Genomic DNA, 115,343 nt, shown 5'->3' with positions numbered 1-115,343 from the left:
GTGAGTGACTTCGGTTGGCGCGCCATCGGAGTCGTAGTGGAAGCTGACCCGATTGTGGTGGCGGTCGGTGATCGCGGAGATGGCGTAGTTGCCCAGCGCCGCGTCCAAGCCATTGAGGATCGGGTCGGGGTCGAAGTGCCAGAGCAGCTCTCGACGCGGGTCCCGCGCGCGATAACCACCGGACTCCGAGCGCGTGAGGGTCAAGCGCTGACCACCGGTTATCGGCTCGACCGGCACCTCCGCATCCGCGTGCGGATACGCGAGCATGAGGCCGTCTTCGGCCAGGAAGGTGACCCCGTCCGCATCGACGACGATGCGCATATCGAGAGTGGCCGACCAGGACGATCCGAACCAGCGCCCGAACCGATAGCTGGAGCGATGTCTTCGCCGCAACACCAGAGCCAATACGCCCGGCAGACTGAGATCCGTTTGCGGAAGCAGGAATTCACCGGTCGCGATGTCCACCGGATCCGGTGATTCCTCCACCTGCCCGGGAGTCCGATCGACCTCACTCCCCTTGTGCACCGTCTCCTGATGCACCCCCCGATCGGCATTCGCCAGCTCGGGCAGACTCGGGTTCTCCCGCTGCGGCGCACCATGATCCGCCGCGCCATCGGAGCCTGCGGAATGCGTATCGGGTGAGGGCACCGACTCGGGAGGATTCCCCGGCCTCGGTTCGTACTGCTTGGGCGACGCGGGCTCCGCAGTCGCGCTCGGGGTTTCGTTCACCCGGGCCGGAGCTTGCGATGCCGAAGCGACCTCACGTGCCGCAGCAGGTTCCGTACGCCCTACTCCGTCAGTGGTCGCGGCGCGATCGCCGGACGTGACACGGTCACCGGACGCGACACGGTCACCGGACGCGACACGGTCACCGGGCGCGGCACGGTCGATGGATGCGGCACGGTCACCGGGCGCGGCACGGTCGATGGATGCGGCACGGTCACCGGGCGCGGCACGGTCGATGGGTGCGGCACGGTCGATGGATGCAGGCTTTTCATGTTGTCCAGCAGCGATATTCGAGGCGTGTTCGCCACTGGGAGCGCTGGTCGGCACATTAGCTCGGGCGGAGGCGCGATCACCGGGTACCGGTTGAGTGGCAGCTGGGGCGTCGCGCGGTGTGGAGGTAGCGGGGCCGGGGATTCGGTCGGTGGACGGGGCGAGGCGGGCCGCGTTATCGATGGGTGCCGGGGCCGGGGATCGGTCCGCGGGGGTCTGTCGGTTGCCGTCGGGGGTGTCGGCGCGGGTCACCGAATCCGGTACCGCCGCTCGGGTTTCAGGGGTGCTGGCGTGGATTTCGGACCCGCCCGCACGAGTTTCCGGCAAGCCGGACCGGGATTCGGACGGCGGCGCGGAAACATCAGCACGCGAACGTGGTCCGCCGTCGCTGACCTGAGCTGGCCCGGGCTCCTCGCGCGCACCGTTCGACTGTGTTGGATCCCCTTTCGGAGCGCCCGGCCCACCCTCACCCGTCAGCGCGCCCGGTGCACCCTCGCTGGTGAGGGCAGCCGGTTTGGCCGTGTCCACGCTGGGGACCACGGACCGTTCGACGCCCTCCGGTTTGGCGGAGGGATGGGGCGAGGTACCTTCCGGAAGACCCTTGACACCAATGGGTTTCGCAGCCGAGCGGACCCCGTGGGCCGCGCCCATGCCGAATCCGGCGGCGAGCATCGCAGGGTTGAGAGTGGTGTTGACCTTGTTCCAGTCGAGACCACCGTGGGTGAGCTGGTCCCCCACCTGCCACGCGATATCGGTACCGTACATGCCGAAACCGCCTGCGAGACCGGATAATCCGCCACCGAGGAAGCCCCGGGTGGCCGGGGACAGCGGTGTATGGCCCAGCATTCTGGTGAGTCCAGGCGCGACTCCCTTGGCGACCGCCCCACCCGCACCCCATTCGAGCGCGGTGCGCGCGGCCTGCGCCGGATCGATATGGTCGCGATGATCGGCCAGCACCTGATACGACTGAATGCCGAGATCCATTGCCAGACCCATGGATCCGGTCTTCACCCCGGTGATGGCGATATCCTTCAGATACACCTTGACCGCATTGCGCAGCCCCGCCTTGGCCATCTGCGCCGCGAGCTGCCGCGCCCCCTGTTCCGCCGCCAACGCGATGGCCTCGCGCCCGGCTGCCGCCGCCGCGGGCACGGCCGCCGAACCCCACGGCCACGCCGCGATCAGCGCGTAGATGCTGTACGCGGTGATCGCCGCGAAACCAGCCTCCATGATCTTGGTGTACTCGATCTCGGTACCCGCCTCACGAGTCCGAGTACCCAGCTCGTCGAGCCCCTTGACCAGGCTGTCCAGCGATTCATCGCCGCCGCCGAAGAGTTTGGCGAATTCGGCGAGCGCCTGCTCCGATCCCTCCCCCACGTAATACTTCCGCGCGGAGTCGGTGGCGGCCTTGGCATCCGGGATCAGCGCCTCGAGATCCTTGGCGACATCCTTCCAGGCATCGCCGAGGGACCACATCTCGTCTTCGTCACCGTCGGGATAGGCCATCCCGAAGTTGAGCAGCGTGAGGATCCAGTGCGGAATCCACTCCCAAGCCGACGTAATCCCCGACACCCGTCGACCCCCCAGACCCCGCCTCGATCACCAGTGTCCGCGATCGGCCAGGGTCGGTGGTGCGTCGGGATCCTCGGTTTCGACGTCGGTGAAGACCATGGCGGGCGGTAGCTCATCGTCCTCGTCGACGCGCGCGCCCGGCGGAGCCATCGAGACCGGCGGCGGGGTGGGCAGCATGTCGTGCACATCCGGAATGCCGGGTATGAACTCCGATAGTCGCGGGATGCGGGCGTTGTCCTGCTGTAGCCCGGCGAGCACCTCGGCGGTCTTGCGCTGCACCTCGACGGCGGCGGCCTGCGTCGCCACGACCACTTCGCGGGCGAGCTCGGCCGGACTCAATTCGTCGATGGAATCGGCGAATTTGAGATCGACCAGCACCCCGTGGGCATTGACCGTCGCGGTGACGCGCCGGTTGGCCGCGGTACCGGTGGCGGTCAGCTTGGCCTGCTCCTGCTGCGCGCGGGCGATCGATTCCATCCCGGTCTTGACCGACTCCACCAGATCGGCCAGGCGCGCCCGCGCCATCTCGTTCGACATCAGCGGAAGGACTCGGTATTGCCGTCCTCGGTCGCCTGCAGACTATCCGCGGCGTCGGTCAACCCCTTGCCGTACGCGTTCAGCAGCGTCACCTTGGAGGCCAGCACGGCGTCGAGATTCTCCCGCGACGCCTTGTAGCCGTTATCGCCGCCATTGAACTGGGTGCCGAAATCGTCACCGCCCCAGGCTCCGTCGTATGCCGCGGCCTCACCGGAAATCTTCGCCTTGAGCGCCTCGATCCGCGTGGCCACCGCCTCCAGCGCACCGCCAACGGACCGCAGCTGGCCGATCTCAACCTCTACCTTGCCCACCGTCGAACCCCCTTAAGACTTCCGGTGATCATCGCATACCGGGGCGGGGGCGGTCAGCTCACCACCAATCCGATTGCGAGACCGGTCATTACGAGCGCGATCACCGAATCCAGGATCTGCCAGGCCCGCGGCTTGGCGAACACCGGCGCGAGCAGTCGCGCACCGAATCCGAGGGTGATGAACCAGATAATGCTGCCGGTGATCGCACCCGCGGTGAGGAACCAGCGATCGGGTGTGGCGTAGGTGCTCGCGAACGACCCGAGCAAGACCATGGTGTCGAGATACGCGTGCGGATTGAGCCAGGTGACCGCGAGACAGGTGGCGATGGCCGCGCCCAGCGCGATCGGCGCTCCCCCGCCCGCGGTCAGCGCGGTCGCGGAGAACGCGCGCTTGGCGGCCAGGAACGCGTACCCGAGCAGAAATGCCGCGCCTGCGAACTTTGCGATGGTCATGATCATCGGCGCGGCGTTCATCACCGCGCCGAACCCGGTGACACCCGCGGTCATCAGCACCACATCGGATCCCGCGCACACCGCGACCACCGGCAGCACATGCTCGCGACGGATCCCCTGACGCAACACGAAGGCATTTTGCGCGCCGATCGCCACAATGAGCGAGAGTCCGAAGCCGAGTCCTGAAATGGCCGCCAGGGCCGCCGATGATCCGTTCACTCTTTCGAAGCTAAGCGGGTGTCCAGCTCCAGGCCAGCTAATGTTTCTGATGGACGATTAGAATCGCTTAATATGGATCTGCAACTGGATCAGCTTCGCGCGCTCGACGCCGTGCTCACCGAGGGCACCTTCGAGGCGGCCGCGCGCCGGCTCACGGTCACACCGTCGGCTATCAGCCAGCGCATCAAGGCCCTCGAAGACGCGGCCGGGCGGATTCTGGTGCAGCGCACCAAACCCGTGCAGCCCACCGAATCCGGCCTCACGGTGTGGCGGCTGGCCAAACAGATCCAGTTGCTCACCAGCGATACCGCGCAGGAACTCGGCGATGCGGAACAGCCCGCGGCGAAACCGGTGAATATCCCCATCGCCGTCAATGCCGATTCGCTGCAGAGCTGGGTCATGCCCGCACTCGGCCGCGCCGCGCGGGGCGTGAACTTCGAAATCCATCGCGAGGACGAGGAGCACACCACCCGGCTGCTGCGCGACGGCACCGTGATGGCCGCCATCACCTCGACCGCGGCACCGGTTCAGGGCTGCATTGTGCGGCGGCTGGGCGCGATGCGATATCGCCCGCTGGCCGCTCCGGATTTCGTGCGCACCTGGTTTCCGGACGGCCCGACCGCGAAAGCCTTCACGCAGGCCCCGGTAATCCTGTTCGACCGCAAGGACGATCTGCAATTCCGATTGATGCGCCGGTACACCCGCAAGCCCGTCGACCCGCCCCGGCACTACATTCCCTCCTCGGCGGGGTTCGCCGACGCACTGCGGCTGGGCCTGGGCTGGGGCATGATGCCGGACCTGCAAACCCGCCCGGATGATCAGCTCGTCCCGCTGGATGGCACGGTATACATCGATGTCCCGCTGTACTGGCAGCAGTGGCGGCTGGACTCACCCGCACTCGGTATGGTCGCCGCTACCATTGCCGAAGCCGCTGCCGCGGTACTGCTTTGAAGACGTTGTGCGCCGAATGGACTCGGCTGTCATAGTCGGAAGAGATTTGCATTGTAGAGAAAGGCATTACGTGTCCCAAGTTGTGCGCGGCGTGATCGCACGCTCGAAGAATGCCCCCGTGGAAGTCACCGACATCGTCATCCCCGATCCCGGTCCGGGCGAAGCGGTGGTCCAGGTGCAGGCGTGCGGGGTGTGCCACACCGATCTGCACTATCGGGAGGGCGGCATCAATGACGAATTCCCATTCCTGCTCGGCCATGAGGCCGCCGGCATCGTGGAATCGGTGGGCGAGGGCGTCACCGATGTGCAGCCGGGCGATTTCGTCATCCTGAACTGGCGCGCGGTCTGCGGTAATTGCCGTGCGTGTCGTAAGGGCAAGCCGTGGTACTGCTTCTCGACTCATAATGCGGCGCAGCCGATGACGCTGACCGACGGCACCCCGCTCACCCCCGCGCTGGGTATCGGCGCGTTCGCGGAGAAGACCCTGGTCCACGCCGGGCAGTGCACCAAGGTGGATCCGACCGCCTCACCTGTCGCGGCGGGCCTGCTGGGCTGCGGCGTGATGGCCGGACTGGGCGCCGCCATCAATACCGGCAATGTCAGCCGCGGTGACAGCGTGGCCGTAATCGGTTGCGGCGGTGTGGGTAATGCCGCCATCGCCGGTGCGAAACTGGCGGGCGCGACCACCGTCATCGCCGTCGATATCGATGAGCGCAAATTGGAGTGGGCCAAGGGTTTCGGCGCCACCCACACCGTGAACGCGTCCAAAGAGGATGCGGTGGAACGGGTTCAGGAACTCACCGACAGTTTCGGCGCGGATGTGGTGATCGACGCGGTCGGCCGCCCGGAAACCTGGAAGCAGGCGTTCTACGCGCGCGATCTGGCGGGCACCGTGGTGCTGGTCGGCGTGCCGACCCCGGATATGAAGCTGGAGATGCCGCTCATCGACTTCTTCTCCCGCGGTGGCGCTTTGAAGTCCTCCTGGTACGGCGATTGCCTGCCCTCGCGTGATTTCCCGTATCTGATCGAGCTGTACAAGCAGGGCCGTTTCGATCTGGATGCCTTTGTCACCGAGACGATTTCGCTGACCGATATCGAGGCGGCCTTCACCAAGATGCACGACGGTGAAGTGCTGCGCTCGGTGGTGGTGTTCTGATGGCGCATATCGACCACGCCACCACCTCGGGCACTTTCAGCCTGGATGGTGAGACCTTCGACGTCGAGAACAATGTCTGGGTCGTCGGCGATGATCTGGAATGCGTGATCATCGATGCGCCGCACAGTGTTCCGGCCATTCTGGATGTGGTGGGCACCCGCAAGGTGCGCGCCATTCTGGCCACGCACGCGCATGACGATCACATTCGGGTCGCCCCGGAATTGGCCGCCGCCACCGGTGCGCCGGTGCTGCTGCATCCGGCGGATCTGGTGCTGTGGCGGCTCACCCATCCGGATATCGAACCCGATGGCGAACTCGCCGATGAGCAGATCATCGCGGTCGGCGGCACCGAATTGCACGTGCTGCACACCCCGGGGCACGCACCGGGCGCGGTCTGCTTCCATTCGCCCGATCTGGGCGCGGTGTTCACCGGTGACACGCTGTTCCACGGTGGTCCGGGCGCGACCGGCCGGTCGTACTCCGATTACGGCACCATCGTGGCCTCCATCGCGGATCGGCTGTTGAATCTGCCGCCGGAGACGCTGGTGCACACCGGGCACGGTGAATCCACCACGATCGGCGCCGAGGCCCCGCAGCTCGAGGAGTGGCGTCAGCGCGTCGGCTGATCAAGATCAGGGCAAACTTTCAGTACGAAACGGGCACGATCGGGACCGGACGCGCCGGAACCGGTCGTGCTTCACATTCTTTACAGGCGAAACCGCCCTTAACACCCATCACGCGGTCGGATAATTCCGGCCATGCGTAGATTAGCTGCAGTAATAGCCACCGCCTCTATCCCGCTGTTCATGATCAGCTGTTCGTCGGGACCCGGTTCGGTGAGCAAGAGCGATGTGGAGACCAAGATGGGCGGTCTCTTTCACGACAAGTCCCATGAGGACGCGAAATCGGTTGTGTGCGACGGGGATCTGAAGGCCGAGGTGGACGCCACCCAGAGCTGTACGATCACCTCCGCCGACAGTCAGACCTGGAAGACCACGGCCAAGGTCACCAAGGTCGACGGCGATACCGCCAACTACGACATCGAGATCCTCGACAAATTCGTCAGCCCGGACGATATCGCCACCAATGTCGCCAAGCTCTACTCCGATCAGGTCGGGACCGCGCCCAAGTCCAGCACCTGCAACGGCCTGTTGCGCGGCGCCACCGGTGCGAACGTTCGCTGTGTGGTCACCGAGGCCGACGGCACGCGCTGGGGCGTCACGGTGACGACCACCAATGTCGAGGGCGATACGGTCAACTACAACATGGTTCGGGACGATCAGCCGATGGCCTCATAGCCGCGGCCGATCAGCGACAGCTGTACAGGGTCGCCTCGGCCAATTCGTCTATCACATCGGCCAATTCGCCCCGGGCGCGGAATGCGTCCAACTGCCTGCGGGCCCCATTGCCGCGGGACAGCAGACCGGTCAGCGCATCGGTGACGAAGCCCAGGTCACCGAGCTCGATCAGGGCGGGTTCGATGAGATCGATGAGTTTGGCCAGCAGATCCTGAACCGGGAGGGTGCGACCGTCCGACGGGTCAACCGCCGGACCGTCCATACCGCCGTGCGCCGCACGCCAATATGCCGCGCGCAGTGTGGGTTCCGCGACCACCGCCGCACCGTTACCGCGCTGGGCGGTGATGACCGCGGCACGCACCAGGGTGGCGATCAGCGCGGATTCCTCCACGGTCGCGGGCACATCGCTGACCCGCACCTCCACCGTCGGGAACGTAACCGACGGCCGCACATCCCAATACACCATCTTGCGATCCAGGATCACCCCGAGCGCGAGCATATCCTCGACCGCGGTGTCGAATTCGCCCACCGAGCCGAAGTGCGGCGGCGGTCCGGCACTGGGCCAGCGCCGCCACAGGATGTTTCGCCAACTGGCATAACCGGTTTCGTCCCCGCGATAGATGGCGGAGTTGGCCGTCAGCGCCAAAAACAAAGGGAGCCAAGGGCGCAGGAAATTGCTGACGTGCAGCGCGACCTCGCGGTCGGGCACCGCGACGTGTACGTGGCAGCCGCACAGCCCCTGCTCCTGCGCCAATCTGCCGAAACTGTCGGCGATTCGGCGATAGCGCGGGGTGGCGGTGATGCCGAGCGGTTCATCGGGGATGGTGGGCGGTACGGCGACGGCGAGCAGAATCGCGTCGTTCTTCTCCGCGCAGACCGCGGCGCCGCGCCGCAGTTCACGCAATTCCTGGAGAAGTTCGGACGAATTCGAGTGCACGCGGGTGCTGGTCTCCACCTGGCACCGCATGATCTCCAGTTGCATTTCGATACCGGAATCGGCCGCGGTCCGGGCGACGTCGGCATTTCTGCCGACCGGCGCGCCGGTGCGCGGATCCACGAGGAGAAACTCCTCTTCGACACCGACAGTCGGCAGGGTGTCCACCTGTCCTGTGTACCTCAATAACCCGGCCCTGACACCTGCCGGAATGGTCTCTTTGTCCGCATTTCCGCGCGAAGCTGTCGGTGACCGGGAGCACAATGCGGATATGGCATATGACGAGAAACTTGCCGACCGCATTCGGGACGCGCTCGGTCCCGCCCTGCCCGACGCGGTCGAGCGGAAGATGTTCGGCGGGCTCGCGTTCCTGATCGGCGGCAATATGGCGATCGCGGCCAGCGGTAAGGGCGGGCTGCTGGTCCGGGTGTCGCCGGAGAACTACACCGATCTGCTGGTCCCCGGTTCGGTGGAGACCATGATCATGGGCGGGAACGAGACCCGGGGCTGGCTGCGGGTGACGGCCGAGACGGTCGAGGACGATGACGCGCTCACCGAATGGGTGGAACGCGCGATCGCGTACGCCGGATCACTACCGGTGAAAACCGGCAAATAATGTGCGGTGCGGCACACGTCCGGAACGGTGTGCCGGGCCTCACTGAATTCGCCGGTGGCGCAAGGGTTTTCCCCGGGTGACGTCACCGCCTCTTTACACCGGGGCACAGTGCGGAAATCTCCGCACCGCACCCTGGTGAACATGAGGCAATCCGAAGTGCATGCGCTGGCCTGCGAAGTGTGCGGTCGCCTGCCCCATCCCCGTCGCACCCGGCTCACGCTCGCCAAGCTGGCCGCGGTCTTCCCCGTCGAATTGGCGCTGCACGCGCTCGTGCTGCACCTCGAGATCCCCTACCTCGCCGCGGTCGCCATATTGACCGTCACCACCACCATTCTCGTCATCTGGGTGGTGGAGCCCGGAGCCATGCGCTACCTCGCCCGCTGGCTGCACGGGCCCGAACTCAGCCATCGCCACCGGCTGGACAGCGCCGAACGGCTGTGGCGAATCCGCGTGCGGCTGGACAACAAGCCCGGCCGTCTGGAGTTGCTCGCCAAACAGCTCGCCTATCGGCACGCCAATATCCTTACCGTGCACGTGCACCACCTGGAGGACGGCGTCCTGGACGAACTGGTGGTCTCGACCCCCGCCGATGTCGGCCCACCCCGCCTCACCACTGCCATCAACCGCGCGGGCGGCACCGCCGTCGGCATCTGGCCCGCCTCGGCCCTGACCCTGGTGGACGGCCAGACCCGCGCCCTGGGCCTGGCCGCGCGGGTGGCCAACGACCCGGATGAGCTACCGCTGGTGATCGCGGAATTGCTGGGCGCGCAATATGTTTCGACGGTCGATCCGGAATTCGCCCCGCACGGAACGATTCTGGAGATCGCACCGATGACATTCGTCCGTCCCGAAGACCCATTCACCCCCGCCGAAATCGCCCGCGCTCATCGGCTGGCCGACCTGGCCCGGCTCGCCGTCCGCCAGGACTGAACTGTCGAGCACCCGACGCGCAATTACCCCCGCACCCTCCGCAACGGTTTTGCGGGCTCGGATTCTCGTCTCAGTATTCGAGATTCGGCGCGCGCATCCGGGCAATCCGGACCGCCTGGTTTCACACCGTGGCACACTGCCCCTGGCGCATCGTCAATAGGCGCGAGGGGTGAACGGAATGATGGTTCGACGCGCTGGGGACGCGGACGGCGGCGGAAATCCGCCCGCGCGCAGGGCGGTTCGCAATGCGAAGCTGGCGGCATTGCCGATCGCTTTCGCGGGACGCCGCGCCGCGGGTGTGGGCAAACGGGCGCTGGGGCGTCCGGCGAGTGAGGTCAATGCCGAGATTCAGCGGCGTACCGCACAGCATTTCTTCGAGGTGCTGGGCGAACTCAAGGGCGTGGCCGCCAAACTCGGCCAGGTCCTCGCGCTGTATGAGTTCGGGCTCTCACCGGAACTGGCGGAACCGTATCGAATCGCGTTGAGCCGCCTGCAGGACGCGACCCCGCCCATGCTCCCGCGCACCGTGCACGCGGTGCTGGCCGAATCGCTCGGACCGGACTGGCGCGAGAATTTCCGCTCCTTCGAGGATCGGCGCGCGGCCTCGGCCACCATCGGCCAGGTGCATCGCGCGGTATGGCACGACGGGCGGACCGTCGCGGTCAAGGTCATGTATCCCGGTGCGCGCGAAGCGATTCACAGCGATGTCGAACAATTGCGCCGCATGACCGGGCTGGCCTCGATCATCGTGCCCAATGCCGATATCCGGGCGCTGACCGAACAGCTCGCCGAATGCGTCACCGCCGAACTGGATTTCGCGGCCGAGGCGGAACAGCAGGAGGTCTTCGCGAACGCTTTCGCCGACGATCCGGAATTCCGCGTACCGCGCGTGGTGGCGCAGCACGGCGATGTGCTGATCAGCGAATGGCTGGACGGCATTCCCCTCACCCGGCTGATAAGCGGTGGCGCGCAGGCGGAACGGGATCGGGTGGGCATGCTGGCGCTGCGTTTCGTGCTGTCGGCCCCGGAGCGTTCCGGACTGCTGTACTGCGATCCGCATCCGGGCAATTTCCGGGTGCTGCCCGATGGCCGCCTGGGCGTGGTCGATTTCGGCGCATGCGTACCGTGGCCGCCGCCGGAGTTCCCGGTGCTGGTGCACGATATCGGCGATGCGCTGTTCAACGGTGGTCCGGCCGAGCTCGAAGCCGCGATTCGGCGGCACGGATTCGCCGCCGCCGGAACCGCCGTCGATATGCGGGCCCTCTCCGAACAGCTGCTCCCCTATACGGATCTGCTGCGGCACGACATCTTTCGCGCGGACAGCACCTGGTTGCGCCGCCGTGTCCGAGCGGGCATGAGCCCGCGCCTGAGCAATGTCAATCGCCAGCTCACCATGCCCGCGTTCTACACCCCGTTCGCGCGCTCCATCCTGACGCTGCTCGGCCTGGTCTGCCAGCTCGGCACCACCGGACCGCTGCGCGATGAAATGCTGCGCTGGTCACCGGAATTGGCGCAGGTGATGGCGCGACATCGCACCCGCACCGAGGGGTCGTCGGATCTGACCGCGGCCCGCATGCGCCGGGCCGCCGCGGCGGATAGGGATGCCGCGGCGGGGTAATCGGCTCGGCACCGCGACAGCCCTTGATCACTGTCCCAGACAGCTCTAGTCTGGAGTGATACGCCCCGCTTTCGGAAGGCTGACATCGTGGTCGCAGCATCGAACGGAAAGCCGACGCCGAACATTTCGGCACCGGACCATCAGGTCGTCGTAATCGGCGCGGGACCGGGCGGTATCGCCGCCGGGGTCAAGCTGAAGCAGGCCGGAATCGATGACTTCGTCATGCTCGAACGGGCCGATGAGGTCGGCGGCAGCTGGAACGAGAATCACTATCCCGGACTGGAAGTCGATATCCCCTCGATCGCCTATCAGTACTCCTTCGCCCGAAACCCCGACTGGAGCAGGCTTTTCGCCCCCGGCGCGGAGGTCAAGCGCTACCACATGGAGGTGGCCCGGCGCTTCGGGCTGTACCCGCACCTGCGGTTCGGCGTCAATGTGCTGAGCGAGGAGTGGGATGAGCAGCGGCATTGCTGGAAGCTGCATATCGATGGCGGGCAGGTGATTACTGCTCGTTTCGTGGTGAGCGCGGTGGGCGCGTTCATCACCCCCAAGACGGATCCCGGCATTGCGGGATTGGCGGACTACCGGGGCAAACTGCAACGCCCCTCGGACTGGGACGACGATTACGACCTCGCGGGTAAGCGGGTCGCGATCGTCGGCACCGGAGCGAGTTCGGTGCAGATCACGCCCTCCATAGCCGGACAGGTGGGCAGTCTGGCGGTATTCCAGCGCACCCCGGTGTGGTGTGTGCCCAAGCCCAATCCCAGGATTCCACGAGCCGTACAACTCGTATTGCGCACGCCCGGACTGCAAGCCGCGACACACGGCGCGGTATTGGTGGCCGTCGATGTGCTGTTGCGGGCCATGTCGAACGCACCCATGTCGGTGGTGCGGCCGACCATGCGCACCGTCGATGCCACCGCCATCGCGGGTTATCGCGGACTGCTGCGAATCATGGTGCGCGATCCGCGGACTCGCGCCGGGCTGACCCCGGATTACGGTCCGATCGCCAAACGGCCCACGGCCAATACCGGGTATCTGCTCAGTTTCAATCGCGACAATGTGGAGCTGGTGACCACCTCCATCGAGCGTTTCACCGAGCGCGGTATTCGCACCTCCGACGGCGTCGAGCGCGAATTCGACATGATCGTGCTGGCCACCGGATATCACGTGTTCTCCGATCCGGAGACCTACACCCCGGGCATGGTGGTCGGGCGCGACGGTATGGATCTGGGCAAGTTCTACACCGAGCACGGTTTGCAGGCGTACGAGAGTGTTTCGCTGCCGAGCCTGCCGAATCGGTGGACGCTGGTCGGCCCGTATTCGTGGTCGGGCAGCGGCTGGCACGCCTTCGTGGAGATGACGGCCGACCATGCGGTGCGGGCGATTTCGGAGGCGCGGCGGCGCGGGGCCACGTTCGTCGCCATTCGGCAGGACGTGCACGACGCCTACCACCGGGATATCTACCGGCACGGCGAGGCCATGCGCTTCTATCTGGCCGAGCTCAACGCTCATGTGCCGACCTACTATCGCAATTCGCAAGGCGACAGCACCTATATCCGGCCGTCCGGATTCTTCCGGGCGCGGCGCGGCCATCGGCGATTCCCGTTCTCGGACTACGAATTCGACGTGTGGCGGCCGCAACCGACCACCGCGGTCACCAAGCCGAAACGGACACGGCGCAAGACCCAGAACCCGGCCTGACCGGAATGCTCACCGAGGAAGTTGAGCCATGATCGAACTGCCGAAGTCGGTCCGAATCGCGTTGGGCGCTGCCAGTCACGGCATCAGCGACCGGCGGCTGGAACCCGCGGTCACCGGCAAGGTCATTCTGGTGACCGGCGCGTCGTCGGGGGTCGGCCGGGCCACCGCCGTGCGGCTGGCCGCCAATGGCGCGACAGTGCTGGCGGTGGCCCGCCGCACGCATTTGCTGGAGGAGCTGCGGGCGGAGGTATCCGGTTGTCCCGGAACGGTGTACCCGTATCCCGCCGATCTCAGCGATACCGATGAGTGCGCGGCGCTGATCGACCGGGTGCTCGCAGATCACGGCCGGGTCGATGTACTGGTGAACAATGCCGGGAAATCCATCCGGCGCTGGCTGTCCGATTCACTGGACCGCTGGGACAATTTCGACGATACCGCCAAGATCAACTACCTGGGACCGGTCCGCCTGGTGCTGAGCCTGCTGCCGTCCATGCGAGCACGGCACGCGGGGCATATCGTCAATGTCAGCACCGCCGGGGTGCATACCCCGGCTGTCGGCTGGACCGCGTACATCGCCACCAAGGCGGCCTTCAACGCCTGGATGCGCGGGGCCGCACCGGAATTGCGCGCGGACGGGATCACCACTACGGCGGTGCATCTGCAATTGGTGCGCTCGGACATGCTCGGCCCGTTCCGGATGTATCGGTACACCCCGAGTATGTCGCCCGAGGAAGCGGCGAGCATGGTGTGCCGCGCGATCGTGGACCGGCCCTTGGCGATTCGGCCCTGGTGGGAACGCGCGGGTACACCGATGCTGTACGCCCTGGACAGTTCACACACCGCGCAGCGGGCCATGGCGCTCTATGCCAAGGCGGGCAACTGGAACAATCGCCCGACGGATTGGGCCGGGCCGATCGGACGGGTGGAGCGGGCGGTCAATCTGCTCGATGACGCGGTGACCATCGCGGGCTGGGCTCCCGCCGCCGGAGCGTTCGATCTGGTCCCACCGCAGCGTATTCCGCACCTCGCGCTGGCATTGCGCGAAGGGGTCGGGCTCGCGACGGTGCTCGCGAGCTTCGCGGCGCGATTTCCGGATCAGCCCGCGATCATCGATGACAGCGGATCGGTGACCGCCGCCGAACTACATAGGCGGGTGCGGCGACTGGCCTCGGCTCTGCGCGGCCGCTGGAATATGCGGCGCGGCAATCGAATCGGCGTGCTGTGCCGCAATCACAGCGGATTCGCGGTCGCCGCCTTCGCGGCCGCGCGTCTCTCGGCCGATCTCGTCCCGCTCAACTACGGCTTCGCCGGACCGCAGATCGGCGAGGTGCTGGCGCGCGAGCGGGTGGATCTGCTGCTCTACGATGCCGAATTCCACGGCGAGATAGTCAAATCCGGGTACGAGGGGCACCGAGTGGTGGTGCGCGGTGCGGCGGGCGGGCTGCCCACAGTCGAGGAGCTCATCGCCGAGGGTGGGCCGCCCATTCGGGAACCCGCCTACGGCGGTGCGGTGGTGCTGCTCACCGGCGGCACGACGGGTGTCCCCAAGGGCGCGCCGAGACAGGCCGGAATGCGCGAGGTACTGCCCATGCTGGCGGGGCTGAATCCGCGCATGCTGCTGGCGCTGGCTGATCTCGCGGAGCTGAAACCTATTCCGCGACTCGGTGATCCGATCGTCATCGCCCCGCCGCTGCATCACGCCTACGGTTTCGGCGCGCTCCTGCTGGCCTTCCTGACCGGCTCCACCGTCATCGTGCACGAGCGTTTCGATCCCGCGCAGACGCTCGCCGATATCGAGCGGCACAGTGTCCGCATCGCCTGCCTGGTGCCGACCATGCTGAAGCGAATCATGGATCTGCCGACCGATATTCGGCACAACTACAACGCCGCGAGCCTGCAGATGGTGACCTGCGGGGCCGCTCCCCTGCCGCCGTGGCTGGCGCTCGCCTTCATGGACGAGTTCGGTGATGTGCTCTTCAACGGATACGGATCCACCGAATCGGGTGCGGGCGCGCTGGCGACGCCCGCGGATCTGCGGGCCGCACCGGGCACGGTCGGCAAACCGCCGACGGGGCTGGTCGATATCCGCATCGTCGACGATCGCGATCGGGAACTGCCGGCCGGGGTCACCGGCCGGATCATCAATCGCAATCCGGCCATGTTCCGCGGGTACAGCGACGGCCGGAGCCGGGACATGGTCGGAAAGTACATGGACACCGGCGATCTCGGACATATCGACGCACAGGGCCGGTTGTTCATCGACGGCCGTTCGGACGACATGATTGTCTCCGGCGGAGAGAATGTCTTCCCGCAGGAGGTCGAGACCGCGCTGCTCGCGCATGCGGCGGTGGCCGATGCCGGGGCCGTCGGTGCGGCCGATCCCGATTACGGGCAGCGGCTGGTGGCGGCCGTGGTGCTCAAAGACGGTGCGGAGGCCACCGCCGACGATCTGAAACAGCATGTCAAAACCACACTCGCCACCTTCAAGGTGCCACGGGACATCGTTTTCGTGGCCGAACTACCGCGCACCACCGCGGGCAAACTCCGGCGGCAGCAGCTGCCGGAGGTCATCGCGCAGCAGCACACGAGGAATCGGTCATGAACTCCAGCAATGGTTCTCCCGTCACCCCGGCCCACGAGGTCGTCATCATCGGCGCGGGGCTCGGCGGTATCGGCGCGGGCGTGGCGCTGCGCCGGGCCGGTATCGAGGATTTCATCATCGTGGACAAGTGGCCGAAGGTGGGCGGCACCTGGCTGGCCAATACCTATCCCGGTGTGGCCGTTGACGTTCCATCGCCGGTCTATAACTTCAGCTTCCAGCAGCGCTCCCGGTGGTCGCGATTCTTCGCGCCCGGTAGCGAATTACAGCGCTACGCCGAGGAAGTGGTGGACAAGCAGGGTCTGCGAGACAAGCTGCTGCTCGGATCCGGCGCGAGCAAGGGCGTTTTCGATGAGGCGAACGATTTGTGGCGGATCACCCTGGACAACGGCTCGGTGCTCACCGCGCGCTTCGTGATCGGCGCGGTCGGCGGGCTGGAGCAGCCGCACAATCCCGATATCCCCGGCCTGGCGGATTACACAGGCAAGATCATGCACAGTTCGCGCTGGGATCACGATTACGACTATCGCGGTAAGCGGGTCGCGGTGATCGGCACCGGGGCCAGCGCGCTGCAGCTGATTCCCGAATTGGCCAAGGATGTTTCGCGGCTCACGGTCTATCAGCGCCGGGCCATCTGGATCGCGCCCAAACCGGATTTCGCCATGGGACCGGTGCTCAATTCGGTGCTGAACTTCCCACCGCTCCAGCAGACGGTGCGGTTCGTGGGCAATGTCGGCGTGAACGCCGGTCTCGGTGCGGGTTTGGCGGTGTCGAACTATCCGAGGGTGACCTCGGTCGGATTGACGGTCGGTGAAACCGCGCTCAAGAGCTACCTTTTCGCGCAGGTGCGGGATCCCGAGCTGCGGCGCAAGCTCACCCCCGATTACCGGCTCGGCTGCAAGCGACCCTCGGTGTCCAACAGCTACTTCCGCACCTTCACCAAACCGCATGTCGATCTGGTGACCGATGCCATCGAACGGTTCACCCCGACCGGCATCGTGAGCGCCGACGGAGTGGAACGCGATGTCGATATGGTGGTGCTGGCCACCGGATTCAAGGTGATGGAGAAGGGCTACACACCGCCCTATCCCATCTATGGCCGGGACGGCCTCGAACTCGGCGAATTCTGGGATGCCAATAGATTCCAGGCGTATCAGGGTGTTTCGGTGCCGAAGTTCCCGAACGCGTTCCTCATCGTGGGGCCGTACGCCTACGCGCCGGGCTCCTACATTCCGCTCATCGAGGCCACCTCGGCACATGCAGCGCGCGTGATCGGCGAGGCGCGCCGCCGCCGGGCCACCTGCGTGGAGGTGCGCCAGGATCCGCACGACCGCTATTTCGCCCGTATGGACAGGCGCGCCAAACGCACCCACCTGTTCTCCCAGGGATGCGTCACCTCGAACACCTACTACATCAACTATCAGGGTGACGGCGCGGCCTTCCGGCCCTCCACCCAGCTCGAAATGTATTGGGAGAACCGGCACTTCCCGCTGGAGGACTACCGGTTCACCGCTCGGCCGCCCGCACTCGCGCAGGCGAACGGCCGCCGCACCAGGGCCGGATCAGCGCGGTGATCCGGGGTGACGCTCAGGAGGCCGCCTCCTGAGCGTCACCGAAACCCGGCACCCACCGTTCGGCCAGGGATAGGAACGGCCCCTCGGCGTCGAGCTGGGCGCAGATGCCGACCACGCCGCCCAGCACCCGGCCGAACATGGCGTATTCGGGTTGGTCGGCGGGGGCTTTCATGGCGCGGGCGTTGGTCAGGGAGATATTCGCCGGGTCCAGGGCCCGGGCGACCTCTTCCTGGAGCATGGTGCGGGTGATATGCACTGTGCCGCCGTTGATCTGGGCAACCAGCGGGGCGATGCGGCGCTCCAGCGGGGCCATCTCCACGGTTGCACCGGGCTTGATGAAACCCTCTTCGCGCAGCACCGCCTCCATGGCGATGTAGTCACCGTCCAGTGCGGTGCGGGCCAAACGGCCTACGGCGCGGGGTATTCCGCGCGGGGTGTGCGCGCAGGCGCCGAAATCGATGATGCCGAGGCTGTTATCGGGGCGGAGCTGGAAATTGCCGGGATGCGGATCGCTGTGCAGCAGGCCCACTCGCGACGGTGAGCACAGCGCGAACTCGGCGAGCAGCATTCCGGCCCGATCGCGTTCGGCGCGTTCGCCATTGGCGATGATGCGGGCCAGCGGCACGCCGGTCATCCACTCCGACACCAGCACCTTGGGTGCGGCCGCGACCACGCGCGGTATGAAGAATTGCGGATCGCCGGTGAACGCCTTGGCGAAGCGGCGCTGATAGGCGGCCTCGATCCGATAGTCGAGTTCGTCCTCGGTGCGGGCCAGGAATTCCTCGATGAGCTGGCGGGCATTGGTGCCCGCCAGCAGGGTGTTGAACGCGCCCGAAACCATATGCAGCATCTTCAGATCCGCGCGCAGCGATTCCTCGGCCTCGGGATACTGCACCTTCACCGCGACCTCGCGGCCGTCATGCCAGATCGCCCGATGCACCTGCCCGATACTGGCGGCGGCGATCGGCTCGTCCTCGAATCGCGCGAAACGCCTGCGCCAGCCCGTGCCCAACTGCATATCGAGCATGCGATGCGTATCGGCCACCGGCATGGGCGGGGCCTCCTGCTGCAATCGCACCAGCGCCTCGCGGAAATGATCCGCGAACCGCGGCGGCACCCCGGCCTCGGCCACGCTCAGCGCCTGCCCGAGCTTCATCGCACCGCCCTTGAGCTCCCCGAGCACCGCGAACACCTGATCGGCCGCATTGTCGAGCATCTCATCGGTCACGCCGCCGCGTTCGGCGCCCGCGAACAGGTTCCGCCCGGTGGCCGCCACCTGCTGCGCCATCAGCGTCGCGGGAATGCTCGCGACCTTCGCCATGCGGGTGATGCCTTTACGCCTGAGTCCGGCCACGTTGCCGATCCTTTCGTGCGGATTACCCCGTCTCAGACAGTGTAGGCGCGATTCCGATCGCGGTCGATCACACGCAGGTCACCGCATTCGATCCGGCCGCACCTCGGCCGAGATGGCCCGATGATCGGGGCCGGGGATACGCAGCACCGAGGTGTTCGCGGCACCCATCCCGCGCACCAGAATGTGATCGAGGCGAGCGATCGGGAAGGACGCGGGCCAGGTGAAGGCCGCGCCGGAGTGGACGTCGCGAAAACCGGGGGCGAACCCCGCCCAGCGCCGGTCGGTGGTCGCGGTATTGAAATCACCCGCTACGACAATATGTTCGGCGTCATCGGCGGCCAGTTCCCGCGACAGCAGGGTCAGGCCGTGATCCCGGGCGGTGATCGCACCGGGCCGAATCGACGGCAGGTGCACGACATACACCACGAGATCGCCTGCGGGAGTGGCGATGTGGGTTCGCAGTCCACGATGCCAGTCCACGCCGACATCGACCGGGGTCGTATCGGAGATCGGATACCGGCTCCACAGTCCGACGGTGCCCACCTCGGTGCGATAGGCATAGGTGTCGTCCAATACGCGCACGACCGTTTCCCGATTGGTGCCGCCGAGCTCCTGCACGGCCAGGATATCCGCCTCTGCGGCGACCAGGGCGCGAGCGCTGGCCCCCGGAGACGCGTTGGCGGCGAACAGGTTCTGCGACACCACCCGCAATTGGGTCGCTCCCGGACCCGGGCGAACAGCCGGACCCGGAGCCCACCACGAACCGAAGAGATAGGCCCAGGCCAGTAACGGGGCCAGCATCGCCACCGCACCGGCCGGGCAGCGGCACAGCACCGCGGTGACCGCCAGGACCGGAACGAGCGCGCCCAGCCAGGGCGCGGCGATATCCAGCGCCACACCCAGACCCCCGGCCTCGGGAATCCAGGTGTGGCCGAGCATGATCACGGTGAGTAGCGCTGCCGCACCGAGGAATACGACCGATCGTCCGCGACCACGCGGGCTCCCGGCTCCCGCATCCGATGCCGCGACGGGCCCGGACCCTGCCATCGCGCGAGACTCCCTCATGGGGCCGGGCACAATCGTCGCGGGGTCTTGTCGGTCTCCAGTTGGGCATCCGCGCATCCGCCGGGGAGGCCCCGGTAGTCGGTGGTGCCGAAGTTGGCGGTGACCGTCAGGGTGCCATTGCCGAAGACCGTGCGCTGGACCTGATGGTCGTCGGTGAGCCAGCGGAAGTCGGTCATGGGCTGGGTGGCCGCGGCCTCGTGCAGCGGGGCGAAAAACTGTTGCAGGCGGGCGATTTCGGAGCCGCGAGCGGTGAGGGTGGCGCGGTCGAGAGCGAAGTTCAAGGGAGTGTTGTTGAGGATGGCGGTGAGAGCGCGCATGGTTTGTTGTTGGGGCAGTTTGTAATACGCGAGTTCCCAGCGGTCCGTGTTCACGAGCGAGTCGTGCAGGACGGTTTCGTAGAGGGGAATGCGGTAGGCAGGGTCGAACATCGCTCGGACCAGAGGCTCGGGGAGGTCGACCGGTTTGAAGAACATATTCGGCGCGTTATCGGGGTAGTACGCGCCCCAGACGTCGCGGTTGCGCTGGAACTTCCAGAGGCCGTCCGAAATCGGGTTCTGGGCACCGTGATCGAACGCCAGCACCGGTGCGGCCCAGGCTCCGGCGGCCTCGGAGCCCAGGACCTGGCCGCGATCCTCCAGCCAGCGCATGCGCTCCAGGCGATTGGCTCGATCCTGTGCTTGATTCATCGGGTGGGCGGCGGTGTGATCGTCGAAGAACTCGCCCGCGGCGTCGACATCTAGGAAGTAGGTGTTCGCGCCATTGGCGGACATGCCGGCGTAGCGATCCCGATACAGCTTCGGATCCTGTTTCAGCGCTTGGGAACTCACGTAGCAACCGCGCCCGCCGAAGCCCTTCTCGGGAGTTCCGTCGGCTTCGTGGACGCAACCGTCCGGCCATACCGTGCCGGGCCAGCGGGAGCCGGGATTGTCGGCGGTGGCGGGGTCCTGGGCGTTGTCCCACGAATCATACGGTCCGGCAAGGTATCCGGCGGCCTTGGCGGCATCGACGGCCTGACCGGTCATGGGGTGGTCGTCGGCGTCGTAGCCGAGCCACATTCGGGTGAGACCCAGATCGCGCATCTGGCGAATCGCCTCCGGATCACGACCGTCACCCCACAGGTAGGCGTGGAATGCGCCCAGCAGTTTCGCGGTCTCCGGGTTACGCGCGATCTTATCCTTCAGCGTGACGAATTCGCCTGTGCCGATGAGCTGTTCGCGATAGTCCTTGGCCGCGGCGACCGGTGAGCCATCGGTGAGCGCGAAGTTGACGGTGTAGTCCCGGGTGCCCGCGCGTTCATCGAAATCGTGTGCGGCCCGCGCCCGTAGCGCGCCGTTCTCAGATGTCACGGTGAGGCTGCTGCCGATATCGGTGGGCACGGAATAGCTCACGCCATGACCACCCAGGGTGTAACCCCAGAACGGCATGGTCAAGCCGGCGGTGAGCGACAGCGGTTCGCCGACCAGGCCGGTGTCGGGTCCATTCCAGAACCGGTCGCGCACGGGCAGATTCAAGCCCTCGCCGCGCGGGAGTTGCAGGGCGGCGGCCGTTCCGTCACCGCCGGTGACGGGCCAGGTGAGCCGCCCATCGCGATTGCCGCGCAGCGTGACACGTAAACGGCCATCAACGGCGGTCGCGGTGACCGCGAGCGCCCTGTCCGGATAGGACCAGTGCGCCTCGCCGCCCTCGAGCTGAATCGGCCCGGGTGCGCCGAGCGGATCACCCGCCGGGGCGGACAGTTCGAATCGCTGCCCATCGGCCAGCGCGCCGACCGCCAGCGACGTGGTGTCGACCTCGACCGACCCACCCGAAATGGGGATAACCACTTGATTGCCACTGACCCGAGGTGCCACCGGGGCGAGCTCATGCCCGCAGGCGGTGAGCCCACCGGCGACCAGGCTCAACAGCGCGATCACGGCGGGTGTCCGATGCGATCTCCGAAGTCTCATGGGCCTCACCCTCACGCCCGCAGATGAGAGTCCGATGAGAAAGGCGCAGGTGAGGATATTACGTATAGTCCGATACGTGCGGGTTCTGGTGGTCGACGATGAAGCCTCGGTACGGGAGGCGCTGGTGCGCGCCCTGGAGAGCGAGGGGTATGAGACGCACGCCGCGGCCGATGGCGGCGCCGGACTGGAACAGATTGCCCGCTGGCAGCCCGAGGTGGTGGTGCTGGATGTGCTAATGCCATTCATGAACGGTCTGACCGCGTGCCGCACGCTGCGCGGGCGCGGCGATCGCACCCCGATTCTCATGCTCACCGCCCGGGACGCGGTCGCCGATCGAATCGAGGGCCTGGACGCCGGGGCCGACGACTACCTCGTGAAACCGTTCGATCTCGACGAATTGCTGGCGCGGGTGCGGGCACTGGTGCGGCGCACGTATCCCGAGGACGGCGTCCTACTGGCGACCGGTGATCTGGTCATGGACACCGGCGCGCACACCGTCAAACGCGGCATGCGCGAAATCGAGCTCAGCCGGACGGAATTCGCGCTGCTGGAGGTGCTGCTGCGCAATGCCGGACAGGCCCTGACCCGGGAGACGCTCATCGATCGCGTCTGGGGACATCAGTCCTCGAATTCGCTGGAGGTCTACATTCGCTATCTGCGGCGCAAAATCGAAGCGCCGGAAGAACTTCCGCTGATCCACACGGTGCGCGGGGTCGGCTATCGACTGGGTGCGGCGTGAGGCGGCTCGGACTGCGCGGCCGGATCGCCGTATTCTTCGTGCTCGCAATGGCTTCCGCGCTGGCGGCGATGGGCGCGGCCGCGTACGTGGTGGTCGGGCATCAGCTCAACAGTGAGCTGGATCTGGGGTTGCGCCGCCAGGCCACCCGAATCGTGCGGCAGTTCCCGGTCGAACCGGAGGTGGCCGCCATGTCCGGCTCCTGTGAATATCTGGCCGCGCCGAGCTGCGTGCAGGTGGTGGCGGCCGACGGCACCGTCGAATCCGAACATGTGCCCGGGCATACGCTGCCGGTGGACGCCGAAACCCGGGCGGTGGCAGCGGGTTCGGCCGATGGCGGGTTCACCGATATCACCCTGGGCGGCTATGCCATACGCATGTACACCGCACCGTTGCGGCCCGGTAGCGCGGTGCAGGTGGCGCAGCGTTCGGATACGGTCGATATCGGCTTGCGCCGCGTCGGCCTGGCGCTGCTCATCGCGGCCGCCGCGGGCACACTGCTCGCGGTAGCGGCCGGAGCGGTGCTGGCCCGCCGCGCGCTGGCCCCGGTCGCCACGCTCACCGCGGCCGCCGAGCGGGTGGCGCGCACCCGAGATCCCAACCAGCACATCACCATTACCGGTCACGATGAACTGGCACGCCTGGGCGCCAGCATCAACACCATGCTCGACGAACTCGACGCCGCCCTGCGCGGTGAACGCGATTCCCGTGCGGCACAGCAGCGTTTGATCGCCGACGCCTCCCATGAGCTGCGCACCCCGCTCACCGCATTGCGCACCAATATCGATCTGCTGCGCCGGGCGGCCCGCCTGTCCCCCGCCCAACTCGATGCGACCGCAACCGCATTGCGCGTGCAATCGGAGGAACTTTCGGGCCTGGTCACCGATGTCATCGATCTGGCCCGCGCCGACGATCCGGCGTCGGTCCGCGAACCGCTGGAGGATCTGCGCCTGGACACCCTGGTCGGCGAACGGCTCGAGCTGGCCCGAAGGCATTGGCCCGCAATCACCTTCGCGGCCGACCTCACACCGGTGACCATCGCGGGCGTCCCGGCCCGGCTGGCTCGCGCGGTGACCAATCTGCTCGACAATGCGGCGAAATTCAGTCCGCCGGACGGCACCGTCGCGGTCACGGTGCGTGGTCGCGAACTCATCGTCCGCGATGACGGTCCGGGCATCACCGCCGAGGACGCGGCTCATATCTTCGACCGCTTCTACCGCGCCGAAACCGCGCGCGCCACCGCCGGACACGGACTCGGCCTGGCGATCGTGGCCCAGGTCGCGGATCTGCATGCCGCCCGCATCACCGTCAGCTCCGAACCGGGCCGGGGCGCGCGCTTCACCCTGATCTTCCCGCCGGGCGACCTCAGGGATTGATCGGCGGCAGGCAGGTATGGCACGCGTGCCAGGCCTTGGGCGACAGCAGATGCGCGGTGCGCCCGAAGAATCCGTGCAGCGCCGCACCGTGTTCGGCCGCCAGCTCGGAATTCTGCGTCATGACATCCAGTTCGTTCGCCGCGGTGATCTCCATGAACGCGGCCAGCGTCGCCGGATCGGGGTGCTGATCCTGCCCGGTGAACCGATCCCGGAACCGCACCGGCGAACCGTCGAGCCCCGGATAGGTCTCGCCCCGATCGCAACTGCCGTAGAAGTACACCAGCGCCTCGGCCTGCTCCCCCAGCAGATTCACCAGCGTCGCCCGCTCCCCGAGATCGAGCAGCGATTGCCCGAACCCGTCCGTGCCGTACGCCGCATGACACAGCCCGGCCGCCTGAATATGCGAATCCGCGTCCCATTCGGCGAGCAGATCCGCCACCCGTTTCAAATGCGCCAGCAGCGTCCCGCCCGGATGCGGAATGCTCTCCGCCCCGTGCTCGGTGAGAAACCGCTCGATTCGATCGCGATGCGGAATGGACTCCTCGAATGCGCTCACGATCTCCAGTATCAGCGCCCGTCGGCCGAATCGTCGATGAGTCGGCGATGCAGTTCGGTGGTCATCTGATGGATGGCGCGGGTGAGCTCGGTATTGGTCTTGAGCTCGAGCTCCTGCTGATTGAAGTCGTGATCGGCCTTGAGCTGCTGGAACTCGGCCTGCCGGTTCTGCCCGATCATGACGAAGGTGGACAGGAAGATCGCCTCGAGCGATACCACCAGTGTCAGCGTCGGCCAGGGACTGCGCTCGAACCAGATCATCCACACCGCGAACCCGATCGCGTGCAGGTATACGAACCGCATGGATCCGGCGAACTTGGTGATCCAATCGGCCACGCGCAGTTGCATACTCGCCGCGCGCTGCTCGCGCAGGCTGACGACGGCTGGATGCTGTGCGGGATTCTGCGGCTCGGTCACGGGCTGTGCTCCTGAGGGCTGGTGCGGATCGCGTTGCTGCGATCGTGCCCTACCCGCGCCGATATTTCGCGGATCCGATGGCGACGGATTCCTCGGGCCGCGCGCCCGGGCCGCGGGCTCCGCTAGACCGGTTGCGGCACGGGGAGATTGGCGTGCTGAACCCGCGCGCGGAACTCCTGGGGCGGGCAGCCCTTCCAGCGCCGGAAGGCTCGGATGAACGAGGCCGCCTCGGCATAACCCAGACGGGTCGCCACCTGTTCGGTGGTCATCTCGGTGTGGCACAGCAGCTCTTCGGCGAGCATCTGCCGGACTTCGTCGAGCAGTGCGCGGAAGGAGGTGGATTCGGCGTTGAGGCGGCGCGACAGGGTGCGCGGGCTCATGAACAGTTCGGCGGCTACCGCGGCTTGATCGGGTACCGCATCGGGGTTGCGCACCAGCAGGTCTCGCACCGTCCCGGACACGCCTTTCCGAGCGTGTCTGCGGGTCAGCAGGTTTCGGCACAGTTGTTCGCGGGTGCCGCGCACCCACGCGGTGGGCTGCGGTAGCGGCAGGTCCAGGTACATGCTGTCGAAGGCGGCCTCGTTGGCGGGCGCGCCGAAGATCGGGTCGATCCCGAAGATGGCCCGGTAGCGGGAGGTATCGGCCGGACCGCCGTGCCGGAAGCTGACCCGGTGCATGGGCATGCCGACGGCGAGCAGTTCCCGGCCGAAGAGCTGGATCGCGGTCATGACCCGCTCGGTGTGGGCGGCGCGCGCGTCCTCCGGAATCTCGTGATCGTGGAAGATCAGCCGGGCCTCGCCCGCGGATTCGGCGAAGGTCAATTGTCCGGTGGCATAGGGCGGTTCCGAATATCGCATGGCCACCTCGACCGCATCGCGCAGTGTGCGACTGCTCAGTACGGCCAGACAGGCGGCCGGCGGTATGCCCGGCGCGGGCGCCCATAGCGTGCGTTCAGCGTTGTCGCGCAATAGATCCCACTCGAACATGTATCCGGGTCCCCATCGATTCCATCCACATCGGCCCGGGGTGACCCGGACAGTCACACGATATGCCGAATCCGCCGTGTCTGAGTCAGTTTCCCATAAGGTTGGGACATCTCCCTATACTCCTGCGCCGCAATACCTTCCCGGCGGTCTCGTTTCGTCACGTAACAGAAATCGCGCCACCGCGATTGACACTCATCCGGTTTGCCGGATCGGTGACGACGCGAGGGAATCCGCATCATGAGCTCACACACCATCCTGATACTGCCTGTTCTGGCCCTTTCGGCCTTCGGAGTGGGAGTGTGGCTCGGTATTCGCTCGTGCGCGGGTGACGGGGATCGGCGCAGACGCCGGGACGAGGAACCAGCTAACGTTCAGGTTCATGAGCACGCATTCCAGCCGCACCGTGGTGGTCACCGGCGCATCGTCCGGTATCGGTAAAGCGACCGCCGCGGCCTTCACGGCCAATGGCGACAAGGTGATCGGCACCAGCCGCAATCCGGACACGATCGCGGTGGCCGATCGGGTGCCCGGGGTGGACTATCGGGCGCTCGACCTCACCGACGCCGAATCCATCGCGGCCTTCGTCACCGCGCTGGGCACGGTCGACGTGCTGATCAACAATGCCGGGGAGAGTCAGGCCGGACCGCTGGCCGAACTCCCGGCCGCCGCGATCGAGCGTCTGTTCCAGCTCAATGTGCTGGGTCCGGTCGCACTGACCCAGGCGGTGCTGCCCGGTATGCGCGAACGCGGTTACGGCCGCATCGTCATGGTCGGCTCCATGCTGGGCAGTTTCCCCATGCCCTACCGCTCCTCCTACGCCGCCACCAAGGCCGCGCTGCGCGGTTTCGCCACCGCCGCCCGCTTCGAGGAATCCCCGTTCGGGGTGTGGATCACCACCCTGGAACCGGGCCAGATCGATACCGGCCTGAGCGAGCGCCGCACCAAGTACATCGACGAAGGTTCGCCCCACACAGCCGATTTCGCCCGTTTCATGGCCAAGATGGACGAGAAGATGGGGCAGGGCATCACCCCGGAACGGGTGGCGACAACCATCCTCGGCGCGGTCGCGTCGGACCGCCCGAAACCGCTCTACGCCGTCGGTTCCAATGCCCCGGTCATGTTCGCGCTCCGCCGCCTGCTGCCGCGCACGGTGATGGAGCGCATGATCGCCGCCTCCTACGGCCTGAAGCGCTAACGCCCCGGGCGCTATCCGGCCGGGCAGTGCGAGCGATGCGGTCCCGGATCAGTGCGGGCGAACAGCCGCAGAATGACCTCACCGAGCAGATTGGAGAGATTGTCGATCTGCTGTTCGACCGCTCGCTTCGCCTCCGGCGTCGGGGCCAGCAGCAGCTGTTCGCCACCGCGCCAGGCGTATTCGCGCCAGATCTGAATCGCCTGGCCGAAGGCGATCGCGGTGAGCGGCTCCATCTCATAGGGCGCCGCCATCGCCGGATCGACCGCGCCGTAGAGAGCGGCGAGTTCGGCCACGGTTCCCTCCTCGGCCGCCGCGAGCAATTCATTGATCTTCTCGTGGTCGGGCTTGTAGGAGGTGCCGTCGGGCGCGGTGACGCCCATATCGGCGATGACGATCGGCAGATCATGGGTGATGTGCGCGTTGTAGGCGACCGCCACATTGCCGAACACCGTGAGCGAATGATCGTCGGAGGCACGGAAATTCTGCTTCCACGACTCCGGCACCAGATCCGGCCGGCCGTTCACGTAATAGTTGTCGATGGCGTCGAAGTAGTGGTGCGCGTAGGTGGTCGACCAATCGTTGACATGTGCCGGATGCTCGAATCCCCCACGCTCGCGCGCGATTTCCCGCTCACCCTTGGTGGTGTGCAGATAGCTCAGCAGCAGCGGCGCGTTGTCATCGCAGTCGGCCTTCATCACCGTGGCCCGCGATTCCATCTCGGCGATGGTGTCGTCGATGCATTGATCCGACCCACTCGGGCACACACCCCGGGCCGGGGTATGCGGAACCGGCGCGGGCGGCAACTGATACGTCCACGGGACGTACGGCCCGCGCTCCGGAAACAGCTGCCGCGAGATCTGCAGCAGCCCCTGCATGGGCGGCAGCCCGGCCACCCCGAGCACCAGGCGTGAGCCGAGCGAATCATCGATCTGCGGTGGTTCCGCCGCTGCGGGAGCGGCGACGAAAGCCCCTGTCACACAGGCTATCGACAGCGCGAATGCCATTGGAGCACGCAGAAACGCCAAATCATTCTCCCGAGGACGACGACTTGAACAGACCGGGCTACACGCCGGGCGAGCCTACGTCAGGAATCCGATAGCGCACCGCTATTGCCGGTGCGCTCGGGGTGTCGTTCGTATCGCGGGTGGAATGGGTTCGGCTGCGGTCAGGTGAGTTTCAGGTCGCGGCCGATGATTTCGCGCATGATTTCCGAGGTGCCGCCGTATACGCGGGTGACGCGGGCGTCGGCCGCGGCGCGGGCGATCGGGTATTCGCGCATATAGCCGTTGCCACCGAACAGTTGTTGGCAGCGGTCCAGGCAGCGGAATTCCATTTCCGAGGCCCAGAGTTTGGCTTTGGCGGCATCGGCCGGGGTGAGCCGGGCGGCATTGAGCTCCAGGACGCATTTATCGATGAACGCCTCGGCGACCGAGATCTCGGTGGCGACGTCGGCGAGCACGAATTTGGTGTTCTGGAACGCGCCGATGGATTGCCCGAAAGCTGTTCGGCCGGAAACGTATTCGACGGTGGTACGCAGGGCGGCGCGGGCGCGCGCCAGGCAGGCGACGGCGATCTGCATGCGCTCCTGGGGCAGGTTCCGCATCAGGTATTCGAAGCCGCGACCCGGTTCACCGAGCAAATTCTCCTTCGGGACGCGCACATCGGTGAAGTTCAACTCGGCGGTGTCCTGCGAGTGCAGACCGAGTTTGTCGAGATTGCGGCCGCGCTCGAAGCCGGGCATACCGCGTTCGATGACCAGCAGGGTGAGACCGCGATGGCGATCGGGGGACGTGCGGACCGCGGTGATGACCAGATCGGCGTTGATGCCATTGGTGATGAAAGTCTTCGCGCCGTTCACCAGGAAGTGATCGCCCATATCCACCGCGCCGGTGCGAATGCCCGCGACATCGGATCCGGCACCGGGTTCGGTCATGCCGATGGCGGCGATCGAGGTGCCCGCCACGAAGCCGGGCACCCAGCGCTCACGTTGTGCGGCGGTGGTGAGCCCGGTCAGATACGGCGTGCAGATATCGTTGTGCAGCGCGAAATTCAGGCCGACGCCCGCGCAGTCGGCATCCATGAATTCCTCGATGAGGATTTGATTGAAGCGGAAGTCCGCGACGCCGAGGCCGCCGTATTCGCGGGGTGCGGCGAATCCGATCAGGCCGAGTTCTCCGGCGCGGGCGAAGACCTCGCGGGGCACGATGCCCGCGTCCTCCCACTCCAGATAGTGCGGCGCAACCTCTTTGCGCACGAAACCGCGGGCCAGTTCGGCGAATGCGCGGTGATCGTCCTCATAGTGACCTCGTTCCATCACTCCATGGTCGGGCCGAGATGCCCTGCTGGACCAGAGAATCGCGGCCACACCGGCGAGATCCGTTGCGGCCGTGGTGTTGCGCTATCGGTTGCCAGAGCGATGATCTTGGTGAACAATCGGCGATCAATTCTGGACCGCTCGGGGCGGGAACAGCAAAATGTGGGAGCGGGAACGAATGGCGGCGCGAGTCAGTCTGTGTTTTCTGGTGGAGGAGCAGTACCGCCGGGACGGCATGCCGCGCAGCGTGATTCACCAACTGCGAGCCTGGGGTCATCGGGTGGACGTGGTGCGGCCCGGCGGTGAGCTGCTGGATCTGAATACGCTGGTCGAACGCGGGCACCATGACGCGTGGGTGCTCAAGACCGTCTCCGGCGGACCGGGACTGGGACTGCTCGAGGCCGCCGCGGCCTCCGGGCTCACCACCATCAATGACGCGAGATCCATTCGGGGCGTGCGGGATAAGGCCCGCGCCGCGGCCCTGGCCGCGGCGCACGGCCTGCCCGTGCCCACCACCTGGGCGGCGGCCCGGCCGCGCGATCTGGCGCGGATTCCGGCCGCACGCTTCCCGCTGGTGGTCAAACCCGCCGACGGCAGCTCCGGGCGCGATGTGCGCGTGGTGGAGCGACCCGAACATCTGGCCGCCATCGACCGCGCCGATCAGGGCCTGCTCATCGCGCAGCCGTTCGTCCCCAATTCCGGTGTGGATCTGAAGGTTTACTGCGTGGGCGGGCAGGTGTACGGCACCGAGCGCGTGTCACCGCTGCGCACCGGCGGCCGCAAGGCACCCGATCGCGCGGTGACCCTGGAACCCGAGATCGCCGATATCGCGGCGCGAGTAGGCGAGGTGTTCGGCCTGGATCTGTACGGTCTCGATATCGTGCGCGGCCCGGACGGCCCGATCGTGGTGGATGTCAATGACTTTCCCAGCTTCGGTCAGATGCCGCAGGCGGTGCCGACCGTGGCCCGCGCCATCGTGGACCTGGCGCGCGGCGGTTCGGCCTGGCGCTTCGAACCGCGAATGCGCGAAACCCGTTTCGCCGAACCGCTCGCGGTGGGGGTGCGGTGATGCGCATCGGACTGCTGACCGGCGATCCGGGTCATCCGCTGCTGGCCGAGACCACCGCGCTGCTCATCGCGCGCGGCCATCGCATCGAACATCTCGCGCCGGAAACCCCTGTGCCACCGGCGAATCCGGCGGACATCTACCTGCTCAAGGCCCGTACCCCCGCGGCTCTGCGATTGGCGCGGGCACTGGAGGATCGCGGTGTGCCGGTGCTGAATTCGGCGGCGAGCACCGAATTCTGCCAGGATCGGGCGTTCATGGCGCGGCGGGCAGTGGAGGCCGGATTCCCGTTCGCCGCGACCACCGTGCTGCCCAATCCACGTCATCTCGGTGATTTCGAGCGACCGCTGGTGATCAAGAGCAGGCATAGCCGCCGCGGTGATCTCGTCACCCGGGTGGCCGATGCCGAGGAACTGCGCGCGGTGACGCAGCGCTGGCCGGATGAGCCGATCGTGGTGCAGGACTTCACCCCCGGCACCGGCTGGGATCACAAACTCTGGGTGATCGACGATCAGGTCTTCGCCGCTTTGCGGCAATCGGAGTTCGCACCCGAACCGCGGCTGCCGGACCGGGCGTCCCGGATTCCGCATCCGTGGGCCGATCTGGCGCTGGCGGTCGGAGAGGTATTCGGGCTCGATATCTACGGTGTCGACATGCTCGAGGTGCACGGTTCACCGGTGATCATCGACGTCAACGCCTTCCCGGGTATGCGCGGTCGCGCGGGTGCGCCCGAAGCGCTGGCCGCTCGTGTGCTCGACCCGGCCCCCGCGCGCCGATTGCTCACTCCCGCAGGTATTTCCGCCGGATAATCCTCACTTCGCGGGTGGGTTCTTCAATAGATAGTCGGCGGCGGCGCGGCCCACCGCGTACGCGTTGTCCAGGCCCAGCTGGAACCCCGCGGTGGAGTGGTCGATGTGATCGACGACCGACTGCCCCGGATACGGCTGGTCGAAATTGCTCACGGTGCGCAGTGAGAGGTACCGGTCGAGATAACCGTGCGCTTTGAGCGCGGTGGCGGTGGCATTGTCTTCCATCTGGGTGGTGCAGTAATCGCCCTGCCCCTTGGTGCGCAGGCCCATGATGTAGCGGGCGGTATCCGAGAGCGGTTTACCGGAGTAGAAATCGTCACCGGTCATGGTGTCGCACTTCATGACCGAGGGCTTGCGACCTTCCTGACCGGGGTACATGGCGCGTTCGGCGGTCGCCTCCGGGCTATCGGCGAGGGTCGCCTCGCGGGTGGCGTCGTAGACCTTGTCCACCAGCGCGGTGTCGAGGTCATAGGCGGCGGTGTTGTAGTCCTCCACCGGACGAAAGCCGTATGGGACGCCGGGTGCTTCGGCCGGATCCAGGTGATTGCCGAGATCGAAATCGACCACGCGCCGTGCCCAGACGGCGGAGCCGAGGGTGCCCCGGTCCGGCGGGGTGCCCGCGATACCCGCGGTGAGGAAATACGCCCGGTCGAAATTGAATTTATCGCTGCCGAGGATGGCCATCATGGTGGTGGCGGCATTGGCCTTGCCCTGTCCGGTTTCGGCCACGCACAGGTGATCGTTATTGCAGCGCACCGGTTTGTACGCGCCCGCGACCTCGACGGTGGTCGGCAGCTGTTCGCGTTGCAGCCAGACCGCGTTCTCGGGATCGAACATGGTGATGACCAGCACGCCGACATCGATCCGGTCCGCGTCCCGGTCCGATCCGCTCGAACAACCCGTCAGCGCGACCGCGCCGAGGGCGGTCACTCCGAGAACAGCGGCAAACTTCCGGCGACGAGAGGTCATGCCGTCAGACTATGCGACAGACCGACCAGTCCAGATTCCCGCGACACACGGTGGGAGCGTGGAATTCTCGGCCCCGGGATGATTACCCGGGGCCGAGATCCCTGCGTACCGCCTACTCGCTCACCGCGAGTACCGTGCCCGCCGCGACGGTCCGGCTACCCTCGCGGATCGCGAAGCCGAGACCGGGTTCCAGCGGAACCGGACGACCCAGGGTCACCGACATCTCGACGGTGTCGCCCGGATGCGCACGGCCGTCCGGCAGCACCACATCGCCCACCACGTCACCGGTGCGCAGATAGAACTGCGGCCGGTAACCGCTCACGATGGACGTGCGCCGCCCGCCCTGCGCCGCGCTGAGCAGCTGCACCCGGGCGGTGAACCCGGTGTGCACGGCAATGCTGCCCGGCGCCGCGACCACCTGACCGCGACTGACCTGACCGCGTTGCACACCGCGCAGCAGCAGCGCCACATTGTCGCCCGCCTCCGCCGATTCCATTGTCCGGCCGAAGGTTTCGACACCGGTGACGATGGACTCAAGGCCCTCGCCATAGCCCAGCACCGCCACCCGGTCGCCCATGCGCACCCGGCCGCGTTCGATGGCCCCGGTCACGACGGTGCCGCGACCGGTAATGGTGAGCACGTTCTCCACCGGCATCAGGAACGGCGCGTCGGTGTAGCGCACCGGCATCGGGATGTACTCGTCGATCGCCGCGAGCAGCCGCAGCAGCGCGGCCGACCACTCCGGATCACCCTGCAGCGCGAGCAATCCCGAAACCGGCACCACGGGCAGTCCGTCGCCGTCGTAACCGTTAGCGGACAACAGTTCCCGCACCTCGAGCTCGACCAGCTCCAGCAGCTCGCCGTCACCGGCGTCGGCCTTGTTCAGCGCCACCACGATGTGCTCGACGCCGACCTGCCGGGCCAGCAGCACATGCTCGGCGGTCTGCGGCATGACGCCGTCCAGCGCCGATACCACCAGGATCGCACCGTCGAGCTGGGCCGCCCCCGTGATCATATTCTTCACGAAGTCGGCGTGCCCCGGCATATCGACGTGCGCGTAATGCCGTGTGGCCGTTTCGTATTCGACGTGCGCGATATTGATGGTGATACCGCGCGCGATCTCCTCCGGCGCGCGATCGATGCGATCGAACGGTATGTAGGAGCCGCCGCCCTGTTCGGCCAGCACCTTGGTGATGGCGGCGGTCAGGGTGGTCTTGCCGTGGTCGACATGACCCATGGTGCCGATGTTCAGATGCGGCTTGGTGCGCACGAAGGCCTGCTTGGCCATGATGAATTCTCCGTCTGGGAGCCGTGATTACAGGGACCTCATGAGGAAGCGGACCTTCCCCGTCTGAGGTCCCGGGACGTCCCGGAGAAGGTCAGCTTCGTGCGCCGCCGAATGCCGCGACAACCTGCGCAGCGCTCGGCGCACCCGCGACTGCGGATGCGACGGCGATGGGGTACGCGAACATGGGGATCACCATGCCCGATGAGCGGATAAGCGCGCCACTGGTTTTCGCGCGGGCTTCGGGCCGGGTGACGCGGATTACCGGACTAGCTCGTCCAGGCCAGCAATTTGTCCACCGGCCAGGTGTTGATGATCCGCTCGGCGGGCACGCCGTTGTCCAGTGCGCGCTGTGCCCCGTAGCCGAGGAAATCGAGTTGTCCGGGGGCGTGCGCATCGGTGTCGATGGAGAAGTCGCAGCCGATGTCCAGGGCGAGCTTCAGCAGCCGGGTGGGCGGGTCGCGGCGTTCGGGCCGGGAGTTGATCTCCACGGCGGTGCCGTAATCGCGGCAGGCGGTGAAGACCGCTTCGGCGTCGAACGCCGATTCCGGGCGGGTGCCGCGATTGCCCTCGACCAGCCTGCCGGTGCAGTGCCCGAGGATATCGGCCTGACCACCGGATACCGCGCGCACCATGCGCCTGGTCATGGCGGCGGATTCCATCTTGAGCTTGGAGTGCACGCTGGCGACCACGATATCGAGGCGATCCAGCAGTTCGGGCTCCTGATCGAGGGAGCCGTCATCGAGGATGTCGACCTCGATACCGGTGAGAATGCGCATGGGCGCGAACTGTTCGCGCAGTTCGTCGATGACATCGAGTTGCCGCCGCAGCCGGTCGGGTGAGAGACCGTTGGCCACCGTCAGCCGGGGCGAATGATCGGTGAGCGCACAGTATTCATGCCCCAAAGCCTGTGCGGCAGCCATCATTTCGGCGATCGGGGCGACGCCGTCGGACCAGTTCGAGTGCAGGTGCAGATCGCCTTTGAGGGCCGCCCGCAGCTCGCCGCCGCCCAGGTCCTTCGCCGCCGATCGCAGCTTCACCAGCGCATCGGGCTCCCGGCCCGCCCAGGCCTGCGCGATCACGGCCGCGGTCTTCGGTCCGATTCCCGGCAACGATTGCCAATCGTTCGCTTTGCCCAGCTGTTCGCGCCGCTCGGCATCGAGTCCCTCGATGATGTCGGCGGCATTGCGGTAGGCCATCACGCGCCGGGTGTCCTCGCGGGCGCGGTCCTTGTAGAAGGCGATCTGGCGCAGGGCTACGACAGGATCCATACCTCCAGTGTGCGCGCTCAGCTCGACAGCACTCCGGACAATCCGGGTGCGAGCACCGAACCCAGCGCCGACCAGGGGATGGTGATGTCGAACGGTCCCAGCGCGGCGGGACCAGCCTGACCCATCTGGAAGTAGACGTGCATGCCCGCGGGGGTCGCGGTCCAGGTCTTGAAATGGTCGCGGGTGGGCGTGACGCCCTTGGCATCGAAATACGTGCCCGCCCGCGATTGCGGACCGAGCGTCTCGGCCTGGGTCGAGAGCACCCGCAAACCCGCCTGTTCATCGGTGAACAGATCCTGGAGCTCCAGGGCCTTACCGGTGTCGATATCGGTGACGTGCGTTGCCAATTCGGTCCACGGATGCGCGCCGCCGCCGTCCACGCTGATCCAGAGCAGGCCGCTGACCACGTGATCGCCGATATGGTCGAGCTTGCTGAGCTTGTTCGGATCGGTGAGGGATTTGGCGGCGGAGAAGTACTGATCGATGCGAGCCTGCAACAGGGCATGCATGCCGGTATTGAATTCCGTTGCGGCCGGACCGGTTCCGCCCGACACCTGCGGGAGGGTGACGTCGAAGGTCATCGAGCCCCGGTAACCGGTCACCTGAGCCTGGGCGGGGGTCAGCACGGTGGTGGCGCGGGGCGGTATGGAATCCGCCGGTTGTCCGGTGCTGACCGAACTGCCGACCGGGCCGGTGGTCGGATGGGCGGTGGTCGTATCGTCTCGGCATGCCGCCAAGCTCGCGGTCAGCGCCGCGATCGCCACTATGGTTGCGGTCCTGCCGCGCATGGTCCCTCCCCGTGGTCGGTGCACCGCCGGTGGCCGGTGCTCGTAAGCAGGATCGCGATAGCGGCTCGGAACGAATCACCGAACCGCGAATGCCTCGATATTCCATCGTGGGAGGAGCGGATCGATGCTGGCAGGCCGCTGATCGGTTGCCGGGGTTTCCCTCTAGACTCCCCCGAACGGGGAGGTCGGTTTGTTGAAGTTCGCACTCCTGGGTGAGGTCCGCGCCTGGCGCGCGGACACGCCCTTGGACTTGGGTCCGCCACAGCGGCGGGCCGTGCTGGTGGCACTGCTGCTGCGCGAGGGCAAGGCGGTGACGGCCGCCGAACTCGTCGAGGGCATCTGGGGCGAGGATCCGGTGCCGCGCGCGGTTTCCGCGCTGCGCACCCACGTGGCCAAACTGCGCCGGGAACTGGAGCCCGAGCGCATCACCCGCGCCCCGGCCGCCATGTTGATCTCCATCGGCGACGGGTACGCGCTGCGGATTCCGGACGGCCGCACCGATATCGGCGATGTGCGCGAACGCGTCGAGACGGCCGCGCAACTGCGCGATGACGATCCGTCCGCCGCCCGGGAAATCCTGCTCGACGCGCTCGGCCGATGGCAGGGCGCGGCCCTGGGCGCACTGCCCGGACCGTACGCCGAACGCCAGCGCGCCCGGCTCGAACAGTGGCGGCTCACCATTCTCGAGGATCGGCTCGCCCTCGATATCGATACCGGGTACAGCGCCGAGGCGGTCGCCGAACTCGGACCGCTCATCGTGGAACATCCACTGCGCGAACGCTTCCGGGCACTGCTCATGACCGCGCTCTATCACAGCGGACGGCAGGCCGAGGCGCTGCAGGAGTACGCCCGCGCCCGGCACGCGCTGGTCGAGGGCATCGGGGTGGAACCCGGACCGGAACTGAGCGCGGTACACGCCCGCATTCTGCGCGCCGAACTGCCGCCGGTGCGCCGCCCAGGACGGGACCGCACCCCGGCCCAATTGCCGCCTGACATAGCCGATTTCACCGGTCGCTCCCGGGTGGCCGATGAGATCGCCGCACAGCTCGGCGGTGATGCGGGCGCGGTGGTCATCTCCGCGGTCGGCGGTATGGGCGGGGTCGGAAAGACCACGCTCGCACTGCATGTCGCGCATCGGGTGCGGGATCGCTTCCCGGGCGGGCAACTGTACGTGAACCTGCGCGGTGTGGATGAGGAGCCCACCGCGCCCGGTGACGCGCTGGGCGGATTCCTGCGCGCGCTCGGCGTCGCGGAGAGCGATATCCCCCCGGCCGTCGACGATCGGGCCGCGCAATTCCGGACCATGCTGTCCGACAGGCGAATTCTGCTGGTGCTGGACAATGCCCGGGACAGCGCGCAGGTGCGCCAGCTGCTGCCCGGCACCCCGGGCACGGCGGTGCTCATCACCAGCCGCTCCACCCTCACCGAACTCCCGGCCGTGCGCCGAACCCGCCTCGATGTGCTCGAACCCGCCGAGGCGATGACCCTGCTCACCCGCATTCTGGGCGCGGAACGCATTGCCGCCGAACCCGCCGCCGCGCACGCGGTGATCACGCTGTGCGCCTGCCTGCCGCTGGCGGTGCGCATTGTCGGCGCGCGATTGGCGGTGCGCCCGCGCTGGACCATCGCCTCCATGGCGACCCGGCTCGCCGATGGGAATCAGCGCCTCGATGTGCTGCGGACCGGTGAACTCACCCTCGACGCCGCCTTCCGGCTCGGCTACGGACAGCTGAATCCGGAGCAGGCCAGGGCTTTTCGCACACTCGCCCGCGCCGACGTCCCGGATCTGCCCACCGAGGCCGCGGCCGCCGTCCTGGGTGTCTCCATCGCACAGGGCGAATACCTGTGCGAGGCACTGGTGGATCTGAGCCTGCTCGAGACCACCGCGCCCGGGCGGTATCACTTCCACGATCTGCTGCGCCTGTTCGCCCGTAGCCAGCCCGGTGAAGACGAGGCACAGGTACTGGCGCGACTGCTGGACTACTACCTGGCCAGTGCCAAGAACCTGCTCAGCGCCATCGACTACAGCAACACCACCCGGCTGCTGGTCCCCACCACCGTGCCCGGGCACGCCTGCACCGGCGGCGCGGACGGCCAGCGCTGGAACGATATCGAGCGGCCGGTGATCATCGCCCTGCATCGGCAGGCCGCCCGCCTGGGCGGGCCGGGGGTCGCCCTGGCCGCCGATCTGGCCTGGGTTATGGCCGAGGTGATGGACGGCGGCACCGGTGCGCGCGAAGTGGCCGATGCGCTGAAAGCGCTGCTGCACACCGCGACCCAGGAGGGTGACAGCGGCAGCGTGCGCCGCTTGCGCACCGCGCTCGGGGCCATCATGCAGGTCGGGCTGGGCGAGGTGCAGGCGAGTCTCGAGTTCCTGCAAGCCATTTCACCGCCGGTCGACGATGCGGGCCGCCGCCTGCAGGTGCTCGCCGAACTGCTGCTCGGCATCGCGGACCGGCGACTCGGCAATACCAAGGACTCGCATCGGCACTACGCCAATGCGGTGGCGCTCACCCGCGCGCTGGGCGATCGCTCCATGGAGGCGTGGATTCTGGCCCTCGCCACCCGCACGCTCTGCGAATCCGGACAGTACGACGAGGCCGTCGCGGTCGCCGAACGGGCCATCGAGATGGCGCGCGAATGCTCCAATTTCGTCGCCCTGGGCTGGGCGCATCACGAATTGGCCGCCACGCGTTCACTACTCGGCCTGCACGACGACGCGCTACGCCTGGGCGAGGAGGCGGTGCGCATCGCCCAGCGGAACGGCGTCCGGCTCTGGGAGGGCTGGGCGCGCACCCGGCTCGCCCAGACTCATCTGCGGGCGGGACGCACCTGCGCCGCGGAGGCCGAATCCGCCCGGGCCCTGGCGCTGCTCAGCATGGCCGCCGATCCCATCGATCGCGCCCGGGCCCTGGCGCTGCACGCGGCCGCGGTGGCCGAACGCGGCGATACCGCCACCGCCGCACGCGAACTCCGCGACGCCACCGAGGCATTCCGGCGCGCGGGTCTGCCCCCACCCACGCTGACCACGCTGTTCTCCCCCAATCCCGGATAATAGCGAACGTTCATTCTCTTTTCATCGCGGACTGGCACTGTCATTTCGCGGCCGCACCAGTGGGCGACAGATCACCGGTGTGGCCGCACAACACAGTCATGTTCGCGCGTGGGTACGAGGGGTTCACACGCGCGCTACATGCATGTCCGGGTCCGGGGGCCGCCGGCGTCGCCTAGTATTGCCCGCAGTTTCGCCACGAGTTAGCTCTGCGCTTCACACAGCTTTTGCTCTGCGCTTCACACAGCACTGCACCTGTTGTCCGTGATCGGCGATGAAGGCGGGCCTGTTGGGCATTCTGCGAGAACACAAAATGCTGATTTCCAATGTCGCGCTGGTGGGCTGCCTGCTGGCCGGATCGAGCTATCTGCTGTTCGATATCGCCCGGGTGCGACCGGGCGGAAGTTACAGCGTCACTGTGCAATTGGATAAATCCGGCGGGGTCCAGGCGGGCAATGACGTCACCTGGCGGGGTTACCGGGTGGGCACCGTGAAATCGGTGTCGATCATCGATAACGGGGCCCAGGTGGAAGCGGTCGCCGAAATCGAGGACAAGTACCGGATTCCGGCCGATACGGCCATCCACGTGGGCGCGCTGTCCGGGGCGGGTGAGCAGTACATCGACTTCCGGCCGAACACCGATCACGCACCGTTTCTGAAGGACGGGCAGGTGATCACCTTCGATCCGCTGCGGATCAGCACGCCGGTGCCGATCTGGGAGACCCTCGCGAACTCCAATGATCTACTCGCGCAGATCGATCCGAACAAGATGAACACCATTCTGACCGAACTGGACACCGCACTCAGCGGCGGACAGGATCAGCTGCGACACCTGATCGAGGGCATCAGCATCGCCACCACGGGCCTGGACAATCTGCTGCCGCAGACGACGAGCCTCATCACCAATCTGCGGTCCATAGCAAGCACCTCGACGCACGCGCAGCCGGATCTGGGCACGCTGACCCGCAATTCGCGGCTGCTGTTCGATCAGGTCAATGCCGCCAATGCCGAGCTGCGGCAGATTCTCGATCGCGCGCCCGAACAGCTGGCCGTGCTGGACGGCATCCTGGATCGCAATCAGGATCCGATTCAGAGCCTGGCGACCAATATGACCGCGGTGGTGCACGCGGCGCTGCTGCGGACGCCCGCGTTGCGCGCGCTGTTTCCGGCGCTGGTGATCGGCACCTCCGCCATGGGCGTGCCCGCGCACGACAACGAGTTCTACACCATTGTCGATATCTGGCCGCGGCCGTGGTGCAACTACACGACGAAAATGACACCGCAGTACGTGGTGCAGGACGACACGCTGTTCCGTTGGACCTACTGCGTCAATCCGCCACCGGAACAGCAGATTCGCGGCTCCTCCAATGCCCCGCGACCGGACATTCCGAACAATGGTGCGTATATGCCCACCGGGGCCGATCCGAATGAGCGCACGCTGCCACCGGTTCGGTGAATTTCCGGCATGGCGGGCGCGTGTCGGCGCGCGACCCGCGAGTTCATCCCGCGAATCCCGGTACGGACCGCGCAGAATGATCAATTGCACGAGACGAATAGAGATGTCCCTTCGCCCTGGCAGGCGAGTACACCGGGCGGCGGGCGAGGCTAGAGAGGTCAGATGACTCGATGATGAGCAAGTGTTCCCTCGGCTCGGCAATGCGATCCCTCGTCTTCGCGGGCGTGGCCGCCGGTTTGGCGGCCGCACCGGCGCAGGCCGAACCGCTGTGGCCCGGCGGCCCGGACGTGCCGGGTGCTCCGGCGATCATTCCTACCCAGCCGGTCACCGCGCCCTGCTCCGCTCAGGCCCGGGCCTGCCTGCGGCTGGGGACCAATGAGGCGTGGCTGATGGACAATGGCAAGGTGATTTACGGGCCGACGCCGATTTCGCACGGTATGCCCGGATTCGAAACGCCGCCGGGATTCTTCCACGTGGACTTCAAGCGGCCGTTCCATTGGAGCACCCTGCATCAGGCGCCGATGGAGTACGCCATCTTCTTCAACGGTGATATCGCGTTCCATATCGGCCCGGTGGACAAGAAGTCGCACGGGTGCATTCGCATGACGCCCGATGGGGCCAAGCAGTTCTTCAACTACCTCAATCCCGGTGACGCGGTCGAGGTCGTGCCGTAAATCGAGCTGACCCGACGAAAAATCCCCGCCCCCTTCCGTATTCGCGGAAGGGGGCGTCGTTTTACCGAGGTTATGCCGCGCAGTTGTGGAAGGCCGCCACGGCCCAGTCGCCGTCCTTGCGGACCAGTACCCAGGTCGCGAATTCCCAGCGCTGCGGTTCGGTCTGATCGGCGAGTTGAACTCCGCTGCGGCTGTTCACGATCGCGGTGTCCGGGGCCGGAAAGCGCACCGACAGCAGCTCATCGCGGACAGACGAATCGCGCAGCGGTCCGCTGAACATGGCGGCGAAGCGGGCGCGGACGGATTCCCGGCCGTCGGTGCGCGAACCCGTGACGATCGAGGTGGCGTCCTCGAGATAGTCGGCCACGAAGGCGTCGGCGTCATTGGCGGCCCAGGCGCGATAGACGCCGTCGATGACCTCGAGTACGGCGGCCCGGTCGGTGGCCTGTACGGCGGTGTCGTTCATGGTGATCCTCCTGTTTTCGCCGCGCGGTCGGCGGCTCACGAGTACCTACCGGCGGTGTGCCGGGATGTCATCGGTGTGGCGTAGAAAAGGTGGGTGGCCGATGAATTCAGCACCCGGACCGACCCCTACCGGCGGGAATTGCTGGCGCACTGCTATCGCATGCTCGGCTCGGTGCACGATGCCGAGGATCTGGTGCAGGAGACGCTGCTGCGCGCGTGGCGGGCGCGCGACAGCTATGACGAGAGTCGCGCGTCCATGCGCACGTGGCTGTATCGGATCGCCACCAACGCCTGCCTGACCGCGCTGGAACAGCGGACACGGCGGCCGTTGCCCGCCGGGCTGGGCGGGCCGCCGGGGGACGATCCGCGCGAGACGCTGGTGCACGGCGGGGAAGTGCCGTGGCTGCAACCGATTCCCGATGCGCTCGTCGGCGATCCGGCCGAAGTCGCGGCGGCGCGCGGCAGTCTGCGCTTGGCGCTGGTGGCGGCCATGCAGCAGTTGCCCGCACGGCAGCGCGCCGCACTGGTGCTGCGCGAGGCGCTGGACTGGCCCGTCGGGCAGATCGCGCAGGCGCTGGACATGACTCCTGCGGCGGTCAACAGCGCACTACAGCGGGCGCGAAAGACATTGTCCGCCAGCGGTGTTCACGAGGACGATATCGCCGAACCGGATGCCCAGCGTGCCGTGGTGGACCGCTATGTCGACGCGTTCCGCAAGGCGGATCTGACCGCCCTGGAGAAACTGCTCGCCGACGATGTGATCATGGAAATGCCGCCCATGCTCAATTGGTTCCGCGGCCGCGCGCACTACACCGAATTCCTGGCACAGGTCTTCGAATGGAACGGCACCGATTGGCGCATGCTGCCCCTGGCCGCCAACGGCCAGCCCGCCATCGCCGCCTACGTCCGCGCCCCCGAGGGCCACTACGCCCTGCACACCCTCCAAATATTCACCCTCACAGGCGATTCCATCACCCGCCTCACCGTCTACCAAGACGCGGAGATCTTCACCCTCTTCGAACTCCCCGCCACCCTACCCGAGTAGCCCGTGCTCATGCGCGAACGCGGCCGCCTCGGTACGCGAAGCCACCCCCAGCTTCGTGAGAATCCGCGAAACATGCACCCCCGCCGTATTCGCGCTGATGAACAACTCCCCCGCCACCCCTCGATTGCTCAACCCCTTCGCCACCAGCCGCAACACCTCGAGCTCCCGCGCGGTGAGCCCGAAGGTGCGCGAACCGCCGCTCTCCCGCACCTTCGGCGAGTCACCGCCACTCCCGTCGATCGAAATCCGCGCCCGCGTCGCCACTCGCCCGGCGGCGGCGATCAGCGGCTCCGCCGACAGCCCACCGGCCAACTCGACCACCCGCCCCAGCGCGCCTGCCGCCGCTTCCCGATCCCCCTGTACCGCAAGCAATTCCGCGAGCTCGAGCAGGCTCTCCGCCTCCTCGAAGGGTTGCTCGAGTCCCCGCCACGCCCGCACGGCGAGATCCCAACCGGCCGCGGTTCCGGCCCGCCACGCACGGAACACCCCACGATGCGCGATATCCACCGGCGACGTGCAAGACAACGAATCCCCCAGTGCCAGCATCCCTTCCACTACAACCTCGCTACGCGCGCCCTCGATTTCGGAGTGCGCGACGCGGCGCCGGGCCGCCAGCGCCAGAACCGGCCAGGCATCGTGCGGATGCGCCTCGAGTATGGCGATCACATCACCGAGCGACCACACTTCCGCCAGCGCGCTGTCCACCCCGACCCAATCGCCCACCTGAATCGCGATCGAACCGATCAGCAGCTGGCGCTGGAGCCGATACGGAATCGCCCATCGTCCGTCGCCGAGCAGCTCACCCGCCTGCCCCGCATATGATCGCGCGGCATCGGTATCTCCTTGTCCCAGCGCGATTTTCCCGTAGCTCACCAGCAGTGCCGCCCGGCTCAACGGCGGCAACCGCTCGAACTCGGCCTCATCCACCACCGCCCGTGCTTCCGCCCAGCTACCCAGTGCGGTCAACGCCTGCACCCACTTCACCAGCAGAATCGGCGCACTCTCAGCGAACCTGAAACTCTGCTGCGCCGCCCGCAACCCCACCCGCACAGTCGAAATCGCGGCCCGATACTCCCCCGCCGCCAACAACACCGCGGACTCCCACGTCACCACATCCAGCAGCACCAGCGGATCGCCCGCCGCTCTCGCTGCCGCCCTGGCCGATTCGAAGTGCCTCAGCGCAGCCTCATGACTTGAATCAGCCGCGGTGCTGCCGACGGCTATCAGGCCGAGGTAGGCGTGGGAGCGGGCGACCAGGGCTGGGGCGCTGAGGGATTCGGCGAGGGAGAGGGCTGTGTCGGCAGCGGGGGCGGCCGCGTCGGGATCGCCGGCGAAGACGGTGGTGAGGGCGAATTGGGCGAGCGCCTCGCCGTGTTCGAGGGTGGAAGGGGTGGACGGGAGCAGTGACAGGGCTCGGGTGAGGTCGTCGCCGGGGCCCGCGCCGGTGGATCCGCGCAGGAAGGCTCGGCGGAGGTGCAGGTGTGCGGCTCGGACGGGGTCGGCGGATGGGTCGATGAGGTCCAGGGCGGCGGTGGCGGCGGCGATGCCGCGATCGATCGCGCCGGAGGCTACGGCGCATTCGGTGAGTTGTTCCAGAACAGCGAGTTTCGAGACGCCGAGTAACTCGTCCGGGTTCGAGACTCGATCCCGGAGAGCGACGACCTGTTCCAGGTATGCGAAGCGTTCGGGACCGGAGACGCTTTCCGATGTCCCGGTGGCGGCCGACCAATAGGCACCTAGAGCGACGGTGAAGTCTCCGGCTGCGGCGGCATGGTGGGCCAGTTCGGCAGCGTTTCCCGAATGGGAAGTGTTGGCGCGCAGCACATCCGCCAGGCGGGAGTGGAGTTGGGTGCGTTCGCCGGGGAGTAGATCGTTGTAGACGGCTTGGCGGATCAGGATGTGGCGGAATTCGTAGCCGGTGTCGGTGGTGAGTAGGAGTTGCCGGGTCACCAGTTCGCGCAGGGCCGCGTGCAGGGCGTCCGAGGGGAGGTCTACGGCTTCAGCCAGCAGGTCGTGGCGGATGGGGGAACCGATGGCGGCGGCGATGCGCAGGAGGGCATGGGCGGGCGGGGTGAGGCCGCGCTGGAAGCCGAGGAGGAGGTCGGCCAGGTCGGCGGGGATCTGGTCGGGGGCCTGCCCCAGGGCTTCGACGAACAGGGGGTTGCCGCCGCTGCGTTCGAAAACCATTGTGATCAAGGCGGGTTCGGGTTCGCGCGCGAGTAGTGCGGCGAGTTGGCGGCCGACCTCGTGCCGGGTCAGCGGGGCGAGGTCGAGGGTGCGCACGCCGGGATCGCGGCGTAGTTCGGCGATCAGTTCGCGCAGGGGGCCGGAATCGCCGGGGCGGTAGCTGCCGATGAGCAGCACATCACCGTCGGCCAGGTTGGCGACCAGGAAGGTGAGCAGTTCGCGGCTCGCGGCATCGGCCCAGTGCAGATCCTCCAGGATCAGCACCGTCTGCCGGGTCATGGCCAATTGCTCTATGACGGTGAGGATCTCACCGAACAGCCGAATCCGATCCGGCTCCGGGGCCGCGGTGCCGGTATGCACCGCCAGTCGCGGCAGCCAGTTCGCCAGAGCAGGTTGGGGTGGCAGCAGTGCCGCCATCTCCGCGACCCCGAGTTCGCGCAGCAACCTGCGCATGACAGCCAGGAAGGGCGCGAAAGCCACACCGTCGGAACCGAATTCGGGGCAACGGCCCGACAGCACCAGGGTTCCACGGTCCAATCGCCGGGTGAATTCGCCGATGAGCCGGGATTTGCCGATCCCGGCCTCACCCGCGATCAGCACGGCATGGGTCGCACCACCGACCGCGTCGAGCAGCGCCGACAGCTCGCCGCCGCGGCCGATGAGGGCACTGCTGACCGGAAGATTCACCACCGGCTCGATCATGCCGGGTGCGCGGTAAAGAGCCCAGCGCGGGCGGTAAATAACGAATTCTCATGATGTGGGGCGGGGGTCGTTACCGGAAGTATTTATGTCATGAGCAGCGAGAACACCGCCATCCGCCCCTTCACCATCGATATCGCGCAGACCGATCTGGACGACCTGCGCACCCGCCTCACCCGGACCCGCTGGATCGATGACACCCCGGGCACCGGCTGGGAGCGCGGTGTGCCGACCGCGTATCTGCGCGAGCTGACCGCCTACTGGGCCGAGAAATTCGATTGGCGCGCAATCGAATCCCGCCTGAACGCGCAGCCGCAGTTCACCACCGTCATCGACGGCCAGCGGCTGCACTTCCTGCATGTGCGCTCGACGCGGCAGGATGCCACTCCCCTGCTGCTGGTGCACGGCTGGCCCGGCACCGCCGCGGACTTCCTGGACCTGATCGGCCCGCTGACCGATCCGGCCGCACACGGCGATCCCGAGGCCCCGGCCTTCCACCTGGTGATCCCGACCCTGCCCGGCCACGGTTTCTCCGGTCCGATCACCGAAACCGGTTGGCATGACGGCAAAGTCGCCGGTGCGCTGGCCGAACTCATGACCCGGCTCGGCTACGACCGCTACGGCGTCCAGGGCGGTGACCACGGCGCGTTCGTCGCCCCGCGATTGGCGCGTGAGCATGCCGATCACGTCCTCGGCGTGCATGTGAACGCGCTGGTCACCTTTCCGACCGGCGATCCGGCCGATATGGCCGCGCTCACCGACGCCGAGCGGCGGCGTCTCGCGGCCATGAAGGACTTCCAGGACAACGGCTCGGCCTACATGCAGCTCGCCGGTTCCCGCCCGCACACCCTGGCCCAGCTGCTCGCGGATTCCCCGGTGGCGCAGCTGGCCTGGATCGTGGAGAAGTATCGGGAGTGGACCGACGCCACCCACGAGTTGCCCGAGCAGGCCATCGACCTGGACCAGATCCTGACCACGGTCACCATCTACTGGCTCACCGATACCGCCCGCAGCGTCGCCGATTACTACTACGAGCGTTTCCACGACCGCACCATGTTCGCGCCCAAGCCCAAGGGCACGGTGCCCACCGGTGTCGCGGTCTTCACCACCGCCGATTTCGCCATTCGAGCCTTCGCGGAGAAGGCGCACAACATCACGCACTGGTCGGAGTTCTACTCCGGCGGCCACTTCCCGGCCCTCGAGGTCCCCGACCTGCTGGTCGGCGATATTCGCGAATTCTTCGCCACGCTGGAGCACTGATCCCGAAACCCGGAAGCCCCGCACCCGAGTGGTGCGGGGCTTCCGGCGTGAGCCACACTCGCCTATCGCGGCGTCAGGAAGCTTTCCAGGGTCCGGCGGATCTTATCGGCGGCGGTCGGATCATCCAGGCGCAGTGCGGTATTGGCGGACCGGAGGACGGCGTCGATTTGGAAGGCCGCGAGATCGGTGTCCAGCGGGGCGATCTCGCCCGCTTCGACCGCCCTGCCGAGCTCATAGGAGAGCAGGCCGACCCATTCGCCTTGATTACGCACGAGCGCATCGCGAACCGGACCCGGACGACTGTCGAATTCGCTCAGGTTGGCGGCCTGGAAGCAGCCGCCCGCGAAGACCGGTGTCACGGCGTAATCGATCCAGCGTTCGATGAGTTCCCGAAGCCGGGCCGCGCCATGGGGTTTGATGCGGGCGGGCTGGGTGATCTCGGCGATGAAGCGGTCCCGCGCGTAGTCGACGGTGGCCAGTTGCAGCAATTCCTTGGTGCGGAACAGGGTTTGGATGCCCGCCTTACTGAGACCGGAATCGGTGGCTAGGCGGCCGAAGCTCAGACTCTCCAGATTTTCCAGCGAGGCGATATCGACGGCGCGGGCCAGCACCACCTGCCGGGTCCGGGCCCCGCGCAGCAGTCTTTTGTCGGTGATAGCACCGGTGGCGGCCGAACTTTCCATACGGTCGATCGTACTCCTCAGCCCGTTCTACCGGCCCGAACGCCGACGTTTCATCATGATGCGCTTGCCTGCGCGAGGTGACCGCCATTACAGTTACGCACCAGTAGGAACGCGAGCGTTCCCTGAAAAGTGGAGTCGCACATGTCAAACCCCGCCCCCGCAGACGCGGTTTCGACCGTCGATGTCAGCACCATTACCGAAACCTGTCTGGAACTGCGCGCCGGCGCGCTGGATATCGCCGTCAGCGCCCGGCGACTCCTGGAAGCCCTCTCGGTGGTCGATACCGCGCTCACCGGGCTCCCCGATCCAACCCTCGCGGTCGCCGAGATCGCGCCGCAGGTGACCATCCCACCGCAACTCGAAGCACTGGGCCTCGCCGCCGCACTGCTGTCCGGACAGCCCGCCGCCGCGCAGGCCCATGCCCGCGGTGTGGAGCTGGAGGACGCGTACTACGTTGTTGCACTGGGCATTCCCGCGCATCCCGGCGAACAGCATCCGGCGGTGAACGGGCAACTGGTGGCACGCCGACGGTTGCGCTGCGTACAAGCCGAACTCTCCGCGCGCTGTGCGGACAAGGCGCTGTGGGTGCTGCGCACCGACGGCGGCACCGTACTCATTCCGGAATCGGTCACGGCGGCAACCGAACTCGATGACCTGATCACCGAACTGGCCGCGGTGGCGCAGGTGGCGCTCACCGCCACCGTGGTGCACACCGCCACCCCCGGTATCCCGGGCGCGGCCCATCAGGCGCATGAACTGCTCGATATCGTGCATCGGCTGCAATGCAAGGCCGGGCTCTACCGATTCGACGATCTGGCCATGGAATATCAGCTCACCCGCCCCGGTCCGGGACGGGAATACCTCGGCTCACTGCTGGATCCACTGGAGGTCTACCCCGAACTGCTCGAGACGCTGCGCCGCCATCTGGGCAATGACCTGAACCGGCGGCGCACCGCGCGCGGACTCGGGGTACACGCCAACACCATCGACTACCGGCTCAAGCGCATCGGCCAGTTAACCGGCTTCGACCCGGCGCAGTCGGCCGGCCTGTGGTACCTGCGGTCCGCGCTGGTGGCGCGCACCTATCGGGCGGGAGCCGAGCATGCGCGCCAGTAGCGCGGCGAATTCGGCGTGCCGGGGCCGGGCGCGCGCGGACAGCGCCACCGACCAGATCGTCTGTGTCCCCGGCACTCCCGTCGGCAGATCGTCGAATCGATCGGCGAGCCAGTCGATCATGGCGGGAGCGCCCAGGAATTGCAGCGGCAGATGCATGCTGAGGCGATCGCGCACGTAGTGCACGTGCGCGCCCCGCCTGCGGTAGCGCTCCACCTGCGCGTCGATATCGGCCACCGCGATCACCTCGTCATTGATCGCCTGCACGATCAGCATGGGCATCACCGGAGCCTGTGCGCCGGGCCGGATTTCGTCCAGCACCGCCCGCAATTCGGGTTCGTTCAACATGGCGGCCAGGCCCGCCCGGGCATGCCGATCGGCATCGCGACCGGCGAACCGCGCCAGCAGCGGGAAAGTGGCGGTGTGTTCGGCCCGCGCCAGCAACGCCAGATATTCGTCCGAAAGATGTTCGCGCAGTGTCTGTTCAAGCTGTGGATAGGCGCGCCGCAGCGCAGCGGTGAACACCATGGCGAAGCCCGCGAAAGGTGAGCCGTTCAGGCGCACGAAGGCATTGGCGGGATCACCCACCGGAGACCCGGCGACCGCGCCCACGATATCGAGTTCGGGAGCGTAATCGGCGGCCAGTTCGGCCGCCCAGGTGGTGGCCAGGCCGCCACCGGAGTAGCCCCACAGACCGACGGAAGTGTCGGCGTCCAGCCCCAGCACCGGAAAGCGCAACGCGGCTCGAATACCGTCCAGCGCACGGTAACCCGGCTCCCGGGCAGCCCCGAAGTGCCCGCCCGGCCCCTCGTGATCGGGCACCGAGACGGCCCAGCCCCGGGCCAGCGCACTGGCGATGAGCGGCAATTCCAATTGCGGAATCGCGCCGAGCGCCCGGGCCCCGTGCCGTAATGCGTACGAGGGGAAGCACATCGGCGCTATGGCGTCGATGGCGCACTGGAAGGACAGCAGCGGGCGCGGCACCGCCGGATCCGCGCCCCAGGGCAGCAACACCGTGGTGACCGCCGCCTCGGGACGCCCGCGCAGATCGGTACTGCGGTATAGCAGCTGCCAAGCCGAGATCCGCTGTGGCACAACACCGAATAGCGCGATTTTGACCGCGCGCGTGCGCAGGATCGTGCCCGGTTCGATGCCGTCCAGTGCTTCGTCGCTGCGGTAGAACGGATCCCGGTCCGGTAGCAGCGGTTCAGAGGTGCCCATCGCCACCGATCACCCATGGATTGAAGGTGCATTCCAGCTCGTGTTTTCCGGCCGGATCCAAGGCGCGCAACACGATCGAGGCGGCGCGCGGGGAATAGTTGATCGTCAGATGATCGGACAGATCCGCGTCACACCCCTGTTGCAGGGTCACATTGTTCACGATGGCATCGGGTCCCGGTGTCAGGAAGGTCCACTCGTACGGATTGGACACTTCGTCGTGCTGAGTGCCGATGGCGGTGTACTCGACGCCGGGCACGGTGTCGCCATTGGCATTGAGGGTTTTGTAGAACGGTGAGCCCACGGCCTGCTGGATATTCGACTGGCCGATCAACGGTTCGTAGAAGCCCAGGATATTCAGGCCCATATCGGTGATCCACCGGCCGAGCGAGGCGATCCCGTTCAGCGAGGTGCCGTGCGTGGTCGCGCCCAGCGTGACCACCTTGCCGATCTTGCCCTGTCCGCCTTCGAATTTCAGGTACTGGCTGGTGACGGGACCGCCCTGGGAGTGCGCCACCACATCGACCTGGTTCGCACCGGTCGCGGCCAGCACCCGGTCCACGAAGACGGCGAGCTGCCGGGCCGAATCCTCCATCGGGCCGACGCCGTAGCGGCCGGGCAGAATCGCGCCGATGCCGCCGCCGTTCAGCACGCCCTCGCGGCCGTAGTTGAAGGAGAACACGCACATGCCCGCACTCGCGATGCGCGGGGACAGGTACGCGAAGCTGTCGTACGCGTTGAGCCAGGTGCCGTGCAGCAGCACCACCGGATGCGGATGTGCCGCCGTGGGTTTGCAGTTCCAGTCATCGGCCCCGGGCGGCGCGGCATCGGGATGCAGCAGCCCGTAACCGAAGGCGGCCAGGTATGCGGAGGCTTGCGGTCCGACGCCGCTGGTGTCGGAGGCGACGCTGGTCAGGCCCGCCGCCGGATCCGCCTGCGCCGCACCGCCCGCGAGCGCCATTCCCAGCGCGGTGACCCCCGCGCACATCGCACTGCCCAGTATTCGCATTGTCGGCATCATTGCCCTCTCCTACGTTGAATTCCCTTGTGACCGTAGGGTTCTGGCGTGTGCGGTGTCACCGTATCTGTGTCAGATGACAAAGCCGGGCATGCGGCCGGGCCGTGGATTGTGGTGCGGGACAGCTGGTCAGTCGGCGACGCGCACCAGGGCGATGGCGGTGCGGGTGAACAGCGGCGACAGCGAAGGCAGCGCTGCCGCGCCACGCTCGTGCAGACAGTTGCGCACCCGGTCGTCGATACCGCCGAGCAGCATATCGATCATTTCCGGATCCGGATCCGCGGTGAGTTCACCATCGCGCACGCCGATGCGCGCGACCGCCAGGATGTACTCGGCGAAATGCCGGTGCACCTGCGCTCGCTGCGCGACCAGCCCCGGTCCCGCCGCGAGAGTCTCCACGTACAGTGCGCGCGAGGCGGCGGGCTGGGTGGCCAGGAAGCCGAGATAGATATCGAAGGAGATGCGCACCCGATCGGCGAAGGTCACCCCGACCATGCCGGTCACGGTCTCCTGCAAATGCTCCAGCGCGGTCCGGACCGCGAGATCGTAGGCGGCGGCGAAACATTCGTCCTTACCGCCGAATACCGAATAGAAGGTGCGCCGTGCCACCTGCGCGCGGCTGACGATATCGGCGACGGTGGTGGCCGCGTACCCCAGCTCCCCCACCGCATCCAATACGGCGACGCACAGGCGCTGATACTGCGAGTGCGCCACCTGCTCCCGGCTCAGCCCGTGTCGCCCACGCGGCAACGGCCCCGGCACCCCTGCACCCTCCACACTCACCCCGCAACAATATGGCCTCCCGCCGCGCGGCGCGGCGGGACTACCGGTCCGGCCAGTACCAGGGCGGTTCCTCCAGCATGCCCAGCCCCGCGACGGTGGTCGCGCCCGCATCCTTCACCAGTTCGATGGTGTGCAGGTCCGGGGCGTGCCCGGCCAATTCCGAGAGCAGTGCGCGGGCATGGGTGACCACGATGACCTGGGTGTCCTCGGCGACCCGGGCGATGAGTTCGCCGAGCGGGCCGAGCAATTCGGGGTGCAGGCTGGTCTCGGGCTCATTGAGCACCAGCAACTCCGGCGGCCGCGGTGAGAGCAGGGCGGCCACCAGCAGTAGATAGCGCAGGGTGCCGTCGGAGAGTTCGGCCGAACCGAGCGGACGCCACAGGCCCGGTTGATGCAGCAGCAGTTCGAAACGGCCGTCGCTGTTCACGATTTCCAGTTTGCTGCCCGGAAAGGCATGGTCCACGGCCTCATCCAGGCCGTGCGCGTCACCGATCTCGCGAATGGTCTGCAGGGCCGCCGCACCATCGGAGCCGTCATGCGCGAGCACCATGGTGCGGGTGCCTATCTGTAGTCGGCGGGCGGGTGCCTCGATATCGGTGCGCAGGTGATCGTAGAAGCGCCAGCCGCGAATTCGCTCGCGCAGCACCAGCAGATCCGGGGCGCGCTGCGGATCCGCGAGTTCGGAGAGCATGCTGTCGAAGGGTTTGAGGTGGTACGGCACCATCTCCCAGCCGCCGCCCTCATCGCGCAGGCGCACCACCGGGCCGCCGCGTTCGGCCAGCAGGGCCGAGGGGCGCAGCACCGGACCGGCCCAGACCGCTTCGGCTTTGATCTCCGGATCCCGGTTGAACATGGACTCGCCCGGTACGGGGACGCCCAGATCGGCCGCGTAACCGAAATCGTCCCCGGCGAAACCGAGTCGCAGCGCCAATGGTTCGCCGCGAGAGGTGCGACCCGGCCCCGCCCAGAGCGTGGAATCGAGGCCGCCCTCACGCGCCATTCCGGCCACCGCGCCATTGCGGGAGAACTCCGCGAGCAGGCGCAGCACCCGGTACAGGCTCGATTTGCCACTGCCGTTCGCACCCGTGACCACCGTCAACTGCCCCAGTGGGACCACGACCCGGCGCAGTGAGCGGTAGTTCTCCACGGCCAGTGCGGTCAGCATGACCCCACCCTAGCCGTCGGCAATCGGGGAGCTACCTCGCTGCGGGGGCATCGGTCTCCCCGATCGCCGAATCGAAACTCGTTTGCCGGGTTCGGGACGGGCTCGTATCGTTCGCGGCCGGAGCGGTTCCGTGGAATCCGCGCAGAGCAAGCAGGAGTTCGAGTTTGGCAGTGCGTTTGGCCTGGGGCGTGATCGCGGACCGGGATCGTGGGGCATGGCTGGTCGATACCGGGGAGCGGGTCGAGGATCACGGTCAGGAGGCGCTCGCGGGCGCGGCGGTGGTGCTCGGGGATAAGAACAGCCCGGCCGCGGCGGTGCTCGCGGCCCGTGAGTCGCTCGCCGAGCTGATCGGAACCGGTGGAATCACGGTCGCCGGGGCCGGAATCGACCTCGGTGCGGGATTCGTCTCGGCGCGACTCGCGGGAACCGGCGGTGATCGCCGCGATGCCGTGCTGGCGGCGCTGCGGATCCTCGGCATGGACGATGCCCGCCGAATAGGCGAGCGAACCGCCACCCTGGTAGCACTTTTCGGCGTGACTGCCACCAAACCCGTTGGCGCGGAGGCGGAAAGAGCCATCTCCGAGGAACGCTGGGCCGCGCTCACGCTGGCCTCGGCAGCCGCGGATCTGCTCGGTCCCGAACAACTCGTGGGCGTACTCGGCTGGGAAATCCCCGAAGGCATCGATCCGATCCCCACCGGAGCGCCATCCGCGCTGGCGCTGAATCTGCGGCGAGTGCTCGAATCCTATTCGCGCCCCAGGCGTTTGGACTTGCTCGCCGATCTGTGGGAGCAGGTGTGCGCCAGGCAGCTGGCAGTCCGCACAAGGCAGCTGCTGCTCGACAGCCAGGATCTGACCGTCGAGGACGAACTGCACCGGCGCTACCGACAGCACGTCGAAACGGAGTCGGCGATCGTGGTCACCGGCACCCGGAAACAGGAGCTCTCACTCCTGGACGCAATGCACTACGTCCCCGACTGGAATGGGTTCTGGCGACAGCGCCTCGAGTGGATGATCCAGGACGCCATCGCCGCGACCGTACTCCTGCGCACGGCGGTCGCGGTGCAGGAACTCGGCGTGATCGACGGCATCGCCCTCATGCGCGATCAGATCGGCACCGCCGCAAGCCTTCCCACCAAGGGCGAAATCGTCCGCGCCAGGCGCAAGGGTTTGGGCATCAGCGACCTGCCCGCCCGCCCCGTCTGCCATCTCCGCGAAATCGACGCCTGGCTCCGCCGCCACCAAGCCATGGACGCCGCCTTCGAACGCTTCGTCCGAGCCCGCACCGCCCACGCGCTCGCCTACGGACTGGTCGTCGACAACGCCTTCAACACGCTCGTCTGCTCCCGGATCGACGTAGCCGCCCTGCCCGAGAAATGGGACTCCGAATCCCTGCGCAGCTGGCGATATGCCTTCGGCACTACCGACACTCGGCAACCCGCCGACTGGTGGCAGATCCCGCTGGTACGCAACCGCCAGGTGGACAGCCTCGCCGCCCGCCTCGCCGCGTGGGCCGACTCGGATGTGCCGGAGGCGGAGCGGGGTGAGCGGCCGTGTGAACTGGGGGCGGATCTGCTCTGGTACGGCGATCTGGCGGATGCGATCGTGCGGATGCGCGGGCACGCGCGGGCGGAGGTCGGATGGGGGTATCTCGGTCCACACTTCGAGGCGAATCCGGCGGTGCCGCAGCCTGATCCGCTGACGCCGCGGCCGGAGTCCATTCCGCTCGCGGTGGCCGGGGCGGCGCAGTTGGTGTCGCTCGGTGCGATCGCGCCCGCGCGCTGCCGGGAGTGGACCCGCCTGTGTGCCGGTTTGATGACCAGCGGGTCGGTGGCGGCGGCGTTGAGCAATGAATTCGAGGTGGCGGAGACCGTTCTCGTGCATGACGGGAGCACGTTGCCGGGGACGACCGCGCGGATTCAGATCGCGCGCAATGCCGCCCGGCTCGCGGAATGGTCGGACTATATGGGCAATTGCATTGCCGGGCCGTGGTATCAGGATCAGGCGGTACGCGGGCTGAGCATTCTGGTGGCGCTGCGCGATGAGCAGGACACCATTCAGGTCAATGCCGAGCTGCGAGCCAATCGCAGCGGCTGGCTGGTGAGCGAGATCTACGGCCGCTTCAACAGCGAGGCGGATCCCGCACTCGGAAGGGCCTTGCGGCGTTGGGTTCTCGGCCTGCGACGGACCGAACCCGAACCGGCCGAGGTGACGCCGGAGGCGCCGGCGCGGCCGCGGCGGGCGAAGCCGAATCCGTTCCTCGAACTCGCGCCTGTACTCCGGGAGGCGGTCCGGGTGGTCTTCGACGCCGCCCCCGAAACCCTGCGTGCCCTGACAGCCGTCGCCGGATCACCCGAGGCGGACCCGAAAGCCCTTACGGCCATGCGGCGTTCACCCGCGGCCCGCCTGAATCAGCTGTGCGCCGAGGCGCTGGACGCCGATCGCGTATCCCTGCCCGACCTGTGGTCGGCCGTCAATAACCGCCCACTCGCCACCGCCCTCGCGAACCTGGACCCCATACCGGCGGCGAAATATCCACGCCTGCAAACCTTGACCGCGGACGCTCAGCTTCCGTCGAAACGGTTGCGCGAGTTGGTGAAAGCCCCGGAACTGGCGCAGGCCCGCTCGATGGATCTGATCGCCCTGCGCCTGCGGAAAGCACTCGTGGAGATGGCCATGGCCGACGCGCCGACATTCGCGGCCGCGCTCGCCCGCCGTCCCTCGTGCGACCTCATCTGCACTTTCGCGATCGCGATCACGTCCAGCCCGGACCACTCCTATCCGGTAACCGCCATCTCCGACCCGAAATCCACCACCGTGACCGGCTTCCCGGTCACCTCCCTCGCCGATCCGGACGGCCCCTGGCAGCCTCGACTGCCCGCCGCCGCCGAATTCGGCGGCGGCATCGAGCAATTCTGGGAGCGGACCGCCGAATCCGGTGTGCTGATACCACTCTCGTGGCTCAAGGGCGGTACCTGGCAAGCCTTGTGGGCGCGAGCCTGGGCACCCGCCACGCGCTGAGACTCAGCGGGATTCGAGTTCCTTCAGCACCGCTTCGGTGCTGGCGACGAGGCCGATCCGGGGGAAGATCTTGGTGGTGGAATGCGTGTGCGAGTCCAGATCCCGATCGGCCACCGCGTCTTCGACCACGACCACGTTGTAGCCGTGCTCATGGGCGGCCCGCGCCGTGGACTCCACGCCGATGCTGGTGGAGATGCCGGTCAGGACGATTTCGGTAATACCCCGGCGGCGCAGTTGCAGATCGAGTTCGGTGCCGTAGAACGCACCCCACTGCCGCTTGGTGATGGGGATGTCGGTGGGAGCCACTTCGAGCTCGTCGACGATCTCATCCCAGCCTTCGGGGAAGTTCAGGCGTTTGGGCATGGTGTCGGTGATGCGCCCGGGAGCGGCGTCCACACCCTCGGCCGAGAAGGATACGCGCACAAGGACTACCGGCAGATTGTGCGCACGGAAGGCGGCCGCCAGGGTGGCGGAGTTGCGCACTACTTCTTCGCTGGTGTGCGGGAGGGTGGGCATGCCGACCACGCCGCGCTGCAGGTCGATGACGACCAGGGCGGTGTTCGGGTCGAGCAGGGGTGCGGACATGCGGGAATCCTTTTCCTGGAGAGCGGATGTCAGGGCTCGACGAGCCGAGCCAGCAGCGGGATGGCGGCGATCAGCGAATCCTGTTCCGCCGGGGTGAGTTTGGTGGCCAGAGCGGTGACGAGCCAGCCTTCCTTGGCGGCGTGCGCGCGACTCAGCAGCCGCCGGCTCGCCTCGGTCAGCGACATGATGACCTGACGCTGATCGGTGGGGTGCGGTGCGCGGGCCACCATGCCGTATTCCTCGAGCGCGGCGAGGGTGGTGCGCATGGATTGCGGGCGAACCTTCTCCGCGCGGGCCAGATCGGCGACCGACATGGGGCCGTCGGTGTGCAGGCGGCTGATCACCACCGCCTGCGACGGCGTGATCTCCAGATCGGCGCGTGCGGTGGCGCGGAGTTGGCGGAGCAGGCGGCTGGTGACCACCCGCAGTTCGGCGGCGGCCTGTTCCAGCTCCTGCGCCGTCTTGGGCCCGCCGGGATCGCTCACCGGGCCAGCATGCGACAAGTAAGCAAAACTTGCAAGTTTTACTGTCGTTATTGCACCGAACGCCATGACCGATATCCGCCGGTACAGGGCTCCCACCTGCGGCAGAGTGATGGTGGAAGATCACAGCCACGGAGAGGATCGATCGATGACGGTGAGTACCGGGTTGCCGACCGAGCACGCCGATCGGGTCGCCGGACAACCCTGGCCCGAGCTCGCCACCGAGTTGGATGAATACGGGCACGCGCTCACCGGCCCGCTGCTGACCCCGGAGGAATGCCGCGCGCTCATCGCCCTGTACGACGACGAGCACAGGTTCCGCTCCACCATCGATATGGCCCGGCATCGCTTCGGCTCGGGCCAGTATCGGTACTTCACCCATGACCTGCCCGAGACGGTGCGCGAGTTGCGCGCGGCGCTGTACCCGAAACTGCTTCCGATTGCCCGGGATTGGGCCGTCCGCCTGCGCCGCCCCGGGACCTGGCCCGCGAACCTGGAGGACTGGATCGCGCAGTGTCATGCCGCCGGTCAGGCGAAATCGTCGCAGATCCTGCTCCGCTACGGCCCGGGCGATTGGAATGCGCTGCATCGGGATCTGTTCGGCGACATGATCTTTCCGCTCCAGGTCGTGATCGGGCTGGATGCCCCGGGCGTCGACTACACCGGTGGTGAATTCCTGATGGTCGAACAGCGCCCGCGCGCGCAATCCCGGGGCGCGGCCGTGGCCCTGCCGCAGGGCCACGGTCTCGTCTTCACCACCCGCGACCGCCCGATTCGCAGTGTTCGCGGCTGGTCCGCAGCCCCTATGCGGCACGGGGTGAGCACGGTTCGCTCGGGCAGCAGGCATACCCTCGGCCTCGTCTTCCATGACGCCTGATCCACTACGGGGTGACGCGTGACCCGCACTGGGAACAACCGGCTCGGCACGGGTGCAATACACTCCGTTAATCCCTATTTCATGCTCCGGTCGATATTGCCGGGGGTGCGCGAAATACGCGGTTCGGCAATTGAATCCGACTGGTCGGATCACAATCGACACAACCCTGTGGCTCCCGTACCATCGCCCTACCGGGAGCAGAGCCGGTGAAACGGGGGCATGGGTGTGAGGAGTCGGTTACCGGCTGCCGTCCGCAATGGTGCGGAGTGGGTGCGGCGTTTCGCGCGAACAGCGCCGGGCGTACTGAGCGCGGTGGTCATCGGACTCGTGGCACTGAGTCTGATTTCCGGCATCGTGTGCGCGAATCAGCTCAGCGAGAAGCGAACTCGGCGCGATACCGTGCTCACGCACTCCGAACCGCTCGCCAATGCGGCGCAACGGCTCTATGTCGCGCTCTCCGCCGCCGATGCCACGGCATCCTCGGCCTTCCTGTCCGGTAATACCGAAACCCCGGAGGTACGAACGCGATACCGGCAGTCGCTCGCCGACGCGGCGGCCGCGCTGGCCGAGGCCACCACCGGCGCCTCCGATAAGCAGACCCGGGAAATCGTGGCGAGTATTTCCGCCGAACTGCCCACCTATACCGGGCTGGTCGAGTCGGCGCGCGCCAATAACCGGCAGAACCTCCCCGTCGGCTCGGCGTATCTGAAGCAGGCGTCCTCGCTGATGCGCGATTCGGTGCTGCCCAATGCCGAACGGCTGGAACACAATCGACTCGCGGCGCTGCGCGCGGATCAGCGCGATATCTCGACCCTGCCGATCCTGAGCGTGATCATGCTGCTGGTGCTGCTGGCCGCGCTCGCGGCGGCCTCGGTGGTGCTGTTGCGGATCACCAATCGCCGCGTCAATCTCGGCCTCGCGACGGCGGCGGGCGCGGAGGTGCTGGCGCTGCTGTGGATAGCGGTCGCCTCGATAGCCGCCACCGGCGTCATCGACACCGGATCGGGCGGTGCCACCAACCGCTTCGAAACCCTTGCGCGGGTGCGGTTTCTGGCCCAGCAGGCGCGCACCGAGGAAACCCTGCAATTGGTCACCCGCGGCGATATCGAGGACAGCGAGGGTCGATTCGGCTCACTGGTCAACGAATTGCGGGATCGGCTGGCGACCGTCGCGGCACCGGACGCCAAGGCCACCGTCGCGTTCTCGGGCTGGCTCGACGGGCATACGGTTCAGGTCAACGCGTACAAGGGCAATGACTACAACGGCGCGGTGCGCCAATCCACCGACCTCGCGCCGACCGGATCGGCGGCGCGCTTCACGACCCTGGACAACGCGCTGCGCGAGGAACTCGACGCCACCCGCCAGGACGTCCGCGATGGCGTGGACGGCGCGGGCGACGCGTTCATTCTGAGCCAGTACGGCACGCTGCTGCTGTTGCTGGCGGCGGCGGTGGTCACGGCGGGCGGCGTGTGGCCGCGAATGAAGGAGTTCCTGTGAGCGCGCGCCTGCGAATGCTGTTGCTGGCCACCGTGGCCGTGCTCGCCGCCGCGTGCGGGCAGACCCCGGATTCGGATCCGATGAGCCTGTCCGCGCAGGACGCGCTGCCGTCCGGGGCGAAGCCGGTCACCAGCGTGCCGGATCTGATCGGCAAGGGTTGCGGTGATCCGGTGGCGAGCCTGCGGCCGGGTGCGCAGCCGAGTCCGGGAAATATGCCCGCGGGCAGTGCGATGGCGGAGATCGTCAAGAATGGCAAGCTGCGAGTCGGGGTGGATCAGAACTCGTTCATGTTCGGCTTCCGTAATCCCGGCTCCGGCAAGATCGAGGGTTTCGACATCGATATCGCCCGGGAGATCGCCCGCGATATCTTCGGCGATCCGGATCGGATCGAACTGCGGCCCATCGTTTCCGCACAGCGTATTTCGGCGTTGCGGAACGGCCAGGTCGACATTGTGGTGCAGACCCTCTCACCGACCTGCGTTCGCCGCCAGGACATCGAATTCTCGACCAGTTATTTCGAATCGACCCAGCGGCTGCTGGTCGCGAAGAACTCCGGAATCCACTCCACCGCCGATCTGGCGGGTAAAAAAGTATGCGGGGTCAACGGCACGATTACGCTCGCACCCGTCCTCGCACTGCCGCAGCGGCCTACCGTTATCTCTATGAACAATTGGCTGGACTGCCTCACCGCGCTACAGCAGGCGCAGGTCGATGCCGCCAGCACCGATATCCCGATTCTCTACGGTCTGCAACAGCAGGATCCGAATCTCGAGGTGGTCGGCGAATCGATGGCGGTGGACACCTATGCCGTCGGTATCGGAAAGGACAAGCCCGATCTGGTGCGCTTCGTGAACGGCGTCCTGGAAAGGGTCCGCGGCGACGGCTCCTGGCAGCGGTTCTACAACGATCGGCTGACGGTTCTCGGTCCCACGCCCGCACCACCCGCACCCCGGTATATCGGGTGAGCGGCCATGCCCGAGCAGCCTTTCATTCTCTCGGTCGCGGAGATCGACCGCGATCTCGCCGAGCGGGAACGCGAAATCGACGCCATCGCCGCGACGCTGGTCGAACTGGATAGGCATCCCGGGCTGATCCTGTTGCGCCGATTCCCGCCGGCCGGGGTCACCGAAGCCCGCTGGTCGCCCGCGCGCGATGCCATGGATCTGCTCTGGGAGGACTTCGGACGTTTGCGCACCCTGCTCGAACAGGCGCATATGGTGCGGGTGCGGCGGCGACTGGAGGCGCTCGATCGCGAGGAGCTGACCGTACTGCTGCGCGGACAGCCGATGGAGGTGGCGCGCACCGCGATTCCGCTCGCGCAGCGGTCGTTGATCGGTCCCGGCGAGGTGATCGTGCGGGTCGGTTTCGCGGAATTGGTGGCGCGTATGCGGGAGAGCTTCCCGCGCATAGTCGAGGTGCTCGATGCCGTGGACGCGGTGAACGGCCGCATCGTGTCCGAGATCGCGCCGCTGCGTGCCGAACTCGATCGAATCGGCACCGGTCTGCCCGAATTGCGGGCGCTGGCCACCGATCTCGATGAGTTCTCCGCGCGCGCCGCCGCCGATCCACTGGCCGTCTCGGCCGCCGAATTGGACCGCCGCACAGTCGAATTCGGGGCGCGCATGCGCGATGCCGCGACGCTGCGTGGGGAATTGGCCGCCATCGCCGCCGATTGGGACGCCGCGGTCGCCCGCACCCGCACCCAGGTGGAGACGCTGCGCAAAACCTATGAGCGCACGCATTTGGCGCGAATCGCGGTGGAGCGCACCATTCTCACCGGCACACTGCCCGAGCACGCCGATGACAGCGCGGTCTACGGCTCCGAACTCACCGCCGTGGACGCGACGCCCGCCGATCCCTCGGCGCTGTGGGATCTGCATCGCCGCGTGACCGCCGCCGTAGCGGCGGCATCCGAGGCCGAACACCTGGTCCAGGGCTTACTGGACCGTCGCGCCGAATTGCGCGGCCGCCTGTCCGCCTACCGCGCCAAAGCGGCGCGCCTGGGCGTGAGCGAAGATCGAGAAGTACTGGCCTCCAGCCGCATAGCCGCGGGCCTGCTCACCCGCAAACCCTGCGACCTGGCCGCGGTCACCCGCGCCATCACCGACTACCGGCAGCTCATCGCCCAGAAAACGGGGAGACGATCGTGACCTGCACCGAACCGGGCTGCACCGGAACCATAGAAGACGGCTACTGCACCGTCTGCGGCACCGCCCCCTCGGCCGCCGCGACGGTGGTGTCCGAGGCTCAGTCCGCCCCCACGCATTGCGCCGAACCCGGTTGCGGCGGAGCGATTTCCGATGGGTACTGCGAGGTGTGCGGGACCGCGCCGTCACCGCATACGGTGGCGGCCGGGCCGAGCGGGGTGAGCCAGCCGACCAGCCGTGCGAGCAGTATCACCGGGGTCACCAGCGGTGGCACGCGATCCTCCATCCGCACCGGGCGGTCCGGGTCGTCCGGGGCCACGCGCGGGCGGTTGGGCGCGGGGATGGTGCAGGTGCCGCCGGTGGAGCCGATCGATCCGGCGGCGGCGGTGATGGCGGATCCGGTGGTGCCGGAGAGTCAGCGGTACTGCGGTAAGTGCGATCGGCCGGTGGGGCGCAGTCGCGGCGATGTGCCGGGGCGGAGCGAGGGGTTCTGCGGGCACTGCCGGACGCGGTTCTCGTTCACGCCCAAGCTGGTTCGCGGGCAGGTGGTCGGCGGCCAGTACGAGGTGCTCGGGGCGCTGGCGCACGGCGGGCTGGGGTGGATCTACCTGGCGCTCGATCACAAGGTGAACGGGCGGCCGGTGGTGCTCAAGGGCCTGCTCAATACCGGCGACGCCGATGCCATGCGGGCGGCGGTGGCCGAGCGGCGCTTCCTGGCGCAGGTCGATCATCCGAATATCGTGCGCATCTACAACTTCGCCGAGGATATCGGTCCGGATGGCGAGCCGGTCGGCTATATCGTCATGGAGTATGTCGGCGGCACCTCGCTCAAACAGTTGCTGCGCAAGCGGCGCGACGCCGACGGTGTGTGGCTGCCGCCCGCCCAGGCCATCGCCTACATCCTCGAGGCGCTGCCCGCGCTCGGCTATCTGCATTCGCGCGGCCTGGCCTACTGTGATTTCAAGCCGGACAATGTGATGCAGACCGAGGAGCAGCTCAAACTCATCGATCTGGGCGCGGTCATCGCCATGAACGATGAGCACAGCGCCATCTACGGCACGCCCGGCTATCAGGCCCCGGAGATCGCCGAGACCGGTCCCACCGTCGCCTCGGAGGTCTACACGGTCGGCCGCACCCTGGCGGTGCTACTGCTCAAGGTCCCGCACGAGAACGGCCGCCTGGGCCCGCTGCCCGGTCCAGATACCGAACCGGTGCTGGCCGCCAATCCGTCGCTGTGCCGATTCCTGCTGCGCGCAACGCATATCGATCCGATGGAGCGTTTCAGCGGTGCCGAGGAGATGTCCGATCAGCTCACCGGCGTGCTGCGCGAGGTGCTCGCCGCCGAGGACGGCCGGGCCCGGCCCGGTCTGTCCACCCGCTTCGGCCCGCCGCGCGCGGTCTTCGGCGTCGGCGACACCCTCCCGGATGATCCGCTGAAAATCGTTGCGGCACTTCCGGTCCCGCTGGTGGACCCGAACGACACCGGCGCCCCGCTACTGGCGACGCTCGGCGCGGGCACGGCGGCGGAATTGGAACGCGAACTCACCGCGGGCCTGCGCGCGGTGGTGACCGGTAAGGAGGAGTCGGCGGAGATCCCGCTGCGCCTGATTCGCGCCGCGTTGGAATCCGGTGACGCCGCCGACGCGCTGCGCCGTATCGAGGACGCCGATCCGGCCCTGGGCGGCGATTGGCGACTGAGCTGGTTCGGCGCGCAAGCCGCACTGCTGCAACGGGATTGGCCCGCCGCGGCGGCCGAATTCGATGCCCTCTACACCGCGCTGCCGGGTGAGCCCGCACCGAAGCTGGCCCTCGCGGTCACCGCGGAACTGTTGGCGCGCAATGGATCCCTGCCCGATCCCGAGCCCGCGCTGCGCAATGCCACCTCCTATTACGAGGCCGTCTGGCGCACCGATCACTCCTACACCAGCGCCGCGTTCGGCCTGGCCAGACTGCGTCGTTCGGCTCACGATCGGGACGGCGCGGTGGCCGTACTGGATCAGGTCGACCCCGCCTCGGCGGTGTACACCGAAGCCGGTGTGGCGGCTGTGGATACGCTGCTCAGTGTGGAACGCCAGGGCGAGCTCACCGAACACCTGCTGCGCGATGCCGGCAGCCGGATCGAAAAGCTCGGACTGGATTCCAAACGCCGGGCCGCCCAGGCCCGGCTACGCGTCCTCGATGCCGCGCTGTATTGGCTGCGCCTGGGACGCGTACCCACCGATCACGCCCCGCTGCTGGGCGTGACACTCGACTTACAGGGGGTGCGTACCGGTTTGGAACGCTGCTATCGCGATCTCGCGCATGAAACCGACGATATGTGGGAACGTATCGCCCTGGTGGAACAGGCCAATTCCGTTCGCCCCAGGACCACGCTGTGACCGCCCGCTGCCCCGCCTGCGGCACCTTCGCGGCGGAGAGCGACCGGTTCTGTGAGGAGTGCGGCCGCCAGCTCGGCGTGCAGCGCATCGCGTTGCCGCCCACCGCCGCGCCCGCGGTGGCCAGTGACAACACCCGCCCGACCAGTCTGGCGCGCCCCGCCACCGGCACCGTCGCGCGCTACACCGGCACCACGCTGTCCTACGATTCGGAGACCTCTCCGGCCTGCGACGGCTGCGGCGGAACGCATTTCGACGGTGACGGCTTCTGCGTGGTGTGCGGGCAGCGCGCTCGCGAACACGATCGCTTCGAGGCCGATCTGGGCGCCACGGTGCTGATCACCGATCGCGGAAACGTGCACGCGCACAATGAGGACGCGATCGCCGCGGCGGTCCTTGAGAGTGCCAATCCCGGCACCCCGCCAGCCCTGGTGCTCTCGGTCTGCGATGGCGTATCCACTTCGGAGGATCCGCAGGCGGCCTCGGGCACCGCGGTGCGCACCGGCGTCGATTCCACGCTGACCGCGCTGGCCGCCGCCCGTCCCGCCGAGGAAGCGATCATGGTCGGGCTGGCCGCGGCCGCGCAGGCGGTGCGCGATATCGGCACCCCGGACGGCCGCTCCCCCTCGTGCACGTATGTGGGCGCGATCGTGCAGTTCGACGATGCGGGCGGCGCGCGCCTGACCGTCGCCAATGTCGGTGACAGCCGGGCGTATTGGCTGGCGGCCGAGAATGGTTCGCAACGCCTCACCGTCGATGATTCGCTCGCCCAGGCCATGGTGGAGACCGGCGCCATGGACGAGGAAGCCGCCATGGACACCCCGCACGCGCATGTGCTGACCCGCTGGCTCGGCGCGGACAGCGAAAAGCAGTCCTGGTCCGACAATTGCGTGCAGACCCTGCATGTGCGCGCACCCGGCGTACTGCTCATCTGCTCCGACGGGCTCTGGAATTATCTGCCCGAGGCCGCCGGTCTGGCCCAGCTCGCGCTGGCGTCCGCACCGCTGGAGGCGGCCCGCGCGCTGGTCGACTACGCCCTGGCCGCGGGCGGCAAGGACAACATCACCGTGGCGCTGGTACCCGTTCCGTTCTCCGAGCTAATAGGAGAAGCACTGTGAGTTCCCCTGCTATCAAGGGTATTTCGGTAGCCGTCGATCAGAATCCGTACCTGGCCGAGGGTGTGCGCGTCCTGGACGCCGTCGTCTCGGTGGAGACCACCGACGAGTTGATGGTCGCCGCACCCGCACAGGAGCGGGTGGAGATCCTCATCATCGATTGCTCGGGTTCGATGGGCAATGGCGATAAGTTCGGCGGCGCCCGGAACGCCACGCTGGCGGCGCTGGAGGTCATTCCCGACGGCACCCGTTTCGCCATCGTCGAGGGCACCGACAAGGCCGAGGTGGTCTACCCCCGCGATGGCGCTACGGCGCTGGCGGACAAGCGATCCCGGCAGGATGCCCGGCGCGCGCTGGATAAATTGCGCCCACACGGCGGCACCGCCATGGGCACCTGGCTGGGCTTGTCCCGGATGATCGCGCAGCGGCATCCGGGCGCGATGGTGCACGCCATTCTGCTCACCGACGGCAAGAACGAACATGAGCGGCCCGAACAGCTCGCGGCCGAGATCAGCGCCTCACAGGGCCTGTTCAGCTGTGACTGCCGCGGTGTCGGAACCGATTGGGAGCCCAACGAATTGCGGGCGATAGCGTCCGCGCTGCACGGCACCGTCGATATCGTGAAGACCCCCGATCTGCTAGCCGCCGATTTCGCCGAGATGATGCAGACCTCGCTCGCCAAGGTGATTCCCGAACTCACCCTGCGGGTGTGGACACCGGTCGGCGCGACGGTGCGCTTCGTCAAACTGGTCGATCCGGTGATCGAGGATCTGACCGCGCGCCGCGTCGCCACCGCCGCCCAGATCGGTGAATATCCGCTGGGCGCGTGGGGTGCGGAGGAGCGCGGCTATCACGTGCAGATCGAGGTGGAGGCCGCACCACCGGGACGCGAAAAACTCGCCGCCCGAATCAGTGTGGTGTCCGGGGACGAGGTGCTGGGACAGGGTCTGGTGAAGGCGGTGTGGACCACCGATACCGATCTGTCGGCCCGCATCAGCCGCCGGGTCGCGCACTACACCGGACAGGCCGAACTGGCCCAGGTGGTGCAGGAGGGTCTGGCCGCGCGCAAACAGGGTGATGTGAACACCGCCACCGCGAAACTGCGGCGCGCGGTGGAACTGGCCAATGAGTCCGGAAACGAGAACACCGCGAAACTGCTGAAAGCCGTCGTCGAGGTGGATGATCGGACCGGTACGGTGCGGTTGCGCTCGCGCGTGGACGCCGCCGACGAGATGGCCCTGGACGTGCGCTCGACCAAGACCGCGCGGGTGCGCAAGGAGGCGGGCTCGTAATGGCGGTCTGCCCCGAAGGCCACACCTCGGCGTCGGCCGACTACTGCGATACCTGCGGATCGCCGATCACCGGGGCGGGAGCCGCTCCCGCACAACCCGATCCGGATGTGCAGGTCGCGCAGTGCCCCGCCTGTGGTGCGCTCATCGACGGCCGCTTCTGCGAGGACTGCGGCCACGATTCTGCGCTGCCCGCACCCCCGGCGTCGTTCGCCCAGCCCGCACCGGCGATTCCCGAAGTGACGGTGGTGAATCCTGAGGCAACGCTGCTGGCGGGCACGCTATGGGTCGCGACGGTGACCGCCGATGCCGAGCACTATCACCGCATGATCGCGCAGAAGGGTCCGGACGCGGATCGGGTCGCGTTCCCCAACTACTATCCCGCCCGGCGAATCCCGTTGCAGGGCAGCGATATTCTGATCGGCAAGCACAGCGCGTCGCAGGGGCTGCATCCGGATATCGATCTGGCCATCGCGCCCGCCGATATCGCGGTCTCGCGGTCGCACGCGATCCTGCACCTGAACGGCGATTCGCTCACCGTGACCGATTTGGGTTCCACCAACGGCACCTGCCTCAATGGCAGTGATACCCCGATCGCGGCCAAGACGCCGGTGCTGTTGCGGCCGGGCGATCGGATTCACGTGGGCGGCTGGACCACCATCACGGTGACCAGGGAAATCGGCTGAGCCGCCGCGCGAATCGGCCGAGCCACTGAGAGAATCCGGCAAATCGCCGATCTTGGTCCACTGTCCAGATTAGTCTCCCGCGCATGAGATTGACGCGCCGAGATTTCGTCCGCACCACCGTGGCCGCGCTGGCCGGAACCGCCGCCGCCGGACTGGCGACCACGGGGGCGCAGGCCGCACCGACGGGCTGGACGGGCGCGACCCAGAGCTGGATGGGCCTGCTGCCGGACAGCACGTCACTACTGCGCCTGACGATTCCGGGCACGCACGATTCGGGCTGCACGAATCCGGCCAACGGCACCGAATGGTCGCACACCCAGAGCTGGTCGATTCCCGAACAGTTCGGGCACGGCATCCGCTTCCTGGATATGCGCTGCAATGGATTGCAGGACCATATGAGCGACTCGTTCGGCATCTATCACAGCTCGGCCTATCAGGGCCTGACCTTCGACGACGTCCTGAACGACAGCCGGGATTTCCTGAACCGCAATCCCGGCGAGACGATCGTCATGCGGGTGAAGAAGGAGAACGGCACCAATAACGATGTGGGCGCGGACTTCGAGCGCATCTTCAACGGCTACCTCGATGCCAAGGGCTACCGCTCGCTGTTCTGGATCGGCAATCGGATTCCCACGCTCGGTGAGGCGCGCGGCCGGATCGTGCTGATCGCCCAGTTCGCCAATGGTCTGCCCGCACTGCAGTGGCCGGGCGGCGATAACGGGGTCTTCACCTCCGACCGCTTCTACCTCCAGGATCGCTATAAGGCCAACGGTCTCATGGGTCTGGACTCCGGATCCGGATCCGGTTCGGCCTCCGGATCTTCCGGTACCGGATCCTCCGGCGGCGATAAGTACTCCTATATCCGTGACTGCTTCGATCGGGCAGCCACGGATACGAACAACTCGCTGATGTACATCAATTTCACCAGCTACTCCGACAATGCCTGGCCCAAGGACAATGCCGCCGCCATCCTGCCCAAGGTGGAGGGCTATCTCACCCAGCACCGCGCGCAGGCGGGGCATTTCGGCATCGTCCCGATGGATTTCCCGGACCGGTATCCGAATGTGCTGAACCTATTGCTGGAGAAGAACTTTCTCTGAGTCGTCCGGTTCGGAGGTGGTCGGGGCGGGGGTCGCCGCGGCGGCCGTCTCGGCCGGTTTCCCGGTGGGCCGCAACGCGATCGCGAGGACGACCGCACCGCTCAGCGCGATGACCATGGTCCAGACGCTGCCGACGTGCATGGCGTGGATGAACGCGTCATCGGCGGCCCGAGCCAGATCCGGCCGTCCGAGCGCGCCCGCCACATGCCGGGCCTGCTCGGCCGACACCCGCGCCTGATCCCGCACTCCGGCGGGCAGATCCGTTGCCACACCGTCCATTCCGCGCCCGTATGCGATGGCCATGATGGTGCCGCCCACCGCGATGCCGAGCACGCTGCCGGTCTGGCGCACCGTATTGGTGACCGCCGAGCCCGCACCCGCCCGCTCCAGCGGCAGGGTGTTCATGAGCGCGGCGGTGAGCGAACCCATCACCATGCCGATCGAGAGCCCTTGGATTCCGGCCACCACGGCGTTCAGCACGATCGGGGTGTCGAGTCCGAAGAGGGAGGCGCTGCCCATGGCCAGCGCCGCGACGGTGAGCGCGCCGACGGTGACCGGTCGAAGTCCCCAGCGCCGCACCAGTTTCACACCGAGCGGCCCACCGATCATCACCCCGACCGCCGCCGGTGACATGATCAGGCCCGCATGTAACGGCGAGAACCCCCGTGCACCCTGTAGATAGAACGCGCCGTAGAAACCCGCGGCGGTCATGGCGAACAGCAGCAACCCCAGCGCGGCATTGCCGCCGCCGAAGATGCGCCCGGCGAGCAGTCGCGGGTCGAAACTCGGCTGCCGCAAACGCAATTCGACGATGACGAAGGCCGTCAGCAACAGCACGCCCGCGAGAGTCGGGGCCCAGACATCGATCCGCGTCCACTCCGCGAGCTGTCCCGCGCGAATCAACCCGTATGCCAGCGCGGCGAGCCCGGTGATGGACAGCAGCAGACCGGCGGGATCGAGCGGGCGCGGCACCGGAGCCCGGAAATCCGGGACGACGGTGAGGATCCCGAGCAGTGCGAGCGCCACCGCCGGGACGTTCACCAAAAACACCGAGCCCCACCAGAAATGGTCGAGCAGCAGTCCGGCCAGCAGTGGCCCGGCGGCGATGCCGACGCCCGCCGAGGCCGAGAAGATGCCGATGGCGGTGGCCCGCGCCGGACCGGTGAAGGTCCAGGTGAGGATCGCCATGGTGGCGGGCATGATGAGTGCGCTGCCCACCCCCATTCCGGCGCGGGCGGCGATCAACTGCGCCGCGTCACCGGCGTAGGCGGCCCAGATCGAGGTGGCGGCGAAGGTCGCCATCCCGATGCCGAGAATGACGCGATGGCCGAAGCGATCGCCGAGCGCACCCGCGGTGAACATGAGCGCGGCGAAGACGAGCGTGTACGAACCGGTGGCCCACTGCAATTGCGCGGGGCTCGCGCCCAGACCGCGCACGGGATCGGCGAGGGTTTCGAACACGGTGCTCAGGATGGTGTTGTCGAGCCAGATCAGAAAAGACGAGAGGACGAGAACGGCGAGTATCACTCGCTGCCGAAGCTTCGGCAGCGCCAAGGGCGTGGTCATGGCAGCCTTCGGTACATTGGTAGGAACCTGACGGTTAAAGAATGCATAATCGTCAGGAACCTGTCAATCACGGGAAGGGTGTCTGCTGTGGGTTCCTCCGGCGGCGAGGGCGGTTATCTGACCTTCATGGTCCGCAAGGTCTGGCTGACCATGCGGGCGGCAATCGGTGAGGAACTCAAGGCTTTCGGGCTTACGACCTCGCAATACGCCACGCTCATGATGACCGGATCGCATCCCGGAATGTCGGTGGCCGATATCGCCCGGGAGGTGGCGAGCACCCGGCAGGCGGCCAACGAGATGATCTCGGGCCTGGAGTCCGAGGGGCTGATCGAGCGATCACCGCATCCGACGGATCGGCGCACGCATCAGATCCACATCACCGAGGCCGGGCGCGAACGGCTGGCGGCGGCCCGGGTGGCGGTGGCGCGGCGGGAAGCCGAATTGGAAGCCGCGATGACGCCGAAACAGCGTGAGACCGTGCGGGATTGGTTCACGGGAATCAGCGAAGCCTGCCGCTGACGACCAGCATCGTCGGCACGGAAGGCGATTCAGCGAACCGAGCGGATCGGGGCGACAGCGAGCGCCCCCAGCACGGAGAGCAGGCCGCCGAACAGGAACAGCGGGGTGTAACCGCCCAGGCTCACCACGGCCGAGGCAACGAAGGGTCCGAGAATCTGCGGACCCGCGTTGGCGATATTCAGCACGCCCATATCTCGGGCGGCGTCCTCGGCCTTGGGCAGCACCATCGTGACCAGTGCGGTGTCCACGGCCATGAAACAGCCGAAGGCGACGCCGTTCACCGCGGCGAAGGCGATCATGCCGGGCCAGGTCGGGGTGAGGACGGGGATGAGCTGTGCGGCGGCCGCGAGCCCGGCGGATACGCCGACGAAGAGTTTGCGCCGGTTCAGCCGATCCGAGAGCACACCGCCCACCACGGTCGAAAGTGTCATTCCCACAGCCGAAATGGGTGTCAGGATGGCGACCGCGTCCTCGGGTTTCAGATCGCCGGGCAGGCTGATGTGATCCTGGAGAATGTAGAGCTGATAGCCGACGACGGCGAAGTAACCGAGCACCAGCAGTGCCCGGCCGATGAAGGCCCAGCGGAAATCGTGCTCGCGCAGCACACTCAGGAACGCGGCGATCTGATCCCGTAGCGGGGCAGGCTGTTTCGGCGGCATGCGCTCCTCGCGCGTACCGGCGGTGAACACCACGGCCGCCAGCGCCACCAGCGCGCCCAGTACGAGATATCCGGTGCGATAGTGGTCGGAGAATCCGGAGGCCAGCAGCACGCCGATGACCGATCCGATCGGCAGCCCGAGACCCACTGCGGCCGAAGCGATTCCGCGCCGCGCGAACGGCACCCGATCGGGCACCACCGAGGTGATGGCGGCCTGATAGATATTCATCACCGCCTGCCCGGTGCACCACCCGATCGCCACCAGCAGCACGGTGTTCACACTGCCGAGCAACCCCATAGCCGCGATCGCCGCGATACCGCCGCCGAGAATCCACGGATTGCGCCGCCCCGATCGATCCGACAGCGCACCCGCCACCGGATTGAACACCGTGGCGAAGATAGCCGCGATACCGCCCACCAACCCGAGATTGGCGACCTTGTTCGCGGGATCGATATGTTCGATCTGCAACGGCAGCAGCACACTGCCGACACCGATGTACAGCGCGTACATCGCCGCATTGCCGACGAACAGCAGCGGTAGCAAGCCCCGGGGTGTGCTTGCGGCGGAATCGTTCTCGCCGACGGTCGAGTCAGCCTCGGAGTGTGCCACGGTGAATCCCATTGCGTGAGAGACGAAGGCCCCCGCCATCGCCGGGATGACGGGGGCCGTGATCGGATCGGTCAGCTGATGTCGGCGGTGAGCGGTAGGTCCACGACCGAGGTGCCGACGTGCAGGGTGAAGGCGCCGGGTTCGACGGCCCAGCCCTTGGCGGTCCAGTGTTCGAAGGAGCGGCGGGGCAGTTCGACGGTGGCGGTGACGGTTTCACCGGCATCGGCTTCCACCGCGGCGAAGGCGGAAAGCCAGCGCACCGGGCGGTCGACGGCGCTGTCCTCGCGGGACAGGTACGCCTGCACCACCTGGCGGCCCCGCCGCGCGCCGGTATTGCGCACGGTGACGGTGGCGGTGCGACCACTCACGGAGAGGTCGGACAGTTCCCAGTTCGTGTAGCCGAGGCCGTGGCCGAATGGATAGGCCGGGGCCACGCCGGATTTCAGCCAGGCGCGGTAGCCGATGTGAATGCCCTCGTCGTACCGCAGCGAATGATCGGTGGCGTCGGGCGCGGTGTCCAGCACCGGCACATCGGCCATGACCTTGGGCCAGGTGGTGGGCAGGCGGCCACCAGGTTCGGCCGCGCCGGTGAGCACATCGGCGAGCGCGGACCCGAATTCCTGCCCGGGGAACCAGCTCAGCAGTACCGCCGCGACGTCATCGCGCCACGGCATCTCTACGGGCGCACCGGAATTCACCACCACGATGGTGCGCGGATTGACCGCCGCGACCGCCGCGACCAATTCGTCCTGGCGGCCGGGCAGGCGCAGATCCTTGCGGTCGAAGCCTTCGGATTCGATCTGCTCGGTGGTGCCGACCACCACGACGGCGACCTCGCAGGTGCGCGCCAATTCCACCGCGGCGGCGAACTCCGCATCGGCGGCGCGGCGCGGGCGGCCGACCGCGAAGGTCAGGCCCAGGGCGGGCAATCCGGCGGCGGGCACCGGTGCGAGCTCGACGAGCACCTCGAGTTCATCGCCTTCGGCCAGTTCACGAGTCACGAAGCGCTGCGGCGGATTCAGCAGCATTTCGACGGGATCGGTGCCGTCGGGCATGACGGTATCGGTGAGCACGGTCTCGCCATCGATCTCCAGGCGCAGCGCGCCCACACCGGCGAAGCCGATGCGCCACTCCCCCGCCGAATCCACGCGCAGCTTGCCGCGCAGTTCGAAAGACTTGGCGGCCATGGCATTCGGATTGCCGAACAGCATGAGGCCACCGGCGGTGCGGTGTTCGGTATCGAGAATCTTGTCGCCGTCGAGGTAGCGCAGGGACAGGCCGGGGGTGCCGGTCTCCGGGTCGGTGACCAGATCCAGGGGCACCGGGATCATGTGATCGTTGAGGTGCACGCCGGGCGTGTACTCGACCGGCAGCACGGCGGACAGCCCGTCCAGCGGCGAAGTCGTATGCCCCGGAATGACAGTCGCGCTGCCACCGCCCATGAAACGGGGCTCGGCGGCGGCCGCACCGAGCAGCGCCACCCGAGCGGGCTTGTCCAGGGGCAGCGTCCCGTCATTGGCGGCGAGCACCATGGCCTTGGCGGCGGCCGCGCGCACCAGCGCCTGCGCGGACTCATCGGTGAATACGGGCGGCTGCAACGGCGTCCCGTTCAGCGCACCCACCCGAATGGCGAAACGCAGTATGCGGCGCACCTTTTCGTCGATGGCGGCCTCGGGCACCTCACCTTTGCGCACCGCTTCGACCAGCGGCGCACCCCACAGCTCCCACGGTCCGGGCATGGCGATATCGGTGCCCTTCGCGGCACCGTCGGTGCTGCGCACGGCGGTCCAGTCCGAGACCACGACGCCGTCGAAATTCCATTCACCCTTCAAAGGCTCGTCCAGCAGCGCGTTCTCGGTCATGGTGGTGCCGTTGACCGAGTTATAGGCGTCCATGATCATCCACGCGCCCGCGCGCACCGAGCGCTCGAACGGGTACAGGTACAGCTCGCGCAGGGTGCGGTCATCGGCGATGACATCGGTGGTGAAACGTTCGGTCTCGGAGTCATTGGCCACGTAATGCTTGGGGCACGCGCTCACGCCGTGCGCCTGCACCGCGCTCACATAGGCGGCCGCGATCTCGCCGGTGAGCACCGGATCCTCGGAGAAGCATTCGAAATGCCTGCCGCCCAGGGGAGATCGGTGCAGATTGATGGTGGGTCCGAGCACCGCGTACACATTCTTGCGGCGCGCCTCGGCGGCGATGAGCGCGCCGATCTCGGCGAGCAGTTCGCGATCCCAGGTGGCGGCCAACGCGGTGCCGGACGGCAGGCTCACCGAGGGATCGCGCTCATCCCAGAGTTCCCCGCGCACCCCGGACGGGCCGTCCGAGACCGGCATCTCATCCAGGCCGATGCTCGCATCGCCCGCGAACCGGAAGACGCCCGAGCCCGATACGAGCCGGACTTTCGCCTCCAGGTCGAGCTTGGCCAGTAGGTCGTCGATCTCGCTCATGCCAGTTCCTCCCAGAAGTTCACCAGATCCGCCGATACCTGTGCGGGGACATCCTCATTGGGCACATGCCCGGAACCGCGATACACCGCGGTCCTAGCCTGCAACCGCGCGGCGAACTTCTCGTGGACGCTGGGGTCCCAGAGATCGTTCGTGTCGCCGTAGGCCACCAGCAGCGGCACCCCCGCATCGCGCAGCGCGTCCGGATCGGCGAGCGGCGGCACCTCCATGGCCTTGAGAATGCCGAGGATATTGGCCTTCTTGGTTTCCAGAATCCGGTTGTGCAGGAATTCCATTCGGGCCGGATCGATGGTCTGCCCGGCGGCGGTCATGGCGGCGCTCATCTGCTGGAAGATGGCTTCCTGCCCGGCCGTTTCGATCATTTGCGCGACCAGTTGCGGCGGCGGGAAATTGATGTCCTCGACCGACGAGGGTCCCGAGGCCAACAGGGTGAAACTGCGGAAGCGCGCGGGTGTTTCGATGACCGCGATGCGCGAGACGTAACCGCCGAAGGAATGCCCGACCAGATGTACCGGCGCGTCCGGAGAGATCTGATCGATGACCCCGTGCAGATCCGCCACGAAATCGGCCATGGCGTAACCGGAGATATCGTCCGGTCCCTCGGACTGATATTGCCCGCGCTGGTCGTAGGCGACCGCGCGATATCCGGCCTCGGCCAGCAGCGGCAGCATGAATTCGAAGTCTTCCTTCGAACCGGTGAAGCCCGGTACCAGCACGACGGTGCCGTGGTGCGGAACACCGGGCGGCGGACCCGCCTCCCATCCGGCGAGCGTGCCCGCACCGCCTCGCAGCGTGATGGTTTCGATCGGTGCCTGCGCGCCCTGACTCATCGGCTGTCCTTCCTCGCACGTCCCTGTACGGCTGACACGAGTGTGCCAGTGCGAATCCAGTTTACCGAGTAGTCACTCGGTTCCGTTATGTCTTTGTTATCTTGAGCTGTTTTTGCAGGTCCCGGCAATGCGACTACTGTCCCAGCACATGACGCCGCACCCCCAACGCCGGAGACGGGGCGACGACCGCCGCGAGCAGATCATCGATCAGGCCCTGAAGAGCTTCGCCGAGAACGGCTATCGCAACTCCTCGATCGCCGATATCGCCGAGCGCTGCGGGCTCTCCCAGCCCGGGCTGCTGCACTACTTCCCGAACAAGGCCGCACTACTGGCCGCGGTGCTGGAATATCGCGATCGACTCGATACCGATCGACTCGGCATGAACCTGCAATTGCGCGGCAAAGACGCACTGGGACAATTGGTTCGGCTCGTCGAGCACAATATGCACGTGCCCGGATTGGTGCAGCTGTTCACCGTGGTCACGAGCGAGGCGGTCACCGTCGACCATCCGGCCCGCGACTGGGTGGTCAATCGCTATCGGGTGCTCGAGACCTACCTCGCGGGCGCGCTCGACGGTGGCATCGCCGATGGCACCCTGCGCTCCGATATCGATACCGCCGCCATCGCGTGCCAGATCACGGCCATGATGGACGGTCTGCAATTGCAATGGCTGCTGGACCCGGAGCGGGTGAATATGGCCGAACTCTTCCGCGCCTATATCGACGGGCTCACCGCGCAACTCTCGGCCTGAACGCGAATGGCCTGGTGAACTAGAACACGTTATAGTTCATCTCGCTCGGCATGGGACGCCGGCATTTCCATTCGGGAAGGTGGTCGCGACGGTGCGGACCTGGGATTCTTCGGCCGATATCGTTGTCGTCGGATACGGCGGCGCGGGGGTTTCCGCGGCGCTGGCCGCACGGGAGTCCGGCGCGGACGTATTGGCCGTCGATCGGTTCATCGGGGGCGGCGCGACCGCGCTGTCCGGCGGCATCGTGTACGCGGGCGGCGGCACCTGGGTGCAGCGCGCGGCCGGGGTCAGCGATGACGTCGACAATATGCTGGCCTACCTGCGCGCCGAGGTCGGCGACGCGGTGAGCGAACAGACGCTGCGGCGGTTCTGCGAGGGTTCGGCCGCCATGATCGACTGGCTCAGCTCGCACGGGGTGCCGTTCCAGCCGTCGCTGTGCCCGTACAAGACCTCGTACCCGACCGATGACCACTACCTGTACTACTCCGGCAGTGAGAACTCCGGCGGCTTCCGGGAATTGGCGACTCCGGCGCAGCGCGGGCATCGCGCGCACGGGCGCGGCGTCTCGGGCAAGAAGCTGTTCGGCCCGCTGGCGGCATCGGCGCATAAGCACGGCGTGCGGGTGCAAACCGGTACCAGGGCAACGGGACTCGTGATCGAGGACGGCCGCGTCACCGGGATCGAGGCGATCACACTGATCGACGCACCGGTGAAGGTGCGGCGCAGGTTCGCGGCACTGGCGCGCATTTCGGCGAAACCCGTTGTGTACCACCCGGGTCTGCGCGCGGCGGTGGGCAAACTCATGGACCGCATCGAACAGCGGCACGGTGTACGGGTGCGCATTCAGGCGCGCTCGGGTGTCATTCTCACCACCGGCGGTTTCATCGCCAATGGCGAGATGGTCGGGCAGCACGCGCCGAATTACCCTTGGGCCGAAGGACTTCCGCTGGGCACGGCGGGTGACGACGGCAGCGGTATCGCCATGGCGCAGGCGGCCGGAGCGGCCACCGGCAAGATGGACGCCATTTCGACCTGGCGGTTCATCGCGCCGCCGAGCGCGTTCTTCGGCTCGATCGCGGTGGATGCCAACGGGCAGCGCATGATCGACGAATCCCGCTACGGCGCGGCCATGGGCGCGGCCATCGCCACCAGCCCGGGCAATCGGGCGTGGCTGCTGGTCGACGCGGAGCTGATGGCCGAATCGCGGCAGCAGCTCGGCGGGCAGTCGGTGTGGTTCCAGCGCATGCAGACCGAGCGGCTCATGCGGGTCGGGCACACCACCGGCCGGTCCATCGAGGAGGTGGCCGCCCGCGCCGGTATCGAACCGGCCGCGCTGCGCAAGACCGTGGACGCGCATAATCGCGCCATCGAGCAGAAGCTGCCCGATCCGATGGGCAAGCCGGCCGATATCCGGCGCCCGATCCGCACGGGACCCTATGCGCTGCTGGACATTTCGTTCAAGGCGCGGCTGACCTACCCGATGCCGATGCTCACCCTGGGCGGCCTGCTGGTGGATGAGGACACCGGCGCGGTCCGCGATCAGAACGGCGGCACTATTCCCGGCCTGTTCGCGGCGGGTCGGGCGGCGGTGGGCGTCTGTTCCAATTCGTATGTGAGCGGGCTGTCACTGGCCGATTGTGTGTTCTCCGGACGCCGTGCGGGCGCACACAGTGTGCGGGTGAGCAACGCGGCCTGACATCCGCGGGGCCCGCACCTCGATTGTCGTGCGGGCCTTCGGGATTGCCGCGTGCGGCGTCGGCATCGCCTGCGGCGTCGGGATGTTCACCCGCGGCGTCGGCATTGCCGCCGGGAGCGGTCATCGGCTATCCGGGTCGCCGGGTGGCAGTGGGAGGCCCGAATCGATGGACCAGTCCGGGATCCGGTCGACGAACTCGAGGACTTCGGCGAGATTGTCGACGGTGTCGAGCAATTGCCGTTCGGTGTGCTCACTGGTGAGGAAGAAGCGCAGGCGTTCGGTCCCGGCCGGAATCACCGGGGCCAGAATGGCTCCGGCATTGAACCCACGTTGCAGCATGGCCGCGGCGGCGTAGCCCGCCCGGACTTCGCCGGGGACGATCACCGGCACGATCGGGGTGGATTGGGAGTCGGCGAGATTCATACCGCGCTCGCGCAGCGCGGTACTGAACAGCTCGGCGTTCGACCACAGCCGGGTCAGCCGCTCGGGTTCATCGGCGAGTACATCGAGTCCGGCCAGTACCGCCGCCACATTCGAGGGTGACGGCCCGGCGGTGTACAGCGCCATCCCGGGTGCGGCGTATTTGATGGCGCGCACCAGGTCCGCGTCTCCGGCGATGAAACCGCCGGTACTGCCCATGGCCTTGGACAGACTGCCCGCCCAGATATCGACGAGATCGCCCGGCAGGCCGAAGTGTTCGCGGCTGCCCAGGCCGTTCGGTCCGAGCACGCCCAGGGCGTGTGCTTCGTCCACGAGTACGGCGCAATCGTACTGCCTTGCGACCGTCGCCAATTCGGCGATGCGACCGAGGTCGCCGTCCATGCTGTAGTGCCCCTCGATGATCACCAGGGCGCGATCGAACTGGTGCCGAGAGGCGCGCAGCAGCGCTTCCAGGGCGGCGGGATCATTGTGCCGGAAGGCGACGCGGCGGCAACCGGACCATTGCGCGCCCGCCACCAGGCTCGCGTGTGCGAGCGAATCACACACCGCCACATCGCCTTCGGTCAGCAGGAAGCCGATGACGGCGGCATTGGTGAGGAAGCCGCTGGAGGTGACCAGTGCCGCACCCGCCTGATAGATCCTGGCGAGGCGCTCCTCGAGTTCGGCGTAGAGCGGGATCTCACCGGTCACGATGCGGGTCGCGGACGCGGAGGTGCCGTAGCGCTCCGCGGCCGCGTTGGCGGCGGCGATGACGCGCGGATGCTGCGCCAGCTCCAGATAGTTGTAGGAACTGAAATTCACCAGTTCCCTGCCACCCGAACGGATCAGGGCCCCATTGGGTCCTTCCGGGGACAGGAACAGCGGATGCGGCAGGCCGGTCAGGTCGACCAGTTCCTGGATCGCCGCCTGTTTCGCCAACGCGTCGACCACACCGGGGTGGTCGGCGAACTGCTTACCCGGGCCGCGCCGGGCAGCCGGAATCACCTGCGGGCGCGGCCCGCCCAGCGCGGGTGTGCCCGCCAGCAGGCGGCGGGCGATATCGCGTTCATCGGTGGTCATGCGGGCTGCACCTCCGGCGCACCCGAGCCGACGATGATATCGGCGATGCGCGCCCCCGCCTGCGCGAGACTGAACGACCGGCCCAGCTGCATGCTGTTCATCTCGATGCCGAGCGTCTTGGTCACCAGCGCACCGAATTCCACGGCCATGAGCGAATCCAGGCCCAGTTCGGGCAGCGGGACATCCAGATCGATGGCATCGGCCGCCACCCCCATGACCTCGGCCAGCTGTTCGGCGAGCAGATAACCGACGACGGTGGCGCGCTGGGCTTCCTCGAGCGCGTTGATCTGGCCGCGCAGTTTGGCGGCCGCCGAATTGTCCTCCGACGCCGCGGCGATCAGATCGGCGACCCGCGCGGTATAGGCCAGCTGCGGTGCGGCCAGCACCACCTTGCCCCATTCGACGGGAATGATGGCGGCCTGCCGGATGCCCAATCGCAGTGCCTCGCCGAGGTATTCGGTCCCCTCATCCATATCGATGGCCTCGAATCCGGCAATGCGTAGATAGCGCTGCACATTCTCATCGGCATCGACCATGCCGCCGCCGGACATCGCGCCCCAGCCGATGCACAGCACCCGCTCACCGCGCCGGGCGAGCTGTTCGGTGAACGCCTGCAACGCCAGATTGGCCGCGGTGTACGAGTATTGGCCGATGCCGCCCATGATGGCGCTGCCCGAGGAGAACAGCACGAACATATCCAGCTCGACCTCGGCGGCGGTCAGCGCGGCGTACAGCGCTCGCGCGCCCGCCAGCTTCGGTCGGAAGACGGCCGTGAGACTGTCCCGGTCCATGGTGGTGATGCGCTGATCGTCGAGGACGCCGGCGGCGTGAATAACGCCGCGCAGCGGATGGTCCACGGTATGAACGCGATTCACCAGCGCCGCGATCGCGTCGGGATCGGTGATATCGGCGCGTTCCTCGATGACCTCGATGCCCTCGGCCCGCCAGGTCGCCAGCTGCCGCTGTGCCGCCGTGCTCGTGGCTCCCCCGCGCCCGACCAGGACCAGCCGTCGTGCGCCCCGGCCGATCAGCCATCGTCCGGTGGCCAGGCCGAACGCGCCGAAACCGCCGGTGAGCAGATAGCGGCCGTCCGGGTGGATCCGCACCTCGGCGGGTTGCGGTCGCACAGCGGGATTTTCGCCGCCCAGATGCAATGCGATGCGTCCGATTCGCGTGGAGCGCAGGGCTTCCTCGAACGCGGTCGATACCGCATCGGTGGCGTACGACTCGTACGGCAGCGGCCGATATACCCCGCTCGCCAGTTTGTCATTGACCGCCTGCACGCGACCGATCACCTCGGCTCGGCGCAGTTTGAGCATGCGATCCAGATCGAAGGAGTGGTACGAGACGTTCTTATCGAAATTGCGCAGTTCCAGTACGCCGCCGGAGTAGATATCGGCCTTGCCGATTTCCACGATCCGCCCGAATTCGGCTACGGCCCTGAAGTTCTGGTGAATGATCTCGCCCGGTGCGGTGCTGAGCACGATATCCGCGCCGCGCCCGCCGGTGAGCGCGAGCACATCCTCGACGAAATCGAGCGAGCGGGAGTCGAGCACCTCGTCCGCACCCTGCTCCAGCACGTACGCGCGGCGTTCGGCGGTGCTCGCCGCGCCGATCACCTTCGCGCCGTGCAGTTTCGCCACCTGAATGGCGCAGCTGCCGACGCCACCGGCCGCACCGTGCACCAGCACGGTCTCGCCCGCGCGCACCCGGGCCAGCTCCAGCAGCGCGTATTCGGCGGTGACCATGGAGACGGTCGAGGTGCACAGTTCCGGGCGAATGGTCTCCGCCGCCGCACCCACATGCCCGGCATCCGCGACGTGATACCGCTCGATCATGCCGGGCGAGGCCAGCCCCACCCGGTCACCGACCTGGAAACGGGTTTCGCCCGGTCCCACCCGGACCACGGTGCCCGCGCCCTCCATACCGGGCGCGGTGCCGAAATGCGTTGCCGCCAGCTCGGTCTCACCGAGTACGCCGAGCACCTTGAGCGGATCCTTGAAACCCAGCCCGATGGCCTCCATGCGCACTTCGACCTCACCCGCACCGGGTGCGCGGCGCTCCGCGCGCCGCCAGCCGAGCTGGGACAGCAGCCGGGAGCGTGGAATGTCGAGCGCGAAATTGGCTTCGGAATCGGTCAGCGGTGCGGCGTGATCGAGTGCGCCGAGCCGATCCGGCAGCGCCCGGGTGACGACGGTGGACCATCGCAATCCATTGCGCAGGAACACTTCATCGCTGTAGTCGCCCGAGAATGCCCCGGGCACAGCGAGTTCGGCCAGGAAATCGTCGGCGGTGGTCTCCGGATCGATATCGATGAGCCGCCAGCGCAGCGGTGGTTGCTCATTGAGCAGTACCCGGCGCGCACCGGCCAGGGCGGCGTGATCCGGATCGGGTGCGGCGAGATCCTCGGGATGGACGAAGGCGCGTTCGGTGACCAGGGTGGCGTGGATCGAACCGTCACCGGTGAGCGGCAGCGGTTCGGGATTGACGGAATCGGTGAAGCTTTCCAGCACCAGTGCGGCCCGGCTGAGCAGCCACAGCGCGTCGATATCGGCGTCCGATCCGGCGACGAAGCATACGTGAATGCGCTCCACCTCGGCGCTGTCGTGCGCGAAGCGCAGTTCCAGCAGCAGATTCTGTTCGAAATCCGGTGCGCTGGAATCGATCAGGGCGCTGCGCGGATGCGTACGGGTGATCTGGGCGATGCGGTTACCGGTGATCGCGCCCAGCGGGATCACCAGGGTGCGGGCGGTCGCCTCCGACGCGAGGGCCGAGCGGTCCAGGGGATCGCGCAGGGTCCACTGTTCCTCGTAGTACAGCGGCTCGAGTCGCCGCGCCAGCCCGCCGCCGTACGGCACGGCCTGGAAGCGCGCTCCCGAAATCCGCAGGACCGGATTGTGTTCCAGATCGAGCACCGTGACATCCGCGCGCAGCGGGGCGGTGAGCCGGGCGAGCACCAGCACGGTATCGGGCATGGGCGCGAAACTCCGCACGGCATCCGCGCCGATCGGAATGACCGCGCCGTCGTGCCGGGGGCCGCCCGCATCGCCGAGTGAGACGATCTGCCAGGCCGCGTCCAGGACGCAGGGATGGGCGAGGTGCCCGGACTCGAGGGCGGCGGTGGCGTCGATGCGGGCCAGTACGGTGTCGCCGCGCGTCCACGCCCACCGGACCAACTGGAAGGCCGGACCGTGTACGACACCGGTCGCGGACAGATCCGCGTACAGGTCGGCCGGATCGATCTCGGTCATCGAATCGGTCTCGGGGACTTCGACTTTGCCGGGTTCGAACGCACCGGCGACCAGGCGTCCGGTGGCGTGCACGGTCCAGTCCGAACCGGTGGCGGTGCGTGAGCGGATGGTGAATCGCCGCGTGGATTCCTCGACCGTCACTTCCATGACGGGGATATCGCTGTCCGCGATCACCAGCGGGGCGATGAAGCGGACCTCCTCGACGGCCGGGATGCCCTGGTCGGATTCGGCGGCGGCGGCGCTCAGCGCGGCATCGAGATAGGCGGCGCCGGGCAGGATACGAACCCCGTCGACCACGTGATCGTCGAGCCACGGCAACGCACTGGCCGCGAGTTCGAGGGTCCAGCGGCGCTCGGTCTCCAGATCCGGATCGCCGAGCATGGTGTACAGCCCCGGGGTGCCGTAGCGCTGCTGGGCGAATACCGGCAGATCCGAACGCAACCGGACGCGCTGCCAGGGATAGCGCGGCAGGTCCAGATGCGCGGTCGGGGCCGGGAAGAGGGCGTCGATATCGAGTGCGCCCGCCGCGTACAAACCGGCGGTGAGGGCCCGCATGCTCAGGCCGTCGGATTGCTTGCGATGCAGGGTCGCGACGGTGACGCCCTTATCGCCTGTGTTCAAAAGGATTTCGCGAATGTTCGCACCCAGCACCGGATGCGGGCCGACCTCGATGAAGACCCGTCCGCCATCGGCGATGATCGCGCGGGTGGCGTCGGCGAAGCGCACCGCCGCGCGCACATTGGCGCACCAGTACTCCGCGTCCCAGCGGTCCGTGGCGACCCGTTCGCCGGTCACGGTGGAGTACAGCGGAATCACCGGCGGGCGCGGGGTCAGTCCCGCCAGCGCGGTGCGCAATTCGTCGAGAATCGGGTCCATCAGATGACTGTGGTAGGGCACTTCCACCTGTAGTCGCTTCGCGAAAATGCCCTGCGCGGTGAGTGATTCGGCAATCTCGTCGAGCCTGTCGACATCCCCGGACAGCGTGCAGGAACTGGGACTGTTGACCGCGGCGATATCGACGCGGGTATCCCCGCCCAGCAGTTCGCTCGCCTGTTCCGCCGAAATACCCACGGCGAGCATGCCGCCGCTGCCCGCGGTCCGGGCTTGCAGGCGGGCGCGATGGTAGGCGACGGTGACCGCCTCGGGCAGCGTCAGCACGCCGCAGACATAGGCGGCACTGACCTCGCCCACACTGTGCCCGACCACCGCCGAGGGCGTGATGCCCTGCGCGGCAAGGGTTTCGAACAACGCCACCTGGACGAGGAAGTTGGCGGGCTGTGCCACCTCGGTCGCGGTGACCCGGGATACCGCCTCCGGCTTGGCCAGTTCGTCGATGATTGACCAGCCCGCCACCGCGTGGAAGGTCTCGTCGATCTGATGCGCGGCGGCGGCGAATATCGGATCGGTGGCGAGCAGTTCCCGGCCCATGCCGTACCACTGCGGCCCCATACCGGTGAATACGAAGACCGGAGCGTCGCCGCCGACCACCCGGATGGCTTCGCGACCCTGTCCGGACGCGAAATCACGTAGCTCATCGAGTAATTCGTCGGCGTACTCGAACGGCATACCCAGCCGGAACTGGTGGTGATGCCGCCGGGTCCAGGCGGCGGCGGCCAGTTGATCCGCATCCGCTCCCCCGGCCAGCAGATCCGCGTACGCGCCCGCGAGCTCGCGTACGGCGCGTTCACTGCGCGCGGACAGCGGCAGCACACCTCGATGGACGATCGGCTGCAACTGCCCCGGCGCGGGCCGGTATTCCTGCAGGATCGCGTGCGCGTTCGTGCCGCCGTAACCGAAACCGTTGACGGCCACCGTCATCCGGCCCTGCTCCGGGCCGAGTTCGCGAGCCTCGGATTGAATCGCGAGCCGCAGTTCGTCCAATCGCAGGTCCGGATTGGGCTCGTCATCGAGCCAGCCCTGCGGCGGCAGTGTTCGATTGCGCACCGCCAGTGCGGATTTGATCACGCTCGCGATACCCGCCGCTGCCTCGGTGTGACCGAGCGTGGCCTTGAGCGATCCGACGCCGAGCGGTTCGGCGCGACCGTCGACGGCACCGTAGGCGCGGCCGATCGCCCTGAGCTCCAAAGGATCTCCGACCGGGGTACCGGTGCCGTGCGCCTCGACATAGGTCACCGCGTGCGGTTCCACGCCCGCGCGACGGCACACCTCGCGGGCGAGCTGTTCCTGTGCGTCGGCATTGGGCACGGTGATGGCGGTGGTGCGCCCGTCCTGATTCGATCCGGTGGCCTTGACCACCGCGTATACCCGATCGCCATCGCGTTCGGCGTCCTCGAGTCGTTTGAGCAGCACCATGCCCGCACCCTCACCGCGGCCGTAACCGTCGGCGGACGCGCCGAACGATTTGCTGCGCCCGTCCTTGGCCAGGAAGCCGCCCTTGCACATGGAGATGAAGGTGCCCGGTTGCAGCATGAGATTCACCCCGCCCGCGAGCGCGGTCTCACAGTCGCCGTTTCGCAGTGCGGTACAGGCCAGGTGCAGCGCGACCAGGGAGGACGAGCATGCGGTGTCCACCGTGACGCTCGGGCCGCCGAGGTTGAGCGCGTAGGAGATTCGGTTCGACAGCATCGTGTATGACGTGCCCGCCGAGGAGTGCATATCGATATGCGGGATGGCCGCGCCGGTGAAGCCGACGGCCAGCTGATCGAGGGTGAACGCCCCGATATAGACGCCCACCTTGGATCCGGCGGCGTGCCGCGCGGCGCCGGCATCGTCCATGGCCTCCCAGGCGACCTCCAGGATCAGCCGCTGCTGCGGGTCCATGGCCGTCGCCTCGCGCGGTGAGATACCGAAGAAGTCGGGATCGAACGCCCACGGATCACCGGTCAGGAATGCGGCCCGCCGGGTATACATGCGGCCCGGGGCACGTGGATCCGGATCGTAGAAGCGGCGCACGTCCCAGCGGTCGGCGGGTATCTCGGTGATCGCGTCCTGTGTACCGATGATGAAGTCCCAGAACGATTCCGGTGAATCGATGCCACCGGCGTACCGGCAGCCGATGCCGACGATCGCGATATCCGACAAGTCAGCCCGCTCCTTAAACGCTGTGTTGATCAAACGCCGTGTCGATTTCAGTCCCGAGTGCGCAGGCTCGACGGCAGCCACATCATGACGTTGACCTCCGGCCCGGACCGCCCGAGCCGGATATGCCCGAGCCGCAGTCCGCCGAAGGCGCTGTAGAAGCCGACATTGTCGTCCTTGCACAGGCCCAGCAGCGGGACGGCGGCCTGTTCCACCTCGGTCAGGCAGAACAGCGAAAGCGCCTTGCCCACACCGGTGTTCTGGAACCACGGATCCACCCCGAGCGTGACGCCGAAGTAATGCGGCAGTCCCGGAGCGATTTTCGCGATGGTGGCGTCCATGGACAGCACGCGCGGGCCGTCGGAACCCATGGCCCACACGAACTCCGGGATCGAGGCCAGATAGCGCAGCGCGCCGAAACGGTAGTTCGCCGGCTGCCACAGCATCGCGCCGACGATCCGGCCGTCCACGGTGGCCACGTGCGCACCGCCCGCGGGCAGATACTGGTGCCGGATCATGGCGCGGGTCAGGCGCGGCTGGGATTTGGCGCGCTTGGCCGGATTGGGGAACATGTACTCCCCGAACGGATCATCGACGCTGAAAGCCCGGTCCAGCACCGCGGTCATGGCGGGGATATCCCGCTTGGTCGCGGGGCGAATGGCGATGTGCTGCAATGTTTTCGGCAAGTAGTACACCTTCGGGAGAGCGGCGGGCGGTCAATCGCGCGGGACGGCCCGCATCATGAGCGGGTGCTCCGGTGCGCCGATGAAGGACATCTGGCGGCGAATCGGACCGTCGACGGCCAGGTCGAGATCGAAGCGCTGGGCAATGGTGGCCAGCGCGAGCACCACCTCCATGGTGGCGAAACCCTGTGCCATGCAGATTCTTTTGCCCGCGCTGAAGGCGAGCGAGGCCTGCCGGTGGTCGGCGGTCATATTCTCCGGCAGATAGCGAGTCGGATCGAACTCGCTCGGCCGGTCCCAGACGCGCTCGTTGTAGTGCACGCCGTGCAGGCTCACCACCACGGTGGTTCCGGCCTTCACGTGATAGCCCGCAAGCACGTCATCGTATTTGGCGACCCGGGTGAGGCCGATGACCGGCGGATAGATGCGCATGGCCTCGAGGAAGATGGCCCGGCACCACACCAGTTTGTCGACATCGTCGGCGGTCGGGGTGCGACCGGCCAGCACGCCGTCCAACTCCTCGTGCAGTCGCGCCCGCACCTCGGGATGTTCGGCCAGCAGCTTCCACATCCAGGTCAGCGCGGTCGCGGAGGTTTCCATGCCCGCGCCGATGAAAGTCATGAGCTCGTCATGGATTTCGGCATCGCTGTAGCCGTAGCCGGTCTCCGGATCGCGCGATTCCATCAGCAGGGCCAGCAGATTGTCCTTGCGAGCGATGCGGCCGCTGCGATGATCGGCGATCAGCGAGTCGACGGCCTTCTCGATACCGCGCAGTTCCAGCATGATGTGCGGGGCGGACATCCACGTCAGTGCGCGCATGGCGCGAATGGGCAGGCGCGAACCCGCTTGCCGCTCAGGGGTTTCGGTGTGCCGGACCACCCAGGTCGAGAGTTTGCGCAACGGGCGGCTCACGCCCGAGGCGAAGCCGACGCCGAAGAATTTCAGCAGGTTGGTGAGGTTGATCTGGGAGATCGGCCCGGACAGATCGGTGCCGAACATGGTGCGCGCCACCACATCCAACATGAGGCGGTTCATCTCCGCACCGATATCCACCGGCCGACCGGCCGCACTCGCGGTCGCGATGCAGTCCAGGGTATCGCGCGCGGCATCGGTCATCGGACCGGCGAACTGATCGATGGCGCTGCGCGCGAAGATGGGCCGCACCACGCGCTGATTGCGCTGGTAACGCTGCTCATCCATATCGGTGACCAGCCCCTGGCCGAAAGTCACCGCCATCATGTCGTATTCGGCACTCTTGGCGTAGTTGTCCTGATGCGCGACCAGAATATGCCGGGCCAGTTCCGGACTGCGCACCACCACGTATTTCAGCAGTGGCATGCGCGCGATGAGAATATCGTCCTGACCCGGTAATTCGGCGGCGATGTAATGCACGACGGTGCGGTCCCGCCAGCGCGGTATCAGCGCCGCGGCCAACCGCCACGACCGCCCCCACGACACTTCGGTCCGATGCCACCGAAAAGGCGCAGGCAGCCATTTCGGCGGATAAAGCTCGGTGCCGCCCCGGGCAGATGACGTCATTCGCCACCTCTCCACGCTCGAAAGTTCAACTCCCCGAATGGGTTCGGTCGGACACTACCGAACAGTAGCGACCCCCGCAGTGCCCCTGAGCTGGCGTTTAGAAAAGGTTTAGACGATGACCCCAGGTTCTCCCCCACCAAGCAACTGCTCGCTTGGCGTTGGCCTCCCGCGCGAACGTGAATTTCCCATTCCGCAACCGTTCCCAAGTGTTCCCAGCCGTGATCACGGCTTCAGATCGCCTGCGGAAGGGGTTTAGCAGTATTGCGGGAAAGGGGCGAAACGGGGAGTTCGGGCGTTGCTCGGGCTTCCCTTCTTGCTAGTGTCGATCTTGCTTTGTGATGTCCCGGGCGCTGGGTTCGACCTCGGAGAAAAGGACCATCATGGCGCGTTATCTCTATGCTCTGGGCCGGTTTGCCGCACGTCGGCGGTGGTGGGTGCTGGGGATCTGGATCGTTCTGCTGGCTGCCACCGTGACGTTGTCGATTACCGCGGGCGGCAAGCTGAATAACGATTTCACGGTGCCCGGTACCGAATCGCAGGACGTTGTCACCGTGCTCAACGAGAAGCTGCCCGCGCAGGGTGGGGCGTCGACGCAGGTGGTGTTCGCGACACACGGGACCGCGAAGGTGACCGATCCCGATGTCATGGCGGCGATCGCCGGTACCGTCAGCGCGTTCAAGGGCGTTCCGCAGGTCGCGGAGGTCATCGATCCGTACCAGGCGAAAACCATTGCGCCCGACGGGCAGGTGGCATTGAGCGGCGTGCAGTACACCGCGCAGGCCGGGCAAGTGGAGGAAAGCACGCTCGACGCGCTGCAAGCCGCGGCGCGCACGGCCGAACAGGCCGGGGTCGAGGTCGAATACGGCGGTGCGGTTTATCCCGGGCTCGAAATGACCATTCCCGAGAGCCCGGAGATCTTCGGACTGCTCGCGGCTTTCCTCATTCTGCTCATCACCTTCGGTGCGCTGGTGGCGGCCGGACTGCCCATTGTGACCGCGCTGATCGGCGTCGCCATCGGGGTCACCGGTATCACCGCGCTGGCCGCGCTGGTCGATGTGCCGACGGTGGCGACCTCACTGGCGCTCATGCTCGGACTGTCCTGCGGTATCGATTACGCGCTGTTCATCCTGTCCCGGCATCGCAATAACCTGATGCAGCGCATGCCGATCGAGGAATCCATCGGCGTCGCGCTCGGAACTGCGGGCAGCGCAGTCGTTTTCGCGGCCGTGACGGTGATCGTGGCACTGTGCGGGCTGGCGGTCGTCGGCATTCCCTTCCTGACCGTCATGGGCCTGACCGCCGCCGGGGCGGTGCTGATCGCCATGCTGGTGGCGCTCACCCTGCTGCCCGCACTGCTCGGATTCGCCGGGCATACCGTCACCCGATTCCTGCCCACCCCATTGCGGCCCGGCCATAACGAGAAGGTCGCCCGCACCGCCGCGATCGCGCCCAGGTACACCGGCGGCCACGCGTGGGGCCGGTTCGTCACCCGCTTCCGGGTGCCGCTGCTCATCGGTGGCGTCGTCCTGCTGGGCGTCGCGGCCATGCCGGTGGCGACCATGGAATTCGGCCTGCCCAGCGGCGGTTCACTGCCCACCTCCAGTACCGCGCGCCGCGCCTACGATCTCATCAGCCATTCCTTCGGCCCCGGCTACAACGGCCCGCTCATCGCGGTCATCGACACCTCGCACGCGACACCCGATGCGGTGCAGACCATTGCCATGGGCATCCAGGGCGAACTCGATGTCGCCACCGTCGTGCCCGCCGCGCAGGCCAACGACACGGTGCTGCTGCAGATCATTCCGGGCAGCGGGCCGAACGATTCGGAGACCGCGTCACTGGTGCAGGCGATTCGCGATCATCGCGAATCCATCGAGCGCAATACCGGTGCGACCTTCCTGATCGGCGGTGCGACCGCCGCCAATATCGACACCTCACAGCGACTCGGTGACGCGCTGCCGCTATTCCTGGCGGTGGTGGTCGGCTTGGCCATGGTGCTGCTGACACTGGCCTTCCGGACCATTCTGGTGCCGATCACCTCGATCATCGGATTCGTCGGATCGGTGTTCGCCGCCTTGGGAATTCAGGTCGCGGTCTTCCAATGGGGCTGGGGCGCGGACCTCCTCGGCGTGGTACCGGGCGAGACACTGAGCTTCCTGCCGATCATCGTGTTGGCCATTATCTTCGGGCTCTCCAGCGACTATCAGATCTTCGTGGTGTCCCGAATCAAAGAGGAGCACACCGGCACCGGTGACGCCCGCCTGGCGGTGGAGAACGGGGTCGCGCTGTCCGCCCGCGTGGTCACCGCCGCCGCGCTCATCATGTTCGGTGTGTTCGCGGCGTTCATCACAGTGGACAATCCGATTCTCAAACCGCTCGCGTTCACGCTGGCGATCGGTGTGCTGCTGGACGCGTTCGTCGTGCGGCTGACATTGATTCCGGCGGTCATGGCGGTGATCGGCAATCGAATCTGGTACCACCCCAAATGGTTCGACCGGTATGTGCCCGACTTCGACGTCGAGGGGAATCAGCTCGTCACGACCGGGCGCTGAGCGGCGTACCAGGACAGCAGTTCCGGGTCGTCGACGGCACTGGGGTCCACGACCTTCGCCGAATCATGACCCTGGAGTAATCGTTTGAGCGGGACCTCCAGTTTCTTGCCGGTGCGGGTGTGTGGAATGCCCGGCGCGCGGTGGATTTCATCGGGTACGTGTCGCGGCGAGACCCGGGTGCGGATGGTGGCGGTGATGCGCTGCCGCAGTTCGGAAGTCAGCTCCAGATCGTCACGCAGCACCACGAACAAGGGCATCCAATAGCCGCCGTCCGCCAGTTCGATACCGAGCACCAGGGATTCCAGCACCTCCGGGAGCGCTTCGACCGCCTGGTAGATCTCGGCGCTGCCCATTCGGATGCCATTGCGGTTCAACGTGGAATCGGAGCGGCCGTGCACAGTGACGCTGCCGTGCGGGTTGACGGTGATCCAGTCACCGTGCCGCCAGACACCGGGGTAGGTGTCGAAATAGGCGTCCCGGTAGCGGGAGCCGTCCGGGTCATTCCAGAAGCGCAGCGGCATGGACGGCATAGGGGCGGTGATGACGAGCTCACCGACCTCACCAAGGATTCCGGTCCCGGATTCATCCCAAGCCTGCAGGGCCACACCCAGATACGGCGCGGAGAGCTCACCGGGCCAGACGGGGACGGTCGGCACGCCGCCCATGAAGGCGGAGACGATATCGGTGCCGCCGCTGATGGACGAGACCGGGATATCGCCGATGTGATCGCGCAGCCATAGCGAGGAGGTGGCAGGCAGGGCCGCGCCCGTGACGCCGATCTGGCGCAGCTTGCTCAGATCATTGGCGCGTGCGGGTTCCACACCCGCCTTCTCGCAGGACAGGATATATCCGGGGCTCGTCCCCAGCACAGTGGTCCCCGTGCGAGCGGCCAAGTCCCACAGGGCATCCGGCGACCCGTACGCGGGACTGCCGTCGTAGCAGACGATGGTCGCACCGGTCAGCAGTCCGGCGACCTGGAAATTCCACATCATCCAGCTGGGGCTGGTGTACCAGAAGAAGGTGTCGTCCGGTCCGATATCCGATTGCAGGGCAATGGCTTTGAGGTGCTCCAGCAGCACGCCGCCGTGGCCGTGCACGATTCCCTTCGGCTTACCGGTGGTGCCCGAGGAATAGAGCACCCAGAGCGGATGTGCGAAAGAGACGGGAACGGTGTCGATGTCCGTCGCGGACCAGCCTTCGGCGGCCGGATCGACGGTGGCATCGTTCCAGTCGAGCGTGCCCTCGACAGCATGACCGAGCCGGGCGAGCAGGATCGTGCCCCGAAGGCTGGACAGACCCGCACGGAGAGTGGCGATCTCGGCTCGTTTGTCATGCGCTCTGCCGCCGTAGCGATAGCCGTCGGCGGTGATCAGCACGGCCGGTTCGAGCTGGCCCAACCGGTCCAGGGCAGCCTGGGCGGTGTAGTCCTGGCCGCAGGCGCTCCAGACGGCTCCCAAGCTCGCGGTGGCAAGGAAGGCGATCACGGCCTCCGGGATATTGGGCAGATATCCCGCCACCCGATCGCCGGGACGGACACCCAGCTCACGCAGTGTTCGCGCCAGAACAGCTGTGCGGGAGAGCATTTCCGCCCATGACACTGCCCGGTCTGGTGTGCCCTCGCTGAGCGCGAGAATGGCGGGCCGATCGGTGCGCGCCTGACGCAGCACCCGATCGACATAGTTCAGCCGCGTGCCCGGAAACCACTCCGCTCCCGGCATTCTCGATTCGGTGAGAACCGATTCCGGACGGTCCCCGAGGTCGAAGTAATCCCACAGCGCGCCCCAGAAACCGGGGATATCGTCCACGGACCACTGCCACAGCGCGCGGTAGTCCGCGGCCGAGACGCCGCGCTCCCCCGCGAATCTCGTGAAGTCGGTAATCCGCGCGCCAGCAATGGTTTCCGCGTTCGGTATCCACTGCGGCGCGGCCTGCTCGCTCACCGTCATCGCGCGCTCCACCCGCCGTCCATGGTGTAGGTCGCCCCGGTCACCATGCGGGCGGCATCGGAGGCGAGCCACCCCACCAGCGCCGCCACCTCATCCGGCTCCACCAGTCGCTTGATGGCGTTCTCGGTCAACATGATCCGCTCCACCACCTCCTGTTCGGCAATACCGTGCGCGACCGCCTGATCGGCGATCTGGGCGTCCACCAACGGGGTTCGCACATAGCCGGGGCTGACGCAATTGCTGGTGACCCCGTGCGGTCCGCCTTCCAGTGCGGTTGCCTTGGACAGACCCTCCAGCGCGTGCTTGGCGGTGACGTACGCCGACTTGTAGGCCGAGGCCCGAATGCCGTGCACCGACGAGATATTCACGATCCGGCCGAATCCGCGTTCGTACATATGCGGCAGTGCCGCGCGCACCAGCAGGAACGGCGCTTCGACCATGAGCGCCAGCATCATTCGGAACTGCTCGGGCGGGAATTCGGTGATCGGGTGGATGCGCTGCACTCCGGCGTTGTTCACCAGAATGTCCACCTCGAGGCGCAATTCCTCGAGCGCGGTGACATCGAGCAGATCCACCTCCCAGGCGTGACCGCCGATCTCCGCGGCGACCTGTTTCGCGCCCGGGCCGTCGATATCGGCGACGATGACCGTCGCCCCCTGTCCGGCAAGCTCTTTGGCGCAGGCCGCGCCGATCCCGCTCGCACCGCCCGTGACCAGGGCGGTGCGGCCGAGTAGATCGCCTGTCATGCGGGCACCTTCCGATTGCTCTGCGCGGCCAGGCTTTCCGCGTCTGCGAGGTCGATGGCGGCCAGATCAGCGCCATTGGTCTCGCGGGCGAAGAGCACCGCGATGACGGTGACGGCGGCCGCACCGGCGAGATACCAGGCGATCGGCGTCGAGGACTTATAGGTATTGAGCAGTCGCACCGCGATGATCGGCGCGAGCGATCCGGCGACGATCGAAGTCACCTGATAGCCCAGGGAGACACCGGAATACCGCATCCGGGTGGGGAACATCTCGGCCATGATGGCGGGCTGCGCGGCATACATGAAGGCGTGGAAGACCAGGCCGATGATGATCGCGGACAGGATCACGAAGTTGTGCTTGCTGTCCATCATGGGGAAGGCGAAGAAGCCCCAGGTACTCGCCGCGAGCGCGCCGATCAGATAGATCGGGCGGCGGCCGAAACGGTCGCTGAGTCGTCCCGCGAGCGGGATCACCGCGAAATGTACCGCGTGCGCGGCCAACAGCCACCACAGGATGACCTTGGTGTTGGCCCCGACGTGCACCTTCAGATAGGTGATGCTGAACGTGACCACGAGGTAGTACAGGATGTTCTCGCCGAAGCGCAGGCCCATGGCGGTGAAAACCCCACGCGGATAACGCTTGAGCACCTCGACCGCGCTGAACGAGGCCGCCTTCTCCTGTTCGGCCACCTGCTGCGCGGCCAGGAAGATGGGCGCGTCGGTGATCTTGGTGCGTACGTAGTAGCCGATCAGCACCACCACCGCGGACAGCCAGAACGCCACTCGCCAGCCCCAGGACAGGAACGAGGCATCGGACAGGCTCGAGGTCAGGATCAGCAGTACGACCGTCGCGAGCATATTGCCGACCGGCACCGCCGCCTGCGGCCAGGACGCCCAGAACGCGCGGCTCTTGCTCGGACTGTGTTCCGCGACAAGCAGAACCGCGCCGCCCCACTCGCCGCCGACCGCGAAGCCCTGCAGGAAGCGCAGCACCACCAGCAGCGCCGGGGCCAGATAGCCGACCTGCGCGTAGGTGGGCAGACAGCCCATCAGGAAGGTCGTCGCGCCAACCAGCAGCAGGCTCAACTGCAGTAGCTTCTTGCGGCCGTACTTATCGCCGAAGTGCCCGAACACGATTCCGCCGAGCGGGCGCGCCGCGAAGCCCACCGCGTAGGTGATGAACGCCGCCAGAATCGCGTCCAGATCGCTGGTGCCCTTGGCGAAGAACACCTTGTTGAAGACCAGCGTCGCCGCCGTGCCGTAGAGGAAGAATTCGTACCACTCGACGACGGTGCCCGCCATCGAGGCGGCCACCACCCGCCGGAGCCCCGCCAGCGCTGTGCGCGGCTCCGTATCCCGGACGCTCATCGTGCAACTCCTTCACGATCGGGCCGCATCCCCTCATCTGTGACGCGGCCCACAAACCAATCGAGTACTGAGTATTCGTGCACACGTGAGCGGGCGGCAATGGCCAAGTTCGCAACCGGTATCTGCGAAAATGCACATATGAGCGTGACCCCCGCCACTGCCCGGCCCAATCCGGATGACCTGCTGGTTCTGCTGGCGGTGGGCCGCACCGGCCGCTACGTTTCGGCGGCCGATGAGCTGGGGCTGAACCACACCACCATCTCGCGGCGCATCGCCGCACTCGAACACGCGCTCGGCGGACGCGTCCTGATGCGCGGCGCGAGCGGATGGGAATTGACCGATCTGGGCCGAGAAGCCTTGGCGGCGGCCGAAACCGTGGAAGCCGCGGTTCGCTCGCTGGCCTCGGGAGCGGGCGGTGCGCGCGTTCTGGAAGGCGTGGTCCGCATGTCCGCGACCGATGGCTTCAGCGCCTACCTGGCCGCCCCCGCCATCGCGCGCGTGCAGCGTGACCACCCCAAGGTGACGGTCGAGATCATCACCGCCACCCGCCGCGCCTCCCTGCAACGCTCCAGCCTCGATATCGAAGTCGTCGTCGGCAAACCCCAGGTGCGCCGCGCCGAGGCCATCCCCCTGGGCGACTACACCCTCGCCCTTTATGCCTCCGAGTCCTACCTCGCCACCCACGACTCGCCCGCCTCGGTCGCGGACCTGTCCCGCCACCCCCTCGTCTATTTCATCGACTCCATGCTCCAGGTCGACGATCTCGATCTGGCTCCCATGCTCTTCGCCCCCACCATGCGCGAATCCATCTCCTCCACCAACGTTTTCGTCCACGTCGAAGCCACCCGAGCCGCCGCGGGCATCGGACTACTCCCCTGCTTCATGGCCGACCGCCACCCCGACCTCATCCGAGTCCTCCCCGACGAGGTGGCCGTCCGCCTCACCTACTGGCTCGTCACCCGAGCCGAAACCCTCCGCCGCCCCGAAGTGGCCGCCATCGTCCGCGCCCTGCGCACCCAGGTCCTGGCCGACCGCGAAGCCCTGCTCGGCGGGCATCCGGGAGCCGATGAGCAACTCGACTGAATTTGCCCTCTCGCCCGGCGCGCCGGTAGGTTCCTGGACGCTGAAAGAAGGGTGGGGACATGGCAATTCGCCGTTTGCTCGACAACACATATCGCACGGCTGTCATCGGGGCGGTGCAACTGGCCGTCGTCGCCGGAGCCGCTGCCGTCACCGCGCACGCGGACACCGGTCAATTGACGACGTGGTGCAATCTGCAACTGGGTCAGACCAAGGACGAGGTCCTGGCCGCGATGGGAACCCCGAACGGCAATCGCGCGGATTCGGTCGCGGAATTGTGGACCGACATGGATCCGAATTCGACCAGCGTCGAATGGGATACCTCCGGTGCGATCCTGCTGGCGGGATTCAACCGGCATGACAGCACCGTGCATCTGCTGGCGTACGACGCCAAATACGGCGTGGGTCCGATCGGCGCGAAGGGCATCAGCTGCGAACCCTTCCGCAACGACAACTCCTGACCTTCGGGAGGGCAATGGGTTCGGCGCGTCTCGCCTGGCCGACCGAGGTCGGCTAGGCGAGGGACCGGGCGGTTCCGGAGGCCGCGGAGTGCTCGATCGCGGCGAGTAGCCGGTGGTGGCGCAGGGCGGTGCCGAAGTTCGGATACGGTTGCCGCTCTTCGGCTATGGCCAGGGCGACCTCTCGGTAGAGGGCCGCGATATTGGCCGGTGGGCCGGACTCGATGGCCGGCGGAGCGGTGCGATAGGTGTCCGGGACGGCCATGCGTTCGTCTCCGATGCGGATATCCCAGTCGCCCCAGTGAATGAAGGTGCCCGGATCGGCGGGGGTGGCGATCAACGTCGCTTCGCTGCCTACGAGTTCGAGGCGGAACCCACCCTGGGCGTCGCCGTTGCCGCCGTGCACGGCGATGGAGGCGGTGCCGCCGTTCGCCAGAAGTCCGTGCAGCAGAACGTGACTGGGCGTGCTGTTGGGTGCCGTGCGTTGCGTTCCGGTGATCAGCACATGGTCATGGGTGCGCGGTAGACGCGCGGAGACCTCGGTCAGTGGACCCGCGACTCGTTCGAGTCCGGCCAGGAAATGACCGGCCATGATGGTCAGGATGGTGGTGCCCTGCGCCGGATCGAGAGCGAATTCCAGGTCCGGCCAGATACGATTGCCGCCGAAAGGCGCTCCCGCAGCGGTCAATACGACCGATTCGAGCGTGCCGATGCGGTCGGCGGCCACCAGGTCCGCGACGAAGCGGGCGCTCGGGGAGTGATGACCCTGCAGAACGACGGCGTGGATGACACCGGCTTCGGTTGCGACCGCGGTCAACTCGGCCGCTTCTTCGGCATCGACGCCCAGCGGCCATTCGGACACAACATGTTTCCCCGCATCGAGTGCCGCGCGGATCTCGGCGGCATGGCCGGCGGCCTTCACCGACACCACGACCAGATCGACCTCCGGGTGCGTGACGAGTTCACCCGCATTCGAAAAAGCTTGCCGCACAACGCGAGCGGCCGCGAACCTGTCCGCGCTGGCCTGTTTGGTGGTCGCGACCGCCGTCACCTCGAACTCCTCGAGCGCCGCCAGCGCGGGCAGGTGGGAACTGTCCGCCCAGCCGCTGGCCCCGACCACTCCAACTCGAATCATCTACGCACGACCCGGTTACCCTCGCCGCCCTGATCCACACCATCTCCGACGGCATTGCGGTCCAGGCCGCCGCCGGGCGCTCGCGCGCCGAATTGCGCAGAATCGCAGACTCGGCGCTCCACGACATCCTGGACCACAGCGCCTGAATCTATTTGCACCGGTGCATGACTCAGCGTCGGCACGTCAAGCCTGCGCGGCGTGGGTCACTCCTCCGGGCCGAGTTCGACGACGGTACCGGGGTGGGCGAGGGAGGCGACGGTAATGCGGCCACCCTTCGCCTGGTCGATGAGCTGACCCTGCCAGGCGACGAGGCAGGAAGCGGCCTCGCTGTTGTAGGCGCGGTCCAGGATCGGGGCCAGGGTTCGGGCGAGGTCACCCTCGGCCGCGATGAGCTGGGCGCGGTAGGGGCCGTAGTAGGGCAGGATCGCCTGTAGCACAACCGCTTCCACAGCCTGCACCTGCGCGATGACGGGATCGATGAGCGGCTGGTTCTGCGTGATGATTGGTGCGATCTCTGCCAGGACCGGCCCCGCCAGGCGCAGGATCGGCTGGTAAACCGAGCCCAGCGCGAAAGCCTCAGAGGAGAACGGGCCCGCCAACGGCGCGAGGCCGATAAGGGACGCGAGACCGCCCTGCTGCTTCGGTGCGGGCCAACCAATCGGGCAGGCGGGCTGGGAGTCGACCGGCGCGGCGGCGAACGGGTTATCCGCGGCGAGGGGCACCGAACCGTTCGGAGAAGTACCGGGACTCAACGGCACGGAACCGTTCGGAGCGGTACCCGGGCTCAACGGCACCGACGCGTTCGGGGAAGCGCCGGGGCTCAACGGAACTGCCGCGCTCGGAGCGCCGCCCTGTCCCAGCGGCACGGCGGCACTCGGGGAACCGCCCTGGCCGAGAGGCACGGCGGCGCTCGGCCCGGCACCCGGAGCTCCACCCTGACCGATCGGGACGGCCGCGCCGGGAGCGCCACCCGAACCGAGGGGCACAGCGCCTTGGGGGGCGGCACCGGCGGGAGCAATTCCGCCGGCATCGGGGCCGGCCGCCGGAGCACCAGCCAGCGGCGCGGGTGCCACCTCCACATTGCCCGGGGCCGTCGAAGTGGTGGCAGCCTGCTGCTGCGGCGCGGCCACCGCGGCGGGGGCTGGATCATTGTCCCGAACAATCAAAGTCGTTGCGGCAGCAGCACTACCGACCACGGTGAGCGCCGCGATCGCGCGGATGGCGGCGACCACGGCCGGACGCCTGGTCTTTTCGGCGGAGGTCATCGACCCGTACTCCCTGTGCTAGTGGTGGGGCCACCCGGCGCGGCACCGGGCGTACTCGTGGTGTGGGCGCTCGGCGTCGCACCGGATGTGCTTGTCGTGGGGACGCCCGGGGCGACAGTGGAACTCATCGCGGGGCATTCGATGCGCCGGGCGCGCTCGTGGCGGGGGTGCCGGGTGCGGCGGCCGGGGCGTTCGGAGCCGGGGCGGCACCGGGTTCGAAGGTGCCCTGGAGGTGCCAGACGCCGGTGAAGCCGTTGAACGGGCCGCCTACGATGAGGCTGGTCCATTGCAGGGCGAAGGCCCTGGTTTTGGGGTCGTAGGTGCCGGTGGCCGACGGGCCTTGGGCGGCACTGGAACTGGGGCGGTCGAACCAGCGCTGGGCTACCCAGTCCCAGGCGCGCTGGACCTGTTCGGCTCCGGCGACCTGCGGGCCCTGCTTCTCCGGGGGTTTGGGTGCGCCCTGGTTGAATTCCTGATCGTTCCAGGAGGCGGCCCAGGAGGAAAGGTCGGCGGTGAGCTTGCCGTTGTCGTTGGTCACGGTCGGCGGGGGGACGCGGCGCTGGGTTTGCGGGTCGAGGGCGTTGGTGGAGATGCCGAATTCGACGGCGAAGAACTTGGTCGGCTTGGTGATCGAGGCCGAGAGCGAATTGCCCTGGGCGAAACCGGGTTCGGGCTCGCTCTGGTAGCCGCCGACCTGGAGGCCGCCTGCGGTGCCCGGTTCCAACAGTGTGGTGGAACCGCCCTGGGCGGGGGAATCACCATTGGGCATGTAGGGGCCATTCTCGGGCGTACCGCCCGGCTGCACCATGCGGAACCAGGTGCCGGTCACCGAATCGCCGTTCACCGCACCGGCGGTGAAGCGCAGCAGACCGGTGAGCTGTTCCGGCGCACTGGCGGGCTGCGCGGAATCGTCACTGCCGCAACCCGTCACCAGCAGCGCTGTCACCGCGAGCAGGCCCGCGAACGCGCGGGTGGTTGTTCCGAACACCCTCATGCCGAGGTACCTCCTGTGGAATCGGCGCGGCGGGAACCGGGCCCGCGCAGCCCCGCCGCGGCGAGTCCGAGCGCGAGCACTCCGGGAATCACGAATCCCCAGCCGAGCGCACGGAATGCCGTGACACCGAGCGGTTTGGTCGAATCATTCAGCGCGACAACGGCATCGAAATTCTCGACATTGTCGTTCAGCACACCGACCAGCCCCGCGAACCGGGCCGTCATCGGCTGCCAGCGCGCCTCCAACTCCTTGACGCCGGTCAGATCGGCTTCCGGATGCGCGGCGCGCACCGCGCCGACATAGCGGCTGTTCAGCTCACCGTCGGCCGCCACGAGCGTGACGAAATAGCCCTGCACCGTGCGCACTTCGGCATGGGTAAGAATCGGCCGGAAGTCATTGATTAAGGGCTGCGCCGCCGGTGCGGCCTGAAATAGCCCACCGGTCAACGGCACCACCAGGAGACCGAGCCCGGCCAGGGCCGCCACCGAATTCCAGAACACACCCCGCCGACCGTCGCGCACCGCCCGCAAGCCGAACCCGCCCGCGGCGATCAACAGCACACCGGGCAGGGCGAGCAGCCACGGCAAAACCCCGAAAGGCGTTGTATCGGAGAGCTTTTCGTAGTTGTCACGGTTGGCATCGATACGGTCGACCATGCCGGAGATGTCGGCCCGAATCGCCGGGTAATCCTGGACGAACTTGTCGACCCGCTCGAAACTCCCCGGTTGTGCGCCATTGGATTGCAGCGCAATCACATTCGCTCGCGCCCGATCCAGCACGCCGAGATCATCCCGATAGTTCTGGATGCTCGCCGCGGTGATCTGCGGCCGGAATGCGTCGATCATGGCCTCGCCCTTGATCGCTCGCGGGAACATACCGGTGACCAGCGGAGCCGCCACCAGCAGTATCCCGAGCACGATCAACGCGATGAACGGCCAGCGTGCCGCCACCCGCTCGGGTGCGCGCTCGATATGCGAGACGTAATCGGAGTACGCGGGCAGGCCGGACACGGGCGGTGCCGTCGTCATCCTCGGTCACGAACCCGCGCGAGGCGGCCCGCACCGAAGAACGCGCCGACACCGACGACGGCGGCCACGACGAGCGCCGGAATCAGCAATGCGTTGCGCTTGTCCTGCTTGATCTCCACGGACTGGGCGACCGGCGCGGGATCTGCCTGCGCGGTGGGGTGATCGGTCGCCGGTACGGTCGTCGCCACCGGTGCGACCTGCTCGGCGACGGGGGCGACCGGAGCCGGAGCGGCGGGCGCGGGAGCCGAGGCGGCGGGTGCCGCCGGAGCCGCCGGTGCGGCGATCGGAGCCGCCGCCGGTGCGGCCTGCGGCAGACTGCCACGATACTGTCCGGCCAAATGCCACAGCCCGGTGAAATTATTGAACGGCCCCCCGACAATCTGGCTCGTCCATTCGATGACGAAATTGCCTGCGCCGTCAATACTTCCACTGATCGAACTGGTCTTGCCGGGCAATCCGCCGCCGGGCTTCGGCGATCCCTGATTGAACACCTGGTTGTTCCAGGTGACACCGAGACTGCTCAAATCACCGGACAAACGGCCGCCATCGCTGAATATCTGCGGTAGTGAAGTGCCCGAACCCGTTTGCGGGTCAGTCGGATTGGTGGCGGTCGCGAAATCGACGCCGTAGAACCGCACCGGCGTGGTCACCCGCCCCGACTGCGCATTACCCGCACCGTCGAACGCGGCCGCGGGCTGCGGCTGATACGTGCCGCTCACGAGTCCGCCATCGGTGCCCGCCGACAGCGGAGTCACCGTCTGATCGCTGCATCGGGAATCGCTGTTCTGCAGGTAGGGGCCGCTCGCATCACCGGTGGGCAGGATCATCCGGAAGAAACTCCCGGTCACCACCCCGTTCGCGCACACGCCCGGCGACAGGGCGAGCAAACCGTTGAGCGGCACCGGCTCGGCATGCGCGGCGGGCGCGGCCAGCGCGGTGAGCCCTGCGACGGCCAGTCCGGCGGCGACGCGATACGAATTCCGACCCATAACGTATTCCCTCGATTGATTCGGTGCTGATCAACTCCAAGATTTCGGACAGCACACATATGGCAACTCGAGGGCGGGGCAAAGTAACCCCTTAGGGTCATGCTGAACGGAATCCGGTAAATCCCGCGTTTAATACTGAAGCGAGCTCACAGCAGGTCGGCGAGCGTTCCGGTTTCCACGTGCGCGATATCGCCGCCGGAATCCAGGGCGGCATTCAGCAGCAGAGCGAGTGATGTGCCGTACACCGGGATATCGGCGGCCGCCTCGATCACACGGTAAGGGAATCCCGCCGAGTCTGCCGATACTCGGCAACACACCCAATGCGTGACTCCGGTGCGATCGTCGGTGTACGCGCAGATGCTCCGGCCGTCATGCAGGTTGATGACCGATGCCAGCACCGTCGTTTCGGTGTCATCCCAGATCTGCCGCTGATTCGCGGTGGACACCAGTTCCCATCGGCCGCCGAACAGCGACGCCGACCCGATCCGGCGATAGATCGCCTGCAGATCCGCGCACCCGTCGACGTCAGGACCTGACTCCGGCGGAGAAGCGCTGTGGTCGCTGATGATTCGATCGATCACATCGTCGATCTCGACGGCGGCAGTCGTCAACTGCCAGCCCGCAACCGGCCGTAACGAGCCGTCGGCGTCCTGCGTGATCCCCACCAAACCCGAGTGCAACGCCCGCGCCTGGTTGTCTCCCGCGACGCGATCGTTGATATTGACGATGACCTTGGACAGGGTGGCCGGAGTCGCGGTACTGCGAATCCCCGGGCCCCAGTAGCCCATGGGACCATCATCGGTGAGATCGCGGGGTTCGGTAATCGGCAAGTCCAGCAAAGGATTCGGCGTGTCCTGCGCCCCGTCGAACGCCAGGTACGGATACAGCCGTGCGATCCACCCGGTGATCACCTCGCCGCCGTAGGCGTCCACGGGGTTGTAGATGCGCTGCCAGAACGCGGTATCGACATCACCGGAGGCGGCCCGGACAAATTGGTCGGCAATGGGTTCCAGCGAACGTGCCCATTGTTCGAGGCCGAACGCGCCGAGCCCGTCCACCCGGCTCCGAATCTTGCGCCAGTCGTCGACGGTTCCGGTCAGCGTGAGCGATGGGATACCGCAGACGCAGACCATCCAATACGAGTAGTACGGCGAGTAGGCGTCCAGCAGCACCACCCGCCCGGCGATCCGCTCGATCTCCGAACTGGTCGTGAAATCGCATTCGAACAGGTCGGCGTGGTCGATCTCGGCGGCGAGCAGTTTGCTCCACGACTCCACCAGGGTTCGCCAGGAGTCGGCGGTGTCCGGCAGACCGCTATCGATGACAACCTCGAGTCGTTTGCGCCCGGCATGACGGACCAACAGCGGCCGCAGTTCCTCCGCGTGCAGCCGAATATGCTGCGCGATCCCCTGCGCGATGGTCAGCCACACCGCATCCGGGGACAGCACCAGTGGCCGATGGTCGGCGAAGGCCCGGCCGACCGCGCCGAGCAGCGGATGCACCCCGTTCGGTTCGACCATCGGCAGCTCCGGGTCGCCGCCGAGCACCAGCGCTTCGGGGAACAACTCCCGCAGCGGCCGGGTCGGCAGGGCCGCGGCGGCGGGAGTCACGTCATCGACCGGGAATGTCAGCACGGCGTGATGCTAGTTCGAGACAGTCACCGCGCCAACCGATTTCACGGTGGCGGATTCGATCGCGCGGTACCGGGTAGTTCCCGGGTACAGACCTCTACGAAGGATCGAAAAATGAGTGGTGGCAACAAGTTCAAGAATAAGATCGACAAGTTGACCGGGCGCGCACGGCAGCTCGCCGGTGACGCCCTGGGCGATCGCCGCATGTCCGGGCGGGGACGCCGCGAGCAGATACAGGCCGATCTCCGCGATGCCGGGGAGAAGGTCAAGGATGCGGTGCGCTCCGGTCGCGGACGGCGCGGGCGGCGCAGCCGCACCCAGACCCAATGGTGAATTAGGCTGGCGAGGTGGCCGAGCCGACGACTCCCGAAGAGCGGGACGGATCCCGCTTCGAACTGGGCACCGACGGCCCACTGGTGATAGCCGTGGGTGTGGACGGGTCCGAATCCTCCTGGCGCGCCGCCGCCTACGCCGCCGGACTAGCGCGCCGTCAGCACGCGCTGCTCGCGGTCATCTATGTGCAACCGTGGATGACCATGGTCGCGGGTATGGGCACCGACGTCCAGTCCATCACCGCGGATATCGCCGATCAGCTCGTCACCGAGATCCGCGAATCCATCGAGCGCGTCAAGGACATCTACACCATCCGGTGGAAATTCCTCACCCGCCGCGGTGACGCCTTCACCGAATTGTCCAAGGCCGCAGACGAACTCGGCGCGGATGCGGTCGTGGTCGGCGCTTCCCAGTCGGCCGGTCACCGACTGATCGGCTCGGTGGCGATGCGGCTGGTGAAATCCGGCCGCTGGCCCGTCACCGTCGTCCCGTAGCGAGTCGCGCGGGTGCGGCGCGACTCCGGCTATGCGACCAGCGCCAGGCCGCGGTATGCGGTCCGCTCGGTCCCGGCGGCCCTGGTCATCAGGCGGGCGATCGCGGCCGAGACGAGTTCGGGCTGTTCGAGGATCACCGAGTGACCCGCCCCCTCGACCAGCGCCAGATCGGCGTAGTCGACGGCGGCGGCCATGGCGATCGAATGCGACGGCGGGGTCATCAGGTCGGCGGAGCCGCACAGAATCAGGGTCGGGATGTGCGATAGCGCCGGGAGCGCGTCGGTGCGATCGTAGTCGAGGAACGCGCTCAGGAACGCGGCCATGGCCACGATCGAAGTCTGGTTGTGCATGGCGTTCACCAGGCTGCGGATGCGCGGGCTGACCTTGCGATCACCGAACTCCGCCATCGTGATGAGCGGCGCGAAAACCTTGCACGCCAACGCCTTCGCATGCCGTGTCAGCCCCGGAGCCCAGCGGACCGCGGCCTGGAAGGTCGCGACCACCGGATGCCGGATCAACCGCCCGAACCCCGCCTCCGCGATCCCGCTCGCCCCCGTGGCGATGAGCGCGACCCCGGCGATGCGGTTCCCGATCTCCTGCGGCCGCTGACTGACATAGGTCAGCACGGTCATCCCGCCCATCGAATGACCGACCAGCACCACCGGCCCCGCGGGCGCGACGGCATCGATAACCGCACCCAGATCGTGCCCGAGCTGCGCGAGCGTATAACTGTGCCGAGGCGCGTTGCCCGAATCGCCGTGCCCGCGATGGTCGTAGCAGACCACCCGAGCCCCCGGATACTCCCGCACCAGCTCATCCCGCACCTCACTCCAGGACTCGGCGCGCATGCAGTGCCCATGCAGAAACACAACGGTGACCTCGGCCGCCCGCGGCCCATACTCCCGAACCGCCAGCGCCACCCCATCCGCGGTGATGACCGTGACCCGGCGCTCGGCCGAACTGCCAATCGCTTTCAGTCCCGACATCGATCTCTCCGCTTCCTCGGTGGTCCCCCAACTCTCCACCGCCACCACCCCCGAAAGCAGAGCCCCGAGAGCTGCCCCCACTCCCCCGAGGTGGACGAGATCAACACCCAGGGTGGTGCCGCGCGTCAGCCGTCCGGTTCGGTGATCGGACCCGGCTGCGCCGACTCGGACTGTTTCGGGGCGGCCGGAACCCAGCCGCGCAGTGGCTGCACCACCGTCCCGTAGAAGGCGTCGGTTGCCGAGGTCACGCTGGTGATGAAGCTCGCCGCCGTCCCGGATCGCCGATTCCCCATCGCGAAGACCTGCTCCAGGGTGAAGGACACGATCGCACCCGCACGGTCCGCCGTCAGCGCCTTCGGATTCGTCCGCACGGTTTCGAGCAGCTCACACGCCTCGTTGCCGGGTTCGGAGAACACCGCCTCGACCTGAACGCTGCCTGGCGCTCCCTGAAGCTGTTTGAGCAGCCAGGACAGTCGGCGAGCCGAGGTGCCCTCATCGGGGGCGTCGAGTGTGGTGCGACAGCGCACCCTATTGGTTCGCAGGTCCGCCACCACCAGCAGATCACCCGCGGTATCCGGAATCTGCAGCACGGCCTCGAAGATCCCCTCGGCCGCCAGCCGTTCGGCGACAGCCGCCTTGCGGGCCGCCGGATCGGACCGGAATCGCCGGGGCAGTACATGTTTCACGGTCGCTCCGAGCTCGGCTGTCAGCCGCAGCGCGAGGTGCCGGGACAGGGATACCCAGGTTTCGGCGACCGCCAGGGCTTTCTGATCGCCGGCCCGCAAGGTCCCCGCGGCGACCGCGTCCCGGACCGCGACCCAGTGCCTGCCCATATCGACGAATTCCGTTGCACCGGAACGCGGATGATCGAGATAGCGGAGGAACTCGCCTAACAGCCAGACCTGCAGGTCGTCCTCGATGCCGCCGTGCGACAACAGCATTCGCGCCTCGTGCGCCACTTCCGCCCACGACAGATGACGCAGCGCGACCTTGGCCAGCTTGCGGCGGTCGACCTCGACGGGAAGCTCTCCCGGACCGGCCGGAATATCATTCGACAGGCTCACCACGACGTCGTACTTCTTCTTACGCGCCACATCGAGATAGCTCTCCAGCTGATCGCGTTTGAGCTTGCCACTACCGGTCTTGACCTCGAGCAATCCCGTCCACACCCGACTGCCGCGCACCACCTTGAGCACCGCGTCCGGAATCACCACCGCGTCACCACGCTCGTACTGCACCTCGATATAGCCCTCGAAAGCGCCGGCGGGCGCGCCCATGCGCGTGCAGAGCGCCCGCGCGAAGGGCCGCACGGCCTGCATGGTGGCGATCAGCGCCGAGGTGGCGCGCCGCTCCTGTTCCTCACCGGCACCGACTCCGATCACGGAGAAGAGCCGGGCCGGTTGCCAGGTATCGCTCTCGGCGAGTTTGAATTCGATCGGCTTGGTCTTCCTCGCCACCTGTTTGGTGGTGCGGACACCCCGGGCCGATCGCGCGGGACGGGTCGGCGACGGGTCGGGCGCGGCCACCTCCGGCGCGGCCTCGACAGCGGAACTCTTCTGCATCGCAACCGATTCCGGCTCGCTCAGCTGTTCCGGCACCGCATCGCCTTCGGCGTCGTCATCGATGGTGACACCGAAATCCGTTGCCAGACCTGCCAACCCGGAGTCCCACCCCTGACCGACCGCACGCACCTTCCACACCCCCGCGCGCCGGTACACCTCCCCGAAGAGCACGGCCGATTCCGTCGTCGCATCGGCGGTCACGTACTCGGCCAGGGACTGCCCGGCTCCATCCACGACACAGAACGCGACCTTGCCCAACTGCCCGAATGTTCCGGTCCCGACACTCCCCGCGAGGGCGACCACGTGCACTTCGGCCGGAACAGCGGCCAGATCGATGGTGATACGGGTCTGGGCACCCTCCTCGGTCGCACTCGTGCCCAGGAATCGCACCGAGCCATCGGTCGACTCGGGCTGGTTGTAGAACACGAAATCACTGTCGGACAGCACCTTTCGGTCCGCACCGAGCAGTAGCGCGGACGCGTCGACCGCCACCTCGGCCTCCGCCCAGCCGATCACGATATCGACACGCACGACATCATCGGACAGTGCGAGATTCTGGCCCTTGGACAGTATCGGAGACGTCAAGGCCTCCCCCTTCCTGATTCGGCACGCATGCAGCGGAGACGCCGCTGAGAATTCGGCGCTGACGTCTCCGCTGTTACATACAACCGCGTGTCACCGCGAATGTCGGGCGAATGCCAATTACGTACCGGTAGGAATGTCCAAAATCGCTGCCGGACAATGCATATCCCGAGTTATTCGCCAGGCCCAATTACGCCTTCAGCAAAGTCCGAGATTGCCCTTTCACGCCGTTCGTATGCACTCCCCCACGGCCGAGTTCCCGGCCCCGTGGGTGCGGGACCGGGAACTCGGCTTCACGGGGTCAGTGGTTGGTGTTGGGGCTGCTGGAGCCCGAGCCGAGGCGGTTCAGGCCGTCGATGGTGGTGGCGGAGCCGCTCAGGAGTTGGTTCAGGCCGCCGATGATGTCGGCGGAGCCGGTGGCGGTGCCCGAGCCGGTGCCGGCGGGGGCTGCGGAAGCCGTTGTGGTTGCCGCGATTACCGGGAGGGTGGTGAGGGCCGCGATGGCGAGGGATTTGGTGAGGAGGGTGCGAGCGGACATGATTTGCCTTCTTTCGGGGTCGAGAAGTGTTGGTGTGTAGCGGTTTCGATATGGCGGTGGGGTGTCAGCCTGCTGATCCGGTGCCGGGCCAGGGGATTCCGAAGGATCCGGTGGATGGTCCGGGGGTGGCGGTGACCATCGACTTTCCGTCGATGTCGGCGGCGGGTTTGACGCCGAGCAGCGTCAGGACCGTGGGGGTGATGTCGACGATGGAGTAGGTGGTGTTGGTGGTGCCTGCGGCGAAGGATGGGCCGCGGGCGATGACGAAATTGGCTGTCTCGTCGGCGGATTGGCCGCCGTGGCCGCCTTCCGGCTTATTGCCGTTGCCCGTGGTGACGAAGATGTTCCACTTCTCGTTCGGGTGGGCCTTGGCGCGGGCGTCGATGGCGGCCACGATCTTGCCCACCCCGATATCGGCCTTGGTGATGGCGTCCAGGTAGCCGGGTTTGGCCGAACCTCGATGACCCGCGCTGTCCACCGTGTCGAAATCGACGAAGAGGAAGTCGGGGGCGTCATCGGTGATGGCGGTGGCGGATAAATCCGCGGTACCGCTGTCCGCTTCGTTGGGGCCGGAGGTAATGGTGTTCACATCGACGCCCGGGGTGCCCGATGCGGCGGCGTCGGCCAGGGCCGACCAGGTGACAATCGACCGGGTGCGCAACTGCGGTTTGGCCTTCTCCAGCTGGGTGAAGACCGTCGGGTAGGTGGCGAACGCGTCACCGCCGTAGCCGGTGATGTGGTGTTTGGTATCCCATACACCGGTCAGCCCGGTCGCCCAGATCGGTATCGAGGTGGTGGCGTGCGGGGCGATCGAGGTCTGGGCCAGGACACCCTGGGCGGCGAGCCCGAGCAGATTGGGGGCCTTGGCCTCCTGGATCCGGCTGTAGAGGGCGCCGTCGAAAGCGAGGACGACGACCTTGTTGACGGTCGGATCCGCCTGTGCCGCAGGCATATCGATCAGACCGGCGACCAAGGGGACCGCGATGCAGGCGGCTAGGGCCGCGAGCGAGGTGCGCGCGGGGCGCTGTGGTTTCATGGAAGAGTCTTTCGCGAGTGGATCTTTCGATCACGGTGGAAGCAACCGGAGGCCGGCCCGATCCGCGTGGAGGTGGGCAGGGCCGGCATCCGGGTCAGCTGCCGGTGCCCGGCAGATCGAAACCGAACGAACCGGTGCTGGGCGTCGAACCACCGGCGTTGATCACCGACTTGCCGTCGAAATCGGTGCTGCCCTTGACGCCGAGCAGAGCCAGGACGGTCGGGGTGACATCGACGAGGGAGTTCGTCGTATTGGTGGACCCGGCCTTGAAGGACGGGCCGCGAGCGATCAGGAAATTGGCCGTCTCATCGGCGGATTGACCGCCGTGGCCGCCGGACGGGCGATGGCCGTGATCGGCGGTGACGAGGATGTTCCACTTCTCGTTGGGATGCGCCTTGGCGCGGGCGTCGACCGCGGCCACGATCTTGCCGACCTCGGCATCGACCCGCTTGACGGCGTCGAGGTATTCGGCCGACGCGCCGCCGTGGCCGTGGCCCGCCTCATCCACCTGATCGAGATGCGTGAACAGGAAGTCCGGCGCGTCATTGGTGACCGCGGCGGCGCTGGAATCGGCTGTGGCGGCATCGATCTTGGCTTCGGTCGGGTCATCGGCCGGAGCCGGAGTCGCGACATTCACGTCGGCGTGCGGATCACCCGAGCCCGCCATGGTGGCGATGGTGCCCCACGAGGCGAAGGATTCGGTCTTCAACGCCGGATTGGCCTTCTCCAGCTGGGTGAACGCGGTCGGGTACTTGACGAACGGGGCCGTGGTGACGTTGTTGTCGTAGATGCCGTGCTTGGCGTCCCACACACCTGTCAGCACAGTGGCCCAGGAGGGGCCGGAGATGGTGGTGTGCGGTGCGATCGAAGTTTGCCCGAGAGTGCCCTCACCGGCCAGTTTCAGCAGATTCGGCGCCTTGGCCTCCTGCACCTTCTTGTACATCGTGCCGTCGAGTCCAATGACGACCACCTTGTTGACGGTGGCGTCGGCAGTCGCGGGCGCGGCTCCGATCACCCCCGCCAAGACCGGCAGTGCGGCAAAGATAGTGATGGCCAAGGGATTCAGGATATTTCCGTTTGGGTATTTCATGGTCTAGACCGTGCCGCACGACCCCGCCATTGGTCCAGACCTTAGCGGCAGTATTCACCGACGGTTCATCGGATGATCCGGATCCATTGCACCGCAAGGCAATAGCTGTTGAGTTGCCAGATCGGCGAACAGGACAGAATAGGAAGCGGAAATCGTCCGAGACAGCCTCGCCACCTCCGCGTTCAATCGCCGTTGAATCGCCTTTGAATCGGATGCGGACCCGATGACCACGGCGGGCCCGCATCCGATACAAGTTCCCGCCACAGCGTTTCGACGCGATCCAGGCACAGCAGCGCCCCACGCGGTTGAGCGATCGCGTACGCCTCGATGAGCACGGTGCGCACCTGCCCCCGCTGCCCCGCCGTCGCGTGCGCCCGCGCGAGATCCAGCAGCGTGCTCAACAGTTCGGTGACGGCCTCGCCGCGCCGCAAATGCCGCACGGCCTCCTCCAGCACTCCGATGCGATCGGAATCAGCTGCGGTGCAGGCGATTCCACGCAAGGCCAGCCCGATGCCGCGATCCACCGCCCAGCGCCGCGCCAGTTCCAGCTCGGCGGCGGCCAATTCGGCCGCACGGCCGGTCTCACCGAGCCTGGCCAATTCCCGCGCGGCCAGACTGCGCCACGGTAGGAAGCCGGGGTTCAGCAGCCCCCAATCCACCGCCCTGCGCCCGGTTTCCAGAAAGAACCCGGCCGCCTGCCGCGCCTGACCGCGCATGGACGCGATCACACCGCGCGCGGTATTCACCAGCAGCCATTCCAGCAGTTCGGGATTCACACTCGCCGCCGCGATCTCGACCCACTCCGCCGCTTCCTCGAGCCGCCCCAATCCGAGCAGCGCGTACCCGCGCCAGATCGAGAGCACGGCCGGATACCGCGCCACCCGCCGGTCGACGACCCGGGCGGGCAATGCGCACTCCTCCAGCGCCTGCGCGAATTCCGCTCGCCGACAGTGAATCTCGGCTCGCATGGCGGCCCGGTAGATATCGATCGCACCGAAGAAGCGGTCATCGCGCTGATCGGTCAGCTGCCACGCCATCGTCAGATCATCGGCCCACAGTGCCAATTGACCGAGCATGCCGAACATTTCCCGAGGGGCCGGGGCACCACTGCCGCGCAAGGCCGCCGCGAATCGATCCAGCGCCGTCCGGCCCGAACACCCCACACCGAAGGCGTCGTCGAAGACCAGCACCGCCCGGCTGATCGGATCGTCCGCGCCACAGCGCAATTCGGCGAGATAGGCCGACCAGGTCTCCGGTCGCATACCCGCGATCACCCACCGGTTGGCGTGTATCGCGCGCGCCGCCACCGGATCCCGTTCCCGCGTCTCGGCCAGCACCTCATCCAGCAGTGCGGCCGCCGCCGCGGACTGGCGCTGCGTGGCCATACTCCACAGCAGCGGAACCAGCGCGGTGGGCGATGCCCGCGCCGCCCGCTGCGCCGCCAGCGCCTGCTCCAGATAGTGCCGCGCCGCAGCCGGATTCGTGAACTGTTCGAGAGCGCCCAGCCGGACCAGCACATCCGCGCGAGTCTCCGGTCCCGCTATGCGCAGCGCCGATTCGAGATGCCGCATCGCCTCATCGACGGCACGCGCGTGCACGCATTCCTGCGCCGCCTCCACCAGCAGCGGGGTCCATTCGGCATACCGGTCACCACGCAGGTCGTGCAGATACGCGGCGATCTCACGCACCGGACGCCCGACCGCCCGGGCGTGCCGAGCCGCCGCCAGATGGATCGCCGAATCGTCGACGACCGGTCGCAACTGCCGAACCGTATTGCCTATCAAGGGATGCCGGAATACCGGAGGCTCGATCGAGCTCAATACGTGTGCGGTGGCGAGCAATTCGCAGCGATAGCGGGTCTCGCTGACCGATTCGCCGACCACAGCCGCGATGACGGGCAGTTCGGCCCGGCCCTCGGGCAATGCGTTCATCACTCGGTAGGTGTCGAGCAATTCCGCTGTGGCACTGCCCAATTGATGCCGCATGGCGAGCGTGTACGCCCCCTCGGGCAGCCGCCGCGGCAGTCGGCTCACCTCGGGCAGCGATCCGATATCGGCGATCAACCCCACCAGCAGATCCGGGATACCCGCCGTGGCCCGCGCGATATCGTCGATCAGCTCCGGTGTCGCGACCGCCCCGAGACGACGCCGGGCCAATTCCGCGATGGCGGCGTCACCGAGTGCGCCCACCCGCACGACCGGCTGGGCCGCGCGCTCCAGCACGGCCTGACGAGCACCGAGCACGGGATCCCACTGCTGATCCTCCACGGCGACGACCACCAGCACCCGCAAGGTCCGCAGCTGCGGTGCGAGCGCGGCCAGCACCCGGATCGACCGGTCATCGGCGCGACTGATGTCATCGATCAGTACCAGCAGCAGCCCATCCGCCGAAGCGGACGCGAACCCGCGCAGCAATTCGTGCCGCAGCTCCGGATCGGTGCCCGCCCGCAATCCCGGTGCGGTGGGTTCCAGCGCTCCGGCAATCGACGCCAGCAAGCCCGATTCGCCTGTCTCGTAACACTTTCCCGCATCCACCCAGAGCGTGCGAGCCGCCGGTACACGCGTCCCCAACGCCCGCAACATCGCGGACGTGCCGAACCCCCGATACCCCACCACGACCGCGAACCCACCGCTGCCCGCCGCCGCGCGCTCGGCGGGTGCGATGAACCGCGCGAGTTCGGCGTCCCGTCCGATGATCGACCCGCAATCACCGTCGGCGGGCGACTGGTCCCCGGCGTCGGGCACGACAGCCGGAACCGAGGGCGCGTTCACCGCCCGCCCCGACAGAATGCCGCTGTGCAGTGCGCGCAGTTCCGGCCCGGGTTCGACGCCGAGTCGATCGATCAGCAGCCGCCGCGTCGCCGTGTAGACCTCGAGCGCCTCCGAGCGCCGCCCCTGCGCATGCAACGCGCGCATCAGCAGTACGGGCGGCCGTTCCCGCAGCGGCTGCTCGGAAATGAGCACGCGCAGTCCATCGATCGCCTGTTCGGAGCGCTGCGCACGAATCGTCGCATCGAGGTAGTCCTCGACTGCCGAGAGCCTGCGTTCGATCAGCAGCGCGCGCTGGGCGGCGGCGAACGGTCCCGGAATCCCGGGCAGCGCATCACCCGGGAAGATACGCAGGGCGCTTTCGTACCGCCGCTGTGCTACATCCCATTCCGCGCGGTCACGGGCGTTTTCAGCCTCGGACAGCAGCTGTTCGAAGACCCCGAGATCGAGTTGCTCATCGGTGATCAGCAATTGATATCCGCCGTGCCCGGACAGCAGTACGGTCGCGGGCGCACGCGGCGAACGCGCGGGTTCCAGCACCCGCCGCAGCGCCGAGATATGAGTCTGCACCACGCGGACACCACGAACGGGCTGCTCGGATTCGTAGAGCGCTGCCACCAGACTCGCGATCGGAACCCACTGTCGCCGACGAATAGCCAATGCGCCGAGCACCGCTCGTCGCTGCGGCGGGCCGAGATCGAGCACCCGACCATCCGATTGTGCTCCGACCCCGTTCAACAGGGTGAATCGCAGCGCGGAATGGTCAGCGTCGATATCACCCATCCCGAACCACCGATCTCCCCAGCTTCGCCCGAATGTTGCCGAGCGTAGTCGCTGTTACAGACGGCACGGACCGGTCGGTACGGGTCGAATCGAACGCAGCGCATCACCACCGAGCTGACCCAGCGCCCGGCGCACATCCATCGCATAGCCGATATCGCGCCCGGCGCTATCGGCGGCGAATACGATTCCCAGCACCCGGCCCTGCGAATCCACCAGCGGCCCACCGGAATCGCCCTCCCGGACCGCACCGGACACCTGATAGATCCAGCGCGGGGCGACCGCCACGTGATAGACATCCGGCACCTGCCGCACCGTGCGAGCCAGTACCCGCCCGGCCGCCGCGGTGTAGGAACCACCGCCCGGATAGCCGAGCACCATCACGCTCGCCCCGGGATCGGCCGGACCGGCCGCGACCACCACCGGCGGCGCGCTCAGCCCGGGCACCTCCACCACCGCGAGATCATTCCCCGGATCGAAGGCCACCACGGTGCCCCACAGCGCCCGCCCGGCCTCCCGGACCGATATCTCCGACATCCCCGCGACCACGTGCGCATTGGTCAGCACTCGTTCGGGCGCGATGACGAAACCCGTTCCGGTCAGCCGCCCGCAGCCCTCCGCCGTGCCCGAGACACGCAGCACACTGCGTTGCGCCGCGGCCGCCGCCGGACCGGACAGGATCGCCGCGTCCGGTGCGAGAGCCCGCTCCGCCGGTGGTGTCGACCATTCGTCGTCTTGCACCGGACCCAATTCCCGCAGCGGACTGGCGAAGGTGCGGGACATATTCACGAGCCAGTACGGCGCAACCGTGTCCATTGCCCGAACGGTCTGCGAATCATCCAGCACCGCAACGATATTCGCACCGGCAGTGACCGCAACCGCGGTCGCGAGCAGCCACACCGCGACCGGAACCGCCAGCGCCTGACAGCAGCCACCGGCGATGGCGTCGATCCGCTGGAAGCGCCGGGCCCGGTCGACCCGCAGCACCCGCCGCGCCAGCCACTCGCCCCCGAATTGCCCGCCCACCACCGCGGCGACGATCGCGGTCACCATGAGCACCCAGCCGACCGGACCCAATGGCAGGTACGGCCGCACCGCATCGATGAGCTGCGCGCCGAACCACACCCCGCCGAGCACGCCGGTGAATCCCAGCAGCGCGGTGATCACACCCCGGCGATACCCCTGTAGCGCGGCGAACAGCATCGCCGCCAACACCATCAGGTCCAGCACATTCGACTGCGTCAACGTGATCTCCGGGGGCGAGGGTGGAATCGGCGGGGTGTGGACAGCCGTGAACCCGGCTCCGATGGGCGAGGGGGCCACCGGAGCCGGGTTCGTGCGGGAGTCGCTCCTCCTGGTGTTTGTCGGCGAATATCACTGTGCCGCAATAGAATCTGCGGGTTCGTCAGCGGCACCGAAACGAGCGTATCGGCGTGAATTCGCCATGACAACGCCGCCCGAGCGGTGCGTTCAATGCCCGTTGAACGGATTTTGAACGAATCGCCCGATTCGCGATACCGCTATCGTTCGTCAGACGATTTTGGCGCCGAGCACCTGATAGCTGCCCGCGTGATAGCCGCCCACGATGCAGCCGGTGACCGAGGCGGGGCTGACCTCCGGCGGTCCGGTCACCACATCCAGGGTGCGACCCGAGCCGAGACCGCCGACGATCTTGAGGTGATTGGTCGCCTGCTGGCCAAGCGTCCATTCCCAGGTGCCGATGACATGGCTGTTCTGGCCGTTATCCCAGATGACGAGCAGATCGGCACGCCCGCCGCGACTGCCGTAGCAGGTGGCGGCCGGTTCGAAGGTGGTGCCGATAATGGTGCCGACGCTGATATCGGTGGGAGCGCCGTGGCAGGCCAGCAGATGGCCGCCGATATTGCTGCCCACCGGAGCCTGATTGCTGCCGGTGAAGCCCGGGCCGTTCGCCTGCCACTCGATCGCGCCGGCGCTGCAGCCACCTTCGTCGAGTTGATCGGCCGAGGCGGTTCCGGCGGTGAGAGCGGCGGCGCTCGCGAACCCGGCCACCGCGCCCGCGAAGAGCGCACTACGGAATGTCGACATGTCCTGCACCTCTCTCGAGATCATCGTTGATCGAGCTGAAGCGGCAATACATCGTCGCGTTCGAGGTTAGGACAGCGAACCGGCGCGTCGGGACACAATCGGCCAAATCGGCTAAATCGCCCATAAGTGAGGAACGGTGGCAATTCACTTCGTTATTCGATGTTCGGCCCCGGGCCGCCTGACCGCGTTGCCAAGCTGTCGCGGAGCGCACCGCGACGGGTGATGCCGAGTTTGTGGAACACATGCTGAAGGTGGGTGGACACCGTCCGCGCGGACAGGAACAGTTCCTCACCGATCTGCTTGTTGGTCCGGCCCGCCGCCGCCAACTCGGCCACCGCTTGTTCGCGCGGGGTCAGCGCGGTCGCGCCCGGCGCGCCCGGCTCCCCGGCCGCCCGGAGTTCGGACTGCGCCCGCCGCAACCAGGGCACGGCCCCCAACTCGGCGAAAATCGTTGCGGCGGTGGAAAGGTGGTCCCGGGCGGCAGCCGTCGCACGGTCCCGGCGGAGCTGCTCACCGTAGAGCAGTTCGATGCGGGCGCGATCGAACACCCAGCGTTCGGTGCCCGGCACCGCGAGCGCCCGCTCGAACGCGATGCGAGACTCGGCCGGATGCGCGAGCGCCTGCGCGGCGCTGGTGATCATCGCGAGACGTGGTGAAAGATCCTCCAGCCCTGCCGCTTTCGCCGCATCGGCGTGTTCTCGCGCCGCCTCCGCCCGCCCACTGCGCACCGCGGCCTCGGTCAGGTCCAGCACCAGCCACAGCGCGTGCGGCCGGTGCGGCAGGAACACCCCGGGCGGGTTGACGGTGGCCGCGTGCCGGAAGGCATCGGTGAACGCGGAATTTCCGAGCGCGTACAGACAGCGGATATGCGAGGAGTAGTGCGCCAGGGTCAGCAGATTGCGCGGGGCCGCCCACATCAGCAATTGCTCACCGAGCCGCTCGACCGTCGCGTCATCACCGCGTGCGGCGGCGACCAAGCCGCGCAGCAGTTTTCCCGATCCCGCGGTGACCGGATAATCCAGCTCGTCACACAATCGCAGGCCCTCGTCGGTCACCTCGATCAGATGATCCCAAGCGCCGCTGAAGAAGTCGTCATTGCCGAGCAGGAGCAGCGCCTCGAGTGCCCGGGCGACCGCACCGCCGTCGTGGCCGTCGTCGATCACGCGCTGCAGCGGTTCGCGGACCCGCCCGATCCGATCCAGATAGGCCGCCG

91 protein-coding genes (2 of these 91 only partly in view) are annotated in these 115,343 nt (G+C 67.2%); 39 read left to right on the top strand and 52 right to left on the bottom strand.

Features of this window, described 5'->3' with window-relative positions; all coding sequences use genetic code 11:
• The 4 genes in view from ACFC0O_RS38165 to ACFC0O_RS38150 are tightly spaced (at most 53 nt apart) and all read right to left on the bottom strand, a layout consistent with a single transcriptional unit that may run on beyond the window.
• Positions 1-2,568, bottom strand: partial view of a DUF6531 domain-containing protein gene (locus ACFC0O_RS38165; protein WP_375966905.1) — the beginning only. Its footprint begins 3,093 nt before the window's first position; only the first 2,568 of its 5,661 coding nucleotides appear in the window; it begins with the start codon at positions 2,566-2,568; the stop codon falls past the left edge of the window.
• A gap of 27 nt (positions 2,569-2,595) precedes the next feature.
• Positions 2,596-3,105, bottom strand: coding sequence for a YbaB/EbfC family nucleoid-associated protein (locus ACFC0O_RS38160; RefSeq protein ID WP_375966903.1), 510 nt, complete (start codon positions 3,103-3,105; stop codon positions 2,596-2,598).
• A complete protein-coding gene (locus ACFC0O_RS38155; RefSeq protein WP_364633355.1) occupies positions 3,105-3,416 on the bottom strand; it encodes a hypothetical protein in 312 nt (103 codons plus the stop codon). The genes ACFC0O_RS38160 and ACFC0O_RS38155 overlap by 1 nt, the downstream gene beginning before the upstream one ends.
• 53 nt (positions 3,417-3,469) lie before the next feature.
• On the bottom strand, positions 3,470-4,087 hold the full coding sequence (locus ACFC0O_RS38150) for a LysE/ArgO family amino acid transporter (protein ID WP_364633353.1): 618 nt from the start codon (positions 4,085-4,087) through the stop codon (positions 3,470-3,472).
• Positions 4,088-4,159: 72 nt separating this feature from the next.
• On the opposite strand from ACFC0O_RS38150, the gene ACFC0O_RS38145 reads away from it, so the two are divergent.
• The 4 genes from ACFC0O_RS38145 (at position 4,160) to ACFC0O_RS38130 (ending at position 7,492) form a co-directional block, all read left to right on the top strand.
• Positions 4,160-5,038, top strand: a complete 879-nt coding sequence (locus tag ACFC0O_RS38145) for a LysR family transcriptional regulator ArgP (RefSeq protein WP_375966902.1) — start codon at positions 4,160-4,162, stop codon at positions 5,036-5,038.
• A gap of 70 nt (positions 5,039-5,108) precedes the next feature.
• Positions 5,109-6,194 carry an S-(hydroxymethyl)mycothiol dehydrogenase gene (locus ACFC0O_RS38140; RefSeq protein WP_364633349.1) on the top strand — a complete coding sequence of 362 codons (1,086 nt, stop codon included), beginning with the start codon at positions 5,109-5,111 and terminating at the stop codon, positions 6,192-6,194.
• Positions 6,194-6,820, top strand: a complete 627-nt coding sequence (locus ACFC0O_RS38135) for an MBL fold metallo-hydrolase (protein WP_364633347.1) — start codon at positions 6,194-6,196, stop codon at positions 6,818-6,820. Before ACFC0O_RS38140 ends, ACFC0O_RS38135 begins: the two co-directional genes overlap by 1 nt.
• Before the next feature lie 132 nt (positions 6,821-6,952).
• Positions 6,953-7,492, top strand: coding sequence for a DUF4333 domain-containing protein (locus tag ACFC0O_RS38130; protein WP_364633342.1), 540 nt, complete (start codon positions 6,953-6,955; stop codon positions 7,490-7,492).
• A gap of 10 nt (positions 7,493-7,502) precedes the next feature.
• On the opposite strand, the gene ACFC0O_RS38125 is transcribed toward ACFC0O_RS38130, so the two are convergent.
• Positions 7,503-8,594 (bottom strand): glutamate--cysteine ligase, encoded by a 1,092-nt coding sequence (locus ACFC0O_RS38125; protein WP_364633341.1) that lies wholly within the window; start codon positions 8,592-8,594, stop codon positions 7,503-7,505.
• 103 nt (positions 8,595-8,697) lie between these two features.
• On the opposite strand from ACFC0O_RS38125, the gene ACFC0O_RS38120 reads away from it, so the two are divergent.
• The 6 genes from ACFC0O_RS38120 to ACFC0O_RS38095 all read left to right on the top strand — a co-directional run bounded on the left by ACFC0O_RS38120 (position 8,698) and on the right by ACFC0O_RS38095 (position 17,467).
• Positions 8,698-9,042, top strand: a complete 345-nt coding sequence (locus ACFC0O_RS38120; RefSeq protein ID WP_364633339.1) for a TfoX/Sxy family protein — start codon at positions 8,698-8,700, stop codon at positions 9,040-9,042.
• Between the two features lie 141 nt (positions 9,043-9,183).
• Positions 9,184-9,972: an amino acid-binding protein gene (locus ACFC0O_RS38115; protein WP_375966900.1), complete on the top strand. Its 789-nt coding sequence runs from the start codon at positions 9,184-9,186 to the stop codon at positions 9,970-9,972.
• A 178-nt stretch (positions 9,973-10,150) separates the two neighbouring features.
• On the top strand, positions 10,151-11,590 hold the full coding sequence (locus ACFC0O_RS38110; protein WP_375966899.1) for an ABC1 kinase family protein: 1,440 nt from the start codon (positions 10,151-10,153) through the stop codon (positions 11,588-11,590).
• A gap of 87 nt (positions 11,591-11,677) precedes the next feature.
• Positions 11,678-13,294: a flavin-containing monooxygenase gene (locus ACFC0O_RS38105; RefSeq protein WP_375966897.1), complete on the top strand. Its 1,617-nt coding sequence runs from the start codon at positions 11,678-11,680 to the stop codon at positions 13,292-13,294.
• Between the two features lie 28 nt (positions 13,295-13,322).
• A complete protein-coding gene (locus ACFC0O_RS38100; RefSeq protein ID WP_375966896.1) occupies positions 13,323-15,896 on the top strand; it encodes an SDR family NAD(P)-dependent oxidoreductase in 2,574 nt (857 codons plus the stop codon).
• The gene (locus ACFC0O_RS38095) at positions 15,893-17,467 is read left to right on the top strand and encodes a flavin-containing monooxygenase (RefSeq protein WP_375966894.1); all 1,575 of its coding nucleotides are present in this window, start codon (positions 15,893-15,895) and stop codon (positions 17,465-17,467) included. Before ACFC0O_RS38100 ends, ACFC0O_RS38095 begins: the two co-directional genes overlap by 4 nt.
• 13 nt (positions 17,468-17,480) lie before the next feature.
• Here ACFC0O_RS38095 and ACFC0O_RS38090 read toward each other — a convergent pair whose 3' ends face one another.
• The 3 genes from ACFC0O_RS38090 to ACFC0O_RS38080 all read right to left on the bottom strand — a co-directional run bounded on the left by ACFC0O_RS38090 (position 17,481) and on the right by ACFC0O_RS38080 (position 21,832).
• Entirely contained in the window at positions 17,481-18,821 is a 1,341-nt protein-coding gene (locus tag ACFC0O_RS38090) for an ABC1 kinase family protein (protein ID WP_375966893.1), read from the bottom strand.
• A gap of 78 nt (positions 18,822-18,899) precedes the next feature.
• Positions 18,900-19,868: an endonuclease/exonuclease/phosphatase family protein gene (locus ACFC0O_RS38085; protein ID WP_375966892.1), complete on the bottom strand. Its 969-nt coding sequence runs from the start codon at positions 19,866-19,868 to the stop codon at positions 18,900-18,902.
• A 14-nt stretch (positions 19,869-19,882) separates the two neighbouring features.
• Entirely contained in the window at positions 19,883-21,832 is a 1,950-nt protein-coding gene (locus ACFC0O_RS38080; protein ID WP_375966890.1) for a glycoside hydrolase, read from the bottom strand.
• Positions 21,833-21,908: 76 nt separating this feature from the next.
• Here ACFC0O_RS38080 and ACFC0O_RS38075 point away from each other — a divergent pair, with 76 nt between their 5' ends.
• A complete protein-coding gene (locus tag ACFC0O_RS38075) occupies positions 21,909-22,571 on the top strand; it encodes a response regulator transcription factor (protein WP_375966888.1) in 663 nt (220 codons plus the stop codon).
• Positions 22,568-23,944 (top strand): ATP-binding protein, encoded by a 1,377-nt coding sequence (locus ACFC0O_RS38070; RefSeq protein ID WP_375966886.1) that lies wholly within the window; start codon positions 22,568-22,570, stop codon positions 23,942-23,944. The genes ACFC0O_RS38075 and ACFC0O_RS38070 overlap by 4 nt, the downstream gene beginning before the upstream one ends.
• Here ACFC0O_RS38070 and ACFC0O_RS38065 read toward each other — a convergent pair.
• From ACFC0O_RS38065 to ACFC0O_RS38055, 3 genes are all read right to left on the bottom strand, one after another.
• Complete coding sequence (locus ACFC0O_RS38065; protein ID WP_375966885.1) at positions 23,934-24,500, bottom strand: DUF6817 domain-containing protein; 567 nt, start codon at positions 24,498-24,500, stop codon at positions 23,934-23,936. The genes ACFC0O_RS38070 and ACFC0O_RS38065 overlap by 11 nt on opposite strands.
• A gap of 11 nt (positions 24,501-24,511) precedes the next feature.
• A complete protein-coding gene (locus ACFC0O_RS38060) occupies positions 24,512-24,916 on the bottom strand; it encodes a DUF1003 domain-containing protein (RefSeq protein WP_375966884.1) in 405 nt (134 codons plus the stop codon).
• Positions 24,917-25,038: 122 nt separating this feature from the next.
• Entirely contained in the window at positions 25,039-25,902 is an 864-nt protein-coding gene (locus ACFC0O_RS38055) for a helix-turn-helix domain-containing protein (RefSeq protein WP_375966883.1), read from the bottom strand.
• Between the two features lie 379 nt (positions 25,903-26,281).
• Here ACFC0O_RS38055 and ACFC0O_RS38050 point away from each other — a divergent pair, with 379 nt between their 5' ends.
• Positions 26,282-27,097 carry an SDR family oxidoreductase gene (locus tag ACFC0O_RS38050; protein WP_375966882.1) on the top strand — a complete coding sequence of 272 codons (816 nt, stop codon included), beginning with the start codon at positions 26,282-26,284 and terminating at the stop codon, positions 27,095-27,097.
• 11 nt (positions 27,098-27,108) lie between these two features.
• Here the strand turns inward: ACFC0O_RS38050 and ACFC0O_RS38045 are convergent, their stop codons facing one another.
• Together ACFC0O_RS38045 and ACFC0O_RS38040 are read right to left on the bottom strand one after the other, a co-directional pair.
• On the bottom strand, positions 27,109-28,074 hold the full coding sequence (locus ACFC0O_RS38045) for a DUF5995 family protein (RefSeq protein WP_375966881.1): 966 nt from the start codon (positions 28,072-28,074) through the stop codon (positions 27,109-27,111).
• A 188-nt stretch (positions 28,075-28,262) separates the two neighbouring features.
• A complete protein-coding gene (locus tag ACFC0O_RS38040) occupies positions 28,263-29,411 on the bottom strand; it encodes an acyl-CoA dehydrogenase family protein (protein ID WP_375966880.1) in 1,149 nt (382 codons plus the stop codon).
• Positions 29,412-29,589: 178 nt separating this feature from the next.
• On the opposite strand from ACFC0O_RS38040, the gene ACFC0O_RS38035 reads away from it, so the two are divergent.
• Positions 29,590-30,480, top strand: a complete 891-nt coding sequence (locus ACFC0O_RS38035) for a RimK family alpha-L-glutamate ligase (protein WP_375966878.1) — start codon at positions 29,590-29,592, stop codon at positions 30,478-30,480.
• Complete coding sequence (locus ACFC0O_RS38030) at positions 30,480-31,286, top strand: RimK family alpha-L-glutamate ligase (protein WP_375966876.1); 807 nt, start codon at positions 30,480-30,482, stop codon at positions 31,284-31,286. The genes ACFC0O_RS38035 and ACFC0O_RS38030 overlap by 1 nt, the downstream gene beginning before the upstream one ends.
• A 3-nt stretch (positions 31,287-31,289) precedes the next feature.
• On the opposite strand, the gene ACFC0O_RS38025 is transcribed toward ACFC0O_RS38030, so the two are convergent.
• From ACFC0O_RS38025 to ACFC0O_RS38010, 4 genes are all read right to left on the bottom strand, one after another.
• Positions 31,290-32,255 carry a purine nucleoside permease gene (locus ACFC0O_RS38025; protein ID WP_375966874.1) on the bottom strand — a complete coding sequence of 322 codons (966 nt, stop codon included), beginning with the start codon at positions 32,253-32,255 and terminating at the stop codon, positions 31,290-31,292.
• Positions 32,256-32,367: 112 nt separating this feature from the next.
• Positions 32,368-33,543: an elongation factor Tu gene (tuf, locus tag ACFC0O_RS38020; protein WP_364633301.1), complete on the bottom strand. Its 1,176-nt coding sequence runs from the start codon at positions 33,541-33,543 to the stop codon at positions 32,368-32,370.
• Positions 33,544-33,809: 266 nt separating this feature from the next.
• The gene (locus tag ACFC0O_RS38015) at positions 33,810-34,811 is read right to left on the bottom strand and encodes a PHP domain-containing protein (protein ID WP_375966872.1); all 1,002 of its coding nucleotides are present in this window, start codon (positions 34,809-34,811) and stop codon (positions 33,810-33,812) included.
• Between the two features lie 17 nt (positions 34,812-34,828).
• Positions 34,829-35,599, bottom strand: a complete 771-nt coding sequence (locus tag ACFC0O_RS38010; RefSeq protein WP_375966871.1) for an RsiV family protein — start codon at positions 35,597-35,599, stop codon at positions 34,829-34,831.
• Between the two features lie 193 nt (positions 35,600-35,792).
• Between ACFC0O_RS38010 and ACFC0O_RS38005 the strand changes: the two genes are divergently transcribed.
• The 3 genes from ACFC0O_RS38005 (at position 35,793) to ACFC0O_RS37995 (ending at position 40,781) form a co-directional block, all read left to right on the top strand.
• Complete coding sequence (locus ACFC0O_RS38005) at positions 35,793-38,654, top strand: BTAD domain-containing putative transcriptional regulator (RefSeq protein ID WP_375966870.1); 2,862 nt, start codon at positions 35,793-35,795, stop codon at positions 38,652-38,654.
• Between the two features lie 310 nt (positions 38,655-38,964).
• Positions 38,965-40,107 (top strand): MlaD family protein, encoded by a 1,143-nt coding sequence (locus tag ACFC0O_RS38000; RefSeq protein WP_375966869.1) that lies wholly within the window; start codon positions 38,965-38,967, stop codon positions 40,105-40,107.
• A gap of 170 nt (positions 40,108-40,277) precedes the next feature.
• On the top strand, positions 40,278-40,781 hold the full coding sequence (locus tag ACFC0O_RS37995) for a L,D-transpeptidase (RefSeq protein WP_375966867.1): 504 nt from the start codon (positions 40,278-40,280) through the stop codon (positions 40,779-40,781).
• 70 nt (positions 40,782-40,851) lie between these two features.
• On the opposite strand, the gene ACFC0O_RS37990 is transcribed toward ACFC0O_RS37995, so the two are convergent.
• Complete coding sequence (locus ACFC0O_RS37990; RefSeq protein WP_375966865.1) at positions 40,852-41,247, bottom strand: SgcJ/EcaC family oxidoreductase; 396 nt, start codon at positions 41,245-41,247, stop codon at positions 40,852-40,854.
• A gap of 93 nt (positions 41,248-41,340) precedes the next feature.
• Between ACFC0O_RS37990 and ACFC0O_RS37985 the strand changes: the two genes are divergently transcribed.
• Positions 41,341-42,291, top strand: a complete 951-nt coding sequence (locus tag ACFC0O_RS37985) for a sigma-70 family RNA polymerase sigma factor (protein WP_375966863.1) — start codon at positions 41,341-41,343, stop codon at positions 42,289-42,291.
• Here ACFC0O_RS37985 and ACFC0O_RS37980 read toward each other — a convergent pair.
• Positions 42,280-45,168 (bottom strand): AAA family ATPase, encoded by a 2,889-nt coding sequence (locus ACFC0O_RS37980; RefSeq protein ID WP_375966861.1) that lies wholly within the window; start codon positions 45,166-45,168, stop codon positions 42,280-42,282. The genes ACFC0O_RS37985 and ACFC0O_RS37980 overlap by 12 nt on opposite strands.
• A 102-nt stretch (positions 45,169-45,270) precedes the next feature.
• Between ACFC0O_RS37980 and ACFC0O_RS37975 the strand changes: the two genes are divergently transcribed.
• The gene (locus tag ACFC0O_RS37975) at positions 45,271-46,437 is read left to right on the top strand and encodes an epoxide hydrolase family protein (RefSeq protein WP_375966859.1); all 1,167 of its coding nucleotides are present in this window, start codon (positions 45,271-45,273) and stop codon (positions 46,435-46,437) included.
• Between the two features lie 62 nt (positions 46,438-46,499).
• Here the strand turns inward: ACFC0O_RS37975 and ACFC0O_RS37970 are convergent, their stop codons facing one another.
• Complete coding sequence (locus ACFC0O_RS37970; protein WP_375966857.1) at positions 46,500-47,120, bottom strand: TetR/AcrR family transcriptional regulator; 621 nt, start codon at positions 47,118-47,120, stop codon at positions 46,500-46,502.
• A gap of 141 nt (positions 47,121-47,261) precedes the next feature.
• On the opposite strand from ACFC0O_RS37970, the gene ACFC0O_RS37965 reads away from it, so the two are divergent.
• Positions 47,262-48,236, top strand: a complete 975-nt coding sequence (locus tag ACFC0O_RS37965) for a PucR family transcriptional regulator (RefSeq protein WP_375966855.1) — start codon at positions 47,262-47,264, stop codon at positions 48,234-48,236.
• Here ACFC0O_RS37965 and ACFC0O_RS37960 read toward each other — a convergent pair.
• The 4 genes from ACFC0O_RS37960 to ACFC0O_RS37945 all read right to left on the bottom strand — a co-directional run bounded on the left by ACFC0O_RS37960 (position 48,135) and on the right by ACFC0O_RS37945 (position 52,417).
• Positions 48,135-49,454, bottom strand: coding sequence for a lipase family protein (locus ACFC0O_RS37960; RefSeq protein ID WP_375966854.1), 1,320 nt, complete (start codon positions 49,452-49,454; stop codon positions 48,135-48,137). The genes ACFC0O_RS37965 and ACFC0O_RS37960 overlap by 102 nt on opposite strands.
• Entirely contained in the window at positions 49,441-50,472 is a 1,032-nt protein-coding gene (locus ACFC0O_RS37955; RefSeq protein ID WP_375966852.1) for an esterase/lipase family protein, read from the bottom strand. Before ACFC0O_RS37955 ends, ACFC0O_RS37960 begins: the two co-directional genes overlap by 14 nt.
• A 126-nt stretch (positions 50,473-50,598) precedes the next feature.
• Positions 50,599-51,252 (bottom strand): TetR/AcrR family transcriptional regulator, encoded by a 654-nt coding sequence (locus ACFC0O_RS37950; RefSeq protein ID WP_364633276.1) that lies wholly within the window; start codon positions 51,250-51,252, stop codon positions 50,599-50,601.
• Positions 51,253-51,292: 40 nt separating this feature from the next.
• A complete protein-coding gene (locus ACFC0O_RS37945) occupies positions 51,293-52,417 on the bottom strand; it encodes an AAA family ATPase (protein WP_375966851.1) in 1,125 nt (374 codons plus the stop codon).
• Positions 52,418-52,581: 164 nt separating this feature from the next.
• Here ACFC0O_RS37945 and ACFC0O_RS37940 point away from each other — a divergent pair, with 164 nt between their 5' ends.
• A complete protein-coding gene (locus ACFC0O_RS37940; RefSeq protein ID WP_375966850.1) occupies positions 52,582-55,437 on the top strand; it encodes a hypothetical protein in 2,856 nt (951 codons plus the stop codon).
• A 3-nt stretch (positions 55,438-55,440) separates the two neighbouring features.
• Here the strand turns inward: ACFC0O_RS37940 and ACFC0O_RS37935 are convergent, their stop codons facing one another.
• Complete coding sequence (locus tag ACFC0O_RS37935) at positions 55,441-56,022, bottom strand: hydrolase (protein WP_375966848.1); 582 nt, start codon at positions 56,020-56,022, stop codon at positions 55,441-55,443.
• A 29-nt stretch (positions 56,023-56,051) separates the two neighbouring features.
• Positions 56,052-56,507 carry a MarR family winged helix-turn-helix transcriptional regulator gene (locus ACFC0O_RS37930; RefSeq protein WP_375966846.1) on the bottom strand — a complete coding sequence of 152 codons (456 nt, stop codon included), beginning with the start codon at positions 56,505-56,507 and terminating at the stop codon, positions 56,052-56,054.
• 145 nt (positions 56,508-56,652) lie between these two features.
• Between ACFC0O_RS37930 and ACFC0O_RS37925 the strand changes: the two genes are divergently transcribed.
• From ACFC0O_RS37925 to ACFC0O_RS37885, 9 genes are all read left to right on the top strand, one after another.
• The gene (locus ACFC0O_RS37925; RefSeq protein ID WP_375966844.1) at positions 56,653-57,381 is read left to right on the top strand and encodes a 2OG-Fe(II) oxygenase; all 729 of its coding nucleotides are present in this window, start codon (positions 56,653-56,655) and stop codon (positions 57,379-57,381) included.
• 219 nt (positions 57,382-57,600) lie between these two features.
• Positions 57,601-58,878 carry a hypothetical protein gene (locus ACFC0O_RS37920; protein ID WP_375966842.1) on the top strand — a complete coding sequence of 426 codons (1,278 nt, stop codon included), beginning with the start codon at positions 57,601-57,603 and terminating at the stop codon, positions 58,876-58,878.
• Entirely contained in the window at positions 58,875-59,843 is a 969-nt protein-coding gene (locus ACFC0O_RS37915) for a glutamate ABC transporter substrate-binding protein (protein WP_375966841.1), read from the top strand. The genes ACFC0O_RS37920 and ACFC0O_RS37915 overlap by 4 nt, the downstream gene beginning before the upstream one ends.
• A gap of 6 nt (positions 59,844-59,849) precedes the next feature.
• A complete protein-coding gene (locus tag ACFC0O_RS37910) occupies positions 59,850-61,028 on the top strand; it encodes a hypothetical protein (protein WP_375966839.1) in 1,179 nt (392 codons plus the stop codon).
• Positions 61,025-63,403 carry a tetratricopeptide repeat protein gene (locus ACFC0O_RS37905; protein ID WP_375966837.1) on the top strand — a complete coding sequence of 793 codons (2,379 nt, stop codon included), beginning with the start codon at positions 61,025-61,027 and terminating at the stop codon, positions 63,401-63,403. Before ACFC0O_RS37910 ends, ACFC0O_RS37905 begins: the two co-directional genes overlap by 4 nt.
• Positions 63,400-64,518 carry a zinc ribbon domain-containing protein gene (locus ACFC0O_RS37900; RefSeq protein ID WP_364633257.1) on the top strand — a complete coding sequence of 373 codons (1,119 nt, stop codon included), beginning with the start codon at positions 63,400-63,402 and terminating at the stop codon, positions 64,516-64,518. The genes ACFC0O_RS37905 and ACFC0O_RS37900 overlap by 4 nt, the downstream gene beginning before the upstream one ends.
• Positions 64,515-65,807: a VWA domain-containing protein gene (locus tag ACFC0O_RS37895; protein ID WP_375966836.1), complete on the top strand. Its 1,293-nt coding sequence runs from the start codon at positions 64,515-64,517 to the stop codon at positions 65,805-65,807. Before ACFC0O_RS37900 ends, ACFC0O_RS37895 begins: the two co-directional genes overlap by 4 nt.
• Complete coding sequence (locus ACFC0O_RS37890; RefSeq protein ID WP_375966834.1) at positions 65,807-66,490, top strand: FHA domain-containing protein; 684 nt, start codon at positions 65,807-65,809, stop codon at positions 66,488-66,490. The genes ACFC0O_RS37895 and ACFC0O_RS37890 overlap by 1 nt, the downstream gene beginning before the upstream one ends.
• An 83-nt stretch (positions 66,491-66,573) precedes the next feature.
• Positions 66,574-67,590 carry a phosphatidylinositol-specific phospholipase C gene (locus ACFC0O_RS37885; RefSeq protein WP_375966833.1) on the top strand — a complete coding sequence of 339 codons (1,017 nt, stop codon included), beginning with the start codon at positions 66,574-66,576 and terminating at the stop codon, positions 67,588-67,590.
• On the opposite strand, the gene ACFC0O_RS37880 is transcribed toward ACFC0O_RS37885, so the two are convergent.
• On the bottom strand, positions 67,564-69,156 hold the full coding sequence (locus tag ACFC0O_RS37880; RefSeq protein WP_375966832.1) for an MFS transporter: 1,593 nt from the start codon (positions 69,154-69,156) through the stop codon (positions 67,564-67,566). The genes ACFC0O_RS37885 and ACFC0O_RS37880 overlap by 27 nt on opposite strands.
• Positions 69,157-69,243: 87 nt before the next feature.
• On the opposite strand from ACFC0O_RS37880, the gene ACFC0O_RS37875 reads away from it, so the two are divergent.
• Entirely contained in the window at positions 69,244-69,675 is a 432-nt protein-coding gene (locus tag ACFC0O_RS37875) for a MarR family transcriptional regulator (RefSeq protein ID WP_364633247.1), read from the top strand.
• Positions 69,676-69,704: 29 nt separating this feature from the next.
• Here ACFC0O_RS37875 and ACFC0O_RS37870 read toward each other — a convergent pair whose 3' ends face one another.
• The 3 genes from ACFC0O_RS37870 to ACFC0O_RS37860 form a co-directional block, all read right to left on the bottom strand.
• Positions 69,705-70,943, bottom strand: a complete 1,239-nt coding sequence (locus ACFC0O_RS37870; RefSeq protein WP_375966830.1) for an MFS transporter — start codon at positions 70,941-70,943, stop codon at positions 69,705-69,707.
• Positions 70,944-71,014: 71 nt separating this feature from the next.
• Positions 71,015-73,396, bottom strand: a complete 2,382-nt coding sequence (locus tag ACFC0O_RS37865) for a beta-glucosidase (protein ID WP_375966829.1) — start codon at positions 73,394-73,396, stop codon at positions 71,015-71,017.
• Positions 73,393-74,244 (bottom strand): alpha/beta fold hydrolase, encoded by an 852-nt coding sequence (locus ACFC0O_RS37860; protein WP_375966828.1) that lies wholly within the window; start codon positions 74,242-74,244, stop codon positions 73,393-73,395. The genes ACFC0O_RS37865 and ACFC0O_RS37860 overlap by 4 nt, the downstream gene beginning before the upstream one ends.
• A 148-nt stretch (positions 74,245-74,392) precedes the next feature.
• Here ACFC0O_RS37860 and ACFC0O_RS37855 point away from each other — a divergent pair, with 148 nt between their 5' ends.
• Together ACFC0O_RS37855 and ACFC0O_RS37850 are read left to right on the top strand one after the other, a co-directional pair.
• Positions 74,393-74,995 (top strand): TetR/AcrR family transcriptional regulator, encoded by a 603-nt coding sequence (locus tag ACFC0O_RS37855; protein WP_375966826.1) that lies wholly within the window; start codon positions 74,393-74,395, stop codon positions 74,993-74,995.
• 91 nt (positions 74,996-75,086) lie between these two features.
• Positions 75,087-76,691, top strand: a complete 1,605-nt coding sequence (locus ACFC0O_RS37850) for an FAD-binding protein (protein WP_375966825.1) — start codon at positions 75,087-75,089, stop codon at positions 76,689-76,691.
• A 120-nt stretch (positions 76,692-76,811) separates the two neighbouring features.
• Here ACFC0O_RS37850 and ACFC0O_RS37845 read toward each other — a convergent pair whose 3' ends face one another.
• The 4 genes from ACFC0O_RS37845 to ACFC0O_RS37830 are packed head-to-tail and all read right to left on the bottom strand — an operon-like array spanning position 76,812 to position 86,703.
• Entirely contained in the window at positions 76,812-78,191 is a 1,380-nt protein-coding gene (locus ACFC0O_RS37845) for an aminotransferase class I/II-fold pyridoxal phosphate-dependent enzyme (RefSeq protein WP_375966823.1), read from the bottom strand.
• Positions 78,188-84,484: an SDR family NAD(P)-dependent oxidoreductase gene (locus ACFC0O_RS37840; protein ID WP_375966821.1), complete on the bottom strand. Its 6,297-nt coding sequence runs from the start codon at positions 84,482-84,484 to the stop codon at positions 78,188-78,190. Before ACFC0O_RS37840 ends, ACFC0O_RS37845 begins: the two co-directional genes overlap by 4 nt.
• A 47-nt stretch (positions 84,485-84,531) precedes the next feature.
• Positions 84,532-85,167, bottom strand: coding sequence for a GNAT family N-acetyltransferase (locus ACFC0O_RS37835; RefSeq protein ID WP_375966819.1), 636 nt, complete (start codon positions 85,165-85,167; stop codon positions 84,532-84,534).
• A gap of 30 nt (positions 85,168-85,197) precedes the next feature.
• On the bottom strand, positions 85,198-86,703 hold the full coding sequence (locus ACFC0O_RS37830; protein ID WP_375966818.1) for a cytochrome P450: 1,506 nt from the start codon (positions 86,701-86,703) through the stop codon (positions 85,198-85,200).
• A 380-nt stretch (positions 86,704-87,083) separates the two neighbouring features.
• On the opposite strand from ACFC0O_RS37830, the gene ACFC0O_RS37825 reads away from it, so the two are divergent.
• Entirely contained in the window at positions 87,084-89,255 is a 2,172-nt protein-coding gene (locus ACFC0O_RS37825; RefSeq protein WP_375966817.1) for an MMPL family transporter, read from the top strand.
• Here the strand turns inward: ACFC0O_RS37825 and ACFC0O_RS37820 are convergent.
• From ACFC0O_RS37820 to ACFC0O_RS37810, 3 genes are read right to left on the bottom strand one after another with little or no spacing between them, the layout of a single operon-like run.
• Positions 89,231-91,201, bottom strand: a complete 1,971-nt coding sequence (locus tag ACFC0O_RS37820) for an acetoacetate--CoA ligase (protein ID WP_375966816.1) — start codon at positions 91,199-91,201, stop codon at positions 89,231-89,233. The genes ACFC0O_RS37825 and ACFC0O_RS37820 overlap by 25 nt on opposite strands.
• Positions 91,198-91,947 (bottom strand): 3-hydroxybutyrate dehydrogenase, encoded by a 750-nt coding sequence (locus ACFC0O_RS37815; protein WP_375966815.1) that lies wholly within the window; start codon positions 91,945-91,947, stop codon positions 91,198-91,200. The genes ACFC0O_RS37820 and ACFC0O_RS37815 overlap by 4 nt, the downstream gene beginning before the upstream one ends.
• The gene (locus ACFC0O_RS37810; RefSeq protein WP_375966813.1) at positions 91,944-93,314 is read right to left on the bottom strand and encodes an MFS transporter; all 1,371 of its coding nucleotides are present in this window, start codon (positions 93,312-93,314) and stop codon (positions 91,944-91,946) included. Before ACFC0O_RS37810 ends, ACFC0O_RS37815 begins: the two co-directional genes overlap by 4 nt.
• 138 nt (positions 93,315-93,452) lie before the next feature.
• Between ACFC0O_RS37810 and ACFC0O_RS37805 the strand changes: the two genes are divergently transcribed.
• Both ACFC0O_RS37805 and ACFC0O_RS37800 read left to right on the top strand, forming a co-directional pair.
• The gene (locus ACFC0O_RS37805) at positions 93,453-94,397 is read left to right on the top strand and encodes a LysR family transcriptional regulator (protein WP_375966812.1); all 945 of its coding nucleotides are present in this window, start codon (positions 93,453-93,455) and stop codon (positions 94,395-94,397) included.
• Between the two features lie 59 nt (positions 94,398-94,456).
• Positions 94,457-94,855, top strand: coding sequence for a hypothetical protein (locus tag ACFC0O_RS37800; RefSeq protein WP_375966811.1), 399 nt, complete (start codon positions 94,457-94,459; stop codon positions 94,853-94,855).
• Positions 94,856-94,907: 52 nt separating this feature from the next.
• On the opposite strand, the gene ACFC0O_RS37795 is transcribed toward ACFC0O_RS37800, so the two are convergent.
• The 6 genes from ACFC0O_RS37795 to ACFC0O_RS37770 all read right to left on the bottom strand — a co-directional run bounded on the left by ACFC0O_RS37795 (position 94,908) and on the right by ACFC0O_RS37770 (position 101,897).
• Entirely contained in the window at positions 94,908-95,987 is a 1,080-nt protein-coding gene (locus ACFC0O_RS37795) for a Gfo/Idh/MocA family oxidoreductase (RefSeq protein ID WP_375966810.1), read from the bottom strand.
• Positions 95,988-96,190: 203 nt separating this feature from the next.
• Positions 96,191-97,252, bottom strand: a complete 1,062-nt coding sequence (locus ACFC0O_RS37790; protein WP_375966808.1) for a hypothetical protein — start codon at positions 97,250-97,252, stop codon at positions 96,191-96,193.
• A 124-nt stretch (positions 97,253-97,376) separates the two neighbouring features.
• Positions 97,377-98,246, bottom strand: coding sequence for a hypothetical protein (locus ACFC0O_RS37785; protein ID WP_375966806.1), 870 nt, complete (start codon positions 98,244-98,246; stop codon positions 97,377-97,379).
• Positions 98,243-99,274, bottom strand: a complete 1,032-nt coding sequence (locus ACFC0O_RS37780; protein ID WP_375966805.1) for a hypothetical protein — start codon at positions 99,272-99,274, stop codon at positions 98,243-98,245. The genes ACFC0O_RS37785 and ACFC0O_RS37780 overlap by 4 nt, the downstream gene beginning before the upstream one ends.
• Positions 99,271-100,263 carry a hypothetical protein gene (locus tag ACFC0O_RS37775; RefSeq protein WP_375966803.1) on the bottom strand — a complete coding sequence of 331 codons (993 nt, stop codon included), beginning with the start codon at positions 100,261-100,263 and terminating at the stop codon, positions 99,271-99,273. Before ACFC0O_RS37775 ends, ACFC0O_RS37780 begins: the two co-directional genes overlap by 4 nt.
• 146 nt (positions 100,264-100,409) lie before the next feature.
• A complete protein-coding gene (locus ACFC0O_RS37770) occupies positions 100,410-101,897 on the bottom strand; it encodes a DUF4419 domain-containing protein (RefSeq protein WP_375966802.1) in 1,488 nt (495 codons plus the stop codon).
• A gap of 111 nt (positions 101,898-102,008) precedes the next feature.
• Between ACFC0O_RS37770 and ACFC0O_RS37765 the strand changes: the two genes are divergently transcribed.
• Together ACFC0O_RS37765 and ACFC0O_RS37760 are read left to right on the top strand one after the other, a co-directional pair.
• On the top strand, positions 102,009-102,227 hold the full coding sequence (locus tag ACFC0O_RS37765) for a CsbD family protein (protein WP_364633205.1): 219 nt from the start codon (positions 102,009-102,011) through the stop codon (positions 102,225-102,227).
• 14 nt (positions 102,228-102,241) lie between these two features.
• Positions 102,242-102,721, top strand: a complete 480-nt coding sequence (locus ACFC0O_RS37760) for a universal stress protein (protein WP_375966801.1) — start codon at positions 102,242-102,244, stop codon at positions 102,719-102,721.
• A gap of 29 nt (positions 102,722-102,750) precedes the next feature.
• On the opposite strand, the gene ACFC0O_RS37755 is transcribed toward ACFC0O_RS37760, so the two are convergent.
• The 9 genes from ACFC0O_RS37755 to ACFC0O_RS37715 form a co-directional block, all read right to left on the bottom strand.
• Positions 102,751-103,707: an alpha/beta fold hydrolase gene (locus ACFC0O_RS37755; protein ID WP_375966799.1), complete on the bottom strand. Its 957-nt coding sequence runs from the start codon at positions 103,705-103,707 to the stop codon at positions 102,751-102,753.
• A 125-nt stretch (positions 103,708-103,832) separates the two neighbouring features.
• Positions 103,833-105,854, bottom strand: coding sequence for a TerD family protein (locus ACFC0O_RS37750; RefSeq protein ID WP_375966797.1), 2,022 nt, complete (start codon positions 105,852-105,854; stop codon positions 103,833-103,835).
• Between the two features lie 298 nt (positions 105,855-106,152).
• Positions 106,153-106,389 (bottom strand): hypothetical protein, encoded by a 237-nt coding sequence (locus tag ACFC0O_RS37745; protein ID WP_375966796.1) that lies wholly within the window; start codon positions 106,387-106,389, stop codon positions 106,153-106,155.
• Positions 106,390-106,453: 64 nt separating this feature from the next.
• Positions 106,454-107,425 (bottom strand): alkaline phosphatase family protein, encoded by a 972-nt coding sequence (locus tag ACFC0O_RS37740; protein WP_375966794.1) that lies wholly within the window; start codon positions 107,423-107,425, stop codon positions 106,454-106,456.
• A 94-nt stretch (positions 107,426-107,519) separates the two neighbouring features.
• On the bottom strand, positions 107,520-108,482 hold the full coding sequence (locus ACFC0O_RS37735) for an alkaline phosphatase family protein (protein ID WP_375966792.1): 963 nt from the start codon (positions 108,480-108,482) through the stop codon (positions 107,520-107,522).
• Between the two features lie 215 nt (positions 108,483-108,697).
• Positions 108,698-112,066: a BTAD domain-containing putative transcriptional regulator gene (locus tag ACFC0O_RS37730; RefSeq protein ID WP_375966790.1), complete on the bottom strand. Its 3,369-nt coding sequence runs from the start codon at positions 112,064-112,066 to the stop codon at positions 108,698-108,700.
• 54 nt (positions 112,067-112,120) lie between these two features.
• Entirely contained in the window at positions 112,121-113,308 is a 1,188-nt protein-coding gene (locus ACFC0O_RS37725) for a MarP family serine protease (RefSeq protein ID WP_375966788.1), read from the bottom strand.
• Positions 113,309-113,593: 285 nt separating this feature from the next.
• Positions 113,594-114,130 carry a hypothetical protein gene (locus ACFC0O_RS37720; protein WP_375966787.1) on the bottom strand — a complete coding sequence of 179 codons (537 nt, stop codon included), beginning with the start codon at positions 114,128-114,130 and terminating at the stop codon, positions 113,594-113,596.
• Positions 114,131-114,282: 152 nt separating this feature from the next.
• On the bottom strand, positions 114,283-115,343 hold the 3' portion of the coding sequence (locus ACFC0O_RS37715; protein WP_375966785.1) for an AAA family ATPase. 1,678 nt of this gene lie beyond the right edge of the window; only the last 1,061 of its 2,739 coding nucleotides appear in the window; its start codon lies beyond the right edge, outside the window — the gene reads right to left on this strand; its stop codon occupies positions 114,283-114,285.

The sequence above is a fragment of the Nocardia sp. NPDC056100 genome, assembly GCF_042266325.1.
In the GTDB taxonomy this organism is placed as follows: Bacteria; Actinomycetota; Actinomycetes; order Mycobacteriales; family Mycobacteriaceae; genus Nocardia.
This window is presented reverse-complemented; position numbering and strand designations above follow the sequence as displayed.

Excerpts from the sequence above, each read along its gene's own strand:
- ACFC0O_RS38160 (WP_375966903.1), bottom strand. The coding sequence starts at position 3,105 with ATGTCGAACGAGATGGCGCGGGCGCGCCTGGCCGATCTGGTGGAGTCG.
- ACFC0O_RS38145 (WP_375966902.1), top strand. The coding sequence starts at position 4,160 with ATGGATCTGCAACTGGATCAGCTTCGCGCGCTCGACGCCGTGCTCACC.
- ACFC0O_RS38135 (WP_364633347.1), top strand. The coding sequence starts at position 6,194 with ATGGCGCATATCGACCACGCCACCACCTCGGGCACTTTCAGCCTGGAT.
- ACFC0O_RS38130 (WP_364633342.1), top strand. The coding sequence starts at position 6,953 with ATGCGTAGATTAGCTGCAGTAATAGCCACCGCCTCTATCCCGCTGTTC.
- ACFC0O_RS38120 (WP_364633339.1), top strand. The coding sequence starts at position 8,698 with ATGGCATATGACGAGAAACTTGCCGACCGCATTCGGGACGCGCTCGGT.
- ACFC0O_RS38115 (WP_375966900.1), top strand. The coding sequence starts at position 9,184 with ATGAGGCAATCCGAAGTGCATGCGCTGGCCTGCGAAGTGTGCGGTCGC.
- ACFC0O_RS38110 (WP_375966899.1), top strand. The coding sequence starts at position 10,151 with ATGATGGTTCGACGCGCTGGGGACGCGGACGGCGGCGGAAATCCGCCC.
- ACFC0O_RS38100 (WP_375966896.1), top strand. The coding sequence starts at position 13,323 with ATGATCGAACTGCCGAAGTCGGTCCGAATCGCGTTGGGCGCTGCCAGT.
- ACFC0O_RS38095 (WP_375966894.1), top strand. The coding sequence starts at position 15,893 with ATGAACTCCAGCAATGGTTCTCCCGTCACCCCGGCCCACGAGGTCGTC.
- ACFC0O_RS38085 (WP_375966892.1), bottom strand. The coding sequence starts at position 19,868 with ATGGCAGGGTCCGGGCCCGTCGCGGCATCGGATGCGGGAGCCGGGAGC.
- ACFC0O_RS38080 (WP_375966890.1), bottom strand. The coding sequence starts at position 21,832 with ATGAGACTTCGGAGATCGCATCGGACACCCGCCGTGATCGCGCTGTTG.
- ACFC0O_RS38055 (WP_375966883.1), bottom strand. The coding sequence starts at position 25,902 with ATGTTCGAGTGGGATCTATTGCGCGACAACGCTGAACGCACGCTATGG.
- ACFC0O_RS38050 (WP_375966882.1), top strand. The coding sequence starts at position 26,282 with ATGAGCACGCATTCCAGCCGCACCGTGGTGGTCACCGGCGCATCGTCC.
- ACFC0O_RS38040 (WP_375966880.1), bottom strand. The coding sequence starts at position 29,411 with ATGGAACGAGGTCACTATGAGGACGATCACCGCGCATTCGCCGAACTG.
- ACFC0O_RS38035 (WP_375966878.1), top strand. The coding sequence starts at position 29,590 with ATGGCGGCGCGAGTCAGTCTGTGTTTTCTGGTGGAGGAGCAGTACCGC.
- ACFC0O_RS38030 (WP_375966876.1), top strand. The coding sequence starts at position 30,480 with ATGCGCATCGGACTGCTGACCGGCGATCCGGGTCATCCGCTGCTGGCC.
- ACFC0O_RS38025 (WP_375966874.1), bottom strand. The coding sequence starts at position 32,255 with ATGACCTCTCGTCGCCGGAAGTTTGCCGCTGTTCTCGGAGTGACCGCC.
- tuf (WP_364633301.1), bottom strand. The coding sequence starts at position 33,543 with ATGGCCAAGCAGGCCTTCGTGCGCACCAAGCCGCATCTGAACATCGGC.
- ACFC0O_RS38015 (WP_375966872.1), bottom strand. The coding sequence starts at position 34,811 with ATGGATCCTGTCGTAGCCCTGCGCCAGATCGCCTTCTACAAGGACCGC.
- ACFC0O_RS38010 (WP_375966871.1), bottom strand. The coding sequence starts at position 35,599 with ATGCGCGGCAGGACCGCAACCATAGTGGCGATCGCGGCGCTGACCGCG.
- ACFC0O_RS38000 (WP_375966869.1), top strand. The coding sequence starts at position 38,965 with ATGCTGATTTCCAATGTCGCGCTGGTGGGCTGCCTGCTGGCCGGATCG.
- ACFC0O_RS37995 (WP_375966867.1), top strand. The coding sequence starts at position 40,278 with ATGATGAGCAAGTGTTCCCTCGGCTCGGCAATGCGATCCCTCGTCTTC.
- ACFC0O_RS37990 (WP_375966865.1), bottom strand. The coding sequence starts at position 41,247 with ATGAACGACACCGCCGTACAGGCCACCGACCGGGCCGCCGTACTCGAG.
- ACFC0O_RS37975 (WP_375966859.1), top strand. The coding sequence starts at position 45,271 with ATGAGCAGCGAGAACACCGCCATCCGCCCCTTCACCATCGATATCGCG.
- ACFC0O_RS37970 (WP_375966857.1), bottom strand. The coding sequence starts at position 47,120 with ATGGAAAGTTCGGCCGCCACCGGTGCTATCACCGACAAAAGACTGCTG.
- ACFC0O_RS37965 (WP_375966855.1), top strand. The coding sequence starts at position 47,262 with ATGTCAAACCCCGCCCCCGCAGACGCGGTTTCGACCGTCGATGTCAGC.
- ACFC0O_RS37960 (WP_375966854.1), bottom strand. The coding sequence starts at position 49,454 with ATGGGCACCTCTGAACCGCTGCTACCGGACCGGGATCCGTTCTACCGC.
- ACFC0O_RS37955 (WP_375966852.1), bottom strand. The coding sequence starts at position 50,472 with ATGATGCCGACAATGCGAATACTGGGCAGTGCGATGTGCGCGGGGGTC.
- ACFC0O_RS37945 (WP_375966851.1), bottom strand. The coding sequence starts at position 52,417 with ATGCTGACCGCACTGGCCGTGGAGAACTACCGCTCACTGCGCCGGGTC.
- ACFC0O_RS37935 (WP_375966848.1), bottom strand. The coding sequence starts at position 56,022 with ATGTCCGCACCCCTGCTCGACCCGAACACCGCCCTGGTCGTCATCGAC.
- ACFC0O_RS37925 (WP_375966844.1), top strand. The coding sequence starts at position 56,653 with ATGACGGTGAGTACCGGGTTGCCGACCGAGCACGCCGATCGGGTCGCC.
- ACFC0O_RS37920 (WP_375966842.1), top strand. The coding sequence starts at position 57,601 with ATGGGTGTGAGGAGTCGGTTACCGGCTGCCGTCCGCAATGGTGCGGAG.
- ACFC0O_RS37910 (WP_375966839.1), top strand. The coding sequence starts at position 59,850 with ATGCCCGAGCAGCCTTTCATTCTCTCGGTCGCGGAGATCGACCGCGAT.
- ACFC0O_RS37890 (WP_375966834.1), top strand. The coding sequence starts at position 65,807 with ATGGCGGTCTGCCCCGAAGGCCACACCTCGGCGTCGGCCGACTACTGC.
- ACFC0O_RS37885 (WP_375966833.1), top strand. The coding sequence starts at position 66,574 with ATGAGATTGACGCGCCGAGATTTCGTCCGCACCACCGTGGCCGCGCTG.
- ACFC0O_RS37880 (WP_375966832.1), bottom strand. The coding sequence starts at position 69,156 with ATGACCACGCCCTTGGCGCTGCCGAAGCTTCGGCAGCGAGTGATACTC.
- ACFC0O_RS37865 (WP_375966829.1), bottom strand. The coding sequence starts at position 73,396 with ATGAGCGAGATCGACGACCTACTGGCCAAGCTCGACCTGGAGGCGAAA.
- ACFC0O_RS37860 (WP_375966828.1), bottom strand. The coding sequence starts at position 74,244 with ATGAGTCAGGGCGCGCAGGCACCGATCGAAACCATCACGCTGCGAGGC.
- ACFC0O_RS37855 (WP_375966826.1), top strand. The coding sequence starts at position 74,393 with ATGACGCCGCACCCCCAACGCCGGAGACGGGGCGACGACCGCCGCGAG.
- ACFC0O_RS37845 (WP_375966823.1), bottom strand. The coding sequence starts at position 78,191 with ATGACCACCGATGAACGCGATATCGCCCGCCGCCTGCTGGCGGGCACA.
- ACFC0O_RS37830 (WP_375966818.1), bottom strand. The coding sequence starts at position 86,703 with ATGACGTCATCTGCCCGGGGCGGCACCGAGCTTTATCCGCCGAAATGG.
- ACFC0O_RS37825 (WP_375966817.1), top strand. The coding sequence starts at position 87,084 with ATGGCGCGTTATCTCTATGCTCTGGGCCGGTTTGCCGCACGTCGGCGG.
- ACFC0O_RS37820 (WP_375966816.1), bottom strand. The coding sequence starts at position 91,201 with ATGACGGTGAGCGAGCAGGCCGCGCCGCAGTGGATACCGAACGCGGAA.
- ACFC0O_RS37815 (WP_375966815.1), bottom strand. The coding sequence starts at position 91,947 with ATGACAGGCGATCTACTCGGCCGCACCGCCCTGGTCACGGGCGGTGCG.
- ACFC0O_RS37810 (WP_375966813.1), bottom strand. The coding sequence starts at position 93,314 with ATGAGCGTCCGGGATACGGAGCCGCGCACAGCGCTGGCGGGGCTCCGG.
- ACFC0O_RS37805 (WP_375966812.1), top strand. The coding sequence starts at position 93,453 with ATGAGCGTGACCCCCGCCACTGCCCGGCCCAATCCGGATGACCTGCTG.
- ACFC0O_RS37800 (WP_375966811.1), top strand. The coding sequence starts at position 94,457 with ATGGCAATTCGCCGTTTGCTCGACAACACATATCGCACGGCTGTCATC.
- ACFC0O_RS37795 (WP_375966810.1), bottom strand. The coding sequence starts at position 95,987 with ATGATTCGAGTTGGAGTGGTCGGGGCCAGCGGCTGGGCGGACAGTTCC.
- ACFC0O_RS37790 (WP_375966808.1), bottom strand. The coding sequence starts at position 97,252 with ATGACCTCCGCCGAAAAGACCAGGCGTCCGGCCGTGGTCGCCGCCATC.
- ACFC0O_RS37785 (WP_375966806.1), bottom strand. The coding sequence starts at position 98,246 with ATGAGGGTGTTCGGAACAACCACCCGCGCGTTCGCGGGCCTGCTCGCG.
- ACFC0O_RS37780 (WP_375966805.1), bottom strand. The coding sequence starts at position 99,274 with ATGACGACGGCACCGCCCGTGTCCGGCCTGCCCGCGTACTCCGATTAC.
- ACFC0O_RS37775 (WP_375966803.1), bottom strand. The coding sequence starts at position 100,263 with ATGGGTCGGAATTCGTATCGCGTCGCCGCCGGACTGGCCGTCGCAGGG.
- ACFC0O_RS37765 (WP_364633205.1), top strand. The coding sequence starts at position 102,009 with ATGAGTGGTGGCAACAAGTTCAAGAATAAGATCGACAAGTTGACCGGG.
- ACFC0O_RS37755 (WP_375966799.1), bottom strand. The coding sequence starts at position 103,707 with ATGTCGGGACTGAAAGCGATTGGCAGTTCGGCCGAGCGCCGGGTCACG.
- ACFC0O_RS37745 (WP_375966796.1), bottom strand. The coding sequence starts at position 106,389 with ATGTCCGCTCGCACCCTCCTCACCAAATCCCTCGCCATCGCGGCCCTC.
- ACFC0O_RS37740 (WP_375966794.1), bottom strand. The coding sequence starts at position 107,425 with ATGAAACCACAGCGCCCCGCGCGCACCTCGCTCGCGGCCCTAGCCGCC.
- ACFC0O_RS37730 (WP_375966790.1), bottom strand. The coding sequence starts at position 112,066 with ATGGGTGATATCGACGCTGACCATTCCGCGCTGCGATTCACCCTGTTG.
- ACFC0O_RS37720 (WP_375966787.1), bottom strand. The coding sequence starts at position 114,130 with ATGTCGACATTCCGTAGTGCGCTCTTCGCGGGCGCGGTGGCCGGGTTC.